Genomic DNA, 113927 nt, shown 5'->3' with positions numbered 1-113927 from the left:
ACATTTTCCGCTGCCGCCGTACCCGTATTCACGACCTTGAGCGTATAGGTGATCTCGTCGCCGGGCGCTACCAGCTGTCCCTGTACGTTCGGATCGCCGCCCACCATCCTGTCGCTTACCTTGGTAACGCTGACTTTCGGCTCGGTTACCTTGTGGTAGGTCGTCTGCGAATCCTTATCGTATTCGCCTTCGCCATAGACATGGTTTCCGTTCTGGTCCAGCGTATTCTGTTTTTCTTCGTCCACCAGGTTTGCCGTATTCTCAAATACGACTGTTCCTGTTTCCCCTGCCGTCTCCGGCGCGGTCACGCGGAATGTAAGGTATGCTTCCTCGCCGGCCGTCATGCCATCGATTTCCCACCTGACTCCGCCCGATGTAAGCGTTCCCGCCCCGACCGTAGCCGCAGAGTCCGGCACAGTTACGCTCATCGCGCCTGTCGCGCTGCCGTCCACAAACGTCGTTCCCGCCGGGATCGGGTCGGTCACGACGAGCTTGCCGCTCTTCGCGCCCTGCTCGCCCGCGTACTGTACGCGCAGGTGGTATTCCACGATCTGCGAACGCTTGGTATCGACCGGGCTGTCCGCGCTGCCGCGCTGCTCGGTCTGGACTGCGTCGCCTACCACGAGCGCCGCCGTCTTGGTAATGTCCGCCTGTCCATCGCGCACCTCATGCGTGATGGTATTGGTGTCTTCCTCCACGCGGTTATCGTGGCCGTCATTCATCTCCGCATGTGCCGTATTTTCATAAAGCCGATACGTGTCGCCGCCCGCGAGCCTGTCTGCCGATGCGCTGAACACAAAGGCCGTCTGGCCGCTGGCCGCACTGACCGCCGGCCAGGTGATCGTCCTGACCGCGCTGTCATACGCGCTGTCCGGAACATTCACGCTGCTGCCGTCCGCACCCACATAATGGATACTGCCCGCTACGAGCGTCATGCCTTCCGGCACCTTATCCATTATGACAAGGTCGGTCACCGGCTGCTGCGCGTTGAACTGGATCGTATATTTCACGACCTGTCCCTGCACGATTTCCGCAGCGTCGCCCGCGCCGCTGCCGCCCATCGGATCGGAGACCTTCACCAGCGATGTCAGCTGGTGGTTCACTTCGTTCGTCCGGCCGTAATCCCCGTCGGGTTTCTGCGGGTCTTCCGGGTTTTCCTCGTCCACGCCCGGCACACGGTAATACGCGCCGTTTGTCACGATTCCCGCGGTTTCGCTTTCGGCCAGTTCATTTACGGTTACGTTAAACTTCACCGTCGCCTGCCCGCCTGCCGCGATCTCCGGGATCACCCAGTCGATGCGTGTCCGCGTATCCGCGCTGCTCGGTATCCCGCCGTCCGATATGCTGGAGCCAACGAGCGTCGTGCCTGCCGGCACATAGTCGCGCACCTGCACATTTTTTGCCGCCGCTTCGCCGCTGTTTTTAAGCGTGATCGTGTATTCGATCGTGTCGCCCGCTTGTACCACCGGAATCAGCTCTCCCGGTGCGGGACTCTTCACCACGCTCGACTTCTCAGCCGTTACCAGGGCTTCGCGCACCTCATGGTACGTCTTTTCAGAGTCTTTGCTGTATTCTTTTTCCTCATATACCTTCTGCGTCGTGGTATAGCGCGTTTCTTCGCCGTTTTTGTCCACTGTGGTGACGGTTTCGCTATATGTTTTTTCGCTCATCTCCGTGTCGGTCATCTGCGCCATATTCTCAAATACGCGCGAGAGCTCTTTTGCTTCCGTCGCAGGATCGTCCGCCGTTGCCGGAGCGTTCACACGGAACGTGAGCAATGCGGTTTCCCCTGCCGACATGCCGGAAAGCGTCCATTTCACGCCGCCTGCCGTCACCTCCTTCACGGATGTTGCCGTACCCGCGCCGCCGCTGAATACGGCGTCCGCCTGCGAGCCGTCCACATACGCCGTGCCCTGCGGGAATACGTCGGTCACTACGATGGCGCCGCTCGTAAGCGCGCCAGAACCCTTGTTGGTTACGCGCAGGCGGTATTCCACCACCTGCGAAAGCTCTGTTTGTACCGGACTGTCTGCCGTCCCGCGTTCTTCCGCGACCGGCGAACCGTCCACAACGAGCGCCGCCGTTTTGGAAAGCTCCGCCCAGCGCGTATTGACGGTGCTGCTTGTTTCCGTCGTTTCCCGCGGATCCGTGCCCGGCGTCTTGACGACCGCCGTATTCTTGATTGCAAGCGTTTGTGTCCCGTCCGCAAGTCTTTCTACCATCGCCCGGAAGACAAATGTGGATTCGCCTGCCGGAACATCGACCGTCGGCCAGTATACTACGCCGTCCAGGTACTCGCACCCTGCCGATACAGGCCTGCCGCCCGAGAGCGTATAGCGGATGCTGCCCTTGACAAGCGAGAGTCCGTCCGGCAGGATATCGGATACTTCAACGCCCTTTACGCCGCCCTGCGAAGCGGTCACGCGGATCGTATAAGTGAGTACGTCTCCTTCGCGCACGTCGCCCGCCGGGCTCACTTCCTTCACCATCAAAAGCGTCGGGTTTTCCAGCTCGTTCGTCGGCGTGCCGGGGTCGGGATCCTCAGGATCCTTGGGTTTGCGGTTGCCGTTATCGTGCATCGCCGCGTTTTTGATCGTCACCGGCGCTGTGTTTTGCGGTACTTCGTCTACCGTGACCGTAAAGCTTACCTCTGTCGTCTGGCCTACCGCCACTGCCGGCAGGTTCCAATTTATGTACTGGCTGCCGCCTGCGTTCGTTTTCAGTTCGCCGCCCGCTGTTGCGCTGCCGTCCTTATACGTCGTCCCTGCCGGGATGTAATCGCGCACCGTCACGTTCGCAGCGTCTGCCGCGCCCGTGTTCTTCACGTGGATCGTATAGGTGATCTCGTCGCCCGGCGATACGCGTTGTCCCGTGACCTCGTTCCTGTCATTTGTATCAAGCATCTTATCGCTTGTCTTGTATGCTTCGATGCTTGCTTTCAAGTAACCGTTGATAAAGGATGCCGCTGCGCCGCTCATGGTGACGCTGCCGGACTGTACGCCGCTTGCCGGGCTCACCTGCGTATAATTTGCCTTCGCCGTTTCCGTTACTTCATAGCTGCTTCCTACCGCAAGTCCGCTAAAGACCGCTTTCTGTCCGCCCACAAGCGTCAGCTTGCCGTCCGCGTCCGTTGCATACGGCCCGCCCGTCGCGATCTCCGCACCGCTGGCCTTGTCATACAGCTTGTAAGCCTGATTCGCATACGGCGCATCGTTCACTTTGACCGTGAACCCGAACGCGTCGCCATTCGGAGCGCCCTCGCCCGTAACCGTCTTGTCGATCGAAAGATCGCGCGTCGGCCCGTAGCTGTTGACGAACGCCGCTGTTGCGCCGTCCACTGTAACGCTTCCCTCATAGCGGTCGGGGGTCGCCGTGTAATCCGCCTTGGGCGTTTCCACGATCTCGTAGGCAGTGCCTACCGCGATGTTCTCGAACACCGCCTTGCGGTTTGCCGTCAGCTTTAACTGTCCGTTGTCGTCTGTCGCGTACGTTCCGGGAATTTGCACGCCTGTCGTCAGGTTAAAGAGCTTATATTCCCTGTTTGCGTACGGCGTGCCGTCAAGCGTAACCGTAAAGGTAAATTCTTCGCCGCTCGGTGCGCCGCTTCCCTTGACCGCTTTGGATACCACAATATTCCTCGACGGGCCAAAGTGATTGGTGAACACTGCCGCGGAACTGTTATCCCCTGCAACACTGCCCTTTGCGCCTGTCTGCGCCATCTGGTAATCGCCGTTGGGTGCTTCCGTCACTTCATAGGAAGTTCCAGCCACGATCCCTTCAAATACCGCTTTTTGGCCATTCAGCAATGTTAGCTTGCCTTCGCCGTCCGTCGCGTAAGGCGCGCCTGCCGTGATCTCGCTTCCGTCCGCGCCGTAAAGCTTGTAGCCCTGGTTTGCATAAGCGCTGCCGCCTACGTTGACCGTAAATTCAAACGCCGCGTCCGCGGGCGCGCCCTCGCCTGTTACATGTTTTTCCACCGTCAGGCTGCGCTGCGGTTCATAGCTGTTGACAAAGCCCGCCGTACTGCCCGCAGGGGAGATATTCCCCGCTGCGCTGCCGCCGTTTGCAGGGCTCGTCTGTACATAGTCCGTTTTGGGCGTTTCCGTTACTTCATAGGCCGTCCCTTCTAAGATGCCTTCAAACAATGCCGTCTGTCCTGCTTTGAGGTTCAGCTTGCCGTCTGTATCTGTACTGAACGGGCCGCCTGTCGTGATCTCGCTGCCATCCGAACCATACAGTTTATATACCTGGCTTGCATGCGGTGCGCCCGCCACGTTGACTGTGAACTCAAATGCGTCACCAGCCGGCGCGCCCGTGCCCGTTACGGTCTTACTTACTGTCAGGCCCTTCTTGGGTTCGTAGTTGTTGGTGAACGCCGCCGTATTCGTGCCGTCCGCAATATTGCCGGACTGCGACGTATGATCCGCCGCATAACCGTCCTTGCCGCTCTCCGTGACCTCGTAAGCCGTACCTACCGCAAAGCCTTCAAACACCGCTTTTTGATCCGCTTCCAGCGTCAGCTGTCCGTTCTTGTCCGTCGTGTAGTTGCCCGGAATCTCCACCGGCGCCGAGCCTTCCGGCGTATAATACAGCTTATATTGTTTGAACACATACAGCGCACCATCCACCTTTACCGTGAACGTAAATTTGTCGCCGTCCGGGGCCGTGAAGCCCTGTGCGGCCGTTACCTTTTTGCTGATCTCCAAACCGCGTTTTGGCTCGTAGCTGTTATGGAACGCAGCTGTCGCTCCATTTACGGAAACCGTGCCCTTGCTGTCCGTGGATGTCGCCTGATAATCTGCATCCGGCGTTTCCGTGACCTCATACTGCAAGCTTGCGGAAAGTCCTTCAAACACCGCCTTCTGTCCCGCCGTTAAGAACAGCTTACCGTTTGCGTCCGTTGCGTAAGGCGCACCTGTTGTGACCTCGCTTTCGTCCGCGCCGTAAAGCTTGTAGGCCTTTGCCGCATACGCTTCGCCCGCGATCTTGACTGTGAATTCAAACGTAGCGTCCGCCGGGGCGTTCTCGCCCGTTACCGTCTTAGTGATCGTAAGGTCGCGCCTCGGTTCGTAGCTGTTTGTAAACTGCGCCACGCTGCCCACGGGGGAAATCGTTCCGTTTACGTTTATCTGGTCCTGGACATAGTCCGTTTTCGCGTCCTCCGTCACCTGGTATGCCGTACCGAGAGGGATACCGCCAAATATTGCCTTCTGGCCTGCCTGAAGGGGCAGCTTTCCGTTTGCGTCCGTCGCAAATGAACCCGCGATTTCCAACCCGTCCGCGCCATAAAGCGTATACGGCTGGTTTGCGTACGCGCTGCCGCCGACCGTCACCGTGAAGGTGAACGCGTCGCCTTCGGGAGCACTGATGCCCGTTACTGTTTTTTGTACCGTCAGGCCCTGCTTAGGCTCGTAGTTATTGGTGAACGCTACAATATTTGTGCCGTCCGCGACATGGCCGGACTGCGACGTATGATCCGCCGTGTAGCCGTCCTTGCCGCTCTCCGTGACCTCGTAGCTTTGGCCGACGGCAAGGCCTTCAAACACCGCTTTCTGGTCCGCTTTCAGCGTCAGCTGGCCTTTGTTATCCGTGATATAGTTGCCCGGGATCTCAATGGGGGCAAGCGGATCGCTCACGTCGTACAGCTTGTACGCTTTGTACTTATATTCCGTCCCGCCGAGCTTCACCGTGAACGTAAATTCATCGTTTTCTGGCGCGGCCAGGCCCTGCGCCGCCGTCACCGCTTTGGTGATCTCCAGGTTGCGCCTTGGCTCGTAGCTGTTGGCAAACGAAGCCATCGAACCGTTCGGGCCGATCGTGCCGCTGCTGTCCGTTGACGAAGTCACATAGTCGGCGTTTGCCGTCTCCGATACCTCGTAGCTTGTTCCCGCCAGGATTCCTTCAAATACAGCCTTCTGGCCTGCCTGAAGGGTCAGCTTGCCGTCTCCGTTCGTCGCATAGGAGCCCGCGATCTCGCTTTCATCCGCGTCGTAAAGCTTATAGGCCTGGTTGGCATACGCTTCGCCTGCGACCTTGACCGTGAACTCAAAGAGTGCGCCCTCCGGAACGCCTTCGCCCGTGACCGTTTTGCTTACCGCCAGCGTGCGCAGCGGGGCATAGGCATTATTAAATGCCGCTGTCGAACCCGCAAGCGTAACCTTCCCGCTCTGCGAGGCGTTGTCCGCTACATAGTCCTCCTTCGCATCCTCCACCACTTTGTAGTCCGTATTGACGGTGATCCCGCCAAAGACCGCTTCCTGGTTGTGCTTCAAGGTCAGCTTCCCGTTTTCGTCCGTCGTATATACGCCAATCTGTTCCGCGCCGTTTTCATACAGCTTGTAAGCTTGGTTTGCATACGCGCTGCCGCCCACGTTCACCGTGAAGGTAAACGCGTCGCCGCTGGGCGCGCCGCTGCCTGTGACCGTCTTCCTTACGGTCAGGCCCTGTTTGGGTTCATAATTGTTCGTGAACGCAGCCTGTCCGCCGCCCTCGGATATACTGCCGTCCAATGTCGTATCGGCCGCCGTGTAATTGTCCTTGGCTTCCTCCGTCACTTCATAGGTGCTGTTTACCGCAATGCCTTCAAACACAGCCTTCTGGCCGTCTTCGAGCGTCAGCCTGCCGTCTTTGTCCGTCATGTAGCTGCCCGGGATAACGACCGGATTTGCCGGGTCGGCTACGTCGTACAGCCTGTATTCTTTGTATTTGTATACAACGTCGTCCACCTTCACCACGAACGCGAACTTTTCGCCCGACGGGACGATGAATCCCGGGCTGGCCGTCACGGTCTTGCCGACCTCCAGGCTGCGCTTAGGCGCGTAGTGGTTTGCAAACGCCGCTGTCGAGCTGTTGTCCGTTGCGATATGTCCTGACGAACCTGCCGTGCTTGTCACGTAATCCGCATCGGGCGTCTCCGTTACTTCATATTTCAGTCCTGCGGAAATTCCCTCAAAGACCGCTTTTTGTCCCGCTTTCAGCGTCAACTTTCCATCAGCGTCCGTCGCATAAGAACCTGCGATTTCATTGCCGTCCGCGCCGTAAAGCTTGTACGCCTGATTGGCGTAGGCTTCCTCCGAGACCCTGACCGTGAATTCAAAGTCCGTATCCGCCGGCGCGCTCAGTCCCGGCTGCGCCGTGACCGTTTTTTGCACCGCCAGGTTGCGCCTCGGTTCGTAGCTGTTCGTAAACTGCGCCACGCTGCCCGCAGAGGATATATTTCCGTTTACCTTTGTCTTGTCCTGTACGTAATCCGCCTTTGCATCCTCGGTGATCTCATATCCCGAGTTTAAAAGGATGCCTTCAAACACCGCATACTGGCCGCCCGCAAGGCTTAACTTACCCTGCGCATCCGTCGTATAGGGAGCGCCTGCCGTCACCTCTGTACCATCTGCGTTATACAGTTTATAGCCCTGGTTCGCGTACGCCGCATTATTCACCTTGACGGTGAATGTGAACATATCGTCCGCCGGAGCGCCCGTTCCCGTAACGATCTTTCTTACGGTCAGTCCCTGTTTTGGCGCATACGTATTGTTTACAACCACTTTAACGTCGCTTAAACCTACGCTGCCGCTTGCCGGAGCACCGGAGCTTAGGTACCGGGACGTATAGCCGTCCTTTGCGCTCTCAACAAATTCGTATGTGCTGCCTACAGGAAGATCCTCAAAAACTGCGCGCTGGTTTGCTTTCAGCTTCAGCTCGCCGCGTTCGTTCGTCGCATGGTTCCCCGGCACCTCGATCCAGTCTGCCGCGTCGCCAATCTCCGCATTCTCCGCGTAATACAGCTTGTAAGTCTTATAAAGATGCGCCTTGCCGTCCACCTTCACCGTGAAGGTAAATTCATCGTCCACAGGCGCGCTCAGGGATTCCGCTGAGGTCACCAGCTTCGTTAAGCTGACGTCGCGCTTCGGGTCGTATTTGTTGGTAAACGCTGCCTTCGAGCTGTCGTCGTTTGCGACGCTGCCCGTATCGCCCGTCTGGGTCGTGGTATAATCCGCGGCCGGCGTCTCCACAACTTTGTAGGAAGCCCCGCGCAGCGCCATCAATACAGCCTTCTGCCCCGCTTTTAAGGTCAGCTTGCCTTCGCCGTCTGTCTGGTAAGCGCCGCTTACCGCATTGCCGTTTGCGTCATATAAAGTATATTCCGTATTCGCGAGCGGCTGTCCGTTCTGCGTGACCGTGAATTCAAAAGTGTCGTTTGCCGGGGCCGTTAAGCCTTCTGCGGATTCGACTTTCTTCTCCACTGTCAGTGTATTTTTCGGTTCATAGTGGTTATTAAATGTTGCCGTCGCGCCGTTTTCACCGCTTGGAACCGTCCCCTTGGCGTCCGTACCCGATGTGACATAGTCCTCCTTCGTATCTTCCGTCACCTCGTACGCATACCCCGCGAGGATCCCTGAAAAGACTGCGCGCTGGCCTGCCTTCAATTTCATCTGGCCGTTCGAGTCCGTCGTATAGGTACCGATCAGCTCCACCGGGTTGTCCGGGTCTGTGATGTCGTAAAGCTTATACGCCTGGCTGTTGTACAATATGTTGCGTACCTTCACCGTAAATGTAAATTCATCGCCTTCCGGGGCGGTGTAGCCCGGCGTCGCCGTTACCGTTTTTTCCACGTTAAGCGGACGGTACGCCTCGTACCGGTTGGTAAAGGTAGCGCTCGTCGTCGGCATCAGTGCTGTGCTGGTCGTGATCACGCCGCTGTATACGCCCGTGCTTGGACTGTAGAACGTGTAGTCCGATTTCGCCGTTTCCCTGATCTCGTACCGCCAGCCCTTCACAACCTGCGGGAACTCCGCATACTGCGCCGCTTTCAGGGCCAGCTTACCGTTTTCATCCGTTTTAAAGGGCCCGCCTTCGGTGATCTCCGTTCCGTTCGACTGGTAGAGCCTGTATTCCTGGTTTGCATACGGCGCCATCGTATCCGTTGTTTTGCCCAGCTTCACTGTAAACTCAAACGTATCCCCTGCGGGCGCGTCAACGCCGCCCGAAAGCTTGTTCACATTTTTTGTGAGCCGCAGCTTAGCCAGGTTTCCAATATAATCGTTGACAAACTCCACGACCTGCGCTTTGTCCTTATCGAGCGTTCCCGTGGCGACGCCGCCCTCCGGCGATACGATGGTATTTCCCGTCATCGCCGCTTCCGTCACGCTGTATGCCGCTTTATTGTCCATGCGCTCAAATACCGCCATCTGGCTGGCCTTGAGCGTAAATTTACCGCTTGCGTCCGTTGCCCACGTACCCGAAACCACCGTGGGGCTCGCCGGGTCGCTGATATCATATAAAGTATATTCAGCCGGGCCGTAAGGTTCGCCGTTTTGCAGTAGGGTATAGCTGAAGTCCACGCCGCCCAGGTCAAGCCCACTCGCCTGCTTGCTTACGCGCAGCTCCGCCGCCTCGAATAATTCTACGGTGACAGCGTTGCCCAGCGTGGTCTCCGTCTTGGTTTCACCCGTCGCCGCCGTGAATTCGTTGATCCACGCCGGATTGTTGTAGGCATGGATGGTCGGCTCTGTGAGCGTCGAAGGGGCATCCATCTTGAGCCCGATATAGGTTCCTTCCAACGGCGCAAACACATAATCCGTTCCGTCCGTCTTTTTGGAAAGGTCAACCGCGATCGCTTTGACTGTACTCATATTCGCCGGCTTTGTCGTCGTCCACGCGGAAGCCGCGTCGGATAAGTCGTAGGCCGCGTCCGCCTTGGTGGAATAATAGACCACCGGGTCGATCCCCTTGCGCCTCGGCATAGTGGTATCCACAGAATCCAGCGTGCCCTGCCAGTACGTACCGTCAAAGACGATATCGTCTACGCCTGCGCGGTCGATGGCCGCACGTTCCAAACGGTCGAAGATAACCACGTTTTTCATCGTGCCGCCGTCCGTGTTCTGTACCTGCAGGCGGTAGGTATACGTTTCTCCCGTCGCCACGCGCGCATTTTCATCGTAGGTCGCAAACTTGTCCGCATCTTCCTTGACGGTCTTGGTGATACCCGTGGCCGTGGCCACCGTGATATCGATCGTCGAACTTGCGGAGGCGTATTGGGTATTCATCTCTTCCGTATTGCCGTTTTCATTCAGGTCGGCAAAATACGAGGCGCCGTTTTCATCCTTGCCGACGCCGGAAGGCGCGTTCGCGCCGCTGTCCGGCCGCACATATTCGCTGCTGCTGTATTGGTTGCCCACGCCCAGGAAGGTTCCTTCCTGCGGCTGCCACGCCGAATCGTTTTCCTTGCCGTTCGCCGTCTTGTAATCCGTGTAGCGGTAATAGGCCCCCAGCTTCACGGAGAGGTTAAAGAACAGGCCGTCGCTGTAATAGGCTTCGCCGTTATTGGTCGGATTCGGGTTAAATTCCGTATGCACATACACCTTGACCATCGTGCGTCCGGTGCCCTTGTAATCCTCGATCACATCGTACGACGTGACGCTCACGTCGTCGTTGGACAGGAAATAAGTCCGGCTGGCAGTATTGTTGTAGCCGCTTGCCGCTGTGATGGCTACGTTCGGGTCGAACGCATATCCTTCCGGCAGCAGGTCGTAAAACACCCAATCTTTCTGCGTCCAGCCAAGCTGCTCGAGGGTAGCGCCTCCCGCGTCCTTTAATTGCTGGAAGGTTACATTACTGTAATACGAAGATGAGGTGCCGTAATAGTTGTACCGCAGCATTTGCGACCCGGTCAGCGTGATATTCGCCTTGACCTGGCTGTTCGTTTTGTCGTTTGTCAGGCTCACCGATTTGGTATGTCCGTTTACCGTGTACATGGGTACAAAGTATTTATTGGCGTTGTACTCCTGCCTATATACCTGCGAGCCGTTGAGCTCGATATGGTTATCCGAATAGTTCTGGAAGGTGATACGGTTGCCTGTTGCGGTAGAATCCTCCACCAGCGACTGGAAAACAGGGGAATCACTTTTGATCGTCGTATGGATATACATGTAAACCTGCGACGTCCACCCATGGGAAGAATCCGACGCGTGTTCCGCCTTGACCTTATAGATCCCTTCGGCTTTCAGCGCATCCGGTACATAAGCCATCGCATCGATCGTGCCCGCGCTGACATAGCGCTCGAACCCTTTATAGTCCGCAGCCTTGGTCACAAAATTCTCATAGGAAATCTCGCCCGCTTCCTTCCACGTACCCGGGTCTGCCCCCGTCTGCACATAAAGCTTGACCGGATTGCCCGTCGGGGAATAGAAGTTGGAATAATCAGACATTTCCTGGCTGGGGTCGATGATCCAGAGGATATCCGCGATACTGACCGCCCAGTTGGAGATATAATAATCCTCCGGTCCCAAGGGTACGTTATTGGCGAGCATACGCCCATCCTCCGCCACCACGTTCATCTTGCTGTTTTCCGGAGTGGGGATGCTGTTTTCGTTCAAATATTTCCGCCCGTACGCGTACGTATAGAAATTTGTTTTGACAGTGCCGTTGTTGACCGTCGAAACGTTGCTGGACGCCATATCAAAATCCTGACCGTTGTCCATCGACGTTTTCAGCACCGGGACGATGTCGTTGTTGCCGTTGGTGGTTTTATACGTATAGTAAAGGCTGCCCGTAGGCCGCGGGGGCGTCCACTCCACGATCGGCACCGCTACGGATTTCTCCTGCGTGCTGGTGATCCCGTCATCCACGCCGGTCAGCTCCACCTTGAAGTTGTTCTCCACATTCGTTCCCGCAGGGTACTGGTCCTTGGGGAAACGGACGACAGCGTAAAAATAACTGCTGCTATAGGCTGAGTTCGTGAGATAATCACGATAGCTTGAGCTATATGTACTGAGCAGCCGGTTATAATCGAAGGTCAGCGTATTATCCGTAAGATCCCACCAGCCTGCCTGGGCGCTTGTCGAGGTTCCGGAGCCTATCCTTCCCGTATAACCGCCCACCAGCTCTCCTCCCGTACCCGGGAGCTCCGTCAGCTTGACGTTATACGGCTGCGTAAAAGTGACATTGTAACGCATCTGGTATACCAAATACCAATAATCGTTGAAATCGTCCGGCTGCGCCTGCCCCGCCATGTTTGGCGCGTACGTCTGGACGGTCGCCCAGTTCGCGACCTTGCCGCCGTTCGCGACCGCTTTTGTAGCGGAAGCCACCTCAGCGGACGTGTCGATCGTGCCCGTGATGGCGTTGCTGGCCGGCTGCGTTACGCCTTTGGTCGTGAGCTGCGCCGAAAAGCCAAAATCCGTCTCGTCGACAACGCCCATAGCGTCCACTGCCCATGCGATCTGGATCAGGTTGTTGCCGCCCGCCTTGATGGCCTTGCAGTTAGTAAGGATCACGTCGCCCGTATCGGGGTCTATAGTATAGTTGAAATCCGATGCGGCGATCATATCCGGCGCCTTGGGCACGCCGATGTCCACAAAGTTGCAGTTCGCACCGTTCATCGGTGTTCCCGCACGGTATGTGAGCAGGGTCTGGGGAATACGGATCTGTACTTCGCCAACCGCGTAATCCGTATTATTGGAAAACGTGACCTGCGCCTTGATCGTCTTTTTGGTCGTATTGTTCCAGCCGTCAAGCGAAAGGTCTGTATCCGATTTGGTGCCCGGCAGACTGTCGTACGCGATCCATTTCAGGTCAAATTTATAGCTCTGGGTCTCTTCCTCCGCAAAAGGAACGACTGCAGGGCCGTCCGCATCTGCCTGCGGCGCTTCCAACGCGGGCGTTTCTTCTGCTTCCGCTGCTTGCGCGTCATCGCTCGCCCCTGCTTCCGGCGCGGCGCCCTCTTGCGCCTCCGCCGCATCCTGCCTGAGTTCCAACTGCGCCGTGCTTCCCTCCTGCGTTACGGTTCCCGTCGCGGAAACATCGCCTTCCGTATTCAGCGCCAGCGCCGCAGTATTTTCAAGCGTTCCGTTATTTTCCGGAACCACAAAGGAGAAGCCCTCTTTCGCGCTTCCTTCCACGACATACCCCGTTCCGTCCGCAATGTTTTCAAACAGCGCCGCACGGCCTGTTTCCATGGCGATCCTGCCTTCTGCATCCGTTGCAAAGGTTCCCAGCTCCTGCGCCGGGTCTTTTGTCACGTCAAACAGGCGGTAATTCTGGCCGGCATAGGCTTCGCCGTTTACCTTAAGCGTATATTCCGCCGTTTCGCCTTCCGCAATATTTTCACCTGTGATCGTAGTATAGATCCACAGGCCTCCCATGGCAGGCGATTCTTCCGCCGGCTGTTCTGTTTCTTCCGGCGGCGGGGCCTGTATCTCCTCCGGTTCAGTTGCCGTTTCCGCTTGCTGCCCCGGTTGCTCTTCCTGCTGCGGCATTGTTTCCATCGTTTCCACAGGCTCGGGCGCGGCCGTATCGGTACTTGTCTGCGCAAATACCGTGATCACGCTGCTCAGCCCAATGGCAACCGCCAATATAATCAGGAGGAGCCTGCGCGTCCGTTTTTTCGCGGAAGTTTTTTGCTGCTCCTGAATATATTCCTGCTTTTTTTCCTGCCAATTGTTCTTCATTTCCTTCTCCTTCATCCTGCCAATCCTTTGAGGACTCATGTGATTTCTATTCGTTCCGGGGCTGTCTTCCCCAGTATCTACCGTGATCAGATTATGCAATAAATATCGGTTTTTGTGTGTTTTGTATCGTGAACAACATTCTCTTTACGCAAACGACACATTTTGCCTTGATTACAGGGCTCCTATCCTGTCCAGCGGGAAAACCCTGAAATATACTTTCCCCAGCAGCGTACATTCGGGTACCATGCCGAGGATGCTCCGCCTGCTGTCCACGGAATTGTTGCGGTTATCCCCCAGCAGGAACACGCGCCCTACCGGAACCTCGACCGGGAACTGGATGTCTCCTTTGAGGTTTGTCGATTCTAAAATATACGGTTCATCCAGTCGTTCCCCATTAACGCTTACCGTACCAGTCCGGTAATCAACATCCACGGTATCCCCCGCAAGGGCGATCACCCTCTTTACGAGGTCGCCTTCCCCCACATCCATTTCCGTGACTACGATGTCGCCATAGTCGGGCGTATATCCAAGGGAACTGCAAAGGAGCACGTCCCCGTCCTGCAGGGTCGGCTGCATGGACGCCCCGTTGACCGTTGCGATACGTACCACATAAATGTTGATCAGCATGACCGCCATAGCCACAAAAAGCACGCGGCTTATGATGCCCCATACCTCTTTTCTCCTGTCCCTGCGCTTTTGCAGGCGTTCGATCTCCGCGCGTACCGCCTGAAGGCTCGGACGCCATCTTTCCCCTTCCGCACCCTTTGGGGGAATCCTTTTCCTGTTATCCATACTGTTCCATATTTATCCGTTTTTTCCGGAATTTTATCCTTCTTCAGCCTGTGTCGCCTCGCCCGGTTTTCCAAAACGTTTGAGGACTTTTAAGAGATTCCTCGCCTGCTCCGCACTCAGCACGACTTGTTCTTCCTGCGGCGGGAAAGCACGGATATTCCCTTCCTCAAAAGCGGCCTCATACCCGCTGCGGGCACGGTCGATCGCCGCCTGCATATTGGACAGCATCTCCAAATTCGTCTGCTGGAGCTGCTTGGTGATCCCGACCGCTCTTTTTTGCGCGGATTCAATGATAGCCTGTGCCTTGACCTGCGCGTCCCGTGCTGTATAAGCGGTATCCTGCCGGCGTTCGTTTTTCATTTCTTCCAGCAGATGGAGCTGTTCCCCTGTCTGCCGTGCGATTTCGCTCATCCTGCGGGCGACCGCCTCGATCGCCTGTGTGCCGGACGGCCGTTCTTCCAAGTCCAGCAGCTTCCTGTTCGCTGCCTGTACCTGGCTCATCAACGACTCGTTTTTTTTGGCCAGCATCTCCTTTTCCCTTCGCAGCGTTTCGTTTTCCTGCGCAAGGGCTGTGATCTTGTCCTCTTTTTCACGGTTATCCTTTTCAAACCCTTCGAGCTCTTCGCTCAATTCCCCCAGCAAAATAATAAGATCCATTTTGCCAAGTTTTTGTAATTCTTTGATTTCCTGATTGATTCCAGCCACAGATAACCCCTCCTTATCACTTCACTGACCTTGCCTTAATAGGTATCCTTAAGTTGCTCTCCCAGATGCTGCGTTTTGTAGGTCAGGTCGCTGATCACGCTCCTGATCTCCTCGCTCAACCCATCCGCAAAATCGTCTGCCTTTTCAGCCGTCCCGCTCTGCGGCGGCGCTCCATCTGCATCCGGCATATCCACCTCCGGCTTTGGAGGCTCTGCTTCCTCTTTTTCTTCCTCCTGCATTGGGTTCAGGATCTCGTTTAAGTGCGGAACCTTTTTCGGTTCTTCCTGTACCGGCTGTATATAAGACGGCGGCGCCATATCTGTTTCCCCGGCCGCTTCTGTTCCCCAAAGATGCGTTTCCTCCGTGATCCGCTGTTCGTATTCGCCCCGTGCGCCATTCAGCATCCTGTCGATTTCCGTTTGCAGGCTTTGCAGGACATTGCTGCTGGCTTCCTGTATCTGCGCGGCGCCCGTTTTCGCCTTGAGTATGATCCGTTCCGCTTCGTTGCGTGCCGCCTCGATCGCTTCTTTCGTTTCCTTCTGTTTTACAGCTTCCATTTCACGGATCCGTTCCAGATATTGTTTGGCCGCATTTTGTGCCGCCTCGATCACGCCGTTCACCTGGATCATGGAGTCGGCCAGGGAGCCCGGTTCCTGATAACGAACCTGCATCTTCTGCTGCTTTTCCGCCGCTTCCGCCATATACCCTTGCAACGTGACGATCTGCTGTTCCAGCTCTTTGATCCGGTTTTGCTTTTTTTCGCTCTCCTCTGCCAGCTTCCGGTTCTCGTCGTCACAGTCCTGTACAAGGCGTACCAATTCACGTTTGCCCATTTTTTTCAATTGCTGGATCTCCATACGATCTTTCATCTCTGCTTTATTTCCTTTCTTATTTCCGATTATTGCTACCCTTGCGCCCAATGCTTTTCTTCCCGGATACCTTCCAGCCGTTTGCGGAAGTTGTCCGCTTCCAGCTGCATATCCGTAAGGATCGCCTGCATTGCGCTTAAGTCTGCAAAGTATTCTCTTTTCAGCTCCGACATTTTTTCAAGCGCTTGCGCATGCTGCCTGCGTTCTTCCGCGAGCTGCCTGCGGTTCTCCTCCAAGAGCTCATCAGCCCGCCTGCGGGCCTCTGCGCATATCCGCCGCGCTTCCATTGCCGCCCTTTTGATCAACAGGTCAAGGCTTTGCTGTATTTCTGGGAGAATCCCCAAAATCACGTCTATCCGCCGGCGCGGGGCCACGGCCTCCCCGCCGGGAATGTTCCAGTCCACGATGCTTCGCGTTTCGGCACGCTTTGTGAGCCGGACGATCGTATCCTCTTTCTGTTCCACCTGGCCGCGCCTGAATTCCCGGTCCCGTTGGTTTTCCTTCTTAAGCTCTGCGATCCTGTTCTGGTATAGTTTGTCAAGACAATGCAGCGCGTCGATTACGTGCTCCCTGTCATATCCAAACAATGAACGAGGAAGGGTCAGCATCTCAAAAAACTGTATGACTTCCGGGTCGTCGCTTTTCGGTTGTACCAGGGAAAAAACATCTTCCGTATTGCCCATCTCAAAACTTCCCCGACACTTTCTCGTCATTTTCCGAAAGGAACACATCGCTGATCCCGTCCATATCATTAAGCTTCCTGCGGGTGATACATTTTATGATGACCCCTGCCGCAGCAACCGCCGCCAGCAGTATCATTCCAACTATTTCAAGGTGATTCATCGCATGTTTCCTTTCATCTTATTTTTTCTTTTTGCCGTTAAACCAGCGGATCGTTTGCACATCCTTTAAGATGCTGATCAAAAAGACCGCCGCCAGCGCGATCGATCCGCTGAAAAGCGTTGTTGCAAGGGGCGTCCAGGCATTTTGCTCCGTTTCTTCAGGGATCGCTTCTTTTACGGGCTCTTTTTCCGCTTTTTTAACCGGCCGGTTTTCCGCTGTCCGGGCTGGCGTCGGCTTAACCACAGGCTCCGGGGTTCGTTCCGGTATCGTTTCTTCCGCAGGCTCCGGCGTATTCGTTCGCCGCGCCGCAGGTTTGCCAGTTGGCACGGCTGTCTTAGTCGGCTCCGGCGTCGGTTCGGGCGTCGGCTCGGGCGTCGGCTCGGGTGTCGGCTCGGGTGTCGGCTCGGGTGTCGGCTCCGGCGTCGGCTCGGGTGTCGGCTCCGGCGTCGGCTCCGGCGTTGGCTCCGGCGTTGGCTCCGGCGTTGGATCGGGTGTCGGCTCCGGTTCTGTTACATGTGCCGTGACCCCAATATAGCCCGTCTCCCTGTTGTCCACATTCACATAAAATGTCACGGGGTGGTCGCCCAGCGGCTGTTCATTTTTCAAAACGCCAAGCTCCACCGCCTGGTATCCGCCTTCCACATGCTCCCAAGTTCCCCATACCTGTGCGGTCGCCCGTGAGCGGGCAAGGATTTCCGCTTCCAGGGTTCCTTCCTTGCGCAGTTCATAGACTTCCTTTGCCGACAACGTCACATCGTACGCCTGCAGGCAATACTCCCCCTCCCAGTCCTGGTGGTGGTATCCCGACTGGCCGCCGCTGCTCGCAAGGGCGGACAAAGGTATGCTGACCACAAGTACGCATACCAGAAAAATGATGATACTATAATTTCGCCTGTTCCTTTTCGTTTTGACCGCCCCTTTCTGTACAGTTTTGTATTCTTTGGTAGTTTATTTGTACAGAAAAATCCATTGCTTGTGTGGCTTACATCGTGAACGACGCATTTTTTCACGCCAACGACGCAATTTTACTTTTTATACGGGTTCCGTCAACGGTTCCCATGCACGCTTCACCGCCTTGATATAAGCGCGCCCTACGGGTATCGTTTCCCCTGACCGCAGCTCGATCTGGTTCCTGCTGATCTGCATGATCTTGTCCCGCGCTACAATAAAAGAGCGGTGTGTCCGCAAAAAGCCATGCCCATACAGCATGTTTTCTATCTTGCCAAAAGTAGAATAAAATTCAAAAGCGTCTGCGCCGTAGTATACCGTGATGTAATGGTCGCGCGCCTCGAAATATTTGATCTCCTCCACAAACACCTTCCGCGTTTCTCCCGCGCAGGAAAAAATAAGGGTTTCCCTGCTTTTTTTCCTGCATCTTTCATATACCTGTAAAAAAATCTCCTCCGAGCGTTCCAGGCTTGTTTCATCCCGTACAATATAGTGGAACGCCCTCACGTCAAAAGCCTTTAAGATCGTGTCCGCCGTACTGCACGAAGTAAGGAAAATGATCTCGCTTCCGTACCCCTGCTCCCGCAGTTGCCGTGCCGTGGCGAATCCGTCCTGCCCCGGCATGTCTACATCAAGGTAGATCAAGTCCGGATGCTTCTTGCTGTCCTCGAGCTCAAACAACATCTGGCTCCCGCTGATATACGGATCGATCTCCAACTCAATACGATGTTTTCTGCATATCCTTACAAGAATATCCGCATACGACATGATATTTTCTTTATGATCGTCACAAAGCGCTATTTTCACTATTGTCTCCTTTTTCCGTATTTATTCAGGTCTCGTTGCCACTTGGTCGTTTTGGGTCTGTTCCTTTAACAGGTTGCCGATCGTCATACCGGAAAACCGGTCGTCCAGATCCTGTTGTACTTCATTAAAAAAACTGCGCAGCGGACAATTTGGTATCGGCAATGGGCAGTTCCCGGGCGACTCCAAACATTGGCTGATCTTCCCCTTGCCTTCGGTCACCTGCATGATTTCAAGCAATGTGATCCTTTCCGGCACACGCGAAAGGCTATACCCGCCCGATACGCCCTTGTGCCCTACGATCAGGTTCGCCTTTTTCAGTTTGTTGGCCGTTGCCAGCAGCGATTTTTTTGCAATCTTTGTTTTTTCCGATATTTCACCCGCCGGTGTTACGCGTTTTGTTTCCGCAAGGCACATAATGATGCGTATTGCATAGTTCGTCGTAATTGTCAGTTGCATTTTCCTTCTCCCGCGTCTCCTTGCCAATATTTGGATACCGCCGCAGCAGCCTTCCCCATAAAGTAGACTTTTTCAGTTGTTCCGTTTATACTGGTTTTGATGCTGAACAACCTCTGTTTGACCAAAAAAAGCGTCAAATCCATTCCCCCGGGCGCCGATCGAAAAAGTCTAGCTTTCCGTTCAAATAAAATCCTTTACCAGACCGCATATGTATTAATACGGCTCCGCGATCCCTTCTGTTTAAACGTATATATCCATTCGGTTATATCCGTTTGTGGGATTGAAAAACACATTCCCGAGAATGTGTTCCTGTTGTAATATTGCGAAATTTATTATTTTTATAATTTTATAATAAGGGGTTGGGAGGCATTTGAATGGCACATAAATATCCTTCACGTCCATTGTGTGATATAAGTATGATTTTTGGGGCAACAAAAAGACCGCCTGTCAGAAGCGGTCTTTTTGTTTCTATTCTTTTAGCGTCCTTCTCCCATCCGCCAGGGCCGTTCCATCCACGCGGGTATCGCGCGCTTAAGGTTTTTGCGCCGCAACCGTTCATTGAGCTCCCACAGCGCTGTATTCTGGTCGGGCATCCCCACCCTTGCATTTGCTTTTTCGTAGTCCATCCATTCAAACGCGAGGTGTTCTTCCGAAAGCGTGACCTCTCCGTCGTAAGGCATACCGAAGAAATACATGGGCAAAACAACGATATCCTTCCCCCAGGCCTGTGTCCATTCGGCAAACACCGTACTTCGCATTACGCTGACGCTGTCAAGCGGATAAAGCCGTCCCGGCTCCGTCACCCCCGCTTCCTCCATACATTCGCGCAGCGCAGCCTGCACCACGCTTTCGCCTGCTTCACCGCCGCCGCTCACACCCTGCCAGATGTCCGGCAGGTCTGAGCGCTCGAAAACGGCAAATTCAAATGAGCCTTTTCTTTCCCTGTATAAAAAAACATGGATATGGTATGGCATCCTTCCCATCTGCTTTCTCCTTTTCCTTCTATTATATCCCTTCCCGGCGCATTTAACCCGCTTTTTGTAGATAAATCGCTTTGCCGTGCCTGCCCATGCGTTCCCTCCCTTTCCCGCGCTTTCCCTTCTGCACCTGCCTTTTGCTTCCCTCCCGCCTTCATGTTATGGTAGGGACACCGAGTATCTGTAAAGGGAGGTGCATCGCCATGCAGCGCAGGGAAGACCGGTCTTACCGGGGCGAGCTGGTAGCGTACGGTACTTGCCGAAAGTGCAAAATCATTTGTAAATTCCGTTCCCTGGCCCACGGGAGCAGCGACCAGTACCGGTGTCCTCAATGCGGTACGTTGATAGACGCCACCAGGCTCACGGCAACATAACGAACAAAAGTCCCCGTGCAATATTCCCGGCGACCGTCCTCGGCTCCGAGGATGCACGGGGATTTTTTTGTTTTCGTTGCAAATGCAACGTATAAAATACAATTTTATGGGTATACTATAAATAGAAAAAAGCAAAGGAGCAACCGTTATGGAAAAATACATGAAGAACCTTGCATACGAAAGTGTGCTGCCGTTTTCAGGCCAGGTGTCTTACCTGGAGGGACAGGTTGCCAGCAAGACCATCGCGCAAAACGAAGCTTTAAGCCTTACGCTGTTTGCCTTTGATAAAGGCGAGGAGATCAGCACGCACGAGTCCGAAGGCGATGCGCTCGTCATCGCTCTCGATGGCGCAGGCGAGGTAACGATCGATGGCAACAAACACATCCTGCACGCAGGAGAGTCCATTGTCATGCCCGCGCGCCATCCGCATGCGGTCTTTGCACAGGAACGTTTCAAAATGTTCCTTGTGGTTGTATTCCCACAGAAAGGAGACTGATTCTTATGAAAGTAACTGTCAATAAGGAAACCTGCATCGGCTGCGGCCTGTGCGAAGGTATGTGCCCGGAGATTTTCCGCATGGCTGATGACGGCCTTGCGGAGGCATATGCCCAGCCGGATACCCCCGCGCTCGAAGATTCGGTTCGTGAAACGGCGGGCAGTTGTCCGACCAGCGCGATCGAAGTAGAAGAATAACCAAAAAACCGCTTCTTTGCCAGAAGCGGTTTTCTTTTTTAAACCGCAGGCGTCAGCGTAAGGCGCATCCTGACCGGCTGGTGGTCGGAATAGGCAAAATCCGTGCGGATAGTCTGTACCTCCTCCACTTGTATGTTGGGCGATACGATGAACCCGTCGATCACAAACATCTGAGACGTTTCATAAGAACCCGTGTACGGCGCACAAAGCAGCCGGCACGTGGGCAGGCTGTCGTCAAAGGCAAAACGGAACCCGTCCGGCAGTACGTCCTCACCGATCACGCCGGGCTTCCAGTTTTCTTCGTCCACCGCCGGATACTCCCGTACCCCGGGAAACGTCTGGTTGAAGTCCCCGCCCGCGACCACATAATTGCCTTTTTCGTATTCACTGCGCAGGACATCTGCAAGCACCCTTGTCTGCGCCGCTTTTCCTTCCCCGTCGTCGTATGCTTCCAGATGCAAATTGACCAGTACAAGCTGCGCATCCGTCCCCTCAAGCGGGATGTGTTCCACCAGCAGGCAGCGCTTCAGGTTGCATGTACGGATGGGCCAGTCAAAAGGCACAGGCAGCGATACCCGCTGTGCGCTTCGCGCCGCAAGTCCGCTCATGGTAAGCAGCCCGCTTTGCACCTGCCCGATCATCGGCAGCGGATAGGGCACAAAATTACATTTATAATTGTAGGCAAACGTTCCCGGCAGGCCTAAGGCATTTTCATAATATGCCGCTTCGTCGATATGGAACGTCCGGCCCGAATTAACGTCCGTTTCCTGCAGGAAATAAACGTCCGCGGGATATTCCTTTAATGTATCCGCGATGCCCGCTAAGTTACTCTCCACCTGCCCGCGGCTTTTGGGGTTCACGCCGCTGCCGCCGTCCATAAAGAAATCCTCGTCCTGATCGAGCCCCGCATAGCCGGTATTGAACGTCAAAAACGAGAGCTCGTCCCCCACCGCAGCCGTTTGCGTCCCCTGTGGCACGCTAAGCTTCTCCGTTTCCTGCGGGTTATATTCGGTAGCGGTTAAAAATATGAGCAGCGCCGCCAGCAGTATGGCGACCACGAGCACCACGATCAAAACCACTTTTCCCACCTTTTTTAACGTCTTTTCCATAGCCGTCCCCTTTTATTACAGAGCGCGCATCGTTTCTTTCCTATAGGCTGCGTTGCCTTCAAGCGCCAAGCGCAGCTGTGCCATCATTTTTTCCTTATCTTCATTGAGCGTACCGCGCAGCGAAATATAATTGGAAGCATGGTTACTGCGGAACACGCTGCCCTCGCAATCCATGTGCTCGAGCATCACCAGCGTTTCGAGGGCGGTCTCCTCCGGGCCCAAAAGCTCGAATTTCCCCGCCTTATAGTCCCGCTCCAGCGGCACGTCGCCTTCTAATAAAAGCGTCAGCAGCCCAATATAATCCGGCTTCATGCGCGTAAACGCTTCTCCCGTCCCTACCGCATGCTCGCGCCAAAGCTCTTTGCCGCCGAGACCGTTTACCGCGGTTACGGAAAGCGGGATGCCCGCCGCCTTCACTTTTAAGCCCGCCGCGACGATCTCATCCGCAGTCTCGCCCTTGTTTACACGTTTGAGCACTTCGTCGCTGCCCGATTCCAGCCCGAGGTACACGATGCCCAGCCCCAACTCGTGCAATGTACGCAAATCTTCCGGCGTTTTGCGTAAAATACTGCGCGGCGAGCCGTAAATGCCCACGCGCTCGCAACACGCAAATCTTTCGCGGATGAGCGTCAGGATGGCCTCCAGGCGCTCCATGGGCAAAATGAGCGCGTCGCCGTCCGCCAAAAAAATACGCCGCACATCCGGATACAGCCCCGCCATCTCCGCAAGGTCGGTAAGGACGTCCTGCAAATCGCGCAGGCGGAACTGCTTTTCTTTATACATGCTGCAAAACGTACATCGATTATGCGAACATCCCACTGTCGCCTGCACGATCAGGCTGCGCGCCTCGCTCGGCGGGCGGAATATCCTTCCTTCATACTGCATTGGTATTTCTCCTTTTCCCCATTATAATCCTTTTCCGGCAGGAAACATAGACACAAAAAAGCGCCGCTTCCGCAATTGGCAAGCAGCGCTTTTCTATTTTTAGAAATCATAGCGCAAATGCGGGTCGCGCGCCGCCTTGACCTCGTCCGGCCGCCCGATGGGCGTTGTTACCGGGGCAGCGTGCAGGCTTTCCGGGTCAGTTTTCGCACGCTCGAAAATCGATCCCAGTGCACGGAGCGCGCTGTCAAGCGTCTCCACGCTCTCCGTTTCCGTGGGCTCAAACATCAGCGCCTCGTCCACGATCAGCGGAAAGCACATGGTCGGCGGGTGGATGCCCGCATCGATCATCGCCTTTGCCACGTCAAGGGCGCAGACCCCCGTCTCCTTTTTAAGGCCCTTCAGCGACAATACGAACTCATGCATACATGGAGAAGCATAAGTAAAGTCGGAATATTTTTCCAGTGCCCGCAGCATATAATTGGCGTTCAGTACAGCGTGCACGGAAGCATCTTTCAGGCCTTCCCCGCCCAGTGACAGGATATAGCAGAACGCTTTGACGACCACGAGGAAATTCCCGTAGAACATTTTGACCCGTCCGATGGAATGCGGCCGGTCATAATCAAGCACATAGTTATCCCCCTCTTTTTTGACCACAGGCACCGGCAGGTACTTTTCCAAAAATGCCTTGCAGCCAACAGGGCCGCTGCCCGGCCCGCCGCCGCCATGCGGCGTGGACAGCGTCTTATGCAGGTTCCAGTGCACCACGTCAAAACCCATGTCTCCCGGGCGCGTTACGCCCATGATGGCGTTCATATTCGCACCGTCGTAATATAAAAGCCCGCCTGCGCTGTGTATGATATCACTCAATTCGCAGATATTCTTTTCAAATTTTCCCAGCGTATTGGGGTTGGTGAGCATCAGTCCCGCAACCGTATCGTCCGCAAGGGCGGCAAGCGCCTGTGTATCCACATGGCCCTGCGCATCGGAAGGCACGCTTACCACGTCAAAGCCGCACATCGCCGCACTGGCGGGATTTGTTCCGTGCGCAGAATCCGGCACGATGATCTTGCGGCGTTTTTCATCCCCGCGCTCCAGATGATAGGCACGGATCAGTTGCAGCCCCGTCCATTCCCCGTGTGCGCCTGCTGCGGGCTGCATGGTCGTCGCATCCATGCCGGCAATCTCATTCAGCATTTCCTGCGTGCGATACAGCACCTCAAGACATCCCTGCGCCGTTTGTTGCGGCTGCATGGGATGTATTTCCGTAAAGCCCGGCAGCGAAGCCAGTTTTTCATTCACTTTGGGATTATACTTCATCGTGCAGGAACCAAGCGGATAAAATCCATTGTCCACGCCGTGCGCCCGCCGCGAAAGTGCCATATAGTGCCTTACGATATCCACCTCCGCCGCTTCGGGGAGCCGCGCAGGCACATCGCGCAGTGAAGAAGCATCCGGGCGGTATTTATTTTTCAGTCTATTTTCCGGCAACAGGCAGGAACCGCGCCCTGCTTTGCTTTTTTCAAAAATCAATTCCATGATGTGCACGCTCCTTTCACCGCCCCGACCAGCGTATCGATCTCCCGCTGTCCGGTAAGCTCGGTCGCGCACCACAGCATTTTCCCGCCGCCGAGGTCAAGGCCTCCGAGGATACCCTTTTCGTCGAGCGCCTTTTGCAGCTTTACAGGACTGACCGGGCTTTGCATAACAAACTCATGGAAGAATTCCCCGCCATACACCGGCGAAAACCCAAGCTTTTGCAGCTCATCCCTTAAGTAATGGGCATTGGCATAGCACTGCTCCGCCACATCCCGCAAACCCTCTTTTCCCATGACGCTCATGTAGACCGCGCTGCGCAGTGCGCACCACGCCTGGTTAGAGCAAATATTACTGCCTGCTTTTTCCCGGCGGATATGCTGCTCGCGCGCCTGCAGCGTGAGTACGAACGCGCGGTTTCCGTCGTGATCCACGGTCTCCCCCACGATCCTGCCCGGCATTTTGCGCATATTCGCTTTGGTACACGCCATAAAACCAAGATATGGCCCGCCAAACGCAAGAGGCAGCCCCAGCGGCTGGCCTTCGCCGACCGCGATATCCGCTCCAAGCTCCGCCGCAGTTTTCAGGATTCCCGCAGCGATGGGGTTTACGCCCAGCACCAGCTTTGCTCCCGCTCCATGCACGAGCTCCGCCATTTGGGCAGTATTTTCGATCAGTCCGAAATAATTGGGCGACGCCAGATAGACGCCCGCCACCGTTTCGTCCAGCTTGTTTTCCAGATCCGCTGCGTCCGTTGTCCCATCCTTTGCGGCGACTACCTCGCAAGCCATCCCGGCCGGTACGGCATAAGTACGGATCGTATCGATCACCTGCGGGTGCGCGCACGAGGACACCAACACCTTGCTGCGCTTCCTGTCGCGCGTCATCAGGCACGCTTCCCCCGCTGCGCTGGCGCCGTCGTAGACGGAAGCATTGGAAACATCCATGCCCGTGAGCTCACAGATCATCGTCTGGAACTCAAAGATACTCTGCAAAATACCCTGGCTCATTTCCGCCTGGTATGGCGTATACGCCGTTACAAACTCATTGCGCGAGGCGATGTTTTCCACAGCCGCCGGGATAAAGTGCCGGTATGCGCCCGCGCCCATAAAGACCGTATCGTAGATTTTATTGCGCGACGCGGCTGCGCTTAGCTCGCGTACCAATTCCAGTTCGCTGAAACCTTCGCCCACATCGAGCTGCTTTTTCAAACGCACCGCTTGTGGTATATCAGCGTACAGCGCCTCCATATCCGCAAGGCCGAGCTGTTTGAGCATATCCTGGGTCTCATCCGAAGTATTCGGAATATATGCCATTTTATTCCTCCTCTTCGAGCACTTTTTCATACTCTTCAGGGGACAGTAATTCTGCGCTGTCCATGTCCACGCTGTCAAGCTCCACGAACCATGCGCCATAGCTGTCGTCGTTGATCATCTCCGGGCTGTCCGCAAGCGCCTCATTCACTGCCGCAACCGTACCCGCAATGGGCGCATAAACATCGGACGACGCCTTGACGGACTCCACGACCGCAAGGTTATCGCCGCGCGCGAACACATCCCCTTCCTGCGGCAGCTCCGCATATACGAGGTTCCCCAACGTTTCCTGGGCATAATCCGTGATACCGATCCGTGCTTTTTCGTCGGGCATGACCTCTACCCATTCGTGCGATTTTGTGTACTTTAAATTTTTGGGAACGTTCATTTTTTGATCCTCCGTTTTATTTGTTTGCTTTATAGAATGGAAGTTTTACCACTTCCGCTTTCAGCTTTTTCCCGCGCACCTCTACAAAGAGCGTTTCTTCCTCCAGCCCCGACGGTACGAGAGCAAGAGCGATCGCCGCTCCGAGCGTGGGCGACATCGTGCCCGAGGTGACCCTTCCGACCTCCGCGCTGCCCGCAAAAACCTTCGCCCCTTCGCGGACGATACCGCGGTCAATAAGCTTTAAACCAATCCGCTTCCTAAGGCGCGCCGGTGTGAGCGCCTCTTTGCCGATGAACTCGTCCTTATCCACCTTGATGGCAAAGCCGAGCCCCGCTTCACGCGGGGTGATCTCCGCCGAAAGCTCGTGCCCGTATAAGGGCATTGCCGCCTCCAATCGCAGCGTATCGCGCGCGCCCAGTCCGCAGGGGATGAGGCCGTATTCCTCCCCAGCTTCCATCAGCGTATCCCACATACGCTCCGCATATTCGTCGTTACAATAAATCTCAAAACCATCCTCGCCCGTATAGCCCGTACGCGAGACCAAGCAGGGCATCCCCGCGATCCGCGCTTCCTTGACGAACGTATAATATGCCTGCGGGATGCTGCCCTCGCCCGCTGCCTTTTGCAAAATTTTTTCCGAAAGCGGGCCTTGCAGCGCAAGCTGTGAGACTTGGGCGGAAATATCGCTGAATTGTACGTCGCCCACCAGGTTTTTTTCCATCCATGTAAAATCTTTATCTTTATTCGCGGCGTTGACGACGATAAAATATTCGTCCTCCGCCATTTTATACACGAGCAGGTCGTCCACCGTCCCGCCGTCTTCGTAACACATAGGGCTGTAACGCGCCTGTCCCTCTTTCAGGTTGCGAAAATCGTTCGTCAGGATATAATTGGCCGTCTTTAAGGCGTCCGGCCCGGCAAGGAAGAACTCACCCATGTGCGATACGTCAAACAATCCCGCTTTTTCGCGCACCGCCTTATGCTCGCTCAAAATGCCGCTCTTGTATTGTACGGGGAGGGAATACCCCGCGAACGGGACCATCTTGCCCCCTGCGGCCACATGCTTATCATAAAGGGCTGTTTTCTTTTCCATCTGCTTCCTCCATTATATTCGCGAATCTCTTTTTGGTCTGTTTGGTCAGCTCTTCTGCCGCCGGCGTTGCAGCAACGCATAAACCGCCGGCCGCCGGCTGCCCGTTTTCATGAAAAGCCTTACATATTGATATTACAACAGTGGGAGGAATACCGCAAGCGCCCGCTGTGGACACAGTGTAAATTTTCCCCATGGCAAAACGAACGACATACCGAATACCGTATTCGTCCTTTTTAGGCCTTAGATCGATACTGGGGATCTTATTTTCCGGCACAGCTTGAAAAGCTGGTCTTTTTAAAATGCGTGCTTTCGTATTGGTTTAAGATAGCGGGCTCTACCATAGGCATTACCGCGCACTCCCGGCGATAACACTTAGCGGGCACCGACCCCTGCGTGCATTTTTTCCACGGAAGTTTTCCATTCCGTGCAAAGGCCAGGAAATCGTCCTGTATTTCTTTCGCGACCTTCTTTGCCTTTTTGACAGACGGCGTCAGAAGGAAAATCAGCTTGCCCATACCTGCGCCGAAATTGCCGAACACAAAGGGGATATCGCTGGAATGGAAGGTATGCAATCCGCTCACCTTCATGGCAGCCGTTTCATAATCAAAGCGGTACATCCATACGTCGTTTCGCAGGCTGCGCGTCTGGGCAAACCACACGCTGCCCATGCGAAATACCATATCCGTAAGCATCATCGTCTTGCCGCGCCGTTTCCCGTAACGCTCCTGATAGGCTTTCGGGATGCACTCCCTGCAAGCCTCGTCTTCGTGGCTGACACCCGCTTCCATGATGCCGCCGATATCGATGATCTTTGCCAGCGGAGGGATATGCAAAAACGACATTTCCTCCCTTGTCGTCCCGATCAGCATAGGGATGCCCTGTCCTGCGCCTGCGGCTGCCGCCGGGATCGGGTAATCCGGTACAAGGCCGCCGTCCACGCTGATGCGGAAAGTTCCCGCACCCAGTCCGCACGCAGAGCAAAACGCCTGTTGCGTCCCAGCAAGCTTTCCCGCCGGGATCTCCCGCAGCTGTTCTGGCGTGTCGATATGCATGAATTCCAAAAAACATTGGGCAGTCCGCTGCCCTTCCTCTTTTCCTTGCAGCAGTGTTGGCCCGCCGCTCATCACAATACATTGATGCAGCAGGCCTTGCGCTGCGGGAAGTGTGGCAAGCACAGATGTTGCCGTCCCGCCTGCGGACTGCCCGAATACCGTCACATGATCCGGGTCGCCGCCGAACGCATCTATATTATCATGTACCCACCGCAGCGCTTCTATGATATCAAACAAGCCGCAGTTTGCGTCGCAGCCCTGGCCCAGAAAAGAAAAATCCAAAAAACCAAGTATCCCGATCCGGTAATTACATGTGACTACCACCACATCGCCATATCCTGCAAGGTACGCCCCGTTGTAGGCATCCTCGCTGCCCGTACCGCCCGCAAACGAACCGCCATGGATAAAAAAGAGCACAGGCCGTCTTTTTCGATCTGCACACGGCGACCAGATATTGAGCGTCAGGCAATCCTCATCCATATCCGCATTCTTATGGTTTGGTTGCGGACAACAGAAACCAAAGTTTTTGGCTTCCCTTACCCCCTCCCACGGTTTTATCTTCCGCGTCCGTATAAAGCGCAAATCTCCTTTCGGGGCCTCTGCATAAGGGATCCCTCTCCACACATATACGCCGTTTTCGCTGTCGCCCTCCACTTTACCTACCGTTGTCCCAACCACTGCGTCGCGCACGCGCCTCATCCCTTTCCATTTCTTATTGAAAATATCATACACCTTTTCCTTTTATTGTCAACATCCCTATGCAGGCAAAAGCGTTTTTCACAGGCGCGTCAACATTTCTGCGTGACATTTCCCCGCACAGGTATTTTCAGTACCGCCCATATAATAAAATAAGTAGAAGTACTGGAATACACATGAAGCAACACTAATAATAATTATGGAGACAAAAACATATGACGATTACACTTGATACTTTAAAAGAAAATATAAACGCTTATCTCGATACGTTTGATCAAAGAGACATCTCGCCGTCCACTTTTACGCTGTATACGCGCAACTTATCGCACATGCTGCACTTTTTCGAGCACGATTTGAAGAAAGAAAAAATAAGTCCCGGGGACATGCTTTCGTTTAAAGACTATGTCGTGAAGACCTACAAGAACATGACGGCGATCAATATGCTGGGTACGGCGAACCGGTTTTTCCGCTTTATCCGCGCGGAGGATTTTTGCGTGGACAACATCAAAAAAGAAGAACCCGACTGTCCTCCGGATATCCTCACCAAGGAAGAATACCGCAAATTACTCGCAGTTTCGGCACGTGAAGACAGCAAGCTTTACTACATTATTCGTACGTTTGCCTGCACAGGCATCAACTACAGCGATTTGGAATTTATCACGGTGGAAGCTGTGCACGAAGGATATGCGATCGCACGGCGCAGGGACAAGCAGTGGACGATTATCATTTCCCGCAACCTGCAAAAGATCCTTTTACAGTATTGTGCGGAAAACGGGATCCACAACGGGATCATTTTCAGCGGCAGGGGCAACAACAAGATCATCGACCGCGGCTACATCTGCCGCCAGCTCAAAGTATTCGGCTCTATGGTCCATATCGATGAATGTAAACTGACGACGCGCGGGCTTCGGTTGTATTTCTCGCGGACGTTTCTGGAAAGCGAAAAAGACGTGATGGAATTAAACGAGCTTCTCGGCAACAAAATCTATTCCAGCCACCAACTGCTCCCCAGCAGGAGTATCGAGGAGAAAAGCCGCGCTCTTTCACGGCTGGAGCTTTAAAACGCCTCCACACTATTTGTTATATCTTACATAGTATGAAAAAGGAACGGGACTCCGTTCTTTTTTCATTTCCAGCGCGAAAAAACGTTGCTTTTGCATTTCTCTTATGATATTATATTGCAAGACAATTTAATCAGATGGCGGCGTAGCTCAGTTGGCTAGAGTACTCGGTTCATACCCGATTGGTCGGTGGTTCGAATCCACTCGCCGCTACCAAATAAGAAAGTTCGTATCGAAGATACGGGCTTTTTTGTTTGATTGTGGAGGATGAGAACCACCGGTGGTTCATGCGAATAAAGCCCGCAGGGCGCAGATGAGCTATCCACTCGCCGCTACCAAATGAAACCTATACGTTAGTATGGGTTTTTTATTTGGGTCGAATGAGGGAATCGAACCAAGAACAATTTGCTGGACTTTACGACTATAAAAGCTTACATGTTAATATACATTGCTTGTAGCAACGGGCAGGTTCTCATACAATAGTGATAAAGACTAAAAGAAAGGATGTTATCCTGAATGTTAAACGAAAACATGAAAGCAATCAGAAAATCAAAAGGACTTTCGCAAGAAGAACTTGCTGTCAAGTTGAATGTGGTGCGGCAAACAATCTCTAAATGGGAGCAAGGATTGTCAGTTCCTGATTCTGAAATGTTAATCTCCATATCGGAAGCGCTTGAAACACCCGTAAACGCTTTGCTTGGAGAAGCTGTTGTTGAGTCGAAAGCCGCTGACTTAAAAGCAATTTCAGAAAAACTGGAGATTATAAACTTACAGCTTGCACAAAGGAAAACCACAAGACGAAAAATACTTCATTGGCTACTTATCTCATTGTGTGCGGCCATAATAATAATTTTTGCGGTCTTGACAGTCTTCAATAGTCCTTACTTAGATTGGGATTATAGTGATCCTGAAACCAGCGTTATCGGAGTAGCTTTTCACGCATTTGAATGGCTGTTTGTCCGATTGGCGCCGATTATCCTTATCGGGGCAATCGTTGGAATTTTCCTAACACGGAAGAAAGGATAAAGCTTCTTTACACTGACCATTCAAAAACCTAATCACATTCTTAGCGTATCCTTTAGCAGCTACCACATAAAAAGTCCGTATCGAAAATACGGGCTCTTTTTATGTGATTGTTTTTGGTTTTGACCCACCGGTGCATATATCTAACATATCCGTATCACCAAATTTTTCAAGTGCAATTTGCATGTCCAATGAGTTACAGATATTGAGCTAGCTGGTTTGTCGCAGGTGTTGGATGTTCCAATTCAGTATTTTTTCGATTAAAACAATTGATTTTTGCAATTGTCTGAACGGAGCATCGATTTCTTATTTAAACTTCACCGCCGTACCGTACGCCAGCACTTCGGCCGTGCCCTGCGATATTTCCGCAGTCGTATACTTTACATTGATAATGGCATCCGCACCATATTTTTGCGCGTCCTGGATCATCCTTGTCGTAGCGATTTCCCGTGCCTCGTTCATCATTTCCGTATACTCAATGATTTCACCGCCCGCGATGTTGCGGAACCCGGCCAATATATCCTTGCCGATATGCTTTGCCTGGACGACCGCGCCCCGCACCAGGGTGATTACCTCAAGGTCTCTTCCCGTAATAAAGCTGGTATTTACCAATATCATACTCTTCCTCCTTTGTTTTTCCTTCAGTATAACATGTAAAGCACGAGGCGGTCTATAACCGCGTGCCGTGATCCGCTTTTTTCTCATTCCATCTATCTTTTAGACTATTTTTATGCTATATTTAGAATGATATTTCTAGTGGGAAACAAGAGGTAATTATGATAGTAACGGACGAACAAAAACAAAGGATACAGACCGCGGAGCAGATGCTCGGCGAAGCCACGGAATCCCTCGACCTGCCTGCCCTGCGCGAAGAGCTTGCGGAGCTCACTGCGAAAATGGAGGCACCGGATTTCTGGAACGATGTGGAAACCGCAAATAAAATCACCCGGCAGGAAAAGCCGCTGAAAGCCAAGATCACGCTGTGTGAAAAGCTCCACTCCGCCCTGGAAGACTTAAAAGTCCTCGTGGAGATGGTGGACGAAGAACAGGATGAAGAACTTCTTTCCGAGCTCAATATCGAGCTTAGCGAATTTGAAAAAGATGTGACCGATTTTCATCTGCAGACGCTCCTTTCAGGTACATACGACGCAAACAACGCGATTATCTCGCTGCATGCGGGCGCGGGCGGCACCGAGGCGCAGGACTGGACGCAAATGCTCATGCGTATGTATACGCGCTGGGCAGAGCGCCACGGCTATGATGTCAGGATACTGGATTCCCTCGACGGGGACGATGCGGGCATCAAAAGCGTGACCATGCTGATTTCCGGTGACAATGCTTATGGCTATCTGCGGAATGAAAAAGGCGTGCACCGGCTGGTGCGTATTTCCCCGTTCGATTCCAATGCGCGGCGGCATACGTCTTTTGCCTCGCTTGATGTAACCCCTGAAATCGACGATGCGGACAACGATATCGAAGTGAATCCGGACGATATCCGTGTGGATACTTACCGGTCTTCGGGAGCAGGCGGGCAGCACGTCAACAAAACGTCTTCCGCGATCCGTATCACGCACTTTCCGACGGGTATCGTCGTGCAATGCCAGAACGAACGTTCGCAGCTCCAAAACCGCGAGACCGCGATGCGCATGTTAAAATCCAAGTTGGCTGAAAAACGCGAGGAAGAACGCATGGCACATTTGGCGGAGATCAAAGGCGACCAAAAAAAGATCGAGTGGGGCAGCCAGATCCGCTCCTATGTCTTCTGTCCGTATACGATGGTCAAGGATCACCGTACAAACGTAGAGACGGGCAACATCAACGCAGTGATGGATGGCGACATCGACGAATTCATCAAGGCCTGCCTGATCCAGGGTTTTTAAAGGGGCACCCCATTGACAGCGCGCAGCGGACGCGCTGTTTTTTTACAAAAATTCACAATTTGTTCATAATTACACGTACTTGTTTCACGCCTGCAAAATTTTTATAATGGTGACAATAGAAATGTTCAGATGGGATATGAGGAAGGTTTGCTAACGGAAAAAAAGAAAAAAATTTGGAGCTTGATCGGCAAGAATACAGCCTCCTTTGCTTTTTGCATGGGCTGTATTTATTTATTCCTTTTTCTGTTTGGCCCCCAAAACACTTTGCCCTCTGTAGCTGTCGTCGTCGGCCTGATGACTTTCCCGCTTATAGACGTAAAAACCAACCACCTGCAATTTTCGTTGGCTATTTTTCTCCTGTTCCCCATCATCGGCCTCGTCTCCGTACTCTCCCTTTTAAATGTCTGGCTGGGTATCCTGTGCAATTTCGGCATCGTGCTGCTCATCCTTTTGCTCACGACTGAGCCGCAGGACCTAAAGCCATATGTTACGTTTTTGTTGTGCTATATTTTTTCACAAGGAAGTCCCGTGTCAAATATAGATGCTTTTTTTTCACGTATGGTTTGTCTCACAGCCGGCGGGCTGGCGGTTGCAGCCGTAACCTATTTTACATGGCGGCATAAACAAAAAGACAGCGTGCAACATAGCCTGCGCGAGCAAATCCGCATTTCCGGCAGGCATAAAAGTTTTATCCTGCGCATGGCGCTCGGTCTTACGATAGCCGGGATCATCGGCTTCGCGTTGCACTTGAAAAAACCAATGTGGATCAGTATCGTCGTCTTTTCCCTGACACAAATCGATAGCAAGGAATCGCGCCAGCGTATCAAATATCGCGTGATCGCTACGATCATCGGCATCTTCCTGTTCCTCCTGTTCTGCCAGTACCTGATCCCACAAGAATATATCTTTTTCTTCATTATTTTTCTCGGTTATCTGAGCACGTGGGTCAAGGAGTATAAGTATACGCAAATCATCAATACAATCAATGCAATTAACGCCAACCTTGTGTTATTTGATTCCACCACCGCTATCGGAAACCGTTTTCTCCTTCTTGGTATCGGTATTGCCATCGTCCTTGCCATGTATTGCTTAGACCATATCGCCAGGCATTTGACCGGGAAGCGGCACGTGCATCCAACGATGCAATCGAACTAAAAGACCGGTCATGGGCAACAATTCGTCTTTTTGTGCCCTTTTTACATTTTTTAATGTTGCGCCTGCCTGTATGGGGTATGTAAAAAGCGACTACATTTCGTATTTCATGGAGCAGGAGGAATCATCATGAATCTAAAAATCAGCGTTCTTTTTCGTGCCATTCCGCTTCTGATGGGCGCCATATGCCTCGGATTCGGACTCTATGTAAAAGGGATGGCCATCGGCGACGGCTATCTGATCGCCGGCAATGTGCTTATGTCGCTCACCGCGATCTGTATCGCCCTGTTTTCGACAGCCGCGACGATCATCCGCCAGATCATCAAACGTTTCACCAAAGCGGACAGGATATTTTATCCCATCCTGGGCTATGCCGCCGGCATCATCACTTTTATTTGCGGCGTCATGCTCTTTACGTCGGGCGATACATCGGCGGACATCGTATCAGGCAACGTCGTATCCGGTGTAGGGCTCATTGCGTGCTGTGTGGCGACGGTAGCGATCTCGTCCGGCAAATTCAGCAAAATTACCGCAAACTCATCCAACCTCACCTACGGCCAGCCGGTAACGGATGGATATTCCAGAGGAACTTATGCCGTCTACTACAGCATCCCCATTATCTGTACCGTTATTGCCCTGATCCGCGGTATCCTGTTGCTCGCAGACGGCAGCACGCCCTCCCTCGTCGCCGGGCATGTCATGATCGGCCTGGGCCTTATCTGCACCTGCCTGATCGCCCTCGTGGCTACGATCCTGCGGCAGATACAGAATACCTTTGGCCAGCAAGAGCGCTGGAAATGGAGCATTTTTGTTGCCGTCCTTGGCACGGTATGCCTTGTATGGGGCATCCTGCTCATGATCCCGTACAGCGCGGCTATGGTAGCGCCGGGCTTCGTGCTCATCGGGCTTGGCATGATCTGCTACAGTATCTCAAGCAAGGTGCTCCTGCTCGCTTCCGTATGGAGGCGCAATGCACCGCTTGCAAAGCGTATCCCCATGATCCCGGTAATGACTGCGCTGTCCTGCCTATTTTTGGCGGCGTTCCTCTTTGAGGCTTCGTACGCAAACCCCAACTTCTTCGTGCCCGCACATATTATGGTCGGCCTTGGCGCCGTATGTTTCACCCTTTTCGCCATCGTTTCGATCCTCGAATCGGGCACTTCAAAGTCGTGACCCCGCCCTTTGGAAAACGTGCAACAAAAAACAGGAGAGTAACCTCCCCTGTTTTTTTATCTCCCTTATTTTGCGACCGGGAAGTATATCTCCGTGATCAGGTCGTCCTCCGGCACTTCGTGCGGATTGTTGAGATACTTTTCATACGGCTCTCCGACCACGCGGTAACCGTTGTCCTCGATCCATTTGACGAGCGCGCCGTACGTCTCGCCGAGGGCCGCATAAGCCCCCAAATGTGCCGCCATTGCGCACAGCCCGCCGGGGATCGTCCGCGATATACCGCTTTTCTGCGAAATGATCGCGCCCACCTCCGCGTCCGTATGCTCCGGGTCAAACTCGTTGCCATGATACATCGCTATGACCCCGCCGCTGCATGTAAGCCCGTTGTCCTGTAGCTTTTTCATCGCTTTAGCATACAGTTTGTCAAAATCCCTGATGGCGATCACGTCGCGCTCGCTTACCAGCTCAAACGGCTTTGTCTCTATCAATTTTACTTCCTGCGTTCCCTTATTCATGATATCGATTCCTTTCTTTAGCAGATCCATGTCCTCCCGCATTTTTGCGAGGGTGCTTTGCCGATGTACGATATCCTTTTTCTGTTCCTCGTACTTCACAGCGAACCGCGCCGCCACCATGTTTGCGTCCGCATGCAGCAGCTCTGCAGTTTCCTCCAGTGTGAACCCGTAATCCTTGCACTTCAAAATAAAGAACATATCACGGAACTGCGATGCTTCGTAATAACGGTACCCCGTCTCGCCGCTCGTATGCGCAGGCGTCAAAAGCCCGATCCTGTCGTAGTGGCGCAGCGTCTTGGTCGTGACCAGGCACAGCGCTGAAAATTCTCCTATCGTAAACATCAGCTTTCTCCTTTTGCTTTTGGATCGATCCTTAAGACCATCATATCCCTTGCCCTTGGGGCAAGGTCAAGTACTTTTTTAAAAATTTCGCTTATGAAAAAGGAATACCTTTTGGTATTCCTTTATTTTTCCGCTTTTCTTAACGTATGCATCGCCTTTTCATAATCATACTTGTGTACATAGACATAATAAGTATTCGTTTTGGCAGGCTCCGCGTAGCGCGTCGCAATCCCATTGCTTGTGCGGGCATCCAATCCGCGGCCTCCAGACCATGAATTTTTCATATCGGCTTCATACTTGATCTGGCTTCCTGAAAGCGCATTTTTCAGCTTCATAAAAAACTGTTCGTCGCTTCCCATCCAGACTTCTTTTCGGTTCCACGGCATCATTTCACTTGTTTCCTCCTTGTGCCACAAAACTATGTTTTTACGCTCACCATATCATACTACCAACCTATGGGATAAGCAAGCGTTATTTGCATTAAAAAAAGGAACGTTTTTCATGCGTTCCTTTTCCTCGTTTTCATCAACGGATAGATCCCAGGCAGCCTGCCTTAACATATTTATACCGGCCGGAAGAAACGCATACGCTTATGTCAGGCGTTTTTCCCGCAGCAATTCTTATACTTTTTGCCGCTGCCGCACGGACAGGGCTCGTTCCTGCCTACCTTCTTTTCCACGCGTACAGGCATTTGCGCCTCGCCGGCGCTTGCGCCCCCCTGTACGTTCCTCCGCTGTCCCTGCGCGATCGGGTTCCCGTCCTCGTCCACGTTCGCCCGCGCGCCCGCCACTTCTTTTTGCTCCACCTTGCTCTCCACTTTGATGTGGTACAGCATATAAATGGTCTCTTCGCGGATCGCGTCCACCATCGCGTCGAACATATCGAACCCTTCAATGCGGTACTCGTTGATCGGGTCGCGCTGCCCTAAGGCACGCAGCCCGATGCCGCGGCGGAACTGGTCCATCGCGTCGATGTGGTCCATCCACTTGGAATCCACCACGCGCAGCAGTACCATACGTTCCACGTCGCGCATATTGAAGCCCGCGCCGTCCATTTCTTCTTCCTTCTTGGTATATGCTTCCCTGACTGCGCTCAAAAGCTCATCGCGCAACACGGGGATTTCCGCCGTCTCTTTTTCGTCGTCGCTGTAATGCTTTACCTTCAAGGCAAATACGCGTTCAAAGTAAGCATACAGGTCGTCCCAGTCCCATTCCTCCGAATATTTCCCTTTGGGGCAATAGACGCCGATCGCATTGTCCACCAACGTTTCCACCATACCGGTGATATTGCCCGTGATGTCGTCGCCCATCAGAACCTGCTTACGCTGGCCGTAGATGACTTCACGCTGCTTGTTCATGACGTCGTCATAATCGAGGACGTGCTTCCTCAAGTTGAAATTGTTGCTCTCGATGCGTTTCTGCGCCGTTTCGATCTGCTTTGTAAGCATGCCGAACTCCAGCGGCATATCGTCGTCATCGCCGGAAAGGCGCTCCATCATCGCCTTGATACGGTCGCCCCCAAACAGGCGCATCAAATCGTCTTCCAGCGCGATGAAGAACTTGGAAGACCCCGGGTCTCCCTGGCGTCCGCTGCGGCCTCTGAGCTGGTTGTCGATACGGCGGGATTCGTGCCGCTCTGTACCGATGATCGCCAGCCCGCCGAGTGCGACGACTTCTTCGTGCTCCGCATCCGTGATCTTTTTATGCTTTGCCAAAAGCTCCGCATATTTCTTGCGCGCCGCCAGGATCTCCGGATCATCCGTTACCGCGTGGCTGACCGCGTTCTCGATCATCTCATCCTCCATGCCGTCCATGCGCATTTCATTCCTCGCGAGGTAATCCGCATTGCCGCCGAGGATGATGTCCGTACCACGGCCCGCCATGTTGGTGGCGATGGTGACCGCGTTTTTCTTACCGGCCTGCGCCACGATCTGCGCCTCGCGCAGATGGTTCTTCGCGTTCAGCAGCTCGTGTTTTACCCCCCTACGTACCAACAGCGAGGAAAGGTATTCGTTGTCCGCCACCGAGACCGTACCCACAAGGATCGGCCGGCCCGTCGCGTGCAGCGCTACGATCTCATCCGCCACAGCGTTAAATTTTCCTTTTTTTGTCCCGTAGATCGCATCGTTCAGGTCTTTACGGATCATCGGACGGTGTGTGGGCACTTCCACGACGTTCAAGTTGTAGATGCTCTGAAATTCGTCTTCCTCCGTTTTTGCCGTACCTGTCATGCCTGAAAGCTTGTTGTACATACGGAAAAAGTTCTGGAAGGTGATGGTCGCGAGCGTCTTGGATTCGCGCTCCACCTTCACGCCCTCTTTTGCCTCGATCGCCTGGTGCAGCCCGTCCGAATAACGGCGGCCGATCATCAGCCGTCCTGTGAATTCGTCGACGATCACGACTTCCTTTTCGTCCGTCACCACATATTCGCGGTCGCGGATGAACAGGCGGTGGGCCTTTAATGCCTGGTTGATGTGGTGCACGATCTCCGTGTTTTCGATGTCCGTCAGGTTGTCGAGCTTAAAGAACTGCTCCGCTTTTTTAACGCCTTCTTCCGTTAAGTTGATGGCTTTCATCTTTTCGTCGACTTCGTAGTCGTCCTCTTCTTTTAACTTGCGCACGAACCTGTCCGCCTGCTGGTAAAGATCCGTACCCTTGTCTCCCTGTCCCGAAATAATGAGCGGCGTACGCGCCTCGTCGACCAGGATGCTGTCCACCTCGTCGACGATCGCAAAGTTGAGTTCCCGCTGCACGAGGTCGCTCTTGCGGATAACCATGTTGTCACGCAGGTAATCGAACCCCAGCTCGTTGTTCGTGGAATATGTGATATCACAGGCATATGCCTTCTGCTTCTGCGCCTTATCCATCTCGCGCGTCACAAGGCCCACCGTGTACCCAAGGTAACGGAATACCTTGCCCATCCATTCGCTGTCGCGCTTTGCTAAGTATTCGTTGACCGTGACGATGTGTACGCCTTTGCCGGAGATCGCATTCAAAACCGCCGGCAGTGTCGCTACCAGCGTTTTCCCTTCACCGGTCTTCATCTCTGCGATATTGCCCTGGTGGAGGACAATGCCGCCTAATACCTGCGCATAAAAGTGTTTCATCCCCAAAACGCGCCAGCTTGCTTCGCGTACCTGTGCAAACACATCGGGCAAAAGAGCGTCCAGCGATTCGCCGTTTTGATGACGCTTTTTGAATTCCTCCGTCATCGCCACGAGCTCGTCGTCGCTCATTTCTTCATAAACCGACGAAAGCGCCTCTACCTTGTCTGCGAGCTTCTTGACCGGACGCAGCGCCGAATTTGAAAACAATCCCATAAATATTGTAACCTTCTCTCTTTATATACAATAATTGTTAGTAAACCAATTCCTTACATTTTATCAAAGTTACTATATGAAGTAAATCCAATCGCTTCAAAATCTACAAAAAGTTTATAAATACATTGTGCTTTGCCTCCCGTTTCTTTATAATAAGCGTAACAAAATCTGCGGCAGGAGATTCGTGTCCGTGGTTGCAAGCCGATGCCAGTCGCAGGCGAAGCGGTCCACGTAAGCACGTTTTTCGTGTGAGCATAGTGCGGCTAGACGTAAGACCGTCCTTCCAAAAAGGAAGAGAGGGGTAAGAGTGGCCAAATGGCTGCGGGGCTCCCGGGCGGCGAATGTGGGGGAAAAGACCAGGTCGGGCGAATCTTTTGCCGCAGATTTTGCGTTTTTTAAAGGAAACAGGCCATGGTATGCAGAATACCTTATATAATATCAAACGGAAGGGGCGAACTACATGAATATCAATATTTCCGGCAAAAACATCAATATCTCCAATTATTTACGCGACATCGTAAATAAGAAAGCAGGCAAGCTGGAACGCTACTTCAAACCGGACACGGAAATGCAGGTAACGCTGTCCATCGAAAAATCCCGCCATATCGCGGAGGTCACGATCGTGTGCGACGGCCTCGTGCTGCGCGGCGAAGAAGCGACGGGCGATATGTATTCCTCGATCGACGCCGTACTCAAAAAGTTGGAGCGCCAGATGCGCAAGCACCGCACCAAGCTGGAGCGCCGGCTTCATGAATCCGCTTTTGACGAGGATACCGTATACGATTATTTTGACGAAGACTTTGAAGAAGACGAACCGCAGCTCGTACGCAAAAAGAAATTTGCGTTGCGCCCGATGGATGTAGAGGACGCGATCATGCAGATGGATCTCCTGGGGCATAATTTCTTTGTTTTCCGCAATATGCACAACAACGAGGTAAACGTGCTCTATAAGCGGACAGACGGCAATTACGGCCTCATCGAACCACAGTAAAAAAGAACAAAAGCGTTGCCAACAGGCAGCGCTTTTTCAGTTATATTGGAAATTCTTTGGAATAGGTGAACACCATGACGGACGCGCCTGCATCTTTTAAGGGCCGCATCGCTTCGCTCACAGTCATGCCCGTCGTATAGATATCGTCTATGAGCAGGATATTTTTTCCCTTCACGTCTGCGCCCTTTTTGAGGGCGAACGCACCTTCGATGTTCTTTTTCCGCTGCCGCGCGTCGAGCTTGAACTGCGGCTTTGTGTCCCGCGTTCGTTCCAGCACACTCCTGCACGGGAGGCCCAGCAACACGCCGAGGTGTGTAGCGATCATCTCGCCCTGGTCGTAGCCACGCTGTTTTAGCCGGTTTTTGTGGATGGGAACAAAGGTCAGGAAATCCGCATCGACCTCGTAGTCATTCAAAAAATCCGCCATCTGCTGTGCAATAAAAACAGAGTACCGGGGCATGCCGTTATATTTGAACTGGTGGATCAGGGATCGTACCGGCCCGTCGTAGCGGTAGGCGTACAAAAGCCCGCCGTCATAAAAACCGTCGCGGTTTTTCAGCGCCTCCACCTGCTTTTCGCACGCCGTGCACGCAAGCTCCCCCTGCGGTATTTCACGCGCGCAATACACACACTGGCTGCCGGTGAGCGTTAGTTTTTTCAGCAGCTCATAGAACCTGTTCATTCCCCGTTATCCTCGCAAGATAATTCAGTTCCCGCTTCAAGATCGTGTTGCGGCGGCTTTTCTGCGCATTGCCGACCATATATTCGTAGGTGCGCCGGCTGCCGATGACCACTACTTTTTTCCGGGCGCGCGTCACACCCGTATAAAGCAGGTTCCGTGCAAAAAACGGATTGACGGCATACAGCATGGGCATCAGGATCACGTCAAATTCGCTGCCCTGCGATTTATGGATCGTATAGGCATACGCGCCGTCCAGCTCGGCCAGATCGGGCAGTTCGTACTGGCAGCGCTTCATATCCTCGAACAATACATCCGTCACACCGCCGCAGACCGTTTCCACCGTCCCGATGTCCCCGTTGAATACGCCTTCGCCCATCTGCACGCTCACGTCGTCGCGCCACTGCCGCGCGTAATTATTCTTGATTTGCATCACACGGTCGCCCTCGCGGAAAATACGGTCGCCAAACAGGATCTCGCCTTTGTCCTTTGCTTTGGCATTCACCGTTTCGCGCAGGGCGTTATTCAATTCCAACGTGCCCAGCTCCCCTTTTTTGATGGGCGCGACCACCTGTACGTCGCTGCCCTCCTTCCAATACCTGGCGTAAAGCTCACATATGGCTGCGCGCACCTCGCCCGGCGTTTCCCGTTCGATAAATTCAAACGTTTCATCATATTCCCCGTCCGCCACGCCATTGAGGATATCGTAGGCCGCATCCGCGATGCCGCCCGCATTGCGGAACCGCTGCGTCAGCTTAACGCTCGTTACCGCGTCCGACTCGATGACGTCGCGCATCACGTTGCCTGGCCCTACGGACGGGAGCTGGTCCGCATCTCCCACGAGAATAAGACGCGAACCCTCTTTTAAAGCGTTCAGAAGGTTGCGGAACAAGAACACATCCAGCATGGATACTTCGTCCACGATCACCGCGTCCGCCTCCAGCGGGTTTTCCTCGTTCCTGCGGAAGTAGCAATTGAATGCATCCTCGTCATACGAATATTCCAGCAGCCTGTGCAACGTGGATGCCGCGCATCCCGTCGTTTCCTGCATGCGTTTGGCCGCACGTCCCGTAGGGGCGGTCAGCGAACATTCCAGCCCCGCGCTGCCCAGTATTTCGAGCACCGCCTTAAGGATCGTCGTCTTGCCTGTCCCAGGGCCGCCGGTGATCACGCACACCCTGCTTGTGACCGCTGCGCGCACTGCGTCCTGCTGCTCTTGTGTCAGGGAATATTCCCTGGCTTTTTTCTGCAAAAGCGCGTCTGCGCCGCGCATCCCCGCCGGCGCGGACGCGCACGAAAGAGCAAACAGCTTGGCTGCGCACCTTGTTTCTGCGCGGTATGCCGTTTCCAAAAACACCGCCTGCATATCCGGATAATATTTGCGCAATACGACCTCTTTGGTAAAGGCCAGCGACAACAGCGCGTTCGTCACGCTTGCCTCGCTCACGCCGAGGCGCTGCGCCACATGCGGGACGAGCTGCTTACGGAACACGTAGGTGCTGCCGCGCGCCAGCATCTTTTTCAGTACGTTCAATATGCCGTTTTTTATGCGGAAGGGAGAATCGTTCAAAATGCCGATCTGCATGGCGATCCTGTCCGCAATCATAAAGTCGATCCCACGCACATGGTCGATCAGGACATATGGATTTTCACGCACCTTTTTGGCAGCGTCCTCCCCCAGCTCCGAAACGGCGAGCGTCGCCTGGCGCGTGGTGAGGCCCATACCCATCAGGTCTGCATACACATACTTTTTCAGTGAATATTCTTTCATGGCCGCGTGTACGCTGTCCGCCAAACGTTTGGAGACCCCCTGCACCCGCGCAAGCTCACGGTGGTCGTTTTCGATCACCTCGAACGTTTCCTCGCCGAACTCTTCCACGATGCGGCGGGAAAGCGTTTCACCCAATCCCTTGATGAACCCGCCGGACAAAAACAACACGATATCGTTCAGGTCTTTGGGCAGCGTACTTTCGTAAGACTGCACCGAAAACTGCACGCCGTATTTGTTGTGCGTTTTATAGGTACCAAAAAAGCGCGTACGTTCGCCGGGCTTTAGGTCGGGCATGTTGCCCACCGCAATGGTGGGCTCGCCTGCATCGACTTCCGCCACGGTATAACCGTCCGCGCTCTCATAAATAATACTTACTACTGTTCCAACTATTTCGGTCGTCAAATCTCTTTCTTGATGGCCTCCACCATATCAAGCTTCTCCCACGGCAGATCGAGGTCGTCGCGGCCAAAGTGCCCGTAAGCAGCCGTCTGCCTGTAGATCGGGCGCTTTAATTGGAGCTTTTCGATGATCGCGCTCGGGCGAAGGTCAAACAGCTTCGTTATGATGTCTGCAATCTCCGTGCTGTGCTTTTTGCCTGTGCCGAACGTTTCCACAAACACGGAAACCGGACGCGCTACGCCGATGGCGTATGCAAGCTGGATCTCGCAGCGGTCTGCAAGTCCTGCCGCAACAACGTTCTTCGCTACATAGCGTGCCGCATAAGCAGCGCTCCTGTCAACCTTGGACGGGTCTTTCCCGGAAAATGCGCCGCCGCCGTGGCGTCCCATTCCGCCGTATGTATCAACAATGATCTTTCTTCCCGTAAGGCCGCTGTCGCCCTTCGGCCCGCCGATGACAAAACGCCCGGTCGGGTTGATGTAGATTTTGGTATCGTCGTCCATCATCTCGGCCGGGATGATGGGGTTGATGACCTGCTCGATCATATCGCGCCTGATCTGCGCCTGTGTCGCTTCCGGGTCATGCTGTGTGGAAACGACGATCGCGTCCACGCGGAGCGGTTTCCAGTTTTCGTCGTATTCCACCGTCACCTGGGATTTGCCGTCAGGACGGAGGTAATCGAGCGAGCCGTTCTTTCTGACTTCCGCCAGGCGTCTGGAAAGCCCGTGCGCAAGATAGATAGGCATCGGCATATAGGCCGGCGTTTCGTTGCACGCATACCCGAACATCATACCCTGGTCGCCCGCGCCGTTTTCGTCTTCGTCGATATCCTCTTTTGCTTCCAAAGATTTATCAACGCCCATGGCGATATCCGGCGACTGTTCGTCGATGGATGTGATCACGCCGCATGTCTCGCCGTCAAAGCCGTAATCCGCTTTGTCAAAGCCGATCTGTTTGATCGTTTCGCGCGCGATCTTTGCGATGTCCACATACGCGTTTGTCGTGATCTCGCCCATGACGAGCACAAGGCCTGTGTTGACTGCCGTTTCACACGCTACGCGCGCATTCGGGTCCTGCGCCAGGATCGCGTCCAACACGGAATCGGATATCTGGTCGCATACTTTATCCGGATGTCCTTCTGTTACGGATTCCGAAGTAAATAATCTTCTCATTGTATTTCCTCCATATATTTTACATAAATATGTATGATTTCACTAATTACTAATTATAGCAAAGACGCCGGCTGTTTTCAATCAAAAAAACTGCACAGAGTGCAGTTTTTCATTTGCATACGAGCTTACGAAGCCCACGGCGCCATACCCGGGAAAAAGATGCTCGAAAGCATGAGCATGATAAAGCCGGCTACAACGTTGCCGAGGATCACCAGCGGGATCGCCTTTGCGGGCTTTAGCCCCAATACGCTTGCGATCAGCGAGCCTGTCCATACGCCTGTACCTGGCAGCGGGATCGCTACGAAAATGAATACGCCGAGGTATCCGTATTTTTCGATGCCGCCCTTGTGTTTTTCCACCTTACCCATCAGCCAGTTGGCAAAACGGTTGAAAAGCTTCACCTTGCTTCTTTGCATCCAGCGGATGATACGTTCGATAAAAATAACGATGAACGGCGCCGGCAAACACGAACCGAGCAACGCAAGAATATAGGTCGTCCAGAAAGGGACTCCCAGCCCGAGCCCGAGCGGGATCGCTCCCTTGAGCTCGATGATCGGCAGGATCGACGTGCCGAAGACCGTCCAGTAACTGATTGCAGGAATCACTGCCTCCATGTAAAATACCTCTTTTTCTTTTCTAAAACAATACAATAATACTGTATCTGTGATATAATTTCAATGAAAACGGCTGTATTTTAGAAATATTTAAGGAAATCCAAAAAGCATGAAAAAAATTTTAGGCGCCCTGCGCCGCGCAGATGAACAGTTTTCAATGATCCGTCCGGGCGATCGGATCGCTGTCGGATTGTCCGGCGGTAAGGATTCGATGTTGTTGCTGTATGCTTTGAAGCTATACCAGAAATATGCCAAAAAAGAGTACGGCCTGTGCGCCGTCACCATCGACCTCGGCTTCGGCAACTATGCGACGGAGGTCATGCAGGGCTATGCGGATGGTCTTAACGTCCCGCTCACCATCGTCAAAACCAATATTTCCGAGATCGTTTTCGATATCCGCAAAGAGAAAAATCCGTGTTCCCTGTGCGCCAAAATGCGCAAGGGTGCGTTTTACGAAAATGCCAAAAAGCTTGGCTGCAACAAGGCGGCCTTCGCCCACCATGGCGACGACGTGATCGAGACGTTGCTTTTAAGCCTCATGTACGAGGGACGCATGAATACCTTTTCCCCCAAATCCTATATGTCCCGGCGCGATATCACGCTTTTGCGCCCGTTCGTGCTTTTGCGCGAACAGGATATCCTCTCCGCAGTCCGGCGCGCAGGCATCCCCATTGCCAAAAACCCCTGCCCCATTGATTTTTCGACAAAGCGGGAGCAGGCCAAAGACATCGTAAAGTATTTGAACACCCTTTACCCAGCGGTGGCGGACAATATGTTAAACGCCATCAAGAGCACACAAACCTATAATCTGTGGGACAAGGATTTTTCAGGATATTAAGATTTTCACGATACAAAAAACCCGCGAGCCATAACGGTTCGCGGGTGTCTTTTTGATAAAATACTTTTTTAACGCTTGGAGAACTGCGGAGCACGACGTGCAGCCTTCAGGCCGTATTTCTTTCTTTCCTTCATTCTCGGGTCACGCGTCAAGAAGCCTGCCGCTTTGAGCGCGCCGCGCAGCTCAGGCTCCGCTTTGATCAGCGCCCGGGCAATACCGTGACGGATCGCGCCTGCCTGGCCGGTATAGCCGCCGCCCTTTACGTTTACGAACACATCATAGTTTCCCATCGTTTCCGTAAGCACGAGCGGAGAACGCACCAGCATTTTCAGTGTTTCATAACCGAAATACTCTTCGAGGTCTCTTTTATTGACAGTGATACCGCCTTTGCCTGCCATAATGCGGACTCTGGCGATAGATTTTTTCCTTCTACCTGTTCCTAAGAACTGTTCTTTCTTTGCCATCTTTTTGCTCCCTCCCTTACAGCTCGATTACTTCGGGTTTCTGAGCCGCATGGTCATGCTCCGCACCCTTGTAAACGCGTAATTTCTTGAGCATCTTCCTGCCCAGCCTGTTTTTAGGAAGCATTCTCCTTACCGCTTCGTACAAGGCAAATTCCGGTTTCTTTTCCATCAGTTCCTTGTAAGGCGTTTCCTTGAGTCCACCCGGGTATCCCGAATGGCTGCGGTATAATTTCTGTTCCAGCTTCTTTCCTGTAAATACTACCTGATCCGCGTTGATGACGATTACAAAATCGCCGGTATCAACATGCGGGGTAAATTCCGGTTTGTTTTTGCCGTGGAGAATACTCGCAACTTTGCTTGCGAGCCTGCCGAATACCTGTCCCTTGGCATCGACAACATACCACTTCTGCTGCACTTCACCGGGTTTCGCCATATATGTTTTCATTAGGCTTTCCTCCCATGGTATATCCATATTTTTCATTGGTGCGCAGCCTCTCCCGCCTGCAGGATGTCCCAAGTCCTGCGGCAAAATCCGCCGCTTTTGCGCATACACAGGGCTAATTGTGCATATAGGCGCATTGAATATTTTACTGAAAACACGCGCAGTTGTCAAGTATTTTGATTAAAAACAACGTTTGAAACGCGCATACGGCATGTTACAGTTCAATATAAAACAGGACGATGTCTTGGTATATCCCTTCTTTGTCACGGAATCCGCCGCGCACCATGCCGATCCGCTCAAAGCCGATCCGCTCATAAAGCGCGATCGCTGCAGTATTGTCCGCCACCACGGCGTTGAACTGCAGGATCTGGAATCCCAGCTCTTTTCCGCGGACGATACTGTCCCTGACAAGCTGCTCGCCGATCCGCATGCCCCGGCAGCCTTCCTTTACCGCATAGGAAGCATTGGAAATATGTCCGCACCTGCCGATATTATTCGGATGCAGGATGTACAGGCCCACGACCTCCCCGCGGCGGACGGCAACGCCCGCAAAAGATTGTGCGGCAAAAAACGCCGCAGCCTGCTGCTCGCTCATCTCCTCTTCCTGCGGAAACGCGTTTCCCGCAGCTACGACACTGTTCCACAGCTCTGTCATCTGCGGAATATCCCGCGGCCCGTATTTCCTGATATCCAACGTTTCACCCATAATATACTTCCACCAAAAACAATCCCTGCGCCTGTGCCGTTGCTCCCGCAAGCGTCCTGTCCTTTTTGTCAATCGCCTCTTTTACCTCGCCCGGCTCCATCTTGCCCTTGCCGACCGCGATCAGCGTACCCGCCATGATACGCACCATATTGTATAAAAATCCGCTCCCCTTTACGTCAATGTAAATATATTCGCCGTCGCGGCAAAGCCTCACTTCGTTTACCGTGCGTACCGTTCCCTTGATGTCCGTGCCCGCTGCGCAGAATGCGGAAAAATCATGCGTGCCTTCCATATACTGCGCCGCCTGCTTCATGCGCTCCAAATCAAGCGGCACTGGTACAAACATACTGTATAACCGGCTCAGCGCCCCTTTTGCGCGCGCGTTTCGGATCACATAGCGGTAATGCTTGCCCTTTGCGCAAAAACGCGCATGGAAATCGTCCGCCGCTTCATATGACCGCATGATGCGGATATCGTCCGGCAGCACATCGTTCAGCACGTAAAAAAACTTGTCTGCCGGGATATCTGTCTGCGCATCAAAATGCGCCACCTGTCCTAAGGCATGTACACCCGCATCGGTGCGCCCAGAACCATGTACCGCCGTCTTTGTCCCCAGCGTGGCAAGCAAGGCTTCCTCCAGTTTCTGTTGGACGCTGACGCCGTTTTTTTGTATCTGCCAGCCGCAATAATTCGTGCCGTCATATTCGATCACCAAAGCGATACGCAATGTTTTTCTCCCTTACTGCCTTTGTTACAGCCAAATCATAAACGCGATACACAAAGCAAACATCAGGATGGCAGCGATCCAGTCCGTCCTTTCAAAGTGCAGTACCTTCATACGCGTCCTGCCCTCGCCGCCGTGGTAACAGCGGCTTTCCATGGCCATGGCAAGCTCGTCCGCCCTTTTGAAAGCGCCCACAAACAACGGCACCAAAAGCGGGATCATGTTTTTCGCCTTTTTCAGCAGGTTACCGCTGTCAAATTCCGCGCCGCGCGCTGTCTGCGCTTTCATGATGCGATCCGTTTCATCCACCAGCGTGGGGATAAAGCGCATCGCGATGCTCATCATCATCGCCATTTCGTGCACAGGGAATTTGATTTTTTTCAGCGGCCCGAGCAGGCTTTCCAGCCCGTCCGTAAGCTGCATGGGCGACGTTGTAAGCGTCAGCAGGCTGGTCGCAAAAATCAGCAGGATCAGCCGGATGGAGATAAATATCGCTTTTTCAATGCCGTCTGTCGATATTTTGACGATCCCCCACTGCCAGAGGATATGCGAAGGATCCTGCGGCGCAAAAAACAGGATATTCAATACGAATGTAAAAATAATGATAAACAAAAGCGGGCGTATGCTCCGCAATATGGTTCGCATACCGACCTTTGAGAGCACGGTAATCACGATAAATAAAACGCCAAGCGCCAAAAAACCCCACCAGTCCCGTACCACAAATACGGCGACCAGGAACAAAAGCGCGATTATGATTTTCATGCGCGGGTCCAGTCTGTGGACAATGGTATTGCCCGGGAAGTACTGGCCCAAGGTTATGTTTTTGATCATCTGCCGTCCTCTTTATAATGTGTTGCGATAAAGTCGACCAGTTCATCCCTGGTAATGATGTCGTCCGGGATATCCCACCCGCACTGCTTCAAAAGGTAAGCCGCCTGCCGCGCCTCGCTCGCGTCCAAGCCGACAGCCCGGAGCTTCCCGATATCCGCAAAGACTTCCTTTGGCGTACCGTCCATATAGACCGCTCCGTGATCCATGGCAATGATGCGCGTCGCGTAATCCGCGAGTCCATCCATATTGTGCGAAATCATGACGATGGTCGTGCCCTGCGCGTTGAGCCTGCGCACGAGCTGCATGAACTGTTCCCTGCCGATGGGATCGAGCCCGGCGATCGGCTCGTCCAGAATCAGGATACGCGGTTTCGTCGCCAGCACGCCCGCGATCGCTACCTTGCGCTTCTGTCCGCCCGACAAATCAAACGGCGATACGTCGCGTATTTTTTCCGGGTCAAAGTCCATCAACTTAAGGGCGTCGTCCACGCACTTCCTGACATCTTCTTCGTCCATGCCCGCCTTGTGCGGGCCAAAGGCCACGTCCTTGCCCACCGTTTCCTCAAACAGCTGGTATTCAGGATACTGGAATACCACGCCCAGCGTACTGCGCAGCTTTTTACGGTCGTAGCCGGAGGCATTGATATCTTCCCCGTCTACTTCCACGACTCCTTCAGAGGGCGTCAGGAGCCCTGCCATCTGTTGGATCAGCGTCGACTTGCCACAACCCGTATGTCCGATGATCCCCACGAATTCCCCGTCTTCAATACGCAAACTGATGTCTTTTAAAGCTCGCACCTCAAAGGGCGAGCCCGGCATATAAGAGTAGCCTAGATTTTTCAATTCTACCGGCATAAGGCCTCCACCAATTCTTCGAGTGTCACCGGGCACTGACCGATATCCATCCCTTTTTCCTTCAGCTCCTGATACACCTGCGTTGCCAGCGGCGGCAGCAGCCCGGCTTCATCCAGCTTATCCTGATGGGAAAACACCTCACGCGGCGTTCCTTCGTCCGTAATCCTTCCGTCCGTCATGATAAATACCCTGTCCGCTTCGGAAGCCTCTTCCATATAATGCGTAATGAGCACGACGGATTTCCCCTGTTCTTTGTTTAAAAAACGGATGGTATCCATGACTTCGCGCCTGCCCTGCGGGTCAAGCATGGCGGTCGGTTCGTCAAACACGATCACATCCGGGTGCATGGCCAGCACGCCCGCGATAGCGATCCGCTGTTTCTGCCCGCCGGAAAGCATGTGCGGCGCCCGCTTTTCAAACCCGCGCATACCGACCGCGCCCAGCGCTTCGTATACGCGGGGGGCGATCTCTTTTTGCGGTACGCCCAGGTTTTCCGGCCCGAAAGCAACGTCTTCCTCCACGATCGTCGAAACGATCTGGTTGTCCGGGTTCTGGAACACCATTCCCGCATGGCTGCGGATCTCCCAGAGGTTCTCTTCATTTTCCACATCGAGCCCCACCACAAGGAGCCTGCCCTCCTGCGCACGCAGCAGCACATTGATATGTTTGGCAAACGTCGATTTTCCGCTGCCGTTATGCCCGAGCACCGCAACAAATTCGCCCTGCCCTACCGTAAGGGAAATGCCATTGAGTGCAAATTTTGCCGGCTTTGGCGTTTCCCCCTCACCGGCTTCCGGCACGGGATAGGCATATCTTAAATTTTCCGCTTCGATCACGTTTTGCATAAATACATTTCCTGATAACAGAAAGAAGGAACAGCAGTGATTTCGCCCGTTCCTCCCCTTTTCATTCCCTGTTAAAACCGCGCGATGCCGTTATACCAATTCGAGGATAACAACTTCAGCCGCGTCTCCGCGTCTCGGTCCTTTTTTGATAATGCGCGAATATCCGCCGCCCTGTCCCTTGTCCTTTGCACGCTGCGCATATTTGGGCGCAACTTCGCGGAACAATTTCTCGATCACCGGGCTTTTCACATCGCCTGTGCGCTTTTTGTAGTCGTATTTGCTTTCCTTTTCCTGCTTTGCTTCCGGGAAATCATACAGATACTTCATCAAAATACGTCTTGTAGCGAGCTTTTCCGGGGAATCGTTCGTGATTTTCGTCTTGCTGCCGTCCACCGTTTTTTCCACTTCGACCGTATTGTCGTATACGTGGATCGCTTTTGTGATCAGCTTTTCAGCGATTCTCTGCGTTTCTTTCGCACGCATCATCGTTGTTTCTATCCTGCCGTTCCAGATGAGGGACGTAACGAGCCCCCTGAGCATCGCTCTTCTCTGGTCAGACGGTCTGCCTAATTTTCTCATAGCGTTCTAAAACCTCCGTTAATGTCCGAAATCAATCGTCTTTGCGCAGGCTAAGCCCCAGCGCTTCAAGCTTCTGCTCTACTTCCTCCAACGACTTCTTGCCCAGGTTACGCACCTTCATCATCTCTTCTTCGTTACGCATAATGAGTTCTTCTACGGTGTTGATGCCCGCGCGCTTCAAGCAGTTGTATGAACGTACCGAAAGATCCAGTTCCTCGATCGTGATCTCCAGGATCTTCTCTTTTTTGTCCTCTTCCTTTTCGACCATGATCTCCACATCGCTCACGTGATCTGTCAGATTGATGAACTGTGAGAGGTATTCACTCATGATCTTCGCAGCAAGGGAAATCGCCTCGTCCGCATTCGTACTGCCGTTTGTCCATACTTCGATGGTCAGCTTGTCAAAGTCGGTAATCTGTCCCACACGCGTGTTTTCCACCGCGAAATTGACCTTCGTTACCGGTGTAAACAGCGAATCAATCGGGATTTCGCCAATGGGCATGTTTGCTTCTTTGTTCTTGTCGGCAAGCACATAGCCCCTGCCCTTCGCGATCATGATCTCCATGTAGAGATTCGCTGTTTTGTCGATCGTTGCAATATGCAAATCCGGATTGATGATTTCCACATCAGAATCCGTTTCGATATCGGCCGCAGTTACGTCCTTGGGGCCTTTTGCGTTGATGATCAGCTTTTTGGGCTCATCCGTGTACATCTTTGCACACAAGCCTTTTAAGTTGAGCACAATGTTTGTAACGTCTTCGTGCACGCCTTCGATCGTCGAAAATTCGTGCAGGACGCCGTCTATCTTTACGCTTGTTACCGCAACACCGGGCAGGGACGAGAGCAGAATACGGCGCAGGGAATTTCCCAGCGTTGTGCCAAACCCTCTTTCCAGAGGCTCCATCACGAATTTGCCGTACTTCTTATCTTCACTCATCTCGGTACATTCGATGTTTGGTCTTTCTATTTCAAGCATATTGTAACCTCCTTCTAAATAGGATATCCATAAAGGGAGTACGCCTATTATTTAGAATACAACTCAACAATCAAGTGCTCCTCGATCGTAAGGTCGATGTCGTCTCTCTCCGGAATTGCGACAACTTTGCCTGCAAGCGTTGCGGTATCGAACTCAAGCCACTTCGGCACGCCTTTGCCGCCCTCTTCTTTGATTGCTTTGAAGTATTCGCTCGAAGCGGATTTGCCCGCGACAGCGATCTGGTCGCCGGCTTCCACAATGTAAGAAGGAATATCCACTTTTTTGCCGTTTACCAGCACATGTCCGTGCATAACGAGCTGGCGCGCGTGCGCACGGCTGTCGCCGATCCCTAAACGGAACGCCACGTTATCAAGGCGTCTTTCCAAAAGCTGAAGCAGGTTCTCACCGGCTTTGCCCTTCATCTTTGCAGCAATATCAAAATATTTCCTAAACTGGCTTTCCAAAATACCGTAAGCGCGTTTTACTTTCTGTTTTTCCCTAAGCTGTGTGCCATATTCAGACATCTTACCGTGCCTGCCTGCTCCGTGCTGTCCGGGAGCGTTGGGGCGAAGCGTAAAAGCGCATTTCTGGGAATAGCACCTGTCGCCCTTCAAAAAGAGCTTTGCGCCTTCCCGGCGGCATAAGCGGCAAACCGGTCCTGTATATCTAGCCATAATACGTTACCTCCTTATACCCTTCTGCGTTTCGGCGGACGGCATCCGTTATGCGGGATGGGCGTCACGTCTTTGATCAGCGTTACTTCAAGACCTGCAGTCTGCAGCGCACGGATCGCGGCTTCTCTTCCGGAGCCCGGCCCTTTTACGAATACTTCTACAAACTTAAGGCCATGCTCCATCGCAGCCCTTGCAGCTGTTTCGGAAGCAACCTGAGCAGCAAAAGGAGTGCTCTTTTTAGAACCGCGGAAGCCCATTGCCCCGGAGCTCGACTGGGAAAGAGCGTTCCCCTGCATATCTGTCATCGTTACAATCGTGTTGTTAAAGGAAGAACGAATATGCGCCTGGCCTTTTTCAATGTTCTTCTTTTCTCTGCGTCTTCTGGACACTTTTTTCTTAGGTGCAGCCATTTTCTAATTCCTCCTTACTTCTTTTTACCAGCAACCGTACGCTTGGGTCCTTTGCGCGTACGAGCATTCTGCTTCGTACTCTGACCGCGTACAGGCAGGCCTTTTCTATGACGGATGCCGCGATAGCAACCGATTTCCATCAGGCGTTTGATATTTAAAGAGACTTCTCTTCTCAAGTCGCCTTCTACTTTAAGGTTTTTGTCGATATAATCCCTGATTTTTGCCAGATCGTTTTCATCCAGATCTTTGACTCTGATATCGGGATTCACTTTTGTCGCGGACAAAATCTGCTGCGAGGTCTTAAGGCCGATCCCATAGATATAGGTAAGGCCGATCTCAACGCGTTTGTCCCTGGGCAAGTCTATGCCAGCAATACGTGCCATACTTTCTTAAACACCTCCGTGAATACTATAAGCGGGGTTTACCGCCCGCTGCCTTTGCATTTTTACAGCATATGTCAGTCATTCTAACATATTCCTTCAGATATATAAAGCTTATACGAAATCTGCGCGCGGTGTGCGCAGACCAGCCGCCGTACAAACAGTATTAACTCTTTGGGGTCAGCCCTGTCTCTGTTTATGCTTAACGTTCGGGCAGATCACCATGACTTTACCTTTTCTCTTAATGATCTTGCATTTTTCGCAAATGGGTTTTACCGATGGTCTTACTTTCATCTTAAAAGCCTCCTTTTAATAATCGTTTCTGATACGATAACACAATGCGGCTTAGGCCTTGCCGCGCCATGTGATCCTGCCTCTGGTGAGGTCATAGGGTGAGAGTTCTACCGTCACCTTGTCCCCGGGCAAAATACGGATGTAATGCATGCGCAATTTACCGGAAATATGTGCCAGTACTTTGTGTCCGTTTTCAAGCTCTACTTCAAATGAAGCGTTCGGATAGGTATCAGTGACCGTTCCTTCCACTTCGATTACGTCGCTTTTAGACAAATTTACTCCTCCTTCTGTGGCTTCAGCGCACCGATCAGTGCGCTTCTCAGTTCTACGTCAAACACCTTTTTGCCCTGCTCCAGCTTCTCCCTTAGGTTCTCCAGAAAAAGCGGGGTGGCTTCCAGATGCTTCAGCTTCTTTTTCTTTGGCTTACTCAATTTTCTCAAAGTCCCGTTCGCGACTTCCACATACTGGCCGTCAAGAACCGCCGTTACCATAAACGCCGTTCCCGCATCCCTGCCTGCTTTTGAAATCACGACACGGCCGACTTCTACAGGATAATTACTCAATGCTCTTTCCCTGTCTCTTACGGCGCTGTCAGAAGCTCCGGCCCGTTTGCCGTGATCGCGACCGTATTTTCATAATGGGCCGCGAGGCTCCCGTCCGCCGTTTTCACCAGCCATCCGTCGTCCATCCAGCGAACGTTATCCTTCCCCAAGGTCACCATCGGTTCGATGGCGAATACCATGCCTTCCCTAAGGCGCGGGTTTGCTCCCTTGAAGGAAAAATTCGGGATGTCCGGCGCTTCGTGCATCTCCCGGCCGATCCCATGCCCGACGAGCTCTTTGACCACGCCCATCCTGTGCGCGCGGATCACCTGCTCGATGCTGGAACTGATATCGTTTAAGCGGTTGCCCACGCAGGCCTTATTCATGCCTGCGTAAAAACTTTCCCGCGTGATCTTTATGAGATGCTCCGCTTCCTTCGTGATCTCGCCGACCCCGACTGTGCGCGCCATATCCGACTGCCAGCCCGCAAGGATCGCACCCATATCGATGCTCAGGATATCGCCGTCCCGAAGGACTTCCTTATCCGAGGGGATCCCGTGTACGACCCCGTCGTTTAACGAGCTGCAAATGCTCCCCGGAAAACCGTTATATCCCTTAAACGAAGGCACGGCCCCCGCGTCGGTGATGTATTGCTCCGCGATGCGGTCAAGCTCCTTTGTCGTAACTCCCGGCTTTACATGCCTTAGCAGCTCTTCCATACATGCATACAGCAGCCTGCCGGAGTCACGCATCAGGGCGATCTCATGCGCTGTTTTAATGTTGATCATATTTTTTCAGTATTCAGTATATCGATGATGTATGCTGCCTCTTCCTCGATCGGCATCGTAGCGTCTACATTGCTCACGATCCCGCGCTGCGCGTAGAAATCGATGAGCGGCTGTGTCTGCTCTTCATAAACACGGAACCGTTCACGTACCGTCTGCTCGTTGTCGTCCGGACGTATGACCAGCTTTCCGCCGCACTTGCTGCAATCGCTTGCCGCATGCGTTTTCACGCTGTACACACAGCCGCACTGTTCGCACACACGGCGGGCAATGACCCGGTTCACGATCACCTGTACGTCGACCTCCAGGTTGATGACCGCGTCGATCGCCGTCAAGGAATCGAGCGCCTCTGCCTGCGCGACCGTCCGCGGGAACCCGTCAAGCAGCACGCCGCCTTTGGCGTCGTCCTGTTTAAAGCGTTCGCGCATCATGTCGATGATCACGCTGTCCGGTACGAGCGCGCCCTTGTCGATATACGACTTCGCAAGCCCTCCGAGCTCGCTGCCGGCCTTGATTTCCGCACGCAGGATATCCCCTGTGGAGATATGCGCCAGCTTCATTTCTTTTCCGACTCTCTCCGCCATCGTACCTTTGCCCGATCCGGGAGGCCCCAGGAAAATTATATTCATACTAAGTTGCGCTCCTTACAGTCGCTTCACGGGCGGAAGTTGCACTTCCCCCGCGTGTCCCCTTTGCTCAAGGATATTTCGCTGCGCGTTCCCGCTTGCAAAACCGATCTGTTTCTGACGATCGTACCTCGATCAAGCGTGCCCCACTCCTTAGCTCAGGAAGCCTTTGTAGTGCCTCATCATCATCTGGGATTCCAACTGCTTCGTCGTTTCCAGCGCCACGCTGACCATGATCAGCACGCTGGTCGCACCGAATACGCTCGCAACCCCTGTCATAAAGGTGAAGAACGTCGGTACCGCCGCTACGAGCGCCAGGAATACCGCGCCGAAAAGCGTGATACGCGAGAGGATCTTCGCCAGGTAATCGGACGTGGGTTTGCCCGGCCTGATACCCGGAATAAATCCGCCGTTTTGCTGCAGGTTCTTCGATACGTCCACCGGATTAAAAGCAATCTGGGAATAGAAGTAGGAGAAGAACAAGATCAGCAGCGCATAAACGATACCGTAGAGGATCGTCCCCGGGCCGGCGTACAGCCGGTACCATGCATAAAATCCGCTGTCCGGCCAGAACTGGCCGATCATGCCCGGAAGCATGAGGATCGTAATCGCAAAAATCAGGGGCATAACGCCGCTCTGGTTGACCTTCATCGGAATGTGCGTGCTTTGTCCGCCGTACATCTTCCGTCCGACTACGCGTTTTGCATACTGCACCGGGATGCGGCGTTCGCCGAGATCCACGAATGTGATACCCAAAACGATGAGGAATGCAAGCCCGATCACCAGCACAAACATCCAGATATTGATGCTGCCGTTTCCTACGCCTTCCAGCATTGTCATAAGCATGCTCGGCATGCCGGATACGATCGAGATAAAGATCAGCAGCGAAATCCCGTTGCCGATCCCTTTTTCCGTAATACGCTCGCCGATCCACATAATCAGCGCCGTTCCTGCCGTCAGGCAGAGGATGATCGTAATATACGTAAAGGGCTGTGTATTTTCAACCGCCTGCGGGCCAAGGCCCATGATAATGCCGATGGCCTGTACCAGGCCCAAAATGACGCCAAAGTACCTTGTGATCGAGGCGATCCTTTTCCTGCCGTCTTCTTCCTTCGCCATGCGCTCCAGCTTCGGGATCGCAACCGTCAGCAGGTTCATGATGATGGACGCGTTGATGTACGGCGTAATACCGAGTGCAAAGATGGTCATGTTCGAGAGCGACCCGCCTGAAAACAGGTTCAGGAACCCAAGCACTTCGTACTGGCCGACCTGACTTTGAATGAACCCTATATCAACGCCCGGAATCGGGATGAAAGCACCGATACGGTATACAAGCAACATGAGCAGCGTAAACAGTATCTTCTGCCTGATGTCCGGGATTTTCCATGCATTTGCAATGGTCTTAAACATTATACCACCTCAATACTGCCGCCCGCAGCTGTAATTTTCTGCTCAGCCGTTTTCGTAAACTTTGCAGCCTTTACAGTTAATTTTTTCTTCAGTTCGCCGTTTCCAAGAATCTTTAATCCGTCGCTGGCTTTGGAAACCAGGCCGCTATTAAGCAGAATCTCAAAATCGACAACCGCTCCGTCGTCAAATTTTTCAAGAGCCGCCACGTTGATCGTCGCATACTCTTTTGCAAATATATTCGTGAACCCTCTTTTGGGCAAACGTCTTGCAAGGGGCATCTGGCCGCCTTCAAATCCCGGGCGGACACCGCCGCCGCTGCGGGATTTCTGACCCTTCTGGCCTCTCGCGGAAGTTTTACCAATACCGGATCCACATCCTCTGCCTACTCTCTTGGGCGACTTTTTCGCACCCTCAGCAGGAGCAAGTTCATGAAGTTTCATAGGCTTTTCCTCCGTTATTTCGTTTCTTCAACCGATACCAGGTGCTTTACTTTAAAAACCATACCTCTGATCGGTGCGTTGTCCGGCCTCACAACTTCCTGTCCCAATTTGCGAAGACCCAGCGCCTTGACCGTATCTTTCTGGTCCTGCGCGTAACCAATGGGGCTTTTCACGAGTTTAATCTTTAAATTCATTGCTAACCCCTCCTATTATTGAAGCTGGTCAACGCTGATACCGCGCAGACGAGCTACCTGCTCTGCGCTCCGCAGTTCACGAAGACCTTCGATTGTCGCCTTGACACAGTTGATCGGATTGTTGGAGCCCTGCGACTTTGTACGGATATCCTTGATCCCCGCAAGCTCTAAAACCGCACGCGCCGGGCCGCCGGCAATCACGCCGGTACCTTCCGCAGCGGGGAGCAGCAGCACCCTGCCGCGTCCAAATTTACCGATCACCTCGTGGGGAATGGATGTTCCCTTCAAGGATACTGTGATCATATCATGTTTAGCAGCCTGTACCGCTTTGCGGATCGCTTCCGGGATTTCAGCCGCTTTACCCATGCCGACGCCCACGTGACCGTTTTCATCGCCTACGACAACGAGTGCCGAGAAACGCATATTGCGGCCGCCCTTAACGGTTTTCGCAACACGGTTGATGGATACTAATTTTTCTTTTAAATCGAGAGCACCTGCATCGATTGCTTTATCTTTCTGCAATTTCTCCGTACCTCCTTATTAAAACTTGAGGCCGGCAGCTCTCGCGCCTTCGGCCACCTGAGCTACTCTGCCAGTATAGAGATAACCGCCGCGGTCAAACACGACCTCGCTGATGCCTTTGGCGCTTGCGCGCTTTGCTGCAAGTTCGCCCACCATCTTAGCGGCCTCTGATTTCGTTGCTTCGGCAAGCTTGCCCTTGAGCTCAGCATCCATCGTGGAAGCGGAACAAAGCGTGTTGCCTGCTACGTCGTCGATAAACTGTACATAGATGTTGTTTAAACTCCTGTATACATTCATTCTCGGACGGTCTGCCGTACCCGAAATCTTATTACGGATTCTCTCGTGACGTGCTTTTCTAATTTTGTTTCTGTCTTTTTTATTAATCATTTGCTCATCACCCTCCGTTACATACCTGTCTTACCGACTTTGCGGCGGATATATTCGCCCTGATACTTGATGCCCTTACCCTTGTAGGGTTCCGGCGGCCTTAAGGTGCGGATATTCGCTGCACACTGCCCAACATGCTGCTTGTTGATCCCCTTGATGATGACCGTGTTGGGGTTGGGTACTTCAAAAGTGATGCCCGCAGGCGCCTCCACTTCCACCGGATGGGAATACCCCAGCCCGAATACAAGCTTTGTACCCGAAAGCTGCACCCTGTAACCGACGCCGACGATCTCCAGTGTTTTGGAGAATCCTTCGGATACGCCCGTTACCATGTTCTGCAGGAGTGCACGCGTAAGCCCGTGCAGCGCCCTTGACTGCTTTGTGTCGTCGGCGCGTGTCACGATCAGCTGCTCGCCTTCCTGCGAAATTGTCATTTTCTTATCGAATTTCGATTTTAATTCGCCGTTCTTGCCTTTTACGGTTACCTCGCCGTCCGCCTGCGAAACGGTTACGCCGGAAGGTAAATCGATAGGCAGTTTTCCTATTCTCGACATTTGTCTATCCTCCCACTACCAGATGTAGGCGATTACTTCTCCGCCGACCGCATCGCGGCGCGCCTGCGCGTCCGTGATCACGCCCTTGGACGTAGAAATAATAGCGATACCAAGTCCGTTCAAGACGCGCGGCACCTTGTCGTGTCTTGCATAAACGCGCAGACCGGGCTTGGAGATTTTCTTCAGCCCCGTGATGACTTTTTCGCCATTCGGGCCGTATTTTAGTTTAATTCTCAGCGTGCCCTGCACGCCGTCATCTATAAATTCGCAGCCTTTGATATAGCCTTCTTCAAGCAAAATCTGCCCGATTGCTTTTTTCATGTTGGAAGCGGGTACGTCCACCGTATCGTGCTTCGCGATGAGGCCATTGCGGATGCGTGTTAGCATATCTGCTACAGAATCTGTAACCGGCATGTGTTTTCCTCCTTTACCTTCCTAAAGATTACCAGCTTGCTTTTTTGACACCGGGAATCTGTCCACGGTATGCAAGCTCGCGAAAGCAAACACGGCAAATACCGTATTTTTTCAACACAGAGTGAGGTCTCCCGCAAATACGGCATCTCGTGTAATTGCGCGTAGAGAATTTGGAACCTCTCTGCTGTTTTATGATCATGCTTTTCTTCGCCATTGTTCTCCTCCTTAGTGAGCAAACGGCATACCCATCTGGGTAAGCAGTTCCCTAGCTTCTTCGTCCGTACCCGCCGTGGTCACCACGATGATGTCCATGCCGCGGATCGCGTCCACCTTATCGTACTCGATTTCGGGGAACACGAGCTGTTCTTTGAAGCCCATTGCGAAATTACCTCTGCCGTCAAAAGATTTCGGAGAAAGACCACGGAAATCACGAACGCGCGGGATCGCGATGCTGATCAGCTTATCGATGAATTCGTACATCCGGTCGCCCCTAAGCGTCACTTTTGCACCGATCTTCATTCCCTCGCGAAGCTTAAAGTTCGCGACGGATTTCTTCGCCGTCGTAATGACCGGTCTCTGGCCGGAAATGGTCGTCAGGTCATCCACTGCGGAGTCAAGGACCTTCGGGTTATCTTTTGCTTCTCCAAGCCCTAAGTTGATCACAACTTTTTCGAGTTTGGGAACCTGATTGATGTTTTTGTACTCAAATTTCTGCATCATAGCGGGAACGATATCCGCTTTGTATGTATCTTTTAATCTAGGCATATCAGATAAAACCTCCCTTCACTCTACAGCTGCGCGCCGCATTTTTTGCAAACGCGGACTTTTTCGCCGTTTTTAATTTCGTGCCCGACCCTTGTGGCTTTGGAGCACTTCGGGCAAACGACCATTACGTTGGAAGCGTCGATCGGGCCTTCCTGCTTGATGATCCCGCCCGGCGTGGTCTGGTTTTTCGGCTTTTTATGCTTGGTGAGCATATTGACCTTTTCCAAAATCACGCGGTTTTTGTCGGGAATCACGCGAAGCACCTTTGCTTCCTTGCCTTTTTCCTTGCCGGAGATGACAACCGCCGTATCGCCTTTTTTGATATTCAGTGTATTCATGCGCCCATCCCTCCTTACAGAACTTCAGGGGCAAGCGATACGATCTTCATATAATCGCGGTCGCGAAGCTCCCTTGCAACAGGCCCGAAGATACGGGTTCCTCTCGGCTGCTTATTGGCATCAATAATCACTGCTGCATTTTCGTCAAATTTTATGTGAGAACCGTCCGGTCTTCTCGCTCCGCTGACGGAACGGACGATGACGGCCTTTACCACGTCTTTTTTCTTTACAACGCCGCCCGGTGTCGCTGTCTTCACAGATGCAATGATCACATCGCCGATGTTGGCTGTTTTCTTAACACTGCCGCCCATCACACGGATGCATTGGATCACTTTTGCGCCTGAATTGTCTGCAACCTTTAAGCGTGTCTCTGGCTGTATCATTCTGACTCCTCCTTAATTAAGAGAAAAGCTTATTTCGCCTTTTCTATAATCTGAACCAATCTCCATCTCTTGTCTTTTGAAAGCGGTCTCGTCTCCATCACACGCACCGTGTCGCCGATGCCGCACTCGTTGTTTTCATCGTGTGCTTTCAGCTTGTTGGTGTAGTTGATGGTCTTTCCATACAAGGGATGCGTTTTTCTGCTCTTTATCGCAACGACAATCGTCTTGTCCATTTTGTCGCTTACTACCGTACCGATTCTCTCTTTACGGTAACCTCTTGTCTCTTCACTCATTGAAGACGTCCTCCTTAACTACTTACTCGGCAACCTTCTGGTTTAATTCCATTTCTTTCAAAATGGTCTTTACTCTCGCGATGTCCTTTTTCACATGCTTGATGCTAGAAGGATTATTCAGCTGTCCCGTCGCGAGCTGGAACCGCAGGTTGAAAAATTCCGATTTCAGATCATTCAGCTTCGCGCTCAGCTCGTCTTTATTGAGTTCACGTATATCCTTAGCCTTCATCCTGCTCACCACCTGCTTCGTTATTTGTCTGCTTGATCGCAAATTTGCATTTGATCGGCAGCTTGTGCGCAGCACGCGAAAGCGCTGCCCTTGCTACTTCTTCGCTTACGCCTGCAAGCTCAAACATGACCCTGCCCGGCTTTACGACAGCTACCCAGTATTCCGGAGAACCTTTCCCGCTGCCCATACGTGTTTCAGCGGGTTTTTCCGTTACCGGCTTGTGCGGGAAGATTTTGATCCAAACCTGTCCGCCCCTCTTGATATATCTTGTCATAGCGACACGGGCTGCCTCGATCTGGTTGGATTTGATCCAGCCAGGCTCCTGGGCAACGAGACCGTAATCGCCGTAAGAAATCGTATTTCCGCGAAGCGCCTTGCCCTTCATACGTCCTCTGAACTGTCTTCTGCGCTTAACCCTTTTTGGCATTAACATTTTTTCTGCCTCCTTCCACTGTCGAAGGTTTTGCCCTGTCAGCAAGCGGATTCCCCAGAATCTCGCCTTTATAAATCCACACCTTTACGCCAATTTTTCCGTAAGTCGTGTTCGCTTCCGCAAAACCGTAATCGATGTCCGCACGAATCGTCTGCAGCGGGATCGAGCCTTCATGGTACTGCTCCACCCTGGCGATTTCAGCGCCGCCAAGACGCCCGGAGCACATGATCTTGATTCCCTTTGCGCCAGCCTTCATCGTCCTGCCGATGGACTGCTTCATCGCACGCCTGAAAGAGATACGTTTTTCAAGCTGCTGCGCTACGTTTTCCGCCACGAGCTGCGCATCCACGTCTACTCTCTTTACTTCAATGATGTTGACGACCACAGGGTTTCCCGTGAGCTTAAGCAAATCCTGCTTCAAAACTTCTACGCCCGTGCCGCCTTTTCCGATCACGATACCGGGTTTGCCGGTAAAGATATTAACGGATACCTTCTGCGCCGCCCTTTCGATCTCGATCTTTGAAATGCCCGCAGCATATAATTTCTTCTTTAAAAATTTTCTAATCTTATCATCTTCAACGATATAATCCGCAAATTTGGACTTTTTCGCCGTCCATCTGGCATCCCAGTCTTTGATGATACCAACCCTAAAACCATGGGGATGTACTTTTTGACCCATCGTGTACCTCCTTATTTGACCTGATCCAAGATAATTGTGATGTGACTCGTTCTCTTGCGAATCCGAGTCGCCCTGCCCTGCGCACGCGGACGGAACCGCTTGAGCGTCGGGCCCTGATCAGCAAAGACTTCTGCAACATACAGCGTATCTGCCGAAATATTCATGTTGTTTTCCGCATTGGCAATTGCAGAATCCAGAAGCTTTCCGACGGGTTCTGTAGCACCGTTGGGCGTATTCATCAAAACTGCCTTTGCCTCCGCCACAGAAAGCCCTCTGATGAGGTCGATCACAGCCTTAACCTTGCGGGAGGAAATGCGAACGTATTTTGCGATGGCCTTTGGTCTTCTATCTTTTTCTTCTTGCCGTTTTGCGGCCTTTTCTCTTTGTCTTGTAGCCATAAAGCTTTAACCTCCTCCTCGGTTATTTGGACGATTTCTCGCCTGCGTGACCCCTGTAAGTCCTTGTCGGGGCAAATTCACCTAATTTGTGACCAACCATGTCCTCCGTCACATAGACGGGAACAAATTTTCTGCCGTCATGTACGCCGATCGTGTGTCCCACCATGTCCGGGAAGATCGTCGACGGACGCGACCATGTCTTCAGCACTTTCTTCTCGTTTTTCTCGTTCATCTCTACGATCCGTGCCAGAAGCTTTTCATTTATAAATGGTCCTTTTTTTACTGACCTACTCATATCTGCAAATTCACTCCTTCAATTATTTAGCGTTTCTGCGTTTTACGATAAATTGGCTCGTCGGGTTCTTCTTCTTACGCGTCTTGTAACCAAGGGCAGGTTTGCCCCACGGCGTTACAGGGCCGGGACGTCCGACAGGCGACTTGCCTTCGCCGCCACCGTGCGGATGGTCGTTCGGGTTCATCACGCTGCCGCGTACTGTCGGGCGGACACCCATATGACGTTTTCTTCCCGCCTTACCGATGTTGATGTTTTCCTGGTCAACATTGCCGACCTGGCCGATCGTCGCTTTCGCCAAAACCGGGATCATCCTGACTTCACCGGAGGGAAGCCTTACCTGCGCATACGCGCCTTCTTTCGCCATCAGCTGTGCTGCGTTGCCCGCGCTCCGTACGAGCTGCGCGCCCTTGCCGGGCTTCATTTCCACATTGTGGATCATTGTACCGACCGGAATAGACGCAAGCGGCAATGCATTGCCGGGCTTGATGTCAGCTTCCGCGCCGGAAACGACTTTATCGCCTACCTTAAGGCCAACGGGAGCAATGATGTATCTCTTTTCGCCGTCCGCGTAATGGAGCAGCGCAATGTTGGCGCTTCTGTTCGGATCATATTCGATGGTCGCTACCTTAGCCGGGATGCCGTCCTTGTTGCGCTTGAAATCGATGATCCTGTATTTCCGCTTCGCACCGCCGCCAACGTGGCGGACTGTAATCTTACCGTGTACGTTCCTGCCGCCCGATTTCTTTAAGGAAACGAGCAGCGATTTTTCAGGGGTCGTCGCCGTGATTTCTTCAAAAGCCGAAACCGACATGAACCTTCTGCCCGGAGAAGTCGGGTTGTATTTCTTAATAGCCATAAATAAGTAACCTCCCTAACCGCTTACTGTGCCATGCTCTCGAAGAATTCGATTGGCTTGGAATCTTCCTTGAGCGTCACATAAGCTTTTTTCGTTTCGGGCCTTCTGCCCTCCGTGCGTCCCTGTCTTTTCAGCTTGCCTTCTTTGCGGGAAGTCGTGATGGATTTCACTTTCACCTCAAAGATCTCTTCGACCGCAGCTTTGATCTGCGTTTTATTGGCTCCCTTGTCCACCAAAAATGTGTATGTTTTCTTGGGGATCAGGTCGTAGCTTTTTTCTGAAAGGATGGGCTTAATGATAATATCATGCATATCTTTCATTACGCGTACACCTCCTCGATCGCTTTCACCGCATCTTTGGTGATGATGAACTTGTCATATTTCAAGATGTCGTAAACGCTCAATGTATCTGCCATTGTCGTTTTTACGCCCTGTAGGTTCGCCGCCGCGCGTACAACGTCCTCGTCCTTGCCGTTGGTGACGATGAGCGCTTTTTCCGCCTTCAGGTTCTTTAAAATCGCCGCCATCTCCTTCGTTTTGGGAGAGCTCATCTTGAGGTCTTCCATCACGATCATGTCTTTGTCCGTCACCTTCATCGAAAGCGCGGAGCACAGCGCTTTCGCGCGTACCTTTTTGTTGAGCTTCTGCGAATAGCTCCTCGGCTTAGGCGCGAACACCACGCCGCCGTGCGTCATTTGAGGCGCACGGATCGTGCCCTGGCGGGCCCTGCCTGTACCTTTCTGCCTGAAAGGCTTGATGCCGCCGCCGCGCACTTCGCTGCGCGTAAGCGCAGACTGTGTGCCCTGCCTTTTGTTTGCCAGGTGCGCAACGATAGCGTCGTGCATGACTGCTTTATTTATTTCTGCGCCGAAGACTTTATCACTAAGCTGGATCTTGCCAGCTTCTTTGCCGTCGGTCTTATAAACTGATACGTTTGGCATAATTGCTTTCCTCCTTCTTCATCAAGCGGTCTTAGCGTGATTTCACGCTTTTTTTGATTGTTACAAGGCCGCCCTTCGATCCGGGGATCGCGCCCTTGATTAAGATCAGGTTTTTGTCCGCGTCCACTTTGACGACTTCTAAGTTCTGGATCGTCACTTTGTCAAAACCGCCGCGGCCCGGAAGACGCTTGCCCTTCATGACTTTCGCAGGGGATGCGCACGCACCCATGGAACCGGGGCGCCTGTGGTAACGGCTGCCGTGGCTCATAGGCCCTCTGTGCTGGCCCCAGCGTGCGATAACGCCGAGGAAACCTTTTCCCTTGGAAATGCCCGAAACGTCGATCTTCTCGCCCGTTTCAAAAGCGTCCGCCTTGATTTCGCTGCCTACTTCCAGCTCGGATGCGTCTTCACAGCGGAATTCGCGCAGGTAACGCGTAGGCGCCGCTTTTACCTTGCTGAAATGGCCTTTCTTAGGCTTGTTCACATTCTTTTCCTTGATGTCCCCAAAACCGATCTGCAGTGCGTTGTAACCGTCTGATTCTACCGTTTTCTTCTGAACGATAACGCAAGGCCCTGCTTTCACTACTGTCACGGGAACGACTCTGCCATCTTCCGTGAAGATTTGAGTCATACCGATTTTTTCACCCAGTATAGCTTTCATGTTTTCTCCTCCGTCTTATCGCTTGTTTTACAGTTTGATTTCGATGTCTACGCCTGCAGGCAGGTCAAGGCGCATGAGCGCGTCCGTTGTCTTAGCGTTCGCTTCGAGTATATCTATCAAGCGTTTGTGTGTTTTGATTTCAAATTGTTCCCTGGAATCCTTGTATTTGTGCGTCGCACGCAGGATGGTGATGATCTCCTTGCTCGTCGGGAGCGGTACAGGGCCTGAAATCTTAGCGCCCGTACGTTTTGCCGTGTCCACAATTCTCTGAGCGCTCTGGTCGATCAGGTTGTGGTCATAAGCTTTCAGTTTGATTCTGATTCTCTGGCTTGCCATTTGTTTATCCTCCTTCTGTTCCGCGGCACAAAGCCGTCTTCGCCGATACACATAGCCGTGTGTATCACATTGCTTTTTTTAGGCAGGAACCCTTGTTTCTGCCCTTGTTTGGAGTCGCCCGGATCACGTCCGGACGTTTGTCAGCGGGAACTATCCGATGGCTGTTCGGTAACCTCTCGCCTCAACCCAAAATGTACGCACATAGCGCAACGTACTAGATTATACAACATAAAAACCTTGATTTCAAGCATTTTTTTGAACTTTTTCCGCCTTTTTTCCAAAAAATGCAAAATAGTGTTTTTCACAAAAAAGCAGCACAAGATATAGTTGCCCAGCCGGCTTTTTATCTGCAGTACAATCCTGCAAATTTTAATGAAAATTGTTTCGCCCCGGAAATTTTTGCTTATTTATGAAGGGAGTTTTATGAACAGGGGGAACTTATTATGTGGATGGAAACCAGTCCTGTATTGCTCGCTCTTGCGGGTACTCTGGTCACTTTCGCGGCGACCACGCTCGGTTCGTCGTTCGTATTCTTTTTCCGTGGGGAGATCAACCAAAAGATGCAGCGCGTCTTTTTGGGTTTTGCGGCAGGCGTCATGATCGCCGCCTCTGTCTGGTCGCTCCTGATCCCGGCCATTGATATGGCGGAAGAACAAGGCGTCGCAGGCTGGATCCCTGCGGCGGGCGGCTTCGCGATCGGGGGACTGTTCCTGTTTGCGCTCGATCACCTGATCCCGCACCAGCATCCGGGCAGCGATAAACCCGAAGGGCTCCATGCCCATTTAGGCAAGCGTTCCATGTTGTTCCTCGCAGTGACGCTGCACAACATCCCGGAGGGACTGGCCGTAGGGCTCGCTTTTGCGATCGCTGCAGGTTCCGGTGGCAATGCGGTCACGCTGGCATCCGCCATTGCCCTTGCAATCGGGATCGCCCTGCAAAACATTCCGGAAGGAGCCGCGATTTCCCTGCCCCTGCGCCAAGAAGGCCTGACGCGCGGCAAAGCCTTTTTATGGGGTACCCTTTCGGGCGCGGTCGAACCGATCGCCGCAGTCATCGGCGTACTTTTGATCGGCTCCATCACAGGCGTCATGCCCTGGCTGCTCGCGTTTGCAGCCGGCGCCATGATCTACGTCGTCGTGGAGGAACTGATCCCCGAGGCGCACCTCGGCGAACATTCCCATTCGGGTACGGCGGGCGTAATGGTCGGCTTCATTATTATGATGATACTTGATGTAGCGCTTGGCTGATATTTCCCTTCTATACCGATACAAAAAAGAGCAGGCCGTGCGGCCTGCCCTTTTGCTTGTCTTTTGTCTGCCGAATCTTAGTCGATAACGCCCGATACCACTCCGGACCCTACCGTGCGTCCGCCCTCGCGGATTGCAAAGCGCAGTCCTTCCTCGATCGCGATCGGCGTGATCAGCTTGATCTCCATCTCGATGTTGTCCCCGGGCATTACCATCTCCGTCCCGCTCGGCAGCTCGATGATCCCCGTTACGTCCGTCGTCCTGAAATAAAACTGCGGGCGGTATCCGTTGAAGAACGGCGTGTGCCGCCCTCCTTCTTCCTTCTTCAGTACGTATACGCTGCTGTTGAAGTGCTTGTGCGGATGGATCGATCCCGGCGCGCTCAGTACCTGCCCGCGCTCGATCTCGTTCCTCTGTACCCCGCGCAGCAGTACCCCGATGTTGTCCCCCGTGATCGCTTCATCCAAAAGCTTGCGGAACATCTCCACTCCCGTTACGACTACGCTTCTCTTCTCGTCCGTCAAACCTACGATCTCTACCGTATCCTGTACCTTGATCTTGCCTCGCTCGACCCTGCCCGTCGCTACCGTGCCGCGTCCTGTGATCGAGAATACGTCCTCTACAGGCATCAGGAACGGCTTGTCTACGTCGCGCTCCGGCTCCGGAATGTAACTGTCTACCGCTTCCATCAGCTCGAAGATGCTCTGGCAGTTCGGGTCGTTTGCGATGTCGTCGCTCGCCTGCGCCGCTTCCAGCGCCTTAAGAGCGCTTCCCTTGATGATCGGCGTGTCGTCCCCCGGGAAGTCGTACTCCGTAAGCAGCTCCCTGATTTCCATTTCCACCAGCTCCAAAAGCTCCGGGTCGTCTACCTGGTCTGTCTTATTCATGTATACGATGATGTACGGTACCCCTACCTGCCTCGCAAGAAGGATATGCTCCCTCGTCTGCGGCATCGGGCCGTCTGCAGCCGATACCACCAGGATCGCCCCGTCCATCTGCGCCGCTCCCGTGATCATGTTCTTCACATAGTCCGCGTGTCCCGGGCAGTCCACGTGCGCATAGTGCCGCGTGTCTGTCTCGTACTCCACGTGCGATGTGTTGATCGTGATCCCACGCTCTTTTTCTTCCGGCGCTTTGTCGATCTCGTCATATTTTGTTGCTTCCGCTTTCCCCGACTTCGCCAGCACTGTCGTGATCGCCGCCGTCAGCGTTGTTTTCCCATGGTCTACGTGACCGATCGTTCCGATGTTTACATGCGGTTTTGTTCTTTCAAACTTACCCTTTGCCATTGCTTTGCTTTCCTCCCAAGAATCTTTTTGTTGAATGAGGTTTTGCCCCAAATTTGTTTTTCAGTTTACCTGATGCGCTATAGTATAATATTTTAAGGTTTCCGCAGGCTTTTGTCAAGTATCAGGCCCACTATACCGCCTTTATGCCGCGCCTTCCACCGGCTGCTCCGGCGTTACTGGCGGAGTGGGCTCGGGTGCAACGGACGGTGTCGGCTCGGCAGAGGGCGAGGGCTCCGGCTGCGGTGCGTTGGCCTCCGCTTCTTTCCGCTCCAGTTCCTTTGCCTGTGCCTGCACATCCTCGATGGACGTTCCTTCCGCAGGCAGCGGGATACCGCTCCCCAATTCTACCTCCGGCGCGATCCCGCGGTATGTCGATGTCGTCACCTCGAATTTATCCCCGATCTTCTCATCCGTGTCTTTGTCGTATTTCTGTCCCCATATTTGGTATTTTTCCTCACCCTGTCCGACCTTCGTGCGCTTCACTTCGTATTTCCCCAGCGCGTCGTTCGTCTTATACTTTACGGCAGGCGCGTCCTGCTTGTTGATCAGTTCGCTTTCAAACTTCAGGTAATAATCCCGCTCGACCGTACCGTAGATATCCACCGTAACCTTCATATCCGGGATATTGCAGGTTACGATCATGACCATATCGTCGTCATAAGGGTTTTTCACCTTGAAATCGGGGCCGCCGGTGGAAATCGTCGCATCCATTCCCGGGGGGACATACCCCGCCATAATGGTATGCGGCAGGCGTGCTACAATATCCATCTGCGCGCGCAGCGCAGCGTTATAAAAGGTAGACGAAACCTGGCAGATCCCGCCGCCCGCCTGATCCGTATAGGTACCGTTCTCGATCCCCGGCGCAAGCGCCCAGCCGAGTTCCTCCGTACGGTCACCGACGTAATCGTTGACGGAGAACACTTCGCCCGGTTTGAATACAGCGCCGTTCAGCTTATCGCTGATCATCCAAATGTTGAACTTCCTCCCCTTTGAGGAAGAAGACCCGATATTGGTCGTATAGCTCCCCATCTTAATCATTTCCTTCGGGCTGTCCGACCCTTTTGCCTTTACGACTTCTATCTCTGCCGCGAAAGGCGTGAACAGCTTGGCCTCGATCTGGTTTTTCGCCGTGGCCTTGATGCCGTCCACATTGACCTTCCAGCCGTCCTTCGCCTCTTGCATGACGAGCGTCCCGCCAGTCGTCAGGTCGTCTTCATTTTTCTGTTTGTCTACAGCATAAGATGCATCCACCGCATCTTCACCCCAATTTGCACTGTCGGTATCGATGAGCCTATCGAGCGCCGTTTCGTCGAACACGTAATCAAGCGGCCAGTCCTTCGGTTCCGTTTTTTTGAACTGCAAGTCCCAGCGCGTTCCTTCCCTGCCGTAGAGCATGGCTTCCCTTAGGGGCGTTTCATAATCCACCGACAAGCCCGCATCCGGCAGGCTGTAGGAATACGCGGTTTCCTGTACGGTGTACTCTATTTTATTATCACTGAGCATACTGTCTACCGATGCTTTGACCTTCTCCTCGCCCTGCGCGTAGGTAAGGCCTCCCAGGTCTATCCCGTCGACCGAAACGCCTTCCAAAAACGTCCCTGTCGTAAACAGTTCCTGCTCTTTTTCGTCCGTCAGCTTGACCTCTGAAAACATGTACACACAAAAAATGATTGCAACAACCGCGACAGCCACCGCCACCCCAAATATTGCAATCCTTTTCTTGTTCACTACCCTATGTCCCCTGACGGGCCTGTAATATTTCATAGTGTCTTTCTCCCAAAAAAGCTAAGTATTTCAAGTATACCTTATAAATATAACGTATGCACCCGGGGTTGTAAACAATTCTTCCGGGTATTCAGAAAATTTTCATAAATCGGCTGCGAAAAGAAAAAAGGCTTGTTGTAAAACAAGCCCTTTGATTTCCTGTTGGCCTTAGGCAGCAGGCTCGACCGGTGTTCCCGGCGCCGGCGTCGTTTCCGGCGTTGGTGTCGTTTCCGGCGCTGGCGCCGGCGTCGTTTCCGGCGTCGGCGTTGTCTCCGGAACCGGCTCCGGCGTTGATGCAGGCGCCGTCCCCACGCGTACGATGGAATTGAACGCCTGGTACGTTTCCGTGGAATATTTCTCGACCTTTACTTCCTTGCCGTTTTCATCATACCAATGCTTGTACACGTCGAAAACCCTGCGCGGATGAGAGCCGCGTTCCACAATGCGCGTTCCTTCCGGAAGCGTCGGATCCTGGATGATCTGTTCCCCTGCATCGCTGTAACCGACTTCCTTGGACGTAAAATCGCGCGTCAGCCCGTCTTCAAACTTCGGTCCGTAGATCGAGATCTCGATGTTCCTGTTCTGTCCGTCGCAATTCGCGATGATGTAAATCGGGATATCGTAATTATTTTTGATTTTAAAATCCGGCGCACCCGTGGAGATCGTCGCGTCCAACCCACCCGGCACATAAGTAAGCGGCCAGGAATGGTGCGAACGGTCCACGATCTCCACCTCTGCACGCAATACCGCGTTGTACAGCGTAGAGGATGTCTGGCAGATACCGCCGCCCGGTTCATCCTGGTATTTCCCGTCCGCGATGCCCGGCGCGGCCTTCCATCCGCGATCGTACGAACGCGGGCCGGCTTCTTCATTGATCGACCAGGTCTCGCCCGGCTCGATCTTGACCCCATTGATCACATCCGCCATCTTCCAGATATTATACCGCCTGTTGAAGTCGGATTTCACATATTCCGTACTGTATGTTCCCAGCAACGCATATTGATCCTCAAGGTCAGCCTTGGTGAATTTAGGCTGCGTGACCTTGGTCTCTGCCGCCACAGGCGTAAAGTCGTTCTGGCTCAGCTGCGCATAAATCGTTTCCGCCAGTGCGCTGTCGTCTACTTCCTTTCCTACGACCTCCTCTTTTAAGGTGATCGTGGAACCCGTCATCAGGGTATCCTCGTCCCTCGTCGTCGTCACTTCGACTGTCGCATCCTGCGCGGGCACGTTGATTTTTTCGTCGTTGGCCTGTAGGGAAGCCAGGATCGTCGCCTTGTCATATGCAACAGGCATTTCGATCTCCACACCCTTTTCCTTGGCCTCCATGATCGCGGCATTGCGCTGTGCAAACGTCCCCTCCCGGCCGTAAAGCATCGCTTTCTTGAGCGCTGCGTCGATATCTACGCTCGCTCCCAACTGCTCGCCTTTGAGCGTATAAGTATCGCCGTCAACGGAATAATCGAGAGCGAGCCCCGCTAAATATTCATCCTCTTTTTGCTGTACCTCAGGCTTCGCCTCGTCTATCGTCTTGCCGGAAAGATCGACGCCCGCCATGCTCACGCCGTCGTAAAACGTCCCGTTGTCGATGATCTGCTGCAGGTTTTCACCGGTAAGCGCCTTATTGCTGCCCAGCATCGCATATCCTGTAATGCCGACCGCAACGATCGCAACGATGATCACCGCTATCACGACGATTTTTTTCGCGCCCCATTTTTTCTTGCCGGGCGCTTCGCCGTGCAGTTTGTTTCTGCCGCCCGATTCCGAACCCTTTTCCGCCGTGATCCCGGCAGCGGCGGCCGGAGCCTCTGCCTGCGCCGCTTCTTTCGGCGCATCTTTAAGCGGTTCATATACCGTCGTTTCGTCTTCGTTCATTTCCGGCTGTACCGGAGCCTGGCCTGCCGCCGCTGCATCTTGCCTGCTTTCCGCTTCGGCAGGCGGCGCATCCTGCTGTCCTTCCGTAGGCGTCTCCCCTATTTTCCGCGCAGTTTCGCCAAACTTGCGTTCTTCGTTTTTACCGTTCTCAAATCCGGACATTATTTTACCTCTTTACGATTTATTTTCCATTGTTCATCGATCATTTTACATCTATCATAATATATGCCTGCCAGCCATGTAAATATTAAAATATCACGAAAAAGCGAACAAGTTGTAAATTATTCGCATTTCCCGATCGTCACATAATAATTCCTGCGCGGCCGCGGCCCGTCAAATTCACAAAAATAGACGGCCTGCCACGTCCCCAGCTTCAACTGCCCGTTGAAAACGGGCAGGCTCACGCTGTTTCCCGCCATCGCCGCTTTGAAATGCGCGATGAAGTTGTCGTGCTTAAACTCTTCTGCCGGTATCATCTGGTTAAATGCCTTGATCGTATCCTCACGCACCGTCGGGTCGGAGTTTTCCATGATCAGGATCCCTGCCGTCGTGTGGGGGCAGTGCACCACGGCGATGCCCTCGTTCACGCCGCTGCGCGCGACCGCTTCACGCACGCTGCGCGTGATATCGATGAAAACTTCTTTTTGGTAGGTCTGCAGCTCATATGATTTCATATGCCTTACTTCCTTTTATTTCAGATACTTTCCTTCAATTTATAGGAAAGGACATACAGGCTGTCGGAAAGATGCACGTTTTCCACTGCCACGCCCCTCCTGACCGCCACATCCGTAGGCGCAAAATTCCAGATCGCCTTGATGCCGAAGCTCACGAGCAGGTCTGCGGATTGCTGCGCATATTCCTTGGGCGTACAAATAATCGCAATATCGATCGTCTTGTCCTTCAGGTACGTTTCCATATTGGCCACGTTCTGTACGATCCGACCTTCGATGAACGCACCGACCTTCGAGGGATCGCTGTCAAAAATATCAACGATATTGAAGCCCTCCAGCATGAAGTTTTTATAGCCGAGCAGCGCCTGCCCGATACGCCCTGCGCCGACGATGATCACGTTGTAGCGCTTATCGAGCCCTAAGATACGCGCGATCTCCTTTTTCAGCTTGCCCACGCTATATCCATAACCCTGCTGCCCAAAGCCGCCAAAGCAATTGAGGTCGCGCCTGATCTGCGACGCATTGAGGCTCATTTCTATGCTCATCTGGGAAGAAGAAATCTTGTCGATCCCTTTGCCCTCCAGCTCTTCCAGATACCTGTAATAACGCGGAAGCCTCCGGATGACCGCGGGAGATATCTTTTCGCTCATGCCATGTTCCCTCCATGTTTTTTCCTATAATATTTTATTATACTATAGTTGCATGGCATTGTGTGAAATTATTTTACATTTTTTTCACAATACCGCGAGGGTATCCATCCTTCATCCCGCTTCCAACCGTAAGACGTAAAAAGGACGGAAAAGGTTCCCCTCCCGTCCCTTTTTCCATGAACATTCCCGTTGCCTTTTTACAAATACGGCAGTGCGGACATCGCTGTCGCGCCCACTGCCCCGACAAACGCCAGGGCAACGATTGAAACGATGGTGACAATGATCGCTACGATCATACCGATGATCCCGCATACAAGCCCTGCCGTCGCCATACCGCTTGGCCCGTATTTCCGGGAGGACGCATACAGCGCTACCGCAACGATCGTCAGGATCAGCCCCACAAACGGGATCCAGCAAAAAATCAGTCCCAGGATGCCGCATACCATAGATCCTGTGCCTTTCCCTTTCTCCTGCGGCACGCCCGCATATTGCGGGGCTGCCTGCTGGTACTGCTGATATTGCGGGCCGCCGCCATAGGGCTGCTGCCCATACTGTTGCTGTACCGGCGCAGGCGCCTGATACTGTGGTTGGCTTTGCGGCTGTGGCTGCTGTCCCGGCATCGGCTGGCCCGCCTCAGGCGCCGCCTGCCGTTCTTCTGCCGGCTCTTTGGGCGCACCGCAATAGGGGCATGCCGCCAGCGCATCACTGTAGCTTTGTTCGCATTTTTTGCAGATCATATTCTTTTCCTCTCCATCTCAAAAAACTACGCAGCTGCACTGCAGCTGCGTAATTCTGTCTTTCCTACGAGTATCAATACAAGAAATCGTTCCACATCCACGGACTGTACGCATAGTACGATAGTGCCGCAAACATCGTCGTCCAAACGATCGTGAAGATGATGGATACAATAAGGCCGATGATGCTACACACAAGCCCTGCCGTTGCCATACCGTTCTGCCCAACCGGTTCGTTTTTCTTATACAGCGTATAGAAGATGATGCCTAAAATGTTGAGCACCAACCCTGCATACGGCGTCCAGCAAAGGATCAGGCCCAGGATACCGCATACCATGGAAGCGGTCGCCATGTTTTTCGCCTTTGTCTGCATCTCAACGGTCTGCGGTTGGCCCATCGGCTGCTGCTGGTATTGCGGCTGGCCCTGCGGAGGCACCGGCGCCTGGTACTGTGGGGGCGCCTGTTGATATTGTGGCTGGCCCTGCGGAGGTACCGGCGGCTGCTGGCCAGGTTGAGGGCCCGGTCCCGGCTGTGGCTGGCCCTGCTGCGGCACCTGCTGGTATTGCGCTTGCTGCACCGGCGGCTGTTCTGCCGGCTGGGGCTGTACGGGTTGCTGCTGTACATTCTGCTGCTGCACCGGCGGCTGATATCCTTCTGCCGGCTGCTCTTTTGGTGCGCCGCAGTAAGGACATGCATTCAAATTTTCATCATAATCCTGATGACAGTTTTTACAATTCATCAATCGAAGCTCCTTTCGCTTGCTACATGTTATTTATACCATATTTTTTCCGCTTTATCAAAGGATTATTCTTAATATTTCCTTACGAACTGATGAAATATGTTATACTGGTTACAAAATCAAAATATACCGTGAGGTGATCCTATGAAATACGCAACCATCGGCACATCCAAAATCACACAGCAAATGATCGAGGGCACACAGACGACCGGGCTTTTTGAGCTGGCCGGCGTATATTCCCGCAGTCTTGAAAAGGCTAAGGATTTCGGGGCGCAGTATGGCGCTGCGCAAGCCTTTGACGACCTTGCAGCGCTCGCTGCAAGCGATATCGGCGCGGTGTATGTCGCAAGCCCCAACCTCTTGCATTACGAGCAGTGTAAATTCCTGCTGGAAAACGGCAAACACGTCATCTGCGAAAAACCGCTGACCGTACTACCGGATGAAACGCGTACGCTTATTTCACTGGCGCGCAGCAAAAACGTTATATTCATGGAAGCGATCATGATGATGCACCAGCCGCAGAGGTTTGCGCTTAAGGAGCTGCTGCCAAAGCTGGGGAACATCACCACCGTGCATTTCGATTTCTCACAGCTTTCTTCCCGTTACGGGGCCTTCTTGGACGGCGAGCTTCCCAATATCTTCAATCCCGCGCTGGCCGCCGGGTGCATCATGGATCTCGGCGTTTACTGCGTCTATCCCGCGCTCGACCTGTTTGGCCGCCCGCAGCGCATCGAAACGAACGCACACCTCCTAAGCTCAGGCGCAGACGGCTACTTCAGCAGCACGTTTTTTTACCCGGATAAACAGGTCGTGATCACGGCCTCCAAAATCGGCCAGGGCCGCGCAGGTTCAGAAATCATCGGCGACCGCGGCACCGTTGCCATTCGCCTTCTGCACCATTTCACAGACATCACCTGGTTCCCTTCAGAGGGTGCGAGTGAACAAATCTGCGGCGACGTCGACAAGATTTTTCTGATGGCGAATGAAATGAAGGATTTCCACCACTACATCACCGATCCGCAGGGCACGCGCGGCGAGTACGAATATGCGCAGGAACTTAGCATTTCCGTCTCCGAGACCCTGCAGCAAATGCGCAGGCAGGCAGGTCTTTCCTTTTAGCCTATAATGTTCACTAGATTTTATTTGACAGTCATATGACCGCGTTATATAATGGAGGCAGCAACAAAGGTAATTGCCCAGAAAGGAACGGGAATGTGATTCGTTTTTTGTATGCAGGAAAGGTACAGCAGTGATGATTGGTTATTTGCCGGGTACCACGGTCGAAATGAATATGGAAAACGGCGTGCAGGATTTTTTGAATTCGCTGTTCGCTGCAAACGGCCTTGTCCTCTCACAGGTATTGCAGCTTACCGGCCTCTCCGCACATACGGTGCAGAATTGGGTCAAGCGTAAATTCTTAAGGCCGCCGATCGGTAAAAAGTACGACTGTGACCAGTTCTGCACGATCGTGATCATCAACATGCTCAACGATATTTTCCAGATTGACCAGATCACCCGCATGATCGATTATATCGCGGCCTCTGCCTCCGGCGCGCCTACCCTTGTCTATACATGCTTTGTCGATGTCCTGACGCTCGCTCCGGGCGACGCCGTGCGTACGGCAACCAAGCTCGACGCCATCATCGATAAGGTACTGGCTAAACGTTGCATTTCCGGCGAGACCCTCAAGCGGATGCAAAAGGTGCTGCGCATCATGCTCCTTTCGCACATTTCCGTACAGGTGCGCTCGGAGGCTCTTTTGGAGCTTAATACACTCGATATCTGATACAGGAGGACAAAGAAATGATTGCTTGGTGGGAAGCCATGACATTGGTTGAACAAATCTTTGCCGTGGTCGGGATTGCCTCTACCGTTTTATTGGTGATCGAGGTCATCCTGCTGCTTGTCGGCGTCGGCCATGACGCGGATGCAAACATGGATGCGCCGGGCGATGCGCATGCGGATATGGGCGGCATGCACGACGGTATCCCGCATACAGATGTACACATCGGCGAAATCACCGCGGACGGCGCGGCAGACATCGACGTTTCGATGGATACGGACGCTCCCCCGGGCGACCACCCGGACAGCGGACATCCCCACTTTGAAGGCAGCGGCCTGCACCTCTTCACGCTGCAGGGCCTGGTCGCATTCTTTGCGGTATTCGGCTGGTCTGGCCTTCTGCTACTTAAATCAGACGTACTGCCCGTTGCCAGCGTGATCCTTGCCATCGTGTTCGGGTTTGTGGCGATGGTGCTGATGGCGGTCGCCATGCGCGGTATGCTAAGGCTCCAATCCGACGGCAGTATGGATATCCGCAACGCCCTCGGCAAATCCGGTACCGTATACCTGCCTATCCACGAAAAGCGGAGCTCTGTTGGAAAGGTCACGGTCATGGTACAGGGAACGCTCACAGAAATGGATGCGGTCACAGATGAAGACGCCACCATCCCGACGGGCACGCAGGTCGTCGTAACGGGGATCACAAGCGGTAATACGCTTGTCGTGAAAAGAATATAATGGCCGCTTTCCATCCGGCCAAGGGGGAGAAAAATGAGTATTGAAAGTTTGATTCTGATCGTAGTCATCGTCGTACTGGTGTTCATGTGCCTGCTGATCTTTTTGACGCGGTACAAAAAATGCCCGTCCGACAAAATCATGGTCATCTATGGTAAGGTCGGCCAGAACAGCGACGGCACAAACCGCACGTCACGGTGTATCCACGGCGGCGCGGCATTCATCTGGCCTGTCATCCAAGCATACCAATACCTTGACCTGACGCCGCTTTCCATACAGGTTGACTTAAAGAGCGCGCTTTCCCGCCAGAACATCCGTATCGACGTACCGTCCATATTCACAGTCGGTATCTCGACGGAGCAGGGCATCATGCAGAATGCGGCGGAACGCCTGCTCGGCCTGCAAATGACCGAGATACAGGAGCTTGCGAAGGACATCATCTTCGGCCAACTGCGTCTTGTGATCGCCACGATGGACATCGAAGAGATCAACACCGACCGCGATAAGTTCTTAGAAGCGGTCTCGCGCAACGTGGAATCCGAACTCAAAAAAATCGGCCTGCGGCTGATCAACGTCAACGTAACGGATATCAGCGACGAATCGGGCTACATCACGGCGCTCGGTAAGGAAGCCGCTGCCAAGGCCATCAACGATGCAAAAAAATCTGTTGCGGAAAAAGTACGCGACGGTTCCATCGGCGAAGCGAACGCACAGCGCGACCAACGTGTAGAGGTCGCGACCGCGAACTCCAAGGCGATCACCGGCGAAAACACGGCCAAGATCGAGATCGCCCAATCCGACGCCGCCCGCCGCGAAAAGGAAGCGGAAGCCACAAGGATCGCGACCGCGGCAGAGAAGGTACAGGCGGCAAAGGCTTTGGAAGAAGCGTACGCCGCAGAAAAACTGGCAGAGCTTGCGCGTTCGTCGCGTGAAAAAGCCACACTGGAAGCGGACGTCATCGTAAAGGCGGAGATCAGGAAACGCCAGATCGAGCTGGAGGCCGAAGCAGAAGCGGAGCGCCTGCGCAGGCAGGCAGCCGGTGAAGCGGACGCGATTTATGCCAAGATGGAAGCGGAAGCGCGCGGTATGCAGGAAATCCTGAAAAAACAAGCCTCCGGTTTTGCAGACATCGTGGATGCAGCGGGCGGCAACGCCAAGAATGCCCTCATGCTGATGCTGGCCGACAAGATGGAAGACCTGATGAAGGTACAGGTCGAAGCGATCCGCGATTTGAAGATCGACAAAGTGACCGTCTGGGACGGCGGGCAGGCGGGCAAGGACGGCAAATCCAGCACGGCAAACTTCCTGTCCGGGCTGATGAAGAGCATCCCGCCCATGAACGAGATATTCGAGATGGCGGGCATGGAGCTGCCTGAATTCCTGGGCAAAAAATCAGCGATACGCCGCCCGCAGAGACTGTGGATGTTTCGGGCAAGAAACCTGCAGCGGTTGCCGAAACCCCGACCGAAAAGATGCCGGAGCAGGTGGACAATCCGGGCTCCGCAGCGCAGTAAGGCGACATAAAAACTCCCATCCATAATGGGTGGGAGTTTTTTATTCACCTTCCGTGATCCGCAGCATGCGGTATCCAACGCCAATGTGCGTCTGGATATACTTCCCTTCGCGGTCGATCTTCTTGCGCAGCGTCGCCATAAAGACCCGCAGCGAGGGGATATCGCTTTCAAGGGTACTGTTCCAAACCTCTTTTAAAATATATTTATGCGTAAGTACCCTGCCTGCGTTTTTGGCAAGCAGGCAGACAAGCTTGTATTCCATAGGCGTCAGGTGACATTCCTGCCCTTCCACATACACACAGCCCGCCGTATAGTCGATTTTCAGGCCGCCGTTGACGAAAACCGCTTCCTCCCCCGCCTGTGCGGGACTTAATTTGCGTACGGCAACACGCAGGCGCGCCAAAAGCTCGTCCATGGAAAACGGTTTTGTCAGGTAATCGTCTGCGCCCGCGTCAAGCGCGCTGATCTTATCCTTATCTTCGCTGCGCGCACTCACGACAATGATCGGGCACTGCGACCATGTACGCAGCTTTCTTATAATATCCACTCCATCCATATCCGGCAGGCCCAAATCCAGGATGATGATGTCCGGCCGGTTTGTGACCGCATACATCAGCGCCTGTTCCCCGCTTTCCGCTGCGATACACTGGTATGCATTGAGGTCGAGCGTAGCTGTCATAAAATTCCGGATCGCCTGGTCGTCCTCAACGATCATGATTGAAGTTTTCACTGCTTTTCACCTCCGCTATGGGTAGTGTAAATTCAAATACCGTCCCATGCACCGGGCTGTTGTCCATGACGGCGATCTTTCCGCCGTGCGCTTCCACAATGATTTTGCAAAGCGCCAGCCCGAGGCCCAGTCCCCTGCGGCTGTCTCCCTTGTTCCCGTTCACGGTATAAAACATATCGAAAATATTTTTCTTGTCGCGGTCGCTGATCCCCTTGCCGTCGTCGCCGATACGCACAACCGCCTCGTTTCCCTTGCGCGTCACCAGGATTTCGATTGTCGAGCCGGCGTCCGTATATTTGACCGCATTGTCTATGATATTAATAAACACCTGTACGACCAGCTGCACATCCACATTTACCATCATCATATCATCCTGCACATGCGTGAGCAGATGGTGCTCCGAAATCTTGCGGCTCACATGGCGCAGCGCTTCTTCGATGATCTCGGATACCAGCTGCGGCTCTTTGCGCAGCTTCACATTGTCGTTGTCAATGCGCGAAACAAAAAGCAGGTTTTCCACCAGGTTAATGAGCCACACCGAATCGTCGTAGATACCGGTTACCAGCCGCCTTTTGGTCTCCTCGTCAAATTTGTTTTGGAGGAGCGAATTTGCACTGCCCGAAATGCTTGTCAGCGGTGTACGCAGGTCATGCGAGACTGCACGCAGCAGGTTGGAACGGAATCGTTCGCTCTCCGCCTGCATCTCCGCCTTACGCTGTGCCTCATTGAGAACATACCGCTCCAACGCAGACGTGATCTGCGCATACAGCGCATACACGAGGGAATCCTGCATACTGTCCAGCTGCTCTTCCCCGTCCGCCACGATACCCACTACCGCGAGCACGCCTTCCTTTGTCGTCAGCGGCGTATAACGCGCCGCCGCGCCGGGCAGGGTATTGGTTCCCTTTCCTGCGGAATGGCGGTTGCGGATGCACCATGCCGCCACAGCGCGCTCATCCTCGTTTAAAAAATCCGCCTGTTTTTGTTCCGCGCCGTTTTCGTCGACGGCAAGGATACGTCCTATTTCTCCCCGCTCCGCCAGATACAGGACAGCCGGCCTTCTCGCAAAGCGCGCGATCTCGTAAAGCGCACGCCGCATGATTTCCTCCTTTGTCCGCGCGTCCTGCAGGCTGCGGTTGGCCTCCAGCAGGATCGTCGTGCGAAATGCACTTAACGTCGCGGCGGCTGCCTGCCGTTTCACTTTGCTGGTGAGCGCGCTCGTAACGAGGGCCGCGGCCAGCATGATCGCAAACGTGACCGGATATTCCGCGCCATATGCGTTGAAAGTAAACCGTGGATCTGTAAAAAAGAAATTATACAGCAGTACGCCGATCACCGAGGCGGCCACGCCGTAAAACCTGCCGCGCGTCTGGTTTGCCGTGATCAGCACGCCCAGGATCAGTACCACGATCACATTGGTCTGGCTAAAGCCGATCTGGTCGAACAAAATACCGACCAGCGCCGACAACGCCATAATGAGCAGCATTTTGGCGAAGTCTTTCCCGGAAAATTGAAATTTTCCCCAGATCCGCCTGCGGCGCGGCTTATACTCCCTGCTGCCGTTGTCCGCTATCACAAAGATTTCCAGTTCGGTTGTATGCTCGATCAGCTGGTCCACAAAGCTTTTCCGCCGGCCGACAAACGGCGTTTTTTGCCCTGTCCTGCCGATTACAATTTTAGTAATGCCGCTTATCCGCGCAAAAGCGGAAATCTGCAGCGATACGTTCTCCCCATAGATCGTCGCAATCTTAGCGCCCAGCTCCTTTGCAAGGCGGATGTTGTCCCGCAGGTTTTTTGCTCCCTCTGCGTCCAGCGCCGGGCTTTCCGGCGTGTCTACGAACAAGGCAGTAAACGAAGCATGGAATGCCTCCGCCATACGCGCCGCCGTCCGGATTACCTTAGCGTTGGAAGGCGACGTGCTCAGGCACACCAGGATATGCTCGCGCGCGGGAATACTTTCATTTTTTTGATTGACGCGGTCAGCCACCCGCCTCAGCGCGATTTCACGCAGCGCCATCAGGTTTTCACGCACAAAAAAATGTTCCAGCGCCTCATGCGCCTGTTTTTGCCTGTATATCTTGCCTTCGTGCAGGCGCTCTAACAGAACGGATGGTTCGACGTCGATAATCTCGACCTCGTCCGCCATCTCGAACACCTTGTCGGGGATCCGCTCGCGCACCACGACGTGCGTAATGGAAGCGACGATGTCGTTCAAGCTCTCGATGTGCTGCACGTTAACCGTCGTATAAACGTCAATGCCCGCATTTAAAAGCTCTTCGACATCCCCCCAGCGCTTGGTATGCCGCAGGCCATGCGCATTTGTATGCGCCAGCTCATCGACCAATATAAGCTGCGGGCGGCGCGCTAGGGCTGCGTCAAGGTCAAATTCCTTCAAGGTGATCCCCTTATACGGCGCCTCAAGCGGCGGCAGCACCTCCAGGCCGTCCAAAAGCGCAAGCGTTTCCGGTCGGGTATGCGGCTCCACATAGCCCACGACAACGTCAACACCGCGCTTCTTTGCATCGTGTGCGGCTTCCAGCATGGCGTAGGTTTTACCCACGCCAGCCGCATAGCCAAAAAATATCTTCAGTTTTCCCTTATGCCCCGGTTCTTCCTGCCTGATCTGCCGAAGCAGCTCTCCCGGATCCGGGCGTTTTTCTTCCATATGGTTCTCCCGTTACTGCCATATCCCATCAAGTTCCAGATTCACTTTTAACACATTTACAGTCGGTTCCCCGAATATTCCCAGGAACCGTCCCTGCGTATGGTGGGCGATCACTTCGCGAACCTGTTGTTCGCTCAAGCCGCGCGCCTGTGCGATGCGCTTCACCTGGTACTCCGCCCCTGCGGGTGAAATATCCGGATCAAGTCCGCTGCCCGAGCTCGTGACCAGGTCGACCGGGATAGGGGTATCGCCCATTTGCGGGTTTTCCTCGCGGATCTTGTTGACCCGCTCCGCCATCAACGCGTCAAATTCCTCAGTCGCCGGGGATAAGTTTGTCGGCCCCGCGAACAACAGCGGGTTTCCTTCCTCATCAACAAATGTCTCTGCGTTCACATTCATCACGCGTCCGTGCAGGTATTCCGCCCCTGTAAAATCCTGCGCCAACAGCTCGCTTCCGTATGCCGTACCGTCCACCTCTATGATACTGCCATTCGCCTGTTTTGGGAACGCGATTTGCGAAATTCCCGTCACTACCAGCGGGTAAACCAGTCCGCATACGAGCGTCAGTACCAGTATAAACACCAGCGCCTTGGGCGCAACAGCCTTTATCGTTTTCCACATAGTATTTCCCTCCTAAAACATCCCCACTGCCACGAGCAGCATGTCGATCAGCTTGATCGCGATAAACGGCAGGATCACGCCGCCCACGCCATAGACCAGTATATTCCTCGACAACAGCTTGCTTGCCGGGACTTCCCGGTACTTCACGCCCTTTAGGGCCAGCGGGATCAGTGCCACAATGATAAGCGCATTGTAGATGACCGCCGAGAAGATCGCGCTTTCCGGGCTGTGCAGGCCCATGATGTTTAAGGCCTGCAGCTGCGGGAACAGCAAAAAGAACAGCGGCGGGATGATCGCAAAGTATTTTGCGATATCGTTGGCAATGGAAAACGTCGTCAGCGCACCGCGTGTCATCAGCAGCTGCTTGCCGATGCGTACGATGTCGATCAGCTTGGTGGGCGACGAATCGAGGTCGACCATATTGCCCGCTTCCTTCGCCGCCTGCGTACCCGTGTTCATCGCCACGGCAACGTCCGCCTGCGCGAGTGCGGGCGCGTCATTCGTGCCGTCGCCCGTCATGGCGACCATGTGTCCGCTCTTCTGGTATTCGCGGATCAGCTCCAGCTTTGCTTCAGGCGTCGCTTCCGCCAGGAAATCGTCCACGCCCGCTTCCGCAGCGATCGCCGCCGCTGTGAGGGGATTGTCGCCCGTGATCATGATCGTTTTGATGCCCATCTTCCTAAGGTCGGCAAACTTTTCCCTGACCCCCTGCTTGATGATATCCTTCAAATGGATCACACCCAGTATCTTTCCGTTTTTGGCAACGACGAGCGGCGTACCGCCGCTGTTTGAAACGCGTTCCACGATACCGCGGCATTCAGCCGAATATTGCCGGCCGTGCGCCTGCGCATAAGCGCAGATCGCGTCGACAGCGCCCTTGCGCACTTCGTTCCCTTCGTAATCTACCCCGCTCATACGCGTCTTGGCCGAAAAGGGAATAAACGTTGCCTGCAGCTCGCTTAAATTGCGGCCGCGTATATTGAATTTCTCCTTTGCCAGTACGACCACGCTCCGGCCCTCCGGCGTTTCGTCCGAAAGCGAGGAAAGCTGCGCCGCGTCGGCAAGCTCATGGATATCCGTCCCATCCACCGGAATAAATTCGCTTGCCTGGCGGTTCCCCAAAGTGATCGTACCCGTTTTATCCAGCAGCAGCACGTCTACATCGCCCGCCGCCTCGATCGCGCGCCCGCTCATGGCGAGCACGTTCGCCTGGTTGAGGCGGCTCATACCCGCAATGCCGATCGCCGACAGCAGCGCGCCGATGGTCGTAGGCGCCAAACATACCAGCAGCGCCATCAGCGAGGTAACAGAGGTCGGGTTGGTATCCATTCCCTGCATCTGCGCCGAGAAATGCGCGAATGCGTAAAGCGATACGGTCACGACCAAAAATATGATGGTCAGCGTCACCAGCAATATCTGCAGCGCGATCTCATTGGGCGTCTTTTTGCGCGCAGCGCCTTCCACCATGGCGATCATCTTGTCGAGGAAGCTCTCGCCGGGGTTGTTCGTCACAAGTACGACCAGCCAGTCGGAAATGACCGTCGTACCGCCCGTGACTGCGCAGCGGTCGCCGCCGCTCTCACGGATCACCGGGGCGGATTCGCCTGTGATCGCACTTTCGTCAACAGAAGCCGCGCCATCGACCACATCGCCGTCCGCGGGAATCTGTTCCCCTGCGTGTACCACGACGAGATCGCCTTTGCGCAGCGAAGCCGACGGTACTTCCGTTACATTGTCCCGCTCCGTAAGGGATGGTATCTTCTTGGCCACGATATCTCGTTTGGCCGCCCGCAGCGCGTCTGCCTGTGCTTTGCCGCGGCCTTCGGCGATGGCCTCGGCAAAGTTGGCAAACAAGACAGTCAGCCACAAAAGGACTGCGATCCCCAGTATGAAACCGGGCGTGTTGTCCCTTATCCCCACAAGGGCGCATACATAAAGGAGTGTCGTCAATATCGACGCAATATATACGACGAACATGACAGGGTTTTGTATTTGTATTTTAGGGTTCAGCTTTAAAAACGAATCTTTTAAGGCGCGCCCGATCATCTGTTTGTTGACAAATTTTTGTTTTTTCGTATCCATGACCTTCTCCTCCCCTTAACCAATCATCTGGAAGTATTCCGCAATCGGGCCTACCGCCAGCGCCGGAAGGAACGAAAGCGCTCCTACAAGCAGTACCACAATAATCAGTATGACGATGAACAATGCATTGTGCGTAGGCAGCGTCCCCGCAGAGACCGCTACCTTTTGTTTACGCACCATAGACCCTGCGATCGCAAGGGTCGCAAGCATGGGCATAAAGCGCACGAACAGCATGACTGTCCCGATCGCGACATTCAGGAACGGCGTGTTGGCGTTCAGCCCCGCAAAGGCCGATCCGTTGTTGCCCGCGCCGGACGAGAAAGCGTACAGCACTTCCGAAAAACCATGCGGGCCGCTGTTTGTCAGGCTGTCCATCACCGACGGCACATAGCAGGCGACCGCCGTACCGACAAGCGCCGCCAGCGGTGTCGCCAGGCATACAAGCGTTGCCATTTTCATCTCGAACGGCTCGATCTTCTTACCCAGGTATTCAGGCGTCCTGCCCACCATGAGCCCGGACAGGAACACCGCGATGATCGCGAAAGCCAGCATACCGTAAAGCCCACAGCCAACGCCGCCGAAGATAACCTCCCCAAGCTGCATTTGCAGCATGGTCACAAGCCCTCCTAAAGGCGTGTAACTGTCGTGCATGGAGTTGACCGAGCCGTTTGACGCGGCGGTCGTAAACGACGCCCATGTGCTCGATGTCGCGATGCCGAACCTGCTTTCCTTGCCTTCCATATTGCCGCCTGCCTGGTCATCCGTCGCGGCCATACTGACTGCGCCGTCCTGGCTTAGCTGCGGCGTGCCATTTGCTTCATTTACGCCGATGACCGCCAGAAAAGCGACCAGCATAATAATCATCACAAGAAAGAGCGCGATGCCCTGCCGTTTATCTTTTACGTTCCTGCCAAAGGTAAAGCACAGCGCCACCGGGATCAGCAGGAGCGAGATCATCTCGATCATATTGGAAAAGACCGTTGGGTTTTCCAGCGGGAACGCCGAGTTTACGCCGAAAAAGCCGCCGCCGTTCGTTCCCAGCTGCTTGATGGCGATCTGGCTGGCTGCGGGTCCCTGCGGGATCACCTGCCCTGTGATCACCGTGCCGTCCGCCAGCGTCGTCGGCTGCAAGAGGCTCGTTTCCGTATACGCCGACAAATTTTGTACCACGCCCTGTGAAACGAGCAGGATCGCCACGACCAGCGAAAGCGGAATGAGGACATACCATACCACCCGCGTCATATCCACCCAGAAGTTCCCGATGCCCGTCCCCTTTTCACGCGTAAACCCACGGATAAGCGCAAACAGCACCACAATACCCGTTGCTGCGGAAACAAAGTTCTGTACCGTAAGCCCCAGCATTTGCGTCAAATAAGAAAGCGTGCTTTCCCCCGAATACGACTGCCAGTTCGTATTGCTTACGAAGCTTGACGTCGTATTGTACGCCAGGTGCCACGACGTTCCGTCAAGCCCCTCGGGATTCAGCGGCAAAAAGCCCTGCGCCATATTCAAAAAGAACAGGATCGCAAAGCCAAACGCACTGAACAGTACGCAGCATACCGCGTATTTTTTCCAGCCCATGTCCTCGTTTTTATTCACATGCAATATCTTGTATGCGAAGTTTTCCACCGGGACCAGTACCTTTGAAAGGAATGTCTTTTCCCCGTTCATGACCTTGCCAATATACTTGCCAAGCGGGATTGCCAGTGCAACAAGGATAGCGACGTATAGCACATACTGCAAGATCTGATTGCTCATTGTTTATCCCCCCGCACAAGGACAACAAATAGGTACACAAACAGCGCCGCTGCCGCGATACCGATCACTGTGATGATCACACCCATGATGATTCCCCTTTCTCTTTCCATTAAACTGAATTTTCTTGTACGTTCTGATTATATGCGTAAGCAAATTAAGACGGTGTTAGGGTTCTTATCTCCGGTATTAAGATTGTATAAAGACAGAGACTGGATTTTCATTAAAATTATTTTGAGTTTTCATGAAAATTTGGTTTTAGCCGCCCCCTGCGTGGATATATATACAGCAGAAGGAATAATTCAAAAAAGGGAGGAATCGATCATGACGTATAAGGTTATTGTAAGGGACCCAAAATTTGGGACAGAGGAATATATCGACGGACTTGATAAAAACAAGGCGATCGCGGAAGCATCAAAACAGGCGGACGATAAATCCAAGCAGGTTTATGTCAGCTTTGCAAAGGCAGACGGAACGACCGGATACCTAAACCGCGAGGGCCCGACGGACAAATGCCCGGGTGAACCCTGGTAATCAATTTCCAGCATAGAAAAGGCGGAAAAATGCTTCCGCCTTTTTTGTTGCAATTGCAACATTATTTTTACGCATATCTGTTTATAATAAGAGTATCAATAGTAAGGGAATGAGGGAAAAATAAATATGAAACGTAAAATCATTACCATAGATGAAGAAAAGTGCAACGGCTGCGGGCTGTGCGTATCCGCCTGCGAGGAAGGTGCGATCGGCCTTGTAAACGGTAAAGCCAGATTGCTGCGCGATGATTATTGCGACGGACTTGGAAATTGCCTGCCCGCCTGTCCCACGGACGCGATCTCTTTTGAGGAACGCGAAGCCGCGCCCTATGACGAGGCTGCGGTAAAACGCAATATGCAGCTGCAAGGCAAGAAAACGCCGCCGCAGGGTGGCTGCCCCGGCATGCAGTCAAAGCGGATCGAGCACCGTGCCGCAGCACCGGAGCCAGAAGCCCCCGGCACCGCGCCCTCCCAGCTCTCCCAGTGGCCGGTACAGATCAAGCTGGTTCCGCCCAACGCGCCCTATTTTGAAAACGCGAACCTGCTCGTGGCCGCAGACTGTACGGCCTTTGCCTATGGTAATTTCCATAAGGATTTCATCAGGGGCAAGATCACGCTCATCGGCTGTCCGAAGCTTGACGAGGTGGACTATGCGGATAAGCTGACGGATATCCTGCAGCACAACGACATCAAAAGCATTACCGTCGCGCGCATGTCCGTACCTTGCTGCGGCGGTATCGTCAAGGCCGTGACGGACGCGCTGCACCGCTCCGGCAAAATGATCCCCTGGAGCATCGTCACCGTGGATACGGACGGAACGATACTGGAATGACCAAAAGACCGCCATGCGATATGGCGGTCTCTCTTTTTTTGTTTAGGCAAGAAAACAGGTTGATTTTATGACTTGCCACGTAGACAATCCTTGGTAAGTATTATATAATATGTTAATGGATTGTTTCATATGGTTATGAATATTCAACTTTTTATAGGAGGAATCATCTTATGAACGAAGAAAACACGAATGCTCCAAACGGGCAGGACAAACAGCCCAAAACCAGAATGAACCTCAACAACATGGCTAAAAAAATGAGCGGCGGAAACAAAACGGCCGGTATCATCATTGCGATCTGCATGGTCGTACTCGGTATCCTGATCTGGGTAAAACCAGTTGCTTCGGCATTTACGCTGGGTTATATCGTGACAGTCGGTTTCATTATCTACGGTGTTTTTGAGGTCGTCATGTATTTCAAGACGCCTTCCGAGCTGCGGAACGGCTGGACGCTTGCCAACGGTATTATCTTTACACTCTTGGGCGTACTGGTCTTGCTGCAGGCGCTTGGAAGCCTTGCAGGCGCGCTCGACATGCTCAGCCTGTTCTCGTTCCTCATCGGCTTTTTTGCACTGTTTGGCGGCATCACGCAAATCGCTTCCTACGGTGCATTCAAAAAATCCGGCGAACCGGGTTCCGGTTGGATCCTTGCCAGCGGCATCATCAACCTTGTCCTTGGCATCATGATCATCGCGGCGCCGTTCGCAGGCTTTGCGGTTCTCGAATGGATCTTCAGCTTCTACCTGATCCTCGGCGGTATCGCACTGTTTGCAGAAGCGTGCTCCGGCAAGCTGGCCCGCAAACAATAATTTGAGGTATATAAAAAGAAGCGCTCACGTGGGCGCTTCTTTTTTATCCGCTTATTTTGTTGCTGTCCGTGCTGGTTGCATATTTTTTCATGATCATCTTGGCAAGCGGCCTTGGCCAGTAACGCCGGAACATTTCAAGATCCTCTGCAAAGCGCTTCCCTTCCTCTAACTGGTTTGTCGTTTCCGATCCCTCATGGATGCGGTGCAGCATCAGCGGCCTGGGGATATATACGAACGATCCTTTTTCCTTGGCAAGCCTGCTCCATGCGTCCCAATCGAGGTCGCAGGTCATCGTTTCATCAAAACGAAAATCCGGGAACTTTGATTTGTGGATACACACGGACGGGCAGCAAATGGCATTGCCCACGGATAGCGTACGGTTACGCATAAACCTGCTATGCCAGAATATACGCGGCTTCAAAAAAGCATTGATCTTCCGCTTCACCTGAAGCAGCCGGTTGTCATATACCTCTTTCTGATTGCGCAGCTCCCCATAATCTGTAAAAAACAATATCGGGTCTTTTGCCAGCCGATTGTATTCTTCTATGCTTTGCAGGTAATCCCGCAAATAAATATCATCCTGGTGCGCGATCGTCACAAAATCCGCCTCCGCACAGGAGAGGGCAAAATTCCAGTCACGGCCGATCCCGCTTTCCCTGCCGCTTACAAAAACGGGCACCTCAAACTTTTCCGCCATTTTATTGATATACGCATTCGGCGTGGAGGTTGCGATCAGTATCTGTGCCGGAGCGCTTTGGTCTTTGAGCGCCTGCAGGCAATCCGCCAGATACGGGCTTTCCTTATAAGCACATACCGCAAAAACATGGGAAAATTTATTCATCCTTTTTTCCCCTTTGCTCCATTTGATCCATAGCGATCTTCTGTGCCATCTGCTTGTTCTTTTCTTCCAGTTGCGAAATTTTGATGGACATCAAAAACAACTTCAAGATCATAAGAGCGATAAAGAACAGCAAAACAAAGTTGAGCGGCGTTTCGATACCCAAAAGCCCGGAAAAGAAAAACGCGATCTGCGGAAAGACGCTCAGCAAAAGCAATAGTATCGCGAATACGATCCAAAAAATGGAATCGGAAATACTCAATTTCGATTTGCTGATTTTGCGCAATACATAAATCAATACCAGAACCGAGATTACGATCAGCACAATCCTAAGTTCCAACCCCATTGTCATCTTTCCTTTCCGCGGAATAAATTGATAAATATCATTGAAATCAGTATACGGAACATATAAGCGATGGATTTCGCCAGTGTAAAGTAACTGGTTCCTGCCTTCCGCTCATTCATTTCCACCTGGACTTCTGCAAGCTTCGCGCCCTTGCGGACAAAATATGCCCACGTATCCGGCTCTGCCCCACAGTTGGGGTCAAAGGCGATCTGCCGCATGATCTTACGGTCTACAAGCCGCATTCCCGAAGTCGGATCCGTAAATTTTTGTCCGGTCGTCAGGCGAAAAGCGCCGCTCAAAAGTCGCGAGCCGAGCATCCGCAGGCTACTATTCTTTTTCTTTTCCAAAAAACGCGAGCCTACGACAATATCATAGCCCTCTTTCATCTTATCGACCAGGGGCATGATATATTCTGCATTGTGCTGTCCGTCCCCGTCAAAAGGAATGGACATCTGGTATCCGCTTAAATAAGCGTATTTGTTCCCCGTCTGGAATACCCCGTCGAGTCCTAAATTGACAGGCAGCGACATACATGGGATGTTTTTTTCGCGACAAATACGCGCCGTATCGTCCGTCGACCCATCGTCGATTACAATATAATCAACGCCGGGGCAGTTCTTTTCAAGATCGCGCGCCACTTTTTCGATATTATCCTGCTCATTATAGGCCGGCACAAATACCAACAGCTCTTTCATGGTGTCTCCCGTCCTGTCTGTCGCTCAGTTCCGCTTATTCTTTCGTTATTTTAACACATATTCAGTAACTTTGCTATGTTTTTCAAGGTTCCTCTGCACTTTGTTTATTTGACAATAAAGCCGCCGCTATATTACAATGTGATGGGATTATATAACCATAAAAACAGGGAGTTTCCGTTTATGAAAAATACGGTGAAAAAATGTATTGCTGCGGTCGTTGCCGCATTTATTCTCGCTTTGCTCATGGAGGTGGCAATACAGCACACCAATCCGCCCTTGTTTCAATATCAATTTGACGGGCAGGTCCAAAATGAATTTTCCTTGGGTGATACTGAATTAAGGGATTACACGGTTGAGGGCAATTTGATTACTCCCACCAGCGGCGACCCGCAAATACTGGTGCGTTTTGCCGACCAAACCCAGGCGTCCGGCGTCGCTTCTGTCCGTCTTCGGTTCGACGTTCCTCTGAACGATTGGGGTTACATACAATTCTATTTTCCTGATAAAGACGGCCTTTACAGCCAGAGTGGTTCCAAAACGGAATATGTACAACAGGGTGCTACCGAACTGATTGCGGATATCCCCCATCTGCAATATCCCGAACTTCGTATTGATATCAATCAGTCCGTTGCTTTAAACAGCATCCAGTTTTCAGACAGCCCCGCTACGCGTCTCATCCAGCCTGAAGTGTGGAATTTTGCACGTATGTTTGGTATATTTGCTGTTCTTGCTATCATTATTTTCTTGCTGCTGTATTTTAACGTATTCATTAAAATGAAAAATTTCTTTTGCAGCATTGGCAGGGCCATTGCCAAAGATCCGAAACGTTCTTGCAAACTTTTGGGGATTGCTGCAGCGATCATTATTATTTTATGTTTCATTTTGTACGCTCTGTTATGCGCAACCCATAAGACGCCGCATCCTGTTTATTTTGCAGCAGTAGCTGTTTTTGGTTTTGTAATATCAATATTTGTCATATTTTTCCGTCACTCCGGCAAAAAACCGGAATTCTTTTTTCTTGCGGTATTTCTTGCGGCGGCATTCTTAATTGCCGTCTTTGTTCCTACCTCCCAGGCCCTTGTCGTATGGGATGATGAAACGCATTATGCCAAAATCCTGAATCTCTCCTATTTTGGTGAGGATACCCGTATGACTGCCGCCGATTCGGCGTTTATCACACGGGTCTATTCGTCCGAATTTAATCTTGATAATCAAGCGGTTGTCGATCAGGCGTTAGACGATATGTTCCACAAAGGGGCTTCTTATACAGATTCCACCCCCAAGCTTTCCTTTGAAAAGCTTGCTTACTTGCCCGGAGCAATCGGCTTGTTTTTGGGACGGATGTTCAATTTTTCATTCCATAACATTTTAGTACTCGGCCGCATTGCCAGTCTTGTTTTATTCGCGTTGCTTTGCTTCCTTGGAATACGAAAACTCAAAACAGGTAAAATGATTCTAATCGTATTGGCATTACTGCCCACGAATGTTTTTCTTGCTTCTAACTTTAGTTATGATACGTGGGTTACCGGGTTTACGATTCTTGGCCTTGCATGGTTTTTCAGCGAAGTACAGCAACCAAATAAAATCCTTTCTATTCGCGACTGGATTATTATGCTTGCAGCAATGGCCGTCGGCATGGCTCCAAAGGCCATTTACTTCCCTCTTATTTTACTGCTGTTCTTTATGCCAAAATCAAAATTTACTTCCAGGCGAACGCTTTTAATCTACCGTCTTAGCGTCATAGCGACTACCCTTTTTGTATTGGCTACTTTCCTCATGCCGATGCTTATCAACGGTGCAGGCGTTGGCGATACGCGCGGCGGCAGCGATGTCAATTCATCCGGGCAGATCGCATACATCCTCAACAATCCGTTTGAATTTGGCAAAATGATGATAAAATATATTCCTACCTATTTATCTATGGGCAATGCACAGAACTATGTGACATCTTTTGCTTATCTGGGGGGTGGTTATTTTTACGGAATTCTGATTGTACTCTTGTGGCTTGTTTCGTTCACGGATCGTAATGAATATGATCGTTTTACAACGACCGTTTCCCATAAAATCCGTACATTGCTGATAGCTTTGATTACGGTTGTATGTGTGGCTTCCGCCCTGTATATCGCTTTTACGCCGGTTGGTTTTGATACGGTTAACGGATGTCAGGCCCGCTATTTGATGCCGGTCATCTTTCCCGTGCTTTATGTAATTGGTTCCCATCGTATTGTCAATAATATTAATCGCAATGTTTATAATACTGCGGTCTTTACCATAAGCGGCCTTATATTGTTTTTCAATATTGCATATATGGTGTTTGGCAGATACTGGCTCCATAATAGTTAATTGACCGCAAAAAAGGAGCCTGTTTACAAGGCTCCTTTACAATATACTTTATTCTTATTTTTATCGATTCATTCCTCTTGGAAACATACCCTGTTTTTCTTAAGCCCCCGCTCTTTTAATACCTTCGGTCATGCGTCCCCCGGTCGGTTCTCGCCGCCCATCCATTCGTGCACCGCTTTCGTTTCCTCGAAATTCTTTATTAGCACACAAGCGGACTTTTCCGGTATGGTTCGTCGCGGGCTTTTCCACAACGTATGTAACTTTCATTTTCGGCACCGTACACTCATAAACTTTCCCACGCAACATTAGCGGTTGCTCCTCGCTTACTTGTGTTGGCATCCTCACCGGGCCTATGCCCTGCCACAGCCTTCTTTACGGCTGCCGCCGCAGATATTTCCAAACCGTCATAGACTTTTCAAAAATACTCTTCTGCGATCCCCTTAAGAAACCTCAAAGCCTCTTATTTCCGGGTCTGTGTACGTGTGCCCAACATTACAGGTTCTTCACTGTACATCGGTATCACACCCTTTCCATTTTGATTGAGGACCTCCTCCGGATCATCCATCCGCCGATTCTGTCCTCCTTCTTGCTTTTATTATAAACTGTTTCTTTGGATGATAAACAGCTTATTTGATCGTTTCAGTGATCATTTTTTACTTTTTATTGATCTTGTTATATGTATTCTACATCAAAACTTATACATATGCAAGGGGATTTTTAAAAAAATTTATTTTTTAATATTCTGCTCCATTCCTTCTTCTTTGATATTGAAATTCTGCCTTCTATCGCATATAATATGAGAGGTGTTATGCTGATGTGGCACAGGAGGTAGCGCACGTCCTTGGTAAGGACGAGGTCACGGGTTCGAGTCCCGTCATCAGCTCCAGATCGCAGCAAGCTGCGCTGCATGATAGGGCCCTGCCTTTGGCGGGGCTTTTTGTTTCGCGCACGACATGCGGGTTTATTTTTGCTATAATATTTCCAGTACAAGGAGAGGAGCACCAAAGCGGCACGATGACGGGACTTGTTGACTGTGGCGGGGGGATGCGGGGCATCTATACCTCCGGCATCTATGATTACTTATTGGATCACGATATCACAATAGAATACGGGATCGGCGTATCCGCGGGCGCGGCAAATATGATCTCCTATCTCGCCGGGCAACGCGGCCGTACGCTTACCTTTTTTGCGGACTATACGTTCCGCAGGGAATATATGGGGCTGGGCAACTGGTTCAAAAGCGGAAATTACCTCAATCTTGAATATATTTACTCGACCCTGACAAACCGCGGCGGAGAATACCCGCTCGACTACGATTCCTTCTTAAGGAGTACCTGCGCATACCATGTCGTCGCTACAGAGGCCGCAACGGGAAAACCGCATTACTTTACGCGCAAAGACCTCTCACAGGACAGCTACGATGTCCTGAAAGCCTCCTGTGCCATCCCGCTTGCCTGCCGGCCATATCCCGTGCAGGGCAAGCTGTATTTCGACGGCGGCGTCTCGGATCCTATCCCCTATCGGAAGGCGTTTGCGGACGGATGCGACAAGGTTGTCGTATTGATCACGCGGCAGGAAAGCTATGTCAAGGAAAAACAAAAGAATATGCGCCTCCTTGCATGGGCATTGCGTAAATATCCTCAGGTCGTGCGCCTGCTCAGGCACCGCCACGAGGCCTATAACCAGGCGATCGCCGGGGTTAAGGAACTGGCGGCACAGGGAAAAATCCTGTTGGTCGCCCCCTGCGACGAATGTGGCGTAAACACACTGACAAAGGATCGGGACGCATTTTTGAAGCTGTACCAAAAAGGATATGGCGACGGCGGGCGGGTCGCGGCCTTTTTACAGGAAAACAAAAAGCCCTAACCTTTTGGCCAGCGGCTTTCGTCTGTTCCAAGGAGGAGAGGGACGGTATATTGTGCTATTATCAATATACCGTCCGGCTATTTCTCTCCTGTCAGTGGATTAGATGGAGTGATCTATGTATAACTTAGAAGGAAAGTATTTGATGCCGTCTACATCGCCTGGATGGCGTCGCTCATGCTCCTTAAGAGCAGTGCGCACGATACCGAGCCAGCGTCCAGCACGCCGCGCGAGCGCTCCCCTAAACGGCTTGCGCGGCCGAATTTTGCGACCATATCCTTGGTACTGTCGCGTCCGCTTTCTGCCGCGGCGGCAAAATCGTCAAGCGCAGCGTCAAAGGGCTTGCCTTCGGCCACTGCCTTTTCAAGCGCAGCTTCCGCCGGCAGCATGACATCCATCAGCGTTTTGTCGCCAATGCGTGCGTCAACCAGCGCGCTTAAGCCCTCCACCGCGTTTTTCACCATTTCCAGGAACAGTGCGCTGTCGATTTCTTCTTTGTCCTGCGATGTCTCGCCCATTTCAATGAACAGGGTACCATAAATCGGGCCCATCGAACCGCCGATCTCCGAAAGCAGCACGTCGCCCAGCGTGACCAGCGCCTCGGAGAAGGTGCAGTCCTGGCCTGCGATCCTTTCTGCACAGATCGTAAAACCTTTGTTCATGTTAATCCCGTGATCCCCGTCGCCGATGGCGCCGTCCACAGTTCCCAGGTAATCCTTATTCTCCTGGATGACCTTTATCATCTTTTCGACGATCACTTTGCCGTCGCTGTTTTTAAATTGTTCCATATTCAGGGTGCTCCTTTCAGCAACTTCCAAAGGAAGGAAATATCGTTCTTACGGCCGTCTTACAAACGCACAAGTCCGCTGCACGAAGCTTCCATATCCATCAGTTCCCGAAGCTCGTCGTCAAGCTTCATCACCGTAAGCGTGGCTCCCATCATTTCAAGCGAAGTGAATAGGTTTCCCACATAACTGTGATGGATCCTGATCCCGTCTTTTTCGATCAGTCCCGCGACTTCGTTAAAGAGGATATACTGCTCCATAACAGGCGTTGCGCCCAGTCCCGATACCAATACGACGGCTTCGTCGCCCGCCTGGAAGAATTCTTCCTTGGAGATGGTTCCCCACATGCGTTGCGCGATCTTATCCGCGGTTTCCACAGGCGCTACGTCCACGCCTGCTTCCCCGTGATGCCCGATACCCAGCTCCATCATACCATCCTCGATCGTAAAATTCGGATGTCCGACCGCGGGAATCGTGCAGGATGTAAGGCCGATGCCAATACTTTTGGTGTTATCGATCGCTTTTTGCGCCGCGCGGATGACTTCGTCAAGATCCCCGCCTTTCGCCGCCATCGCGCCGCCGCATTTCCACATCAGGATCTCGCCCGCGACTCCCCTTCTTTTTTGCTGTTCGTCCTTGGGTGCGGATGCCACATCGTCGTTCGCCACCACTGTTTTTACTGTGATGCCTTCTTTTTGCGCCATCCTGACAGCCATCTTCACGTTCATATTGTCGCCGGCATAGTTCCCATACAGGCAGGCAACGCCGTTACCCTGATCCGCCGCCTTGATCGCGTTTAAGAACGCCTTAGCCGTGGGGGAAGAAAAAATTTCCCCTACCGCGACCGCATCCAGCATATTTTTTCCTACATATCCGAGGAACGCAGGCTCGTGGCCGCTGCCGCCGCCCGTTACCACGCCGACCTTGCCGCTTTTATACTGGCAGGTGGATTTAATCACGCGGGGGTCGTCCGTCGCTTCTACCGCGGAAGCGTTCGCTTTGAGATAGCCTTCCAGCATATCCTCGACCATTCTGTCCGCATCTTTCACAATTCTTTGCATATCTATCCTACCTCATTCTACGTTTCTGTGCCGTTTTTCCATTTTCTCATAGGTGATATCCGGATTTTCGTCCACCATTTTGATGCAGATCATATCCAGGACGATGAGCAGGCTCTGTTCAAACAGATTCCCCATTGGCTGGACGGACGGCGCCACGTCGTCCGTCCCACCATATACCTGTCCCGGTATAAAGAGTACAAAATCCGCAAGCTTCACAGCGTTGCCGCTGGGCGAGCCCGTAATGATCACGATCCTTGCGCCGTGCTCTTTGGCACGCTCGCATACATAGCGGATATGCCCGATCTCACCGCTTCCGATCGTCGCGACCAGCAGGTCGCCCTCGCCGATCCCCGGCGTCGTATCGTCCCAGATCCAGTGGACCTCCTTGCCCATGTGCGTCATACGCATGGCAAAGGCGCGCGTCATCATGCCTTCGCGCCCTACGCCGATAAAGAACAAGCGCTCATGCGTCGTGATCTCATGGATGAACGCATCGATCATCCGGTCGTCGATCCTTGAAAAAACGTCCTTGTATTCTTCGATTATCTTTGAGCCCAATTCATGAAAATCCATGGTTTTTTCCTCACTCGTTTGCCGTAGCCTGTTTTTGAAGCTGCTGGTGCAACAGCTTTTTCTGCCGTTTGACATCCATAGAGTCGACCAGCTTGTTGAGGAACAGGATACCGATCAGCATGAGACCCCAGATCATCTTCTTTGCGTACGGCGTGAACTGCCACAGCGTGAAGGCGCTTTGCAGTACCTGTACCGCGATCAGCGCGAGAATGATCCCCAATATTTTGCCTTTACCGCCGGACGGGCTGATGCCGCCGAGTACGCAAACGAGGATCGCCTGCAAAAGATATGTGTCGCCATAGCCGACCTTTGCCGAATTGACGCGGGCAATGATCATCAGGCCGGCGATACCTGCCATCAGGCCTGCCATCGCGTAAATGATGATCACGTCTTTTTCGTTGTTGATGGCGGAAAAGCGTGCAGCCGTGTGGTTCTCACCGATCATATACACTTTTTTACCAAAACCCGTGCGTCCCATAACAAACATCAGGACGATCGCCGTCAACAGGAAAAGGATAAATACCCACGGAACCGCGCCCAGCTCCGCCGTGCCAAAGGCTGTGAATTCCGTCGGGAACCCGGTAACGCCCTTGCCGCCCGTAGACGCCATGCTGATCCCGTTGTAGAGGATCATTGTTCCCAATGTGGCGACGATCGGGTTGACCGAAAACTTCGCGATCAGCGTACCGTTTAATGTGCCGCACGCCGTTGCCACGACGAGCGCCACGATGACCGCCAGGACGATGGAGCCGCCCGCGCCCATAGAGGAAGCGATTCCCTCGTTCGTCATCACGAACGCCGCACAAATACCTGCGAGGTTGGCATTCGCAACGATAGAAAGGTCGATCCCTCCCAGGAGCATCGCCAGTCCCATACCGAGCGAGAGTACCGCGAATTCCGAAACCTGGAACGCCATGCTCGAGAGGTTCCTCTCATTATACATTTTGTCTCCCAGCACCACAGCCATTGCGATAAGAATCCCTATCGTAACAAAAATCAAGATGCTGAAATTCAAATCTTTTCGTAGTAAGGCCTTTAATTTCTGCATAATCTTTCCTCCCTCTCCTTATTCTGTGAAGATGAACATCTTCCGGTTTTTCTTTCTTTCCTGCCAGGACGTCATGACGATGCTGAAAATCAGGATCAACCCTAAGAACAGGTCGTTCCACGAGGAAGAAAGGCCTAAGAAGATAAGAGTCGTATTCAAAAGATACATGATGACTACACCCAGGATCGTACCCAGTATGGTGCCCTGTCCGCCGGAAACTTTTGCCCCGCCGATGATGACCGCCGCGACGATGGTAAGCTCCGTCCCGACGAGCGTGACCGGGTTGCATGCATTGATGCCCGCGATGTAGAGCATGCCCATGATGCCGCTCAAGATGCCCATGTAGCCATATACGAAAAGGTGAGTCTTCCAGATATTGAAGCCCGCCCTGCGCGCTGCCTCCTGCGAGCACCCCAGTGCAAAGATGCTTTTGCCCAGCATCGTCTTATGCAGGATGAACCATGTCAGGACAATGACTGCCACAATAATGACGATAAAGACGGAAAGCCCGACCTCGCTGCCGAAATCATCCTTGAACGCGAACAGCTTCGCGTTGCCGAATTCGGTAATCGCTTTGGGGATATCGACAGAACCAATGTTCTTTGTGCCGATAAACGTGAGCAAAAACCCCTGGTAAAGCCCCGACGTTGCCAGCGTAATGATAAAAGGCTCCATCCTTGTCACATGGATGAGCACGGCATTGAGAAGCCCCAGCCCAAGGCCGATGGCACAGGCGATCAGGAATGCCACCAAAATGTTGTTGACCCCTGTCGACATCAGCGTCGTCGTCGCCACATAGCCGCCGAAAATCGCGATCGCCGTAAACGATACGTCGATACCGCCGGATATCACGACGAGCAGCAGGCCCATCGCGACGACCATCGTCGGCGCTGCCGATTTTACCATATCAAACAGCGTTGCCGCGTTCAAAAACTCGGGGTTCACGATAGAAACGATGATACAATATACTACAATGATCATGACCAGGAACAATTCGGTCGATAGTCCTTTTTTCTCTTTGACTGCTTTTGCTTTCGCCATCATACCGCTTCACTCTCCCCACTCTTGTTTTGCAGATGAAGACTGTTGATAACGTCCATGATCTTTGTCTCGATCTGGTCGTCCTTCATTTCCTCATCGTCGAATTCCTTGACGATCGATCCTTCAAACATCACCGACACGCGGTTGCAGTTCGCCACGATCTCCTCGATCTCGTCGGAAATCAGGATAATTGCAAGTCCTTCGTGCGCCAGCTGCTGGATCTGTTCGTAAATCTCCGACTTGGAACCGATATCCACGCCTACCGTCGGGCTGTCCAGAATAAACAGCTTCGGTTCCGTCGCCACCCATTTTCCAAGTACGACCTTCTGTTGGTTCCCGCCGGACAACGTTTTGATCTTGGTCTGCGCGTTGGGTATTTTGACCTTGAAGCGCTTGATGGATTTGTCCGCGAGCTCCAGCCTGCGTCCTTCGTGCAATATCCCCAGCTTGTTGGTAACTTTGCCGAATACCGCGGAGGATACATTGTCCGTCAGGTCCTTGTCGAGCAGCAATCCTTGCGTGCTCCGGTCTTCCGGCAATAACGCGATGCCCATTTTGACTGCGTCCACCGGGCTTTTGATCTTCACTTCTTTTCCATTGAAATAAATCTTCCCCGCGTCGCACGGATTGAGCCCGAAGATGGAGAGTGCAAGCTCTGTCCTGCCCGAACCGAGAAGGCCGGTGAGCCCCATGATATCGCCCGGACGTACGGAAAGGTTGATATCCGCATATTGCTTGGATTTGGAGAGATCCCTGAGTTCAAGCAGGTTATCCGTTTCCGTGTTGCTGCGCGAATAGCGCGAATATTCGATCTCGCGCCCGGTCATATAATAGATGAGCTTCATGCGGTCGATGTCGTTCTTTTCAATATCCGCGACCTGTTTCCCGTCTCGGAAAACGGTGATGGAATCCGCGACCGACATCACTTCGTCGAGTTTATGGCTGATGAATACGATCGCCAGCCCTTTTTCCCGGAGTGTATTTACAATTTCAAGTAATTTTTCAATTTCAGATTTCGTAAGCGCCGTTGTCGGCTCGTCCATAAAAAGGATCTTAGCGTCAAGGGCAAGCGCGCGGCAAATCGCGATGATCTGCCTGCTTGCAATGGAAACCGTCTGCACTTTTGCGTCAAGATCCATCGTAACGCCGATCTTTTTCAGCGACTCTTTGGCGATTCTCCTGATCTCGTTCTTATCGATCAGGCTCTTTTTTTCCTTGATCATTTTATTGAGCGCGATATTCTCCGCCACTGTCATATTGGAAAACAGCGATAAATCCTGATAAATGACTTGTACGCCGGCATTGATCGCGCTGATGGCATTCGGCTTCACCTGTTTTTCGCCGTTGATATAAATATCTCCACTATCTGCCGGTTCGATCCCTGCAATGATCTTAACGAAAGTCGATTTCCCGCTTCCGTTTTCTCCGGCCAAACATTTCACTTCACCCTGTTTTATGGTAACGCTGACATCGTCGAGCGCCTGTACGCCGACATAGCTTTTACTGATGTGCTCCGCCACCAAAACTTTATTATCCACTTTAAGCCCTCCTCCTTAACAAAATTGTTCTGCTGCCTCCATAAGAAGGCAGCAGAACAACCGTTCATTGGCCTTACGCCAATTTTGCTTTCGGCTTAGAAATAAACTGCCTCGTCATGAAGATTGTCTTTCGTGAATACGATAGGAGCATTTGCAACCATAGCGTTTCCTGTAAGCGCAACCTTTTCATAGCCCGGCTTGTCAAAAGCCATACCGTCTTTGATCTCTTCGCCCTTCAAAATCTTAAGCGCGATCTCGCAGGTAACATAGCCAGCGTCCGCCGGTCTCCATGCCATACCTACGTCCATGGAACCGTCTTCAATGTAAGCGCCTGCCTGCGACGGAACCGCCGTGCTGACGAGTGCGATATCCTGCCTGCCTCTTTCCTGCAGGGCCTGTGCGATACCAGCGCCGGAAGCCGCGCTGTCTGTGAAGCCTTTGATGTCCGGTGTTGCTTTCAAAACTTCAAGAGCCTTGTCATAAGCGACCTGGTTGTCGTTCTTGTCTTCATACGGTTCGGGTGTGATACATTCGATGTCCGGATAGTTTTCTGCCAGATAATCAACTGCGCCCTGCCACCATTCCATGTGCGGAACCATTGTCAGCATGCCTACGAAGGAAGCGAATTTGCCTTCTCCGCCCATCTGCTCTGCCAGTCTCTCACCAAAAATCTTACCGTGCTCTGCATTGTCGATCGCTTCCAAGTCATAGTCAACGTGATCTAAGATGTCCGGGCCTTCGTGGGAAACAACGACGATGCCGGCTTCCCTTGCTTTGTCAAGAACCGGGATCATGGACTGCGCATCGTTGGGAACCACACAGATCGCGTCAACGCCTTGTGCGATCAGGTCTTCGACCATCTGCGACTGTTTTGCCGGATCGCCGCCTTCAGGAGCGATCTGGTAGCAGTTTACGCCTGTGTCCTCAGCGAACTGGTCAACGCCGATTCTCATGTCGTCAAACCATGTAATACCTTCATGCTTTGCCACCATAACGATCGTGATGTCCTTGTTCTCTTTGTCTGTTGCAGCGCCGGCAGCACTTGCACCAGCATCGTCCGAAGCAGCCGGAGCCGCGGATTCGGATGCCGCCGCAGATTCCGAAGCAGCCGGAGCCGCGGATTCGGATGCCGCAGGAGCCTGCGAGCAGCCTGCAAAGATCGCAACTGCCATCAATACTACTACGATAAGACTAACTACTTTTTTCATTTCTTTTCCTCCATTTTCTTTTTTTTACCTTACAGTAAATATTGAAAATTTTAATTGTTTTCTTTGGATGCCTTTACGGCGTCGATCTTTTTCACAAGCGGCACCAATTCTTTATAAGTATCCTTCACCTCTTCGTACAGCTCGCGGTAGATCTTGTAGATGTCGTTGTATATCTCATGGTTCTTTGCGTCCGGCTCCGTTTTGTCCGAAAGCTTGACCCAATCCTTCACTACGTTGCAATCACGGAATACGCCTGCGCCTACGCCCGCCAAGATCGCGTCGCCCACCGGCGCGCCCATCGAATTGCTCATATAGATGCCCGGGATGCCGAGGCAATCGGAAATGATCTGCCGCCATATCCTGCTCTGCGCACCGCCCTCGCCCATGATAAGGGGCATGTTCATCTTGACGCCCGTTTCACGCATCAGCTCGAAATTATGCTTGATTGCCAGCGCTGAACCTTCCATAAAGGAGCGGAGCATGTGGTATTTCGTGTGCGAATACCCAAGGCCGAACACCACGCCCCGCGAGATCGGGTTCCAGATCGGCGTACGCTCGCCCATATAATACGGAAGCGTGATAAGGCCGTCGCTGCCCACGGGAACCTCGCCTGCCTTGTCGCAAAGATATGTGTATTTGTTCATCCCGACCTGGTCTGCAACGATGCCGTCCAGATCGCCGAATTTTTCTTTGAAATACTGCAGGGAAGACCCGCAGCCGCATGTAGCCACCACCGTGGTATACATTTTTTCGGAATTTGCCGCGTGGATGATCGTTACGAGGTTCCTCGTAAACGTGGGTTCTTCATGCACTACGCCCATGACGCCCGCGCTGCCCATGACAAGCGACATATCGCCGTCGTCAAGGACGCCGCCCGCGACCCATGCCGCGTTGCAATCCACCGTACCGGCGATCACGGGAGTGCCTTTTTTCAGTCCGGTACGCTCCGCTGCCTCTGCCGTTACTTCACCCACGACCTGCTCGCAGGGAACGAGATCCGGAAATTTGTCCGGGTCAAGCCCGATCGTTTCCAAGATATCCGTGTTCCATTTGCGGCCTACGATATCAAAGCCCACGCCGATCAGGCTGGCGTTGGAATAATCCGTTACCATCTTGCCCGTCAGCTTCATGCGCGGATAATCTGCCGCCGTCTGGAATTTTTTTGCCCTGTTATAAAGTTCCGGTCGGTTATTTTTTTCCCACAAAAGCTTGACCGTTGCATAATACGGGTCGGATACGTTTCCGCTTACCTCAAAGACACGATCCGCGCCGATTTTTTCATTGATATATTCCGCTTCCGCCGTTCCGCGGCGATCCATCCAGAAATGGCTTAAATTGAGCGCATTGAAGTTTTCGTCGACCAAAATAGAGGCGGGGGAATGTGCGCTGATCGCTACGCCCCGGATATCCTTGGGGTCGATCCGTGCTTCCTTGATCGATTCGGCGATACAATCCGCCGTTGTGCTCCAATATTGCTCCGGGTCATGCTCTGCCCAGCCCTTGCTGTTTGTAAGGGTCGGGTAGCCGATATATTTTTTACCGAGTACGTTGCCTTCCTCGTCGATCACCACTGCTTTGGTCTGGCTCGACCCAATATCGCATCCTACCAAATAATTGCCCATTTTGCTTCATTCCTCCAGCGCTTCGTTTCTATCCGTTCTTCTTAATCGCGTTTTGCGTCGTAATACATCATCCTGTCGATTTTTGGCGTGGACGGACCGTCCTGGTATTCGTAGCTGATCCACATACTTGCAAGCTGTTTAGCCAGTTCGTTTCCAATGACCCGCGCACCCATGCACATGATCTGCGCATTGTTGCTCTTGACGGAGCGCTCCGTGGAAAAGCTGTCGTGGCACACCGCAGCGCGGATACCATGGAATTTATTCGCCGTCATCGCCATGCCGATCCCCGTCCCGCAGATGAGGATCCCTCGCTCTGCCTGTCCGTCAAGGACTTTACCCGCTACCGCAGCGGCAACATCGGGATACATGGCCGGGTCAGTATTATACACGCCTACGTCCTCGATCTCATGTCCCTGTCCCTGCAGGTGTTTCTTGACTTCTTCCTTTAAATAAAAGCCCGCTTCGTCACAGCCGATTGCCAGTTTCATTGTTTCTACCTCGTTTATTTTTTGATGTGGAAATGATTGAACGCCGCAGTATAGACTGGCACATCCATCATTTTCTTGAGTTCATCGTCCAGCTTCATCACAGAAATGGAAGCTCCCATCATATCCAGCGCAGTAAAGTAATTCCCGACATAAGAACGGTGGATTTTGATATTTTTTTCCTCCAGTACATCGTAGATGCGGCTGAACAGGATGTGCAGCTCCATCAGCATGGTATTACCAAGGCCGGAAACGAGCACGGCCACTTCTTCGCCTTCGCTTAAGGGCATATCGTTCAGGATGGAATCCATCATGATATCCACCGTTTCGTCCGCCGTGCGCAGCTTACAGGTGTCGCGGCTGGACGTACCGTGATGCCCCACACCGATCTCCATCGTACCGACCTCGATCAGGTAGTTCGGCCGTCCGACCATAGGGATGATGCACGACGCGAGGCCTACGCTGATGCTCCTGGTGCTGTCGACGGCCTTTTGTGCCGCGCGGATCACCGCGTCAAGGTCGTACCCGAGTGAAGCTGCGGCGCCGCCGACCTTCCACATCAGGATTTCCCCGGCGCTGCCCCGTCTTTTTTCAATATCCGCGGTAGCGATGTCATCGTTTGCGATAACCGTTTTCACCGTGATACCATCCTGCGCCGCAAGCTCGATCGCCTGCTCCACATTGACTGTATCCCGCGGATAATTCCCATACAGGCAGGCAACTCCCTGTCCCGCGTCCGCATGTTTGAATGCCAGGTAATAGTCCTCCACTGTCGGCGTAAAAAAAATATCTCCTGCCGCTACTGTATCCAGCATGTTCTGGCCGATGTAGCCGATAAAGGCCGGATCGTGTCCATAACCGCCGCCGGTAGCTATCCCTACCCTTCCTTTTACCGGTGCAGACGCGCTTTTTAAGACCCGCTTACTCTCCGTATATTTCACGATGTCAGGGTAGCACTTTACAAACCCCCGAATCGATTCGTTTACCATGTTGCTTGGATCATTTGCAAATTTTTGCATGTCCACCTCCGCTATGCTTTTCTGCCCACCGTTTTATGATTCCGCTATCGCTTTGTAAAACGAAATATATACGTCGATTTCCCGTTCGCTGAACTTTTTGTTTTTACGGCCCAGCAGCACGAAGGATTTCAGCGATAAATAAGTATGTGTCAACGAATTGCTGCTCAAAAATTCCGTCTTCCCTTCCGCCGCCGCACTGATATGGTTGAACAGGCGGCCAAGGTCAAATTCGTCCTGCGTGATCAAATCATTCAGGTCGATCTTACTAAGCTGCAGATCCTCGTAACCATACTCTTCTTCTTTCTCGGCAATAATCTCCTGGATGGCAACATAAATCTTGATGAATGTCGTCATACGAAGATCGTTGCTCCGGTTGTATTTCTGGTTGTATCCCGCCGGATCCCACCCGATCCGTTTGCTGATCTCGGCATTGCTGATCCCGTATTTTCCGATCAACAAATTAATCCTGTAATAGATATTCTCAATCAGGGAATCCTTGACTATCTTTTTCAGCGCAATTTCTTCAAACTCAGTCATGAAACACCGCCTTAGGTAATAACGAACCCGGCCCTTCCAACAAAGAAGAACTTATTTCATATAAAAATCGTACGATGGATAATATTGATCATGAAAGATTAACGTAGATGCTTAGATCATTTTCATTAATCTAATTCTAGCCGCAAACGATCATTTCCACAACATGTGCAAAAGCCTTTTTGTTAGCTTATTCGCTCATACTTTTTACAAAACAACATTTTTTTGCAAGTTTTTTTACAGCATTTTCCAATATTGTTTAAATGTTCGTACCAGAATTGCCAATGGATTTTGTTTTATCGTTTTTCCCTTCTCATTCTATGTTATAATGAAGAAAACAAAACGGAGGTTTCCAGCTATGCGTATCAAAGCAGAAAATTCGGCTGTTCTTGTGATCGATTATCAGGAACGCCTCGTGCCCGTTATCCACGATAACGTCTCCATTGTGGAAAAAACCGTAACGCTCTTAAAGGGGGCGCGAGCCTTGGGCCTGCCCTTTATCCTGCCCCGCCAATACCCAAAGGGCCTCGGCGATATCGTGGACGGGGTAAAGGAAGCCGTGGGCAACTATACGCCTTTTGATAAATTGAGTTTTTCCGCCTGCGGGGAAACGGAAATCATGGAGCACCTGCGTTCCCTGAACAAAAAGACTGTCATTGTGTGCGGCGTAGAAGCGCACGTATGCGTGCTGCAAAGCGTGATCGACCTTGCTGCGGCAGGGTTCACCCCCGTTCTGGTATGCGACTGTATCGGTTCGCGTTTTCCGTACGATAAAGAAATCGCGCTTTTGCGCGCACAGCAGGAAGGCGCCCTGCTGACGACTGCGGAAGCCATCCTGTTTGAAATGACACAGCGGGCGGGCAGCGACACCTTCAAGACGATTTCCAAGCTGGTGAAATAAGTTTTTTATGGGTAAATTTCCTCCCTAACCTGTTTGCCTCCAAAAACTTGTGTTTATTAAAACGTTCAAGAACAACAAAAAGGAGTTGATAGTCATGCCAAGTTTTGGAGATCCATTTGCAGGGAATGTAGAAAGAAAATTGACAAAAGATGAACTTATACAGGCGGTACGTCTTGATATTGCAGGAGAGCTGGAAGCGATCTATCTTTACGATGCGCACGTCCACGCAACGGACGACGAGGTTGCAAAAACCGTACTTGCCGATATCCGCGATGAAGAAAAAGCGCACATCGGGGAGCTGATGACGCTTTTGCGCCACCTCGACCCGGAGGAAGCGGAACATTTCGCTTCCGGGGAAGGCGAAGTACACGAGATGATGGAAGAACTGGGATTGAACCCGGATTCCGACAAAGATGCTGCACCCGGCTCGACTGTCGGCAGCCTATGGAAATAAGGAGGAAAACGTTATGGATTATCTGTCAAGAGAAAGTGCGCCGTTTTCCGGAGAATTGTGGAACCAAATCGATGAAGCTGTGGTGGATTCTGCGCGCAGGATCCTTGTTGGGCGCCGGTTTTTAACGATCTTCGGGCCGCTTGGCGCGGGGGCGCAGAGCATCAACATCGATAGTGAAAAGAAAACGGAAGAATTCAATGATGGTTTCGTACAGACGACCGGGCGGCAATATGCCGAGATCCCGCAAGTCTACGATGACTTCTTCCTGCTGTGGCGTGACATCGAAGCAAGCGACAAGACCGGCTATCCGGTAGATATCGCCTCCGCCATGGCGGCAGCGGAATCCCTTTCCCGCCGGGAAGACAAGCTGATCTTCTTTGGAAACTCGGCTCTGGGGGTGAACGGTATCCTGAATGCGCCGGGCGCAAACAAAGTAAAGCGCGGCGATTGGTCTACGGGCGAAAACGCCTTTTCCGACGTCGCCAAAGGGATATCCATCCTCGATGAAAAGGGTTATTTGGGGCGTTATGCGCTCATCTTGAGTCCTGACCTGTATCTCGACCTGCAGCGGATCCAGCCGGGCACGGGCCTGATGGAGATCGACCGCATCTGCCGTATGGTAGACGGCCGCGTGTTCCGCGCTCCCGTACTGGGCAGCAGAAGAGCGGTGCTTGTCTGCTGTGAGCCGCAGTATATGGATCTTGTGGTGGGCATCGATATGACGACTGCCTACCTCGAGCTCGTTGACCTCAACCATCATATGCGTGTTTTGGAGACCGTTCTCCCGCGCATTAAGCGCCAGGATGCGATCGTCGTATTCGGCTGATATCAATATGAATAAAGCGCGAGGGACAATAATCCTCCGCGCTTTTTATTTACCAGAAAAATCAGATGTTCTGCAATTCCGTTTTACATTTCCTGCTCAGCACCGCCATCACTGCAACGCCGCATGCGAATACGCCGCACAAAATACTGAGAGGCAACTGCAGCCCCATAGCCTCTGCCGCCACGCCCACCAGCGGCGGGCCGATCATGCCGCCGATATTATAAGAAAATACGGCAAGCGAACTTGCCGAAGCCTTGCGCATCGGAAAGAGTTCCGTCGCGATCATGATGACACATACGATATTTAAGGACTGGAAAGCGCCCCCTACAGTCGTGAACACCATCGCCAGGGGAATGGACTGCGTGTTGATGGCGGCAAGCATCAATACGATGCTGACCATGCTGAAATATACGAACACCTTCTGCGGCTGTATCTTTTTGAAGATCAACGGACTTATGATGCGCATCACGAGGATCCCCACATAAAACAGGGTAAGCACCATCGCCGCATCTTCTGCGTTCATTCCCCGTTCCAGGCTGAAAAACGCCGGATACCAGGCAACGATCGTCGTATTGAACGCGCAGAACAGGCTGCAGGCAAGAAGGATGGCCCACGATTTCCAGGAACGGAATATCTCCCCGGGGTTTTGTTTTGCCGATGCGGCCATGCCCTTCAAATCGCCGCCCTGTAAAAACGGCTTTGCCTTTTTCAGCGAAATCGAATAAAACACCACTACGATCACGCTCAAAGTTCCCACCAGCAGAAACGGATATACGAATGAACGCGAAATTCCCGGCGTCAGCAGCGAAGTCGCCAAAAACGGGCCGACCATCGTTCCTATGCCAAAAATAATTTGTATCATGGGCAGGAGCGTCTTTTTCCTGTCCGGGAAATGCTCCGTGACCGACGCGTTTCCCATTACATCGATCACCGTATACCCTACGCCGCACAACAGGGCGCACAGGCAGACCAGCAAATAGGGCGGCGCAAGGCCAATGCAGAGCGTAGCCACGCCCAGCAGGAGCGCCCCCACCATGATCGCCCACAGCTTCGAGAACCGTTCGCCGAACAGGGCGCAGAAAAGCGCCGCCGCGATGCCTCCAATGCTGCCTACCATGGTAAAAACACCCTGCGCACCCGTATTGATGACGTAAAAATCCATCATCGTCGTGGACAGCGTACCAAACAGTACGACATAGATCGCATAGACGACGAACGCGCCCATCAGCCAGAACAAGAGAATATTTTGTTTCGTTTTTTCCTGCGGTAATTTTTCCATCGTTTTCCTCCGACGTCATATTCCCTTCCCACAATCCATTATAGCGAAAAACAATCGAAAGTTCATCTTTAATTTTAATGTTTGGATTCTTTTGAGGGGTGTATCTTAATAGCACGGCAGCAAAACAGCAATCTTCTTCATCTAAACATAAAACTCCCCTGCAAAAACCGCGCATATAAAATGCGCGGTTTTTGCTTTTCATTCCATTGTGTTTTGCCTTATAATTTCATATAATGAGAAAAAAACATCCGGGAGGAAACAATGGCGCAATCCAAAACAAACGCCATGCGCATACTGGAGCGCGCAGGCGTCCCTTATAAGATGTATTCCTACGAAAGCAGCGGACAGGTGCTCGACGGTGTTTGCGTCGCTCAAAAGCTCGGCCTCCCGGCAGGGCAAATTTTTAAAACGCTGGTAACGCAGGGCGCAAGCCGTGAATATTTTGTGTTTGTTTTGCCGGCGAATAGGGAGCTAGAACTTAAAAAAGCCGCACGGGCCGTGGGCGAAAAAAATGTTGAAATGATCCATGTAAAGGATTTGAACCGTGTGACCGGCTATATCCGCGGCGGCTGTTCCCCCATTGGCATGAAAAAACAATTTACAACGGTGGTAGACAGCGCCTGCGAGCCTCTTGCCGCCATACTGGTGAGCGCCGGGAAGATCGGGCAGCAGGTCGAACTGGCGCCGCAAGCCCTCATTTCCCTGATTGGCGCGCAGGTAACAAGTATTGCAAAATAAAAGAGCCGCAAGATGCGGCTCTTTTTTACCACTTTTTGTTCTTCTTATATGCCTTCGCGAACATCACGAAGACGAGGAACTGCGCCGCGCAGGCCGCGATCGCAAAAATCCGTACCGCCCACTTGGCTCCCTCGCCTATATCCGGCGACTTCAGCGTAAAGAACAACAGCGAGATCGCCGTGATGAGTACCGCGCTCGTAATGATAAGCACGATACCCCACTTTTTTTCACTCATGCCCTGCTCTCCGTCAGATCACGCGGATCTTGATCACGCCCTCGATATTGCCGAGCTCCGCCTGCACCTCCGGCGTAACGTCATGATCCAGGTTCAGCACGGTATACGCGATCTCCCCACGGGATTTATTCGCCATATCCGCGATGTTCAAATTGTAATTCGCGATCTTGTTTGTAATCTGCCCCACCATGTTGGGCGTGTTCTTGTGAAGGATTGTGATCCGTACCGTATCCGACGGTGGAACGATACATTCCGGCATGTTGACCGAATTATGGATGGAGCCTGTTTCAAAGAAATCCTTCAGCTGCTGCGCCGCCATGACCGCACAATTTTCTTCGCTTTCCGGTGTGGAAGCCCCGAGGTGCGGGATCGCCAGAACGCCCGGATGCCCGATCATCTCTTCGTCCGGGAAATCCGTCACATACTTTTTGACCTTGCCGCTTTCCATGGCGTCGAACAGCGAGGTCGATTTCACAAGCCCGCCGCGCGCAAAGTTGAGCACGATCACGCCATCCTTCATCTTTGAAAATTCAGGCGTGCTCAAAAATCCTTTTGTCTTGTCCGTCTGCGGGATATGGATCGTAATAAAGTCCGCTTTTTCCAGCAGCTCGTCCAGCTTTTCCGCTTTGTGCGTATACATGGAGATCGTCCACGCTTTGTCTACCGACAAGAACGGGTCGTAGCCGATTACGTTCATACCGATCGCCGAAGCAGCGTTCGCTACCATGATGCCGATGGCGCCCAGGCCGATGACGCCCAGCGTCTTGCCCTTTAATTCGCCGCCGACAAACTGGCCTTTGCCCTTCTCGACCAGTTCCGGCACTTCCTCGCCCTGGCCCTTTAAGGTTTTTGCCCAGTCGTATGCCTCCGGAAGGTTGCGCGAAGCCGAAATCATCGCCCCGAGCACCAGTTCCTTTACCCCGTTGGCGTTTGCCCCCGGCGTATTGAATACCACGATCCCCTGCTGCGTGCAGCGGTCGATGGGGATATTGTTCGTACCTGCGCCCGCCCGTGCGATCGCCAGCGTATTTTCCGCAAATTCCATCCCATGGCAATCCGCGCTGCGCACCAAAAACGCATCGCTTTCACTGTCCTCCAGATGGGACGTCACGTTATACTGTTCCTTCGGGAGATAGTCATAGATCACGGGAGATATTTTATTCAGCTTTTTGATATTATACATCGTTTTCTCCTTAACTGTTGTGCGCCTCAAACTCTGCCATGAACGCGACCAGGCTGCGTACGCCTTCTTCAGGCATCGCGTTATAGATGCTCGCGCGCATGCCGCCCACGCTGCGGTGGCCCTTTAAGTTGACCAGCCCCGCCTTTTTCGCTTCCGCCACAAACTTTTTATCCAGCTCTTCGTCGCCCGTCACGAACGGTACGTTCATCAAAGAACGGTACTTAGGCTCTACCGTGGCCTTGAACATTGCCGAATTGTCGAGGAATTCATAAAGCATCGCCGCTTTTTCCCTGTTGATCTTTTCCATCTGCTGTACGCCGCCCAGCTTTTTCAAATGCTTGAATACCAGCCCTGCCATATAAATCGCGTATGTCGGCGGTGTGTTGAACATGGAGCCGCTTTCCGCATGCGTCTTGTAACGCAGCATCGTCGGGATATCCTCCGGGGCCGCTTCCACCAAGTCCTTGCGCACGATCACCAGCGTCACGCCCGCGGGGCCGATGTTTTTCTGCGCGCCCGCATAAATGAGGCCGTAATCCGCAACGTTGATTTCCTCGGAAAGAATACAGGAGGACATGTCGGAAACCAGCGGCAGACTTCCCACATCCGGGATCGCGTTATATTTCGTCCCATAGATCGTGTTGTTGGATGTGATGTGGACATAATCCGCATCCGGCGTAAACATTTCGGCTTTCAGCTCCGGGATATACGAAAACGTTTTATCCTCGGACGAAGCAACGATGTTGACTTCACCGAATTTCTTCGCCTCTGCGATCGCTTTTTTCGACCACATTCCCGTATTGACCGCGTGCACTTTTTTGTACTTTGTCATCAGGTTCAAGGGCACCATTGCAAACTGCATGGAGGCGCCGCCCTGCAAAAACAGCACGTCGTAGTTGTCCGGAATATTCAGGAGCTCACGAAGATCGGAGCCCGCCGTATCGATGATATCCTGATATTCCTTGGAACGGTGGCTCATTTCCATGACGTTCATACCCGTCCCGTCATAGGAAATAAATTCCTTCTGCGCCTTTTCGAGCACTTCCAATGGCAGGCACGCAGGACCGGCCGAGAAGTTGTACACTCTTTCCATCTTGAATCCTCCTAAAACCGTATAAGAATACAGGTATCATTATAATACGCGGGGCGCAGTTTTTCAATAATATTCCCTGCATCCGCCTTTTCATATTAAAAATTGGTTGAAATCGACTGAATTTAAACATGAAATAGTATATAATAAGAAGGAATCAACCATATGAAAGGAAAAAACATGCAAGACCTCTTTTCCGGAAATTTAGAAAAAAGCGCCCCCCTTGCAGACCGTATGCGTCCCCGGACGCTGGACGAGTTTTTGGGGCAGGAACATATCGTGGGCAAAAACACGCTGCTGCGCCGCGCGATCGAGGCGGATAAGCTCGGCTCGTGTATTTTCTGGGGCCCGCCCGGCTGCGGCAAAAGCACGCTGGCGGCTATCATCGCCGGGGCGACGGGCAGCGATTTTTATAAATTGAATGCCGTTACAAGCGGCGTCAAGGACGTGCGCGAGGTGATCGACCAGGCAAAGGCCAATCTCAAAATGTACGGGCGGGAAAGCTTTTTGCTTTTGGACGAGTGTCACCGCTGGTCAAAATCCCAGTCGGACAGCGTACTGCCCGCCATGGAAAGCGGCATCATCAAGCTGATCGGTTCCACGACGGAAAACCCGATGGCCGCCATGACGAGCGC

The 113927-nt window shown here is 52.6% G+C and carries 120 protein-coding genes and 2 tRNA genes (2 of these 122 running past the window's edge); 27 read left to right on the top strand and 95 right to left on the bottom strand.

Features of this window, described 5'->3' with window-relative positions:
• The 10 genes from BN6471_RS04510 to BN6471_RS04470 form a co-directional block, all read right to left on the bottom strand.
• Positions 1–13445, bottom strand: partial view of a DUF7601 domain-containing protein gene (locus BN6471_RS04510; protein WP_066645953.1) — the 5' portion only. The gene continues 3391 nt to the left of window position 1, outside the view; the window shows 13445 of its 16836 coding nt (coding positions 1–13445); the start codon lies at positions 13443–13445; its stop codon lies off the left edge, out of view.
• A gap of 171 nt (positions 13446–13616) precedes the next feature.
• Positions 13617–14237 carry a signal peptidase I gene (gene lepB / locus BN6471_RS04505; RefSeq protein ID WP_082903336.1) on the bottom strand — a complete coding sequence of 207 codons (621 nt, stop codon included), beginning with the start codon at positions 14235–14237 and terminating at the stop codon, positions 13617–13619.
• A 33-nt stretch (positions 14238–14270) separates the two neighbouring features.
• Positions 14271–14942 (bottom strand): hypothetical protein, encoded by a 672-nt coding sequence (locus BN6471_RS04500; protein ID WP_066645948.1) that lies wholly within the window; start codon positions 14940–14942, stop codon positions 14271–14273.
• Between the two features lie 35 nt (positions 14943–14977).
• Complete coding sequence (locus tag BN6471_RS04495) at positions 14978–15811, bottom strand: coiled-coil domain-containing protein (protein WP_147553982.1); 834 nt, start codon at positions 15809–15811, stop codon at positions 14978–14980.
• Between the two features lie 35 nt (positions 15812–15846).
• Positions 15847–16494, bottom strand: a complete 648-nt coding sequence (locus BN6471_RS04490) for a hypothetical protein (protein ID WP_066645945.1) — start codon at positions 16492–16494, stop codon at positions 15847–15849.
• A 1-nt stretch (position 16495) separates the two neighbouring features.
• Positions 16496–16654, bottom strand: coding sequence for a hypothetical protein (locus tag BN6471_RS12855; RefSeq protein WP_156511789.1), 159 nt, complete (start codon positions 16652–16654; stop codon positions 16496–16498).
• A gap of 18 nt (positions 16655–16672) precedes the next feature.
• Positions 16673–17506 carry a hypothetical protein gene (locus tag BN6471_RS13075; RefSeq protein WP_204213229.1) on the bottom strand — a complete coding sequence of 278 codons (834 nt, stop codon included), beginning with the start codon at positions 17504–17506 and terminating at the stop codon, positions 16673–16675.
• A 180-nt stretch (positions 17507–17686) separates the two neighbouring features.
• Positions 17687–18409 carry a LytR/AlgR family response regulator transcription factor gene (locus BN6471_RS04480; protein ID WP_066645941.1) on the bottom strand — a complete coding sequence of 241 codons (723 nt, stop codon included), beginning with the start codon at positions 18407–18409 and terminating at the stop codon, positions 17687–17689.
• Between the two features lie 21 nt (positions 18410–18430).
• Entirely contained in the window at positions 18431–18865 is a 435-nt protein-coding gene (locus tag BN6471_RS04475) for an RrF2 family transcriptional regulator (protein ID WP_066645939.1), read from the bottom strand.
• Between the two features lie 476 nt (positions 18866–19341).
• On the bottom strand, positions 19342–19848 hold the full coding sequence (locus BN6471_RS04470) for an NUDIX hydrolase (RefSeq protein WP_066645933.1): 507 nt from the start codon (positions 19846–19848) through the stop codon (positions 19342–19344).
• A 197-nt stretch (positions 19849–20045) separates the two neighbouring features.
• On the opposite strand from BN6471_RS04470, the gene BN6471_RS12845 reads away from it, so the two are divergent.
• From BN6471_RS12845 to BN6471_RS04460, 3 genes are all read left to right on the top strand, one after another.
• Entirely contained in the window at positions 20046–20216 is a 171-nt protein-coding gene (locus BN6471_RS12845; protein ID WP_156511788.1) for a hypothetical protein, read from the top strand.
• Between the two features lie 148 nt (positions 20217–20364).
• On the top strand, positions 20365–20712 hold the full coding sequence (locus tag BN6471_RS04465) for a cupin domain-containing protein (RefSeq protein WP_066645932.1): 348 nt from the start codon (positions 20365–20367) through the stop codon (positions 20710–20712).
• Positions 20713–20717: 5 nt separating this feature from the next.
• A complete protein-coding gene (locus tag BN6471_RS04460; protein ID WP_066645930.1) occupies positions 20718–20909 on the top strand; it encodes a ferredoxin in 192 nt (63 codons plus the stop codon).
• A 38-nt stretch (positions 20910–20947) separates the two neighbouring features.
• Here the strand turns inward: BN6471_RS04460 and BN6471_RS04455 are convergent, their stop codons facing one another.
• The 7 genes from BN6471_RS04455 to BN6471_RS04420 all read right to left on the bottom strand — a co-directional run bounded on the left by BN6471_RS04455 (position 20948) and on the right by BN6471_RS04420 (position 29014).
• Complete coding sequence (locus BN6471_RS04455; RefSeq protein WP_066645928.1) at positions 20948–22018, bottom strand: endonuclease/exonuclease/phosphatase family protein; 1071 nt, start codon at positions 22016–22018, stop codon at positions 20948–20950.
• Positions 22019–22033: 15 nt separating this feature from the next.
• The gene (locus tag BN6471_RS04450) at positions 22034–22903 is read right to left on the bottom strand and encodes a radical SAM protein (protein WP_066645926.1); all 870 of its coding nucleotides are present in this window, start codon (positions 22901–22903) and stop codon (positions 22034–22036) included.
• 99 nt (positions 22904–23002) lie between these two features.
• Positions 23003–24442, bottom strand: a complete 1440-nt coding sequence (gcvPB, locus tag BN6471_RS04445) for an aminomethyl-transferring glycine dehydrogenase subunit GcvPB (RefSeq protein ID WP_066649763.1) — start codon at positions 24440–24442, stop codon at positions 23003–23005.
• Entirely contained in the window at positions 24430–25752 is a 1323-nt protein-coding gene (gcvPA, locus tag BN6471_RS04440; protein ID WP_066645923.1) for an aminomethyl-transferring glycine dehydrogenase subunit GcvPA, read from the bottom strand. The genes gcvPB and gcvPA overlap by 13 nt, the downstream gene beginning before the upstream one ends.
• A gap of 1 nt (position 25753) precedes the next feature.
• A complete protein-coding gene (gene gcvH / locus BN6471_RS04435) occupies positions 25754–26137 on the bottom strand; it encodes a glycine cleavage system protein GcvH (RefSeq protein WP_066645922.1) in 384 nt (127 codons plus the stop codon).
• Between the two features lie 16 nt (positions 26138–26153).
• Positions 26154–27230 (bottom strand): glycine cleavage system aminomethyltransferase GcvT, encoded by a 1077-nt coding sequence (gene gcvT / locus BN6471_RS04430; protein WP_066645921.1) that lies wholly within the window; start codon positions 27228–27230, stop codon positions 26154–26156.
• A gap of 260 nt (positions 27231–27490) precedes the next feature.
• Positions 27491–29014 (bottom strand): carboxylesterase/lipase family protein, encoded by a 1524-nt coding sequence (locus tag BN6471_RS04420; protein ID WP_066645915.1) that lies wholly within the window; start codon positions 29012–29014, stop codon positions 27491–27493.
• Between the two features lie 179 nt (positions 29015–29193).
• Between BN6471_RS04420 and BN6471_RS04415 the strand changes: the two genes are divergently transcribed.
• The 3 genes from BN6471_RS04415 to BN6471_RS04405 all read left to right on the top strand — a co-directional run bounded on the left by BN6471_RS04415 (position 29194) and on the right by BN6471_RS04405 (position 31065).
• The gene (locus BN6471_RS04415; RefSeq protein WP_066645913.1) at positions 29194–30039 is read left to right on the top strand and encodes a tyrosine-type recombinase/integrase; all 846 of its coding nucleotides are present in this window, start codon (positions 29194–29196) and stop codon (positions 30037–30039) included.
• Between the two features lie 139 nt (positions 30040–30178).
• Positions 30179–30255: transfer RNA gene (locus tag BN6471_RS04410), tRNA-Met, on the top strand.
• Between the two features lie 300 nt (positions 30256–30555).
• Positions 30556–31065, top strand: coding sequence for a helix-turn-helix domain-containing protein (locus tag BN6471_RS04405; protein ID WP_066645912.1), 510 nt, complete (start codon positions 30556–30558; stop codon positions 31063–31065).
• Positions 31066–31368: 303 nt separating this feature from the next.
• Here the strand turns inward: BN6471_RS04405 and BN6471_RS04400 are convergent, their stop codons facing one another.
• The gene (locus BN6471_RS04400) at positions 31369–31680 is read right to left on the bottom strand and encodes a YbjQ family protein (RefSeq protein ID WP_066645911.1); all 312 of its coding nucleotides are present in this window, start codon (positions 31678–31680) and stop codon (positions 31369–31371) included.
• 158 nt (positions 31681–31838) lie between these two features.
• Between BN6471_RS04400 and prfB the strand changes: the two genes are divergently transcribed.
• The 3 genes from prfB (at position 31839) to BN6471_RS04385 (ending at position 35267) form a co-directional block, all read left to right on the top strand.
• Entirely contained in the window at positions 31839–32942 is a 1104-nt protein-coding gene (prfB, locus tag BN6471_RS04395; RefSeq protein ID WP_066645910.1) for a peptide chain release factor 2, read from the top strand.
• A 147-nt stretch (positions 32943–33089) separates the two neighbouring features.
• Positions 33090–34097 carry an FUSC family protein gene (locus BN6471_RS04390; RefSeq protein WP_162270177.1) on the top strand — a complete coding sequence of 336 codons (1008 nt, stop codon included), beginning with the start codon at positions 33090–33092 and terminating at the stop codon, positions 34095–34097.
• A gap of 126 nt (positions 34098–34223) precedes the next feature.
• Positions 34224–35267: a DUF2776 family protein gene (locus BN6471_RS04385; protein ID WP_066645906.1), complete on the top strand. Its 1044-nt coding sequence runs from the start codon at positions 34224–34226 to the stop codon at positions 35265–35267.
• Between the two features lie 65 nt (positions 35268–35332).
• Here BN6471_RS04385 and BN6471_RS04380 read toward each other — a convergent pair whose 3' ends face one another.
• From BN6471_RS04380 to secA, 3 genes are all read right to left on the bottom strand, one after another.
• A complete protein-coding gene (locus BN6471_RS04380; protein WP_066645904.1) occupies positions 35333–36124 on the bottom strand; it encodes a MerR family transcriptional regulator in 792 nt (263 codons plus the stop codon).
• Positions 36125–36246: 122 nt separating this feature from the next.
• Positions 36247–36513, bottom strand: a complete 267-nt coding sequence (locus tag BN6471_RS04375; RefSeq protein ID WP_066645902.1) for a hypothetical protein — start codon at positions 36511–36513, stop codon at positions 36247–36249.
• Positions 36514–36719: 206 nt separating this feature from the next.
• Entirely contained in the window at positions 36720–39443 is a 2724-nt protein-coding gene (gene secA / locus BN6471_RS04370) for a preprotein translocase subunit SecA (protein ID WP_066645897.1), read from the bottom strand.
• 460 nt (positions 39444–39903) lie between these two features.
• Here secA and hpf point away from each other — a divergent pair, with 460 nt between their 5' ends.
• Complete coding sequence (gene hpf / locus BN6471_RS04365; protein ID WP_066645895.1) at positions 39904–40434, top strand: ribosome hibernation-promoting factor, HPF/YfiA family; 531 nt, start codon at positions 39904–39906, stop codon at positions 40432–40434.
• 40 nt (positions 40435–40474) lie between these two features.
• Here hpf and BN6471_RS04360 read toward each other — a convergent pair whose 3' ends face one another.
• The 4 genes from BN6471_RS04360 to BN6471_RS04345 form a co-directional block, all read right to left on the bottom strand.
• Complete coding sequence (locus tag BN6471_RS04360) at positions 40475–41116, bottom strand: ComF family protein (RefSeq protein WP_066645893.1); 642 nt, start codon at positions 41114–41116, stop codon at positions 40475–40477.
• The gene (gene recD2 / locus BN6471_RS04355; protein WP_066645892.1) at positions 41100–43286 is read right to left on the bottom strand and encodes an SF1B family DNA helicase RecD2; all 2187 of its coding nucleotides are present in this window, start codon (positions 43284–43286) and stop codon (positions 41100–41102) included. The genes BN6471_RS04360 and recD2 overlap by 17 nt, the downstream gene beginning before the upstream one ends.
• Complete coding sequence (metK, locus tag BN6471_RS04350; RefSeq protein ID WP_066645890.1) at positions 43283–44455, bottom strand: methionine adenosyltransferase; 1173 nt, start codon at positions 44453–44455, stop codon at positions 43283–43285. The genes recD2 and metK overlap by 4 nt, the downstream gene beginning before the upstream one ends.
• A 125-nt stretch (positions 44456–44580) precedes the next feature.
• Positions 44581–45069 (bottom strand): COG2426 family protein, encoded by a 489-nt coding sequence (locus BN6471_RS04345; RefSeq protein ID WP_066645888.1) that lies wholly within the window; start codon positions 45067–45069, stop codon positions 44581–44583.
• Positions 45070–45178: 109 nt separating this feature from the next.
• On the opposite strand from BN6471_RS04345, the gene BN6471_RS04340 reads away from it, so the two are divergent.
• Positions 45179–45907, top strand: a complete 729-nt coding sequence (locus tag BN6471_RS04340) for a tRNA 2-thiocytidine biosynthesis TtcA family protein (RefSeq protein WP_066645887.1) — start codon at positions 45179–45181, stop codon at positions 45905–45907.
• A gap of 68 nt (positions 45908–45975) precedes the next feature.
• Here BN6471_RS04340 and rpsI read toward each other — a convergent pair whose 3' ends face one another.
• From rpsI to rpsJ, 39 genes are all read right to left on the bottom strand, one after another.
• Positions 45976–46371: a 30S ribosomal protein S9 gene (gene rpsI, locus BN6471_RS04335; RefSeq protein WP_066645885.1), complete on the bottom strand. Its 396-nt coding sequence runs from the start codon at positions 46369–46371 to the stop codon at positions 45976–45978.
• Positions 46372–46387: 16 nt separating this feature from the next.
• The gene (gene rplM, locus BN6471_RS04330) at positions 46388–46816 is read right to left on the bottom strand and encodes a 50S ribosomal protein L13 (protein WP_066645883.1); all 429 of its coding nucleotides are present in this window, start codon (positions 46814–46816) and stop codon (positions 46388–46390) included.
• 211 nt (positions 46817–47027) lie between these two features.
• Positions 47028–47519, bottom strand: coding sequence for a GNAT family N-acetyltransferase (locus BN6471_RS04325; protein WP_066645881.1), 492 nt, complete (start codon positions 47517–47519; stop codon positions 47028–47030).
• Positions 47512–48246: a tRNA pseudouridine(38-40) synthase TruA gene (gene truA, locus BN6471_RS04320; RefSeq protein ID WP_066645879.1), complete on the bottom strand. Its 735-nt coding sequence runs from the start codon at positions 48244–48246 to the stop codon at positions 47512–47514. Before truA ends, BN6471_RS04325 begins: the two co-directional genes overlap by 8 nt.
• Before the next feature lie 24 nt (positions 48247–48270).
• The gene (locus BN6471_RS04315) at positions 48271–49074 is read right to left on the bottom strand and encodes an energy-coupling factor transporter transmembrane component T family protein (protein WP_066645877.1); all 804 of its coding nucleotides are present in this window, start codon (positions 49072–49074) and stop codon (positions 48271–48273) included.
• On the bottom strand, positions 49071–49928 hold the full coding sequence (locus tag BN6471_RS04310) for an energy-coupling factor transporter ATPase (RefSeq protein ID WP_066645875.1): 858 nt from the start codon (positions 49926–49928) through the stop codon (positions 49071–49073). The genes BN6471_RS04315 and BN6471_RS04310 overlap by 4 nt, the downstream gene beginning before the upstream one ends.
• Positions 49919–50773, bottom strand: a complete 855-nt coding sequence (locus BN6471_RS04305; RefSeq protein WP_082903335.1) for an energy-coupling factor transporter ATPase — start codon at positions 50771–50773, stop codon at positions 49919–49921. Before BN6471_RS04305 ends, BN6471_RS04310 begins: the two co-directional genes overlap by 10 nt.
• 90 nt (positions 50774–50863) lie before the next feature.
• Positions 50864–51352 carry a 50S ribosomal protein L17 gene (gene rplQ / locus BN6471_RS04300; protein WP_066645873.1) on the bottom strand — a complete coding sequence of 163 codons (489 nt, stop codon included), beginning with the start codon at positions 51350–51352 and terminating at the stop codon, positions 50864–50866.
• Positions 51353–51383: 31 nt separating this feature from the next.
• On the bottom strand, positions 51384–52328 hold the full coding sequence (locus BN6471_RS04295; RefSeq protein WP_066645870.1) for a DNA-directed RNA polymerase subunit alpha: 945 nt from the start codon (positions 52326–52328) through the stop codon (positions 51384–51386).
• A 47-nt stretch (positions 52329–52375) separates the two neighbouring features.
• Positions 52376–53002 carry a 30S ribosomal protein S4 gene (rpsD, locus tag BN6471_RS04290; protein WP_066645868.1) on the bottom strand — a complete coding sequence of 209 codons (627 nt, stop codon included), beginning with the start codon at positions 53000–53002 and terminating at the stop codon, positions 52376–52378.
• Between the two features lie 14 nt (positions 53003–53016).
• Positions 53017–53412 carry a 30S ribosomal protein S11 gene (gene rpsK, locus BN6471_RS04285; protein ID WP_066645866.1) on the bottom strand — a complete coding sequence of 132 codons (396 nt, stop codon included), beginning with the start codon at positions 53410–53412 and terminating at the stop codon, positions 53017–53019.
• Between the two features lie 14 nt (positions 53413–53426).
• The gene (gene rpsM, locus BN6471_RS04280; protein ID WP_066645864.1) at positions 53427–53795 is read right to left on the bottom strand and encodes a 30S ribosomal protein S13; all 369 of its coding nucleotides are present in this window, start codon (positions 53793–53795) and stop codon (positions 53427–53429) included.
• A 177-nt stretch (positions 53796–53972) separates the two neighbouring features.
• Complete coding sequence (rpmJ, locus tag BN6471_RS04275; protein ID WP_066645862.1) at positions 53973–54086, bottom strand: 50S ribosomal protein L36; 114 nt, start codon at positions 54084–54086, stop codon at positions 53973–53975.
• Between the two features lie 51 nt (positions 54087–54137).
• Positions 54138–54359 carry a translation initiation factor IF-1 gene (infA, locus tag BN6471_RS04270; protein WP_046444729.1) on the bottom strand — a complete coding sequence of 74 codons (222 nt, stop codon included), beginning with the start codon at positions 54357–54359 and terminating at the stop codon, positions 54138–54140.
• 2 nt (positions 54360–54361) lie between these two features.
• Positions 54362–54649, bottom strand: coding sequence for a KOW domain-containing RNA-binding protein (locus BN6471_RS04265; RefSeq protein ID WP_066645856.1), 288 nt, complete (start codon positions 54647–54649; stop codon positions 54362–54364).
• Positions 54650–54666: 17 nt separating this feature from the next.
• Positions 54667–55416 (bottom strand): type I methionyl aminopeptidase, encoded by a 750-nt coding sequence (gene map, locus BN6471_RS04260; RefSeq protein WP_066645854.1) that lies wholly within the window; start codon positions 55414–55416, stop codon positions 54667–54669.
• A complete protein-coding gene (locus BN6471_RS04255) occupies positions 55413–56042 on the bottom strand; it encodes an adenylate kinase (RefSeq protein WP_066645853.1) in 630 nt (209 codons plus the stop codon). Before BN6471_RS04255 ends, map begins: the two co-directional genes overlap by 4 nt.
• 150 nt (positions 56043–56192) lie before the next feature.
• Positions 56193–57449: a preprotein translocase subunit SecY gene (gene secY, locus BN6471_RS04250; RefSeq protein ID WP_066645851.1), complete on the bottom strand. Its 1257-nt coding sequence runs from the start codon at positions 57447–57449 to the stop codon at positions 56193–56195.
• Positions 57449–57889: a 50S ribosomal protein L15 gene (gene rplO / locus BN6471_RS04245; RefSeq protein WP_066645849.1), complete on the bottom strand. Its 441-nt coding sequence runs from the start codon at positions 57887–57889 to the stop codon at positions 57449–57451. The genes secY and rplO overlap by 1 nt, the downstream gene beginning before the upstream one ends.
• Positions 57890–57903: 14 nt before the next feature.
• On the bottom strand, positions 57904–58083 hold the full coding sequence (gene rpmD, locus BN6471_RS04240) for a 50S ribosomal protein L30 (protein ID WP_066645846.1): 180 nt from the start codon (positions 58081–58083) through the stop codon (positions 57904–57906).
• Between the two features lie 15 nt (positions 58084–58098).
• Positions 58099–58605, bottom strand: coding sequence for a 30S ribosomal protein S5 (gene rpsE / locus BN6471_RS04235; RefSeq protein ID WP_066645845.1), 507 nt, complete (start codon positions 58603–58605; stop codon positions 58099–58101).
• Between the two features lie 18 nt (positions 58606–58623).
• Positions 58624–58992, bottom strand: a complete 369-nt coding sequence (gene rplR / locus BN6471_RS04230) for a 50S ribosomal protein L18 (protein WP_066645843.1) — start codon at positions 58990–58992, stop codon at positions 58624–58626.
• Positions 58993–59009: 17 nt separating this feature from the next.
• Positions 59010–59546: a 50S ribosomal protein L6 gene (gene rplF, locus BN6471_RS04225; RefSeq protein ID WP_066645841.1), complete on the bottom strand. Its 537-nt coding sequence runs from the start codon at positions 59544–59546 to the stop codon at positions 59010–59012.
• 15 nt (positions 59547–59561) lie between these two features.
• The gene (rpsH, locus tag BN6471_RS04220; RefSeq protein WP_066645839.1) at positions 59562–59960 is read right to left on the bottom strand and encodes a 30S ribosomal protein S8; all 399 of its coding nucleotides are present in this window, start codon (positions 59958–59960) and stop codon (positions 59562–59564) included.
• Between the two features lie 28 nt (positions 59961–59988).
• Positions 59989–60174, bottom strand: coding sequence for a type Z 30S ribosomal protein S14 (locus BN6471_RS12505; protein WP_074025751.1), 186 nt, complete (start codon positions 60172–60174; stop codon positions 59989–59991).
• Between the two features lie 11 nt (positions 60175–60185).
• Positions 60186–60725: a 50S ribosomal protein L5 gene (rplE, locus tag BN6471_RS04215; protein WP_066645837.1), complete on the bottom strand. Its 540-nt coding sequence runs from the start codon at positions 60723–60725 to the stop codon at positions 60186–60188.
• 23 nt (positions 60726–60748) lie between these two features.
• Complete coding sequence (gene rplX, locus BN6471_RS04210) at positions 60749–61063, bottom strand: 50S ribosomal protein L24 (protein ID WP_066645835.1); 315 nt, start codon at positions 61061–61063, stop codon at positions 60749–60751.
• A 14-nt stretch (positions 61064–61077) separates the two neighbouring features.
• Positions 61078–61446 (bottom strand): 50S ribosomal protein L14, encoded by a 369-nt coding sequence (gene rplN, locus BN6471_RS04205; protein ID WP_066645834.1) that lies wholly within the window; start codon positions 61444–61446, stop codon positions 61078–61080.
• A 29-nt stretch (positions 61447–61475) separates the two neighbouring features.
• Positions 61476–61739: a 30S ribosomal protein S17 gene (gene rpsQ, locus BN6471_RS04200; RefSeq protein WP_066645833.1), complete on the bottom strand. Its 264-nt coding sequence runs from the start codon at positions 61737–61739 to the stop codon at positions 61476–61478.
• 22 nt (positions 61740–61761) lie between these two features.
• Positions 61762–61968 (bottom strand): 50S ribosomal protein L29, encoded by a 207-nt coding sequence (gene rpmC, locus BN6471_RS04195; RefSeq protein WP_066645832.1) that lies wholly within the window; start codon positions 61966–61968, stop codon positions 61762–61764.
• Complete coding sequence (rplP, locus tag BN6471_RS04190) at positions 61958–62401, bottom strand: 50S ribosomal protein L16 (RefSeq protein WP_066645831.1); 444 nt, start codon at positions 62399–62401, stop codon at positions 61958–61960. Before rplP ends, rpmC begins: the two co-directional genes overlap by 11 nt.
• A complete protein-coding gene (gene rpsC / locus BN6471_RS04185) occupies positions 62379–63080 on the bottom strand; it encodes a 30S ribosomal protein S3 (protein ID WP_066645829.1) in 702 nt (233 codons plus the stop codon). Before rpsC ends, rplP begins: the two co-directional genes overlap by 23 nt.
• 11 nt (positions 63081–63091) lie before the next feature.
• On the bottom strand, positions 63092–63478 hold the full coding sequence (gene rplV / locus BN6471_RS04180) for a 50S ribosomal protein L22 (protein WP_066645827.1): 387 nt from the start codon (positions 63476–63478) through the stop codon (positions 63092–63094).
• Between the two features lie 22 nt (positions 63479–63500).
• Positions 63501–63773, bottom strand: a complete 273-nt coding sequence (gene rpsS, locus BN6471_RS04175; protein WP_066645824.1) for a 30S ribosomal protein S19 — start codon at positions 63771–63773, stop codon at positions 63501–63503.
• A 22-nt stretch (positions 63774–63795) separates the two neighbouring features.
• Positions 63796–64629 (bottom strand): 50S ribosomal protein L2, encoded by an 834-nt coding sequence (rplB, locus tag BN6471_RS04170; protein ID WP_066645822.1) that lies wholly within the window; start codon positions 64627–64629, stop codon positions 63796–63798.
• A gap of 23 nt (positions 64630–64652) precedes the next feature.
• A complete protein-coding gene (gene rplW / locus BN6471_RS04165) occupies positions 64653–64949 on the bottom strand; it encodes a 50S ribosomal protein L23 (RefSeq protein ID WP_066645820.1) in 297 nt (98 codons plus the stop codon).
• Entirely contained in the window at positions 64949–65569 is a 621-nt protein-coding gene (gene rplD / locus BN6471_RS04160; protein WP_066645819.1) for a 50S ribosomal protein L4, read from the bottom strand. The genes rplW and rplD overlap by 1 nt, the downstream gene beginning before the upstream one ends.
• 31 nt (positions 65570–65600) lie before the next feature.
• Complete coding sequence (gene rplC / locus BN6471_RS04155) at positions 65601–66230, bottom strand: 50S ribosomal protein L3 (RefSeq protein WP_066645817.1); 630 nt, start codon at positions 66228–66230, stop codon at positions 65601–65603.
• Positions 66231–66257: 27 nt separating this feature from the next.
• The gene (rpsJ, locus tag BN6471_RS04150) at positions 66258–66566 is read right to left on the bottom strand and encodes a 30S ribosomal protein S10 (protein ID WP_066522718.1); all 309 of its coding nucleotides are present in this window, start codon (positions 66564–66566) and stop codon (positions 66258–66260) included.
• 449 nt (positions 66567–67015) lie between these two features.
• Between rpsJ and BN6471_RS04145 the strand changes: the two genes are divergently transcribed.
• A complete protein-coding gene (locus BN6471_RS04145) occupies positions 67016–67813 on the top strand; it encodes a ZIP family metal transporter (protein ID WP_204213228.1) in 798 nt (265 codons plus the stop codon).
• 77 nt (positions 67814–67890) lie between these two features.
• Here the strand turns inward: BN6471_RS04145 and tuf are convergent, their stop codons facing one another.
• The 7 genes from tuf to BN6471_RS13070 form a co-directional block, all read right to left on the bottom strand.
• Complete coding sequence (tuf, locus tag BN6471_RS04140) at positions 67891–69102, bottom strand: elongation factor Tu (RefSeq protein ID WP_066645813.1); 1212 nt, start codon at positions 69100–69102, stop codon at positions 67891–67893.
• A gap of 141 nt (positions 69103–69243) precedes the next feature.
• Positions 69244–70866: a VanW family protein gene (locus tag BN6471_RS04135; RefSeq protein WP_066645812.1), complete on the bottom strand. Its 1623-nt coding sequence runs from the start codon at positions 70864–70866 to the stop codon at positions 69244–69246.
• A gap of 168 nt (positions 70867–71034) precedes the next feature.
• On the bottom strand, positions 71035–72900 hold the full coding sequence (locus tag BN6471_RS04130) for a VanW family protein (protein WP_066645810.1): 1866 nt from the start codon (positions 72898–72900) through the stop codon (positions 71035–71037).
• 119 nt (positions 72901–73019) lie between these two features.
• Entirely contained in the window at positions 73020–73412 is a 393-nt protein-coding gene (locus BN6471_RS04125; protein ID WP_066645808.1) for a secondary thiamine-phosphate synthase enzyme YjbQ, read from the bottom strand.
• Between the two features lie 20 nt (positions 73413–73432).
• Positions 73433–74059 (bottom strand): redox-sensing transcriptional repressor Rex, encoded by a 627-nt coding sequence (locus tag BN6471_RS04120; RefSeq protein WP_066645807.1) that lies wholly within the window; start codon positions 74057–74059, stop codon positions 73433–73435.
• 197 nt (positions 74060–74256) lie between these two features.
• On the bottom strand, positions 74257–74796 hold the full coding sequence (locus tag BN6471_RS04115; protein ID WP_066645806.1) for a DUF4190 domain-containing protein: 540 nt from the start codon (positions 74794–74796) through the stop codon (positions 74257–74259).
• A gap of 73 nt (positions 74797–74869) precedes the next feature.
• Positions 74870–75532, bottom strand: a complete 663-nt coding sequence (locus BN6471_RS13070) for a DUF4190 domain-containing protein (protein WP_066645805.1) — start codon at positions 75530–75532, stop codon at positions 74870–74872.
• Between the two features lie 144 nt (positions 75533–75676).
• Between BN6471_RS13070 and BN6471_RS04105 the strand changes: the two genes are divergently transcribed.
• The 4 genes from BN6471_RS04105 (at position 75677) to BN6471_RS04090 (ending at position 79573) form a co-directional block, all read left to right on the top strand.
• Complete coding sequence (locus BN6471_RS04105) at positions 75677–76651, top strand: Gfo/Idh/MocA family protein (RefSeq protein ID WP_066645802.1); 975 nt, start codon at positions 75677–75679, stop codon at positions 76649–76651.
• 133 nt (positions 76652–76784) lie between these two features.
• Complete coding sequence (locus BN6471_RS04100; RefSeq protein ID WP_242861869.1) at positions 76785–77318, top strand: DUF1836 domain-containing protein; 534 nt, start codon at positions 76785–76787, stop codon at positions 77316–77318.
• Positions 77319–77335: 17 nt separating this feature from the next.
• Positions 77336–78052: an NfeD family protein gene (locus BN6471_RS04095; RefSeq protein WP_066645799.1), complete on the top strand. Its 717-nt coding sequence runs from the start codon at positions 77336–77338 to the stop codon at positions 78050–78052.
• A 33-nt stretch (positions 78053–78085) separates the two neighbouring features.
• Positions 78086–79573, top strand: coding sequence for a flotillin family protein (locus tag BN6471_RS04090; protein WP_082903334.1), 1488 nt, complete (start codon positions 78086–78088; stop codon positions 79571–79573).
• A 30-nt stretch (positions 79574–79603) separates the two neighbouring features.
• Here BN6471_RS04090 and BN6471_RS04085 read toward each other — a convergent pair whose 3' ends face one another.
• The 6 genes from BN6471_RS04085 to BN6471_RS13145 are packed head-to-tail and all read right to left on the bottom strand — an operon-like array spanning position 79604 to position 87529.
• Positions 79604–80293, bottom strand: a complete 690-nt coding sequence (locus BN6471_RS04085; protein WP_187118769.1) for a response regulator — start codon at positions 80291–80293, stop codon at positions 79604–79606.
• Positions 80268–82958, bottom strand: coding sequence for a sensor histidine kinase (locus BN6471_RS04080; RefSeq protein WP_066645797.1), 2691 nt, complete (start codon positions 82956–82958; stop codon positions 80268–80270). Before BN6471_RS04080 ends, BN6471_RS04085 begins: the two co-directional genes overlap by 26 nt.
• A gap of 12 nt (positions 82959–82970) precedes the next feature.
• Positions 82971–83579 (bottom strand): potassium-transporting ATPase subunit KdpC, encoded by a 609-nt coding sequence (gene kdpC, locus BN6471_RS04075; protein WP_066645796.1) that lies wholly within the window; start codon positions 83577–83579, stop codon positions 82971–82973.
• A gap of 12 nt (positions 83580–83591) precedes the next feature.
• Positions 83592–85661, bottom strand: a complete 2070-nt coding sequence (kdpB, locus tag BN6471_RS04070; protein ID WP_066645795.1) for a potassium-transporting ATPase subunit KdpB — start codon at positions 85659–85661, stop codon at positions 83592–83594.
• Positions 85662–85676: 15 nt separating this feature from the next.
• Positions 85677–87419 carry a potassium-transporting ATPase subunit KdpA gene (gene kdpA / locus BN6471_RS04065; RefSeq protein WP_066645793.1) on the bottom strand — a complete coding sequence of 581 codons (1743 nt, stop codon included), beginning with the start codon at positions 87417–87419 and terminating at the stop codon, positions 85677–85679.
• The gene (locus BN6471_RS13145; RefSeq protein ID WP_242861837.1) at positions 87416–87529 is read right to left on the bottom strand and encodes a potassium-transporting ATPase subunit F; all 114 of its coding nucleotides are present in this window, start codon (positions 87527–87529) and stop codon (positions 87416–87418) included. Before BN6471_RS13145 ends, kdpA begins: the two co-directional genes overlap by 4 nt.
• A 211-nt stretch (positions 87530–87740) precedes the next feature.
• On the opposite strand from BN6471_RS13145, the gene BN6471_RS04060 reads away from it, so the two are divergent.
• The 3 genes from BN6471_RS04060 (at position 87741) to BN6471_RS04050 (ending at position 89587) form a co-directional block, all read left to right on the top strand.
• The gene (locus BN6471_RS04060) at positions 87741–87950 is read left to right on the top strand and encodes a hypothetical protein (protein WP_066645792.1); all 210 of its coding nucleotides are present in this window, start codon (positions 87741–87743) and stop codon (positions 87948–87950) included.
• 126 nt (positions 87951–88076) lie between these two features.
• Positions 88077–88781: an ATP-binding protein gene (locus BN6471_RS04055; protein ID WP_066645785.1), complete on the top strand. Its 705-nt coding sequence runs from the start codon at positions 88077–88079 to the stop codon at positions 88779–88781.
• A 170-nt stretch (positions 88782–88951) separates the two neighbouring features.
• Positions 88952–89587, top strand: a complete 636-nt coding sequence (locus BN6471_RS04050; RefSeq protein WP_066645781.1) for an HdeD family acid-resistance protein — start codon at positions 88952–88954, stop codon at positions 89585–89587.
• A 43-nt stretch (positions 89588–89630) separates the two neighbouring features.
• On the opposite strand, the gene BN6471_RS04045 is transcribed toward BN6471_RS04050, so the two are convergent.
• From BN6471_RS04045 to BN6471_RS04035, 3 genes are read right to left on the bottom strand one after another with little or no spacing between them, the layout of a single operon-like run.
• Positions 89631–90428 carry a glycosyltransferase family 2 protein gene (locus BN6471_RS04045; protein WP_066645779.1) on the bottom strand — a complete coding sequence of 266 codons (798 nt, stop codon included), beginning with the start codon at positions 90426–90428 and terminating at the stop codon, positions 89631–89633.
• Entirely contained in the window at positions 90421–90771 is a 351-nt protein-coding gene (locus BN6471_RS04040; protein WP_066645774.1) for a DUF2304 domain-containing protein, read from the bottom strand. Before BN6471_RS04040 ends, BN6471_RS04045 begins: the two co-directional genes overlap by 8 nt.
• Positions 90772–90773: 2 nt before the next feature.
• Positions 90774–91466, bottom strand: a complete 693-nt coding sequence (locus BN6471_RS04035; protein WP_066645772.1) for a glycosyltransferase family 2 protein — start codon at positions 91464–91466, stop codon at positions 90774–90776.
• A gap of 180 nt (positions 91467–91646) precedes the next feature.
• On the opposite strand from BN6471_RS04035, the gene BN6471_RS04030 reads away from it, so the two are divergent.
• The 3 genes from BN6471_RS04030 (at position 91647) to BN6471_RS04015 (ending at position 95675) form a co-directional block, all read left to right on the top strand.
• The gene (locus tag BN6471_RS04030) at positions 91647–93809 is read left to right on the top strand and encodes a DUF2142 domain-containing protein (RefSeq protein ID WP_066645770.1); all 2163 of its coding nucleotides are present in this window, start codon (positions 91647–91649) and stop codon (positions 93807–93809) included.
• Between the two features lie 810 nt (positions 93810–94619).
• Positions 94620–94695, top strand: a tRNA-Thr gene (locus BN6471_RS04020).
• A gap of 128 nt (positions 94696–94823) precedes the next feature.
• The gene (locus tag BN6471_RS04015) at positions 94824–95675 is read left to right on the top strand and encodes a patatin-like phospholipase family protein (protein WP_066645766.1); all 852 of its coding nucleotides are present in this window, start codon (positions 94824–94826) and stop codon (positions 95673–95675) included.
• A gap of 149 nt (positions 95676–95824) precedes the next feature.
• Here BN6471_RS04015 and dhaL read toward each other — a convergent pair whose 3' ends face one another.
• From dhaL to BN6471_RS03960, 11 genes are all read right to left on the bottom strand, one after another.
• Positions 95825–96460 (bottom strand): dihydroxyacetone kinase subunit DhaL, encoded by a 636-nt coding sequence (gene dhaL / locus BN6471_RS04010; RefSeq protein ID WP_066645764.1) that lies wholly within the window; start codon positions 96458–96460, stop codon positions 95825–95827.
• A gap of 59 nt (positions 96461–96519) precedes the next feature.
• Positions 96520–97518, bottom strand: a complete 999-nt coding sequence (locus tag BN6471_RS04005; RefSeq protein WP_066645762.1) for a dihydroxyacetone kinase subunit DhaK — start codon at positions 97516–97518, stop codon at positions 96520–96522.
• A gap of 12 nt (positions 97519–97530) precedes the next feature.
• Positions 97531–98091 carry a 6-phospho-3-hexuloisomerase gene (hxlB, locus tag BN6471_RS04000; RefSeq protein WP_066645761.1) on the bottom strand — a complete coding sequence of 187 codons (561 nt, stop codon included), beginning with the start codon at positions 98089–98091 and terminating at the stop codon, positions 97531–97533.
• A gap of 10 nt (positions 98092–98101) precedes the next feature.
• A complete protein-coding gene (locus tag BN6471_RS03995) occupies positions 98102–99139 on the bottom strand; it encodes an ABC transporter permease (protein WP_066645760.1) in 1038 nt (345 codons plus the stop codon).
• Positions 99140–99157: 18 nt separating this feature from the next.
• Positions 99158–100183 (bottom strand): ABC transporter permease, encoded by a 1026-nt coding sequence (locus BN6471_RS03990; RefSeq protein ID WP_066645759.1) that lies wholly within the window; start codon positions 100181–100183, stop codon positions 99158–99160.
• Positions 100180–101718 (bottom strand): sugar ABC transporter ATP-binding protein, encoded by a 1539-nt coding sequence (locus BN6471_RS03985; protein ID WP_066645758.1) that lies wholly within the window; start codon positions 101716–101718, stop codon positions 100180–100182. Before BN6471_RS03985 ends, BN6471_RS03990 begins: the two co-directional genes overlap by 4 nt.
• A 95-nt stretch (positions 101719–101813) precedes the next feature.
• Positions 101814–102926 (bottom strand): autoinducer 2 ABC transporter substrate-binding protein, encoded by a 1113-nt coding sequence (locus BN6471_RS03980; protein WP_066645756.1) that lies wholly within the window; start codon positions 102924–102926, stop codon positions 101814–101816.
• Positions 102927–102976: 50 nt separating this feature from the next.
• Positions 102977–104548, bottom strand: coding sequence for an FGGY-family carbohydrate kinase (locus BN6471_RS03975; RefSeq protein ID WP_066645754.1), 1572 nt, complete (start codon positions 104546–104548; stop codon positions 102977–102979).
• A gap of 41 nt (positions 104549–104589) precedes the next feature.
• Positions 104590–105036: a ribose 5-phosphate isomerase B gene (gene rpiB, locus BN6471_RS03970; RefSeq protein ID WP_066645752.1), complete on the bottom strand. Its 447-nt coding sequence runs from the start codon at positions 105034–105036 to the stop codon at positions 104590–104592.
• 14 nt (positions 105037–105050) lie between these two features.
• Entirely contained in the window at positions 105051–106052 is a 1002-nt protein-coding gene (locus BN6471_RS03965; RefSeq protein ID WP_066645750.1) for a dihydroxyacetone kinase subunit DhaK, read from the bottom strand.
• Positions 106053–106085: 33 nt separating this feature from the next.
• The gene (locus BN6471_RS03960) at positions 106086–106589 is read right to left on the bottom strand and encodes a hypothetical protein (protein WP_066645747.1); all 504 of its coding nucleotides are present in this window, start codon (positions 106587–106589) and stop codon (positions 106086–106088) included.
• Positions 106590–106944: 355 nt separating this feature from the next.
• Here BN6471_RS03960 and BN6471_RS03955 point away from each other — a divergent pair, with 355 nt between their 5' ends.
• The 3 genes from BN6471_RS03955 to BN6471_RS03945 all read left to right on the top strand — a co-directional run bounded on the left by BN6471_RS03955 (position 106945) and on the right by BN6471_RS03945 (position 108767).
• A complete protein-coding gene (locus BN6471_RS03955; RefSeq protein ID WP_066645746.1) occupies positions 106945–107487 on the top strand; it encodes an isochorismatase family protein in 543 nt (180 codons plus the stop codon).
• Positions 107488–107581: 94 nt separating this feature from the next.
• The gene (locus tag BN6471_RS03950) at positions 107582–107941 is read left to right on the top strand and encodes a demethoxyubiquinone hydroxylase family protein (protein WP_066645744.1); all 360 of its coding nucleotides are present in this window, start codon (positions 107582–107584) and stop codon (positions 107939–107941) included.
• Positions 107942–107954: 13 nt separating this feature from the next.
• Complete coding sequence (locus BN6471_RS03945) at positions 107955–108767, top strand: family 1 encapsulin nanocompartment shell protein (RefSeq protein ID WP_066645742.1); 813 nt, start codon at positions 107955–107957, stop codon at positions 108765–108767.
• A gap of 61 nt (positions 108768–108828) precedes the next feature.
• Here BN6471_RS03945 and BN6471_RS03940 read toward each other — a convergent pair whose 3' ends face one another.
• Positions 108829–110046, bottom strand: a complete 1218-nt coding sequence (locus tag BN6471_RS03940; RefSeq protein WP_066645740.1) for an MFS transporter — start codon at positions 110044–110046, stop codon at positions 108829–108831.
• A 261-nt stretch (positions 110047–110307) separates the two neighbouring features.
• Between BN6471_RS03940 and ybaK the strand changes: the two genes are divergently transcribed.
• The gene (ybaK, locus tag BN6471_RS03935; protein WP_066645739.1) at positions 110308–110784 is read left to right on the top strand and encodes a Cys-tRNA(Pro) deacylase; all 477 of its coding nucleotides are present in this window, start codon (positions 110308–110310) and stop codon (positions 110782–110784) included.
• 25 nt (positions 110785–110809) lie between these two features.
• On the opposite strand, the gene BN6471_RS03930 is transcribed toward ybaK, so the two are convergent.
• Genes BN6471_RS03930 through serC form a run of 3 tightly spaced genes read right to left on the bottom strand, consistent with a single transcriptional unit; the run spans position 110810 to position 113295 of the window.
• The gene (locus BN6471_RS03930; RefSeq protein ID WP_066645738.1) at positions 110810–111019 is read right to left on the bottom strand and encodes a hypothetical protein; all 210 of its coding nucleotides are present in this window, start codon (positions 111017–111019) and stop codon (positions 110810–110812) included.
• A 13-nt stretch (positions 111020–111032) separates the two neighbouring features.
• A complete protein-coding gene (locus BN6471_RS03925; RefSeq protein ID WP_066645737.1) occupies positions 111033–112202 on the bottom strand; it encodes a phosphoglycerate dehydrogenase in 1170 nt (389 codons plus the stop codon).
• A gap of 10 nt (positions 112203–112212) precedes the next feature.
• The gene (gene serC / locus BN6471_RS03920) at positions 112213–113295 is read right to left on the bottom strand and encodes a 3-phosphoserine/phosphohydroxythreonine transaminase (protein ID WP_066645731.1); all 1083 of its coding nucleotides are present in this window, start codon (positions 113293–113295) and stop codon (positions 112213–112215) included.
• 162 nt (positions 113296–113457) lie between these two features.
• Between serC and BN6471_RS03915 the strand changes: the two genes are divergently transcribed.
• Positions 113458–113927 carry the start of a replication-associated recombination protein A gene (locus tag BN6471_RS03915; RefSeq protein ID WP_242861836.1) on the top strand. It continues 862 nt past the right edge of the window, so only the first 470 of its 1332 coding nucleotides appear in the window; its start codon is at positions 113458–113460; its stop codon lies off the right edge, out of view.

Origin of the sequence: Christensenella timonensis, assembly GCF_900087015.1 — a bacterium.
GTDB lineage: Bacteria > Bacillota > Clostridia > Christensenellales > Christensenellaceae > Christensenella > Christensenella timonensis.
The sequence above is the reverse complement of the archived record's forward strand: the minus strand, read 5'-3'. Positions and strand labels throughout refer to the sequence as shown.

Bases quoted from the DNA above. Each gene is read 5' to 3' on its own strand.
- BN6471_RS04080 (WP_066645797.1), bottom strand. From the start codon at position 82,958: ATGGAAGAAAAACGCCCGGATCCGGGAGAGCTGCTTCGGCAGATCAGG.
- gcvT (WP_066645921.1), bottom strand. From the start codon at position 27,230: ATGGAAAAGAAAACAGCCCTTTATGATAAGCATGTGGCCGCAGGGGGC.
- BN6471_RS03930 (WP_066645738.1), bottom strand. From the start codon at position 111,019: ATGAGTGAAAAAAAGTGGGGTATCGTGCTTATCATTACGAGCGCGGTA.
- BN6471_RS04380 (WP_066645904.1), bottom strand. From the start codon at position 36,124: ATGTTTACGATAGGAGAATTTTCAGCGCTGTGCCTGGTCACGACCAAG.
- BN6471_RS04095 (WP_066645799.1), top strand. From the start codon at position 77,336: ATGATTGCTTGGTGGGAAGCCATGACATTGGTTGAACAAATCTTTGCC.
- BN6471_RS04035 (WP_066645772.1), bottom strand. From the start codon at position 91,466: ATGAAAGAGCTGTTGGTATTTGTGCCGGCCTATAATGAGCAGGATAAT.
- BN6471_RS04120 (WP_066645807.1), bottom strand. From the start codon at position 74,059: ATGAGCGAAAAGATATCTCCCGCGGTCATCCGGAGGCTTCCGCGTTAT.
- BN6471_RS04405 (WP_066645912.1), top strand. From the start codon at position 30,556: ATGTTAAACGAAAACATGAAAGCAATCAGAAAATCAAAAGGACTTTCG.
- BN6471_RS03975 (WP_066645754.1), bottom strand. From the start codon at position 104,548: ATGGGCAATTATTTGGTAGGATGCGATATTGGGTCGAGCCAGACCAAA.
- tuf (WP_066645813.1), bottom strand. From the start codon at position 69,102: ATGGCAAAGGGTAAGTTTGAAAGAACAAAACCGCATGTAAACATCGGA.
- BN6471_RS13145 (WP_242861837.1), bottom strand. From the start codon at position 87,529: ATGGAAAGAGAAAGGGGAATCATCATGGGTGTGATCATCACAGTGATC.
- BN6471_RS12855 (WP_156511789.1), bottom strand. From the start codon at position 16,654: ATGAATCACCTTGAAATAGTTGGAATGATACTGCTGGCGGCGGTTGCT.
- BN6471_RS04255 (WP_066645853.1), bottom strand. From the start codon at position 56,042: ATGAATATAATTTTCCTGGGGCCTCCCGGATCGGGCAAAGGTACGATG.
- lepB (WP_082903336.1), bottom strand. From the start codon at position 14,237: ATGGATAACAGGAAAAGGATTCCCCCAAAGGGTGCGGAAGGGGAAAGA.
- BN6471_RS03995 (WP_066645760.1), bottom strand. From the start codon at position 99,139: ATGCAGAAATTAAAGGCCTTACTACGAAAAGATTTGAATTTCAGCATC.
- BN6471_RS12505 (WP_074025751.1), bottom strand. From the start codon at position 60,174: ATGGCGAAGAAAAGCATGATCATAAAACAGCAGAGAGGTTCCAAATTC.
- ybaK (WP_066645739.1), top strand. From the start codon at position 110,308: ATGGCGCAATCCAAAACAAACGCCATGCGCATACTGGAGCGCGCAGGC.
- BN6471_RS04305 (WP_082903335.1), bottom strand. From the start codon at position 50,773: ATGCAAAACGTGATCGAAGCGGAAAATTTAAGATATGCCTATCCCGTG.
- BN6471_RS04040 (WP_066645774.1), bottom strand. From the start codon at position 90,771: ATGGGGTTGGAACTTAGGATTGTGCTGATCGTAATCTCGGTTCTGGTA.
- BN6471_RS04470 (WP_066645933.1), bottom strand. From the start codon at position 19,848: ATGGGAAGGATGCCATACCATATCCATGTTTTTTTATACAGGGAAAGA.
- BN6471_RS04145 (WP_204213228.1), top strand. From the start codon at position 67,016: ATGGAAACCAGTCCTGTATTGCTCGCTCTTGCGGGTACTCTGGTCACT.
- rpsK (WP_066645866.1), bottom strand. From the start codon at position 53,412: ATGGCTGCACCTAAGAAAAAAGTGTCCAGAAGACGCAGAGAAAAGAAG.
- BN6471_RS03965 (WP_066645750.1), bottom strand. From the start codon at position 106,052: ATGCAAAAATTTGCAAATGATCCAAGCAACATGGTAAACGAATCGATT.
- BN6471_RS03955 (WP_066645746.1), top strand. From the start codon at position 106,945: ATGCGTATCAAAGCAGAAAATTCGGCTGTTCTTGTGATCGATTATCAG.
- rpsS (WP_066645824.1), bottom strand. From the start codon at position 63,773: ATGAGTAGGTCAGTAAAAAAAGGACCATTTATAAATGAAAAGCTTCTG.
- rplD (WP_066645819.1), bottom strand. From the start codon at position 65,569: ATGCCAAACGTATCAGTTTATAAGACCGACGGCAAAGAAGCTGGCAAG.
- BN6471_RS04455 (WP_066645928.1), bottom strand. From the start codon at position 22,018: ATGGAAAAGACGTTAAAAAAGGTGGGAAAAGTGGTTTTGATCGTGGTG.
- rpiB (WP_066645752.1), bottom strand. From the start codon at position 105,036: ATGAAACTGGCAATCGGCTGTGACGAAGCGGGCTTTTATTTAAAGGAA.
- rplN (WP_066645834.1), bottom strand. From the start codon at position 61,446: ATGATACAGCCAGAGACACGCTTAAAGGTTGCAGACAATTCAGGCGCA.
- rplX (WP_066645835.1), bottom strand. From the start codon at position 61,063: ATGAATACACTGAATATCAAAAAAGGCGATACGGCGGTTGTCATCTCC.
- BN6471_RS03990 (WP_066645759.1), bottom strand. From the start codon at position 100,183: ATGATGGCGAAAGCAAAAGCAGTCAAAGAGAAAAAAGGACTATCGACC.
- serC (WP_066645731.1), bottom strand. From the start codon at position 113,295: ATGGAAAGAGTGTACAACTTCTCGGCCGGTCCTGCGTGCCTGCCATTG.
- BN6471_RS03950 (WP_066645744.1), top strand. From the start codon at position 107,582: ATGCCAAGTTTTGGAGATCCATTTGCAGGGAATGTAGAAAGAAAATTG.
- rpsH (WP_066645839.1), bottom strand. From the start codon at position 59,960: ATGCCGGTTACAGATTCTGTAGCAGATATGCTAACACGCATCCGCAAT.
- rplQ (WP_066645873.1), bottom strand. From the start codon at position 51,352: ATGAGAAAATTAGGCAGACCGTCTGACCAGAGAAGAGCGATGCTCAGG.
- BN6471_RS03925 (WP_066645737.1), bottom strand. From the start codon at position 112,202: ATGTATAATATCAAAAAGCTGAATAAAATATCTCCCGTGATCTATGAC.
- rpsC (WP_066645829.1), bottom strand. From the start codon at position 63,080: ATGGGTCAAAAAGTACATCCCCATGGTTTTAGGGTTGGTATCATCAAA.
- rpmJ (WP_066645862.1), bottom strand. From the start codon at position 54,086: ATGAAAGTAAGACCATCGGTAAAACCCATTTGCGAAAAATGCAAGATC.
- BN6471_RS04375 (WP_066645902.1), bottom strand. From the start codon at position 36,513: ATGATGCCGTGGAACCGAAAAGAAGTCTGGATGGGAAGCGACGAACAG.
- BN6471_RS04475 (WP_066645939.1), bottom strand. From the start codon at position 18,865: ATGCAACTGACAATTACGACGAACTATGCAATACGCATCATTATGTGC.
- hxlB (WP_066645761.1), bottom strand. From the start codon at position 98,091: ATGGATTTTCATGAATTGGGCTCAAAGATAATCGAAGAATACAAGGAC.
- BN6471_RS04115 (WP_066645806.1), bottom strand. From the start codon at position 74,796: ATGATCTGCAAAAAATGCGAACAAAGCTACAGTGATGCGCTGGCGGCA.
- metK (WP_066645890.1), bottom strand. From the start codon at position 44,455: ATGAGAAGATTATTTACTTCGGAATCCGTAACAGAAGGACATCCGGAT.
- rpsQ (WP_066645833.1), bottom strand. From the start codon at position 61,739: ATGAGTGAAGAGACAAGAGGTTACCGTAAAGAGAGAATCGGTACGGTA.
- secA (WP_066645897.1), bottom strand. From the start codon at position 39,443: ATGGGATTGTTTTCAAATTCGGCGCTGCGTCCGGTCAAGAAGCTCGCA.
- rplF (WP_066645841.1), bottom strand. From the start codon at position 59,546: ATGTCGAGAATAGGAAAACTGCCTATCGATTTACCTTCCGGCGTAACC.
- BN6471_RS04495 (WP_147553982.1), bottom strand. From the start codon at position 15,811: ATGAAAGATCGTATGGAGATCCAGCAATTGAAAAAAATGGGCAAACGT.
- BN6471_RS04105 (WP_066645802.1), top strand. From the start codon at position 75,677: ATGAAATACGCAACCATCGGCACATCCAAAATCACACAGCAAATGATC.
- prfB (WP_066645910.1), top strand. From the start codon at position 31,839: ATGATAGTAACGGACGAACAAAAACAAAGGATACAGACCGCGGAGCAG.
- BN6471_RS04345 (WP_066645888.1), bottom strand. From the start codon at position 45,069: ATGGAGGCAGTGATTCCTGCAATCAGTTACTGGACGGTCTTCGGCACG.
- BN6471_RS04060 (WP_066645792.1), top strand. From the start codon at position 87,741: ATGACGTATAAGGTTATTGTAAGGGACCCAAAATTTGGGACAGAGGAA.
- BN6471_RS04490 (WP_066645945.1), bottom strand. From the start codon at position 16,494: ATGGGCAATACGGAAGATGTTTTTTCCCTGGTACAACCGAAAAGCGAC.
- BN6471_RS04460 (WP_066645930.1), top strand. From the start codon at position 20,718: ATGAAAGTAACTGTCAATAAGGAAACCTGCATCGGCTGCGGCCTGTGC.
- BN6471_RS03940 (WP_066645740.1), bottom strand. From the start codon at position 110,046: ATGGAAAAATTACCGCAGGAAAAAACGAAACAAAATATTCTCTTGTTC.
- rpsI (WP_066645885.1), bottom strand. From the start codon at position 46,371: ATGGCAAAGAAAGAACAGTTCTTAGGAACAGGTAGAAGGAAAAAATCT.
- BN6471_RS03980 (WP_066645756.1), bottom strand. From the start codon at position 102,926: ATGAAAAAAGTAGTTAGTCTTATCGTAGTAGTATTGATGGCAGTTGCG.
- BN6471_RS13070 (WP_066645805.1), bottom strand. From the start codon at position 75,532: ATGAATTGTAAAAACTGTCATCAGGATTATGATGAAAATTTGAATGCA.
- BN6471_RS04100 (WP_242861869.1), top strand. From the start codon at position 76,785: ATGATTGGTTATTTGCCGGGTACCACGGTCGAAATGAATATGGAAAAC.
- rpmD (WP_066645846.1), bottom strand. From the start codon at position 58,083: ATGAATTTAAAGATTAAACTCGTGAAAAGCCCCATTGGTTACGCGCAG.
- BN6471_RS04045 (WP_066645779.1), bottom strand. From the start codon at position 90,428: ATGAATAAATTTTCCCATGTTTTTGCGGTATGTGCTTATAAGGAAAGC.
- BN6471_RS04360 (WP_066645893.1), bottom strand. From the start codon at position 41,116: ATGAACAGGTTCTATGAGCTGCTGAAAAAACTAACGCTCACCGGCAGC.
- BN6471_RS04135 (WP_066645812.1), bottom strand. From the start codon at position 70,866: ATGAAATATTACAGGCCCGTCAGGGGACATAGGGTAGTGAACAAGAAA.
- rplV (WP_066645827.1), bottom strand. From the start codon at position 63,478: ATGGCTACAAGACAAAGAGAAAAGGCCGCAAAACGGCAAGAAGAAAAA.
- rpsJ (WP_066522718.1), bottom strand. From the start codon at position 66,566: ATGGCAAGCCAGAGAATCAGAATCAAACTGAAAGCTTATGACCACAAC.
- BN6471_RS04310 (WP_066645875.1), bottom strand. From the start codon at position 49,928: ATGCCGGTAGAATTGAAAAATCTAGGCTACTCTTATATGCCGGGCTCG.
- BN6471_RS04125 (WP_066645808.1), bottom strand. From the start codon at position 73,412: ATGAAATCATATGAGCTGCAGACCTACCAAAAAGAAGTTTTCATCGAT.
- BN6471_RS03960 (WP_066645747.1), bottom strand. From the start codon at position 106,589: ATGACTGAGTTTGAAGAAATTGCGCTGAAAAAGATAGTCAAGGATTCC.
- BN6471_RS04015 (WP_066645766.1), top strand. From the start codon at position 94,824: ATGACGGGACTTGTTGACTGTGGCGGGGGGATGCGGGGCATCTATACC.
- secY (WP_066645851.1), bottom strand. From the start codon at position 57,449: ATGTTTAAGACCATTGCAAATGCATGGAAAATCCCGGACATCAGGCAG.
- kdpB (WP_066645795.1), bottom strand. From the start codon at position 85,661: ATGGATACGAAAAAACAAAAATTTGTCAACAAACAGATGATCGGGCGC.
- rplO (WP_066645849.1), bottom strand. From the start codon at position 57,889: ATGAAACTTCATGAACTTGCTCCTGCTGAGGGTGCGAAAAAGTCGCCC.
- BN6471_RS04090 (WP_082903334.1), top strand. From the start codon at position 78,086: ATGAGTATTGAAAGTTTGATTCTGATCGTAGTCATCGTCGTACTGGTG.
- rplM (WP_066645883.1), bottom strand. From the start codon at position 46,816: ATGAAAACATATATGGCGAAACCCGGTGAAGTGCAGCAGAAGTGGTAT.
- hpf (WP_066645895.1), top strand. From the start codon at position 39,904: ATGAATATCAATATTTCCGGCAAAAACATCAATATCTCCAATTATTTA.
- BN6471_RS04130 (WP_066645810.1), bottom strand. From the start codon at position 72,900: ATGTCCGGATTTGAGAACGGTAAAAACGAAGAACGCAAGTTTGGCGAA.
- kdpA (WP_066645793.1), bottom strand. From the start codon at position 87,419: ATGAGCAATCAGATCTTGCAGTATGTGCTATACGTCGCTATCCTTGTT.
- dhaL (WP_066645764.1), bottom strand. From the start codon at position 96,460: ATGGAACAATTTAAAAACAGCGACGGCAAAGTGATCGTCGAAAAGATG.
- BN6471_RS04055 (WP_066645785.1), top strand. From the start codon at position 88,077: ATGAAACGTAAAATCATTACCATAGATGAAGAAAAGTGCAACGGCTGC.
- rplE (WP_066645837.1), bottom strand. From the start codon at position 60,725: ATGCCTAGATTAAAAGATACATACAAAGCGGATATCGTTCCCGCTATG.
- gcvPA (WP_066645923.1), bottom strand. From the start codon at position 25,752: ATGGCATATATTCCGAATACTTCGGATGAGACCCAGGATATGCTCAAA.
- BN6471_RS04385 (WP_066645906.1), top strand. From the start codon at position 34,224: ATGAATCTAAAAATCAGCGTTCTTTTTCGTGCCATTCCGCTTCTGATG.
- BN6471_RS04400 (WP_066645911.1), bottom strand. From the start codon at position 31,680: ATGATATTGGTAAATACCAGCTTTATTACGGGAAGAGACCTTGAGGTA.
- BN6471_RS03945 (WP_066645742.1), top strand. From the start codon at position 107,955: ATGGATTATCTGTCAAGAGAAAGTGCGCCGTTTTCCGGAGAATTGTGG.
- BN6471_RS04005 (WP_066645762.1), bottom strand. From the start codon at position 97,518: ATGCAAAGAATTGTGAAAGATGCGGACAGAATGGTCGAGGATATGCTG.
- rplB (WP_066645822.1), bottom strand. From the start codon at position 64,629: ATGGCTATTAAGAAATACAACCCGACTTCTCCGGGCAGAAGGTTCATG.
- BN6471_RS04050 (WP_066645781.1), top strand. From the start codon at position 88,952: ATGAACGAAGAAAACACGAATGCTCCAAACGGGCAGGACAAACAGCCC.
- BN6471_RS04325 (WP_066645881.1), bottom strand. From the start codon at position 47,519: ATGGGTGAAACGTTGGATATCAGGAAATACGGGCCGCGGGATATTCCG.
- rplC (WP_066645817.1), bottom strand. From the start codon at position 66,230: ATGAAAGCTATACTGGGTGAAAAAATCGGTATGACTCAAATCTTCACG.
- BN6471_RS04030 (WP_066645770.1), top strand. From the start codon at position 91,647: ATGAAAAATACGGTGAAAAAATGTATTGCTGCGGTCGTTGCCGCATTT.
- BN6471_RS04450 (WP_066645926.1), bottom strand. From the start codon at position 22,903: ATGCAGTATGAAGGAAGGATATTCCGCCCGCCGAGCGAGGCGCGCAGC.
- BN6471_RS12845 (WP_156511788.1), top strand. From the start codon at position 20,046: ATGCAGCGCAGGGAAGACCGGTCTTACCGGGGCGAGCTGGTAGCGTAC.
- map (WP_066645854.1), bottom strand. From the start codon at position 55,416: ATGATCAACATTAAAACAGCGCATGAGATCGCCCTGATGCGTGACTCC.
- rpmC (WP_066645832.1), bottom strand. From the start codon at position 61,968: ATGAAGGCTAAGGATATACGTGAACTCAATAAAGACGAGCTGAGCGCG.
- gcvH (WP_066645922.1), bottom strand. From the start codon at position 26,137: ATGAACGTTCCCAAAAATTTAAAGTACACAAAATCGCACGAATGGGTA.
- kdpC (WP_066645796.1), bottom strand. From the start codon at position 83,579: ATGTGGAAAACGATAAAGGCTGTTGCGCCCAAGGCGCTGGTGTTTATA.
- rpsD (WP_066645868.1), bottom strand. From the start codon at position 53,002: ATGGCTAGATATACAGGACCGGTTTGCCGCTTATGCCGCCGGGAAGGC.
- BN6471_RS04465 (WP_066645932.1), top strand. From the start codon at position 20,365: ATGGAAAAATACATGAAGAACCTTGCATACGAAAGTGTGCTGCCGTTT.
- rplP (WP_066645831.1), bottom strand. From the start codon at position 62,401: ATGTTAATGCCAAAAAGGGTTAAGCGCAGAAGACAGTTCAGAGGACGT.
- BN6471_RS04340 (WP_066645887.1), top strand. From the start codon at position 45,179: ATGAAAAAAATTTTAGGCGCCCTGCGCCGCGCAGATGAACAGTTTTCA.
- BN6471_RS04315 (WP_066645877.1), bottom strand. From the start codon at position 49,074: ATGATCAAAAACATAACCTTGGGCCAGTACTTCCCGGGCAATACCATT.
- rplW (WP_066645820.1), bottom strand. From the start codon at position 64,949: ATGAAAGATATGCATGATATTATCATTAAGCCCATCCTTTCAGAAAAA.
- BN6471_RS04295 (WP_066645870.1), bottom strand. From the start codon at position 52,328: ATGCTTGAAATAGAAAGACCAAACATCGAATGTACCGAGATGAGTGAA.
- rpsM (WP_066645864.1), bottom strand. From the start codon at position 53,795: ATGGCACGTATTGCTGGCATAGACTTGCCCAGGGACAAACGCGTTGAG.
- BN6471_RS04415 (WP_066645913.1), top strand. From the start codon at position 29,194: ATGACGATTACACTTGATACTTTAAAAGAAAATATAAACGCTTATCTC.
- rplR (WP_066645843.1), bottom strand. From the start codon at position 58,992: ATGATTAATAAAAAAGACAGAAACAAAATTAGAAAAGCACGTCACGAG.